This window comes from Paenibacillus sp. 7516 (assembly GCF_002272715.1).
GTDB lineage: Bacteria > Bacillota > Bacilli > Paenibacillales > Paenibacillaceae > Paenibacillus > Paenibacillus illinoisensis_A.
Map to the genome: position 1 here is coordinate 57,672 of NZ_NPBI01000033.1, position 109,112 is coordinate 166,783.

At 48.5% G+C, this 109,112-nt stretch carries 89 protein-coding genes and 1 riboswitch (1 of these 90 only partly in view); of the genes, 25 read left to right on the forward strand and 64 right to left on the reverse strand.

Annotation, left to right across the window (positions count from 1 at the left end; translation table 11 throughout):
* The 4 genes from CHI14_RS24180 to CHI14_RS29790 form a co-directional block, all read right to left on the reverse strand.
* On the reverse strand, positions 1–358 hold the start of the coding sequence (locus CHI14_RS24180; RefSeq protein ID WP_249281227.1) for a glycosyltransferase family A protein. 731 nt of this gene lie to the left of the window's left edge; the window shows 358 of its 1,089 coding nt (coding positions 1–358); its start codon is at positions 356–358; its stop codon lies beyond the left edge, outside the window.
* Positions 359–362: 4 nt separating this feature from the next.
* Positions 363–1,250 carry a glycosyltransferase family 2 protein gene (locus CHI14_RS24185; RefSeq protein WP_095292016.1) on the reverse strand — a complete coding sequence of 296 codons (888 nt, stop codon included), beginning with the start codon at positions 1,248–1,250 and terminating at the stop codon, positions 363–365.
* A 285-nt stretch (positions 1,251–1,535) separates the two neighbouring features.
* Positions 1,536–6,773, reverse strand: a complete 5,238-nt coding sequence (locus CHI14_RS24190) for a WIAG-tail domain (RefSeq protein ID WP_095292018.1) — start codon at positions 6,771–6,773, stop codon at positions 1,536–1,538.
* Between the two features lie 109 nt (positions 6,774–6,882).
* Positions 6,883–7,044: a hypothetical protein gene (locus CHI14_RS29790; RefSeq protein WP_170948260.1), complete on the reverse strand. Its 162-nt coding sequence runs from the start codon at positions 7,042–7,044 to the stop codon at positions 6,883–6,885.
* A 172-nt stretch (positions 7,045–7,216) separates the two neighbouring features.
* Between CHI14_RS29790 and CHI14_RS24200 the strand changes: the two genes are divergently transcribed.
* Entirely contained in the window at positions 7,217–8,347 is a 1,131-nt protein-coding gene (locus CHI14_RS24200; protein WP_095292021.1) for a YheC/YheD family endospore coat-associated protein, read from the forward strand.
* Between the two features lie 85 nt (positions 8,348–8,432).
* A complete protein-coding gene (gene asd, locus CHI14_RS24205) occupies positions 8,433–9,224 on the forward strand; it encodes an archaetidylserine decarboxylase (protein ID WP_095292023.1) in 792 nt (263 codons plus the stop codon).
* A 374-nt stretch (positions 9,225–9,598) separates the two neighbouring features.
* Here asd and CHI14_RS24210 read toward each other — a convergent pair whose 3' ends face one another.
* Positions 9,599–10,384: a helix-turn-helix domain-containing protein gene (locus CHI14_RS24210; RefSeq protein WP_095292024.1), complete on the reverse strand. Its 786-nt coding sequence runs from the start codon at positions 10,382–10,384 to the stop codon at positions 9,599–9,601.
* 226 nt (positions 10,385–10,610) lie between these two features.
* A complete protein-coding gene (gene pdxR / locus CHI14_RS24215) occupies positions 10,611–12,062 on the reverse strand; it encodes a MocR-like pyridoxine biosynthesis transcription factor PdxR (RefSeq protein ID WP_095292026.1) in 1,452 nt (483 codons plus the stop codon).
* 214 nt (positions 12,063–12,276) lie between these two features.
* On the opposite strand from pdxR, the gene CHI14_RS24220 reads away from it, so the two are divergent.
* The 3 genes from CHI14_RS24220 (at position 12,277) to CHI14_RS30360 (ending at position 14,780) form a co-directional block, all read left to right on the forward strand.
* On the forward strand, positions 12,277–12,894 hold the full coding sequence (locus CHI14_RS24220; protein WP_095292029.1) for a pyridoxamine 5'-phosphate oxidase family protein: 618 nt from the start codon (positions 12,277–12,279) through the stop codon (positions 12,892–12,894).
* Between the two features lie 178 nt (positions 12,895–13,072).
* Positions 13,073–14,371 carry an aminotransferase class I/II-fold pyridoxal phosphate-dependent enzyme gene (locus CHI14_RS24225; RefSeq protein ID WP_095292031.1) on the forward strand — a complete coding sequence of 433 codons (1,299 nt, stop codon included), beginning with the start codon at positions 13,073–13,075 and terminating at the stop codon, positions 14,369–14,371.
* A 283-nt stretch (positions 14,372–14,654) separates the two neighbouring features.
* Positions 14,655–14,780, forward strand: coding sequence for a YjcZ family sporulation protein (locus CHI14_RS30360; RefSeq protein ID WP_212677025.1), 126 nt, complete (start codon positions 14,655–14,657; stop codon positions 14,778–14,780).
* A 171-nt stretch (positions 14,781–14,951) separates the two neighbouring features.
* Here CHI14_RS30360 and CHI14_RS24230 read toward each other — a convergent pair whose 3' ends face one another.
* The 5 genes from CHI14_RS24230 to CHI14_RS24250 all read right to left on the reverse strand — a co-directional run bounded on the left by CHI14_RS24230 (position 14,952) and on the right by CHI14_RS24250 (position 19,823).
* Positions 14,952–16,169, reverse strand: a complete 1,218-nt coding sequence (locus CHI14_RS24230; protein ID WP_095292034.1) for an ABC transporter permease — start codon at positions 16,167–16,169, stop codon at positions 14,952–14,954.
* 2 nt (positions 16,170–16,171) lie between these two features.
* Positions 16,172–16,924, reverse strand: coding sequence for an ABC transporter ATP-binding protein (locus tag CHI14_RS24235; RefSeq protein WP_095292035.1), 753 nt, complete (start codon positions 16,922–16,924; stop codon positions 16,172–16,174).
* 27 nt (positions 16,925–16,951) lie between these two features.
* Positions 16,952–18,325: a DEAD/DEAH box helicase gene (locus CHI14_RS24240; RefSeq protein WP_095292037.1), complete on the reverse strand. Its 1,374-nt coding sequence runs from the start codon at positions 18,323–18,325 to the stop codon at positions 16,952–16,954.
* 212 nt (positions 18,326–18,537) lie between these two features.
* Positions 18,538–19,311, reverse strand: a complete 774-nt coding sequence (locus tag CHI14_RS24245; RefSeq protein ID WP_095292038.1) for an SDR family NAD(P)-dependent oxidoreductase — start codon at positions 19,309–19,311, stop codon at positions 18,538–18,540.
* A gap of 53 nt (positions 19,312–19,364) precedes the next feature.
* Positions 19,365–19,823 carry a chemotaxis protein CheX gene (locus CHI14_RS24250; RefSeq protein WP_095292039.1) on the reverse strand — a complete coding sequence of 153 codons (459 nt, stop codon included), beginning with the start codon at positions 19,821–19,823 and terminating at the stop codon, positions 19,365–19,367.
* 459 nt (positions 19,824–20,282) lie between these two features.
* Here CHI14_RS24250 and CHI14_RS24255 point away from each other — a divergent pair, with 459 nt between their 5' ends.
* Positions 20,283–21,185, forward strand: a complete 903-nt coding sequence (locus CHI14_RS24255; protein ID WP_095292041.1) for a LysR family transcriptional regulator — start codon at positions 20,283–20,285, stop codon at positions 21,183–21,185.
* 31 nt (positions 21,186–21,216) lie between these two features.
* The gene (locus tag CHI14_RS24260; RefSeq protein WP_095292042.1) at positions 21,217–22,026 is read left to right on the forward strand and encodes a histidinol-phosphatase; all 810 of its coding nucleotides are present in this window, start codon (positions 21,217–21,219) and stop codon (positions 22,024–22,026) included.
* Positions 22,027–22,292: 266 nt separating this feature from the next.
* Here the strand turns inward: CHI14_RS24260 and CHI14_RS24265 are convergent, their stop codons facing one another.
* The 6 genes from CHI14_RS24265 to CHI14_RS24290 form a co-directional block, all read right to left on the reverse strand.
* Positions 22,293–22,904: a GNAT family N-acetyltransferase gene (locus CHI14_RS24265; protein ID WP_095292044.1), complete on the reverse strand. Its 612-nt coding sequence runs from the start codon at positions 22,902–22,904 to the stop codon at positions 22,293–22,295.
* Between the two features lie 137 nt (positions 22,905–23,041).
* Entirely contained in the window at positions 23,042–23,791 is a 750-nt protein-coding gene (locus CHI14_RS24270; protein WP_095292045.1) for a metallophosphoesterase family protein, read from the reverse strand.
* Between the two features lie 61 nt (positions 23,792–23,852).
* Positions 23,853–24,800, reverse strand: a complete 948-nt coding sequence (locus CHI14_RS24275) for a metallophosphoesterase (RefSeq protein WP_095292047.1) — start codon at positions 24,798–24,800, stop codon at positions 23,853–23,855.
* A gap of 177 nt (positions 24,801–24,977) precedes the next feature.
* The gene (gene sdhB / locus CHI14_RS24280; RefSeq protein WP_095292048.1) at positions 24,978–25,742 is read right to left on the reverse strand and encodes a succinate dehydrogenase iron-sulfur subunit; all 765 of its coding nucleotides are present in this window, start codon (positions 25,740–25,742) and stop codon (positions 24,978–24,980) included.
* Positions 25,743–26,214: 472 nt separating this feature from the next.
* Entirely contained in the window at positions 26,215–27,957 is a 1,743-nt protein-coding gene (gene sdhA, locus CHI14_RS24285; RefSeq protein ID WP_095292050.1) for a succinate dehydrogenase flavoprotein subunit, read from the reverse strand.
* 41 nt (positions 27,958–27,998) lie between these two features.
* Entirely contained in the window at positions 27,999–28,667 is a 669-nt protein-coding gene (locus CHI14_RS24290) for a succinate dehydrogenase cytochrome b558 subunit (protein ID WP_095292052.1), read from the reverse strand.
* A gap of 294 nt (positions 28,668–28,961) precedes the next feature.
* Between CHI14_RS24290 and CHI14_RS24295 the strand changes: the two genes are divergently transcribed.
* Positions 28,962–29,885 (forward strand): LysR family transcriptional regulator, encoded by a 924-nt coding sequence (locus CHI14_RS24295; protein ID WP_095292054.1) that lies wholly within the window; start codon positions 28,962–28,964, stop codon positions 29,883–29,885.
* Positions 29,886–29,952: 67 nt separating this feature from the next.
* On the opposite strand, the gene CHI14_RS24300 is transcribed toward CHI14_RS24295, so the two are convergent.
* Complete coding sequence (locus tag CHI14_RS24300; RefSeq protein ID WP_095292055.1) at positions 29,953–30,624, reverse strand: potassium channel family protein; 672 nt, start codon at positions 30,622–30,624, stop codon at positions 29,953–29,955.
* 16 nt (positions 30,625–30,640) lie between these two features.
* A complete protein-coding gene (locus tag CHI14_RS24305; RefSeq protein WP_095292152.1) occupies positions 30,641–31,981 on the reverse strand; it encodes a TrkH family potassium uptake protein in 1,341 nt (446 codons plus the stop codon).
* 462 nt (positions 31,982–32,443) lie between these two features.
* Between CHI14_RS24305 and CHI14_RS24310 the strand changes: the two genes are divergently transcribed.
* Positions 32,444–34,141, forward strand: coding sequence for a CPBP family intramembrane glutamic endopeptidase (locus CHI14_RS24310; RefSeq protein WP_095292057.1), 1,698 nt, complete (start codon positions 32,444–32,446; stop codon positions 34,139–34,141).
* Here the strand turns inward: CHI14_RS24310 and uvrC are convergent.
* Positions 34,110–36,197 carry an excinuclease ABC subunit UvrC gene (gene uvrC / locus CHI14_RS24315; protein WP_095292058.1) on the reverse strand — a complete coding sequence of 696 codons (2,088 nt, stop codon included), beginning with the start codon at positions 36,195–36,197 and terminating at the stop codon, positions 34,110–34,112. The genes CHI14_RS24310 and uvrC overlap by 32 nt on opposite strands.
* A gap of 285 nt (positions 36,198–36,482) precedes the next feature.
* On the reverse strand, positions 36,483–36,800 hold the full coding sequence (gene trxA / locus CHI14_RS24320) for a thioredoxin (protein ID WP_095292059.1): 318 nt from the start codon (positions 36,798–36,800) through the stop codon (positions 36,483–36,485).
* A 264-nt stretch (positions 36,801–37,064) separates the two neighbouring features.
* Between trxA and CHI14_RS24325 the strand changes: the two genes are divergently transcribed.
* Entirely contained in the window at positions 37,065–37,220 is a 156-nt protein-coding gene (locus CHI14_RS24325) for a YqzM family protein (RefSeq protein ID WP_095292061.1), read from the forward strand.
* Positions 37,221–37,324: 104 nt separating this feature from the next.
* Here CHI14_RS24325 and dnaI read toward each other — a convergent pair whose 3' ends face one another.
* The 11 genes from dnaI to CHI14_RS24380 form a co-directional block, all read right to left on the reverse strand.
* Positions 37,325–38,275, reverse strand: a complete 951-nt coding sequence (gene dnaI / locus CHI14_RS24330) for a primosomal protein DnaI (protein WP_095292062.1) — start codon at positions 38,273–38,275, stop codon at positions 37,325–37,327.
* Positions 38,276–38,504: 229 nt separating this feature from the next.
* A complete protein-coding gene (locus tag CHI14_RS24335; RefSeq protein ID WP_095292063.1) occupies positions 38,505–41,288 on the reverse strand; it encodes an alpha-mannosidase in 2,784 nt (927 codons plus the stop codon).
* A gap of 3 nt (positions 41,289–41,291) precedes the next feature.
* On the reverse strand, positions 41,292–44,462 hold the full coding sequence (locus CHI14_RS24340) for a beta-galactosidase (RefSeq protein WP_095292065.1): 3,171 nt from the start codon (positions 44,460–44,462) through the stop codon (positions 41,292–41,294).
* On the reverse strand, positions 44,459–45,778 hold the full coding sequence (locus CHI14_RS24345) for a glycoside hydrolase family 125 protein (protein WP_095292067.1): 1,320 nt from the start codon (positions 45,776–45,778) through the stop codon (positions 44,459–44,461). Before CHI14_RS24345 ends, CHI14_RS24340 begins: the two co-directional genes overlap by 4 nt.
* A 286-nt stretch (positions 45,779–46,064) precedes the next feature.
* A complete protein-coding gene (locus CHI14_RS24350; RefSeq protein WP_095292069.1) occupies positions 46,065–49,205 on the reverse strand; it encodes an alpha-mannosidase in 3,141 nt (1,046 codons plus the stop codon).
* A 3-nt stretch (positions 49,206–49,208) separates the two neighbouring features.
* Positions 49,209–51,518, reverse strand: a complete 2,310-nt coding sequence (locus tag CHI14_RS24355; RefSeq protein ID WP_170948261.1) for a glycoside hydrolase family 3 N-terminal domain-containing protein — start codon at positions 51,516–51,518, stop codon at positions 49,209–49,211.
* A gap of 33 nt (positions 51,519–51,551) precedes the next feature.
* Positions 51,552–52,406 carry a carbohydrate ABC transporter permease gene (locus CHI14_RS24360; RefSeq protein ID WP_217506623.1) on the reverse strand — a complete coding sequence of 285 codons (855 nt, stop codon included), beginning with the start codon at positions 52,404–52,406 and terminating at the stop codon, positions 51,552–51,554.
* A gap of 84 nt (positions 52,407–52,490) precedes the next feature.
* Positions 52,491–53,420 carry an ABC transporter permease gene (locus CHI14_RS24365; RefSeq protein WP_095292071.1) on the reverse strand — a complete coding sequence of 310 codons (930 nt, stop codon included), beginning with the start codon at positions 53,418–53,420 and terminating at the stop codon, positions 52,491–52,493.
* A 78-nt stretch (positions 53,421–53,498) separates the two neighbouring features.
* Positions 53,499–54,971 carry an ABC transporter substrate-binding protein gene (locus tag CHI14_RS24370; RefSeq protein WP_095292073.1) on the reverse strand — a complete coding sequence of 491 codons (1,473 nt, stop codon included), beginning with the start codon at positions 54,969–54,971 and terminating at the stop codon, positions 53,499–53,501.
* Positions 54,972–55,254: 283 nt separating this feature from the next.
* Positions 55,255–56,769, reverse strand: coding sequence for a response regulator transcription factor (locus CHI14_RS24375; RefSeq protein WP_095292074.1), 1,515 nt, complete (start codon positions 56,767–56,769; stop codon positions 55,255–55,257).
* 1 nt (position 56,770) lies between these two features.
* Positions 56,771–58,600 carry a sensor histidine kinase gene (locus tag CHI14_RS24380; protein ID WP_481856452.1) on the reverse strand — a complete coding sequence of 610 codons (1,830 nt, stop codon included), beginning with the start codon at positions 58,598–58,600 and terminating at the stop codon, positions 56,771–56,773.
* A 211-nt stretch (positions 58,601–58,811) separates the two neighbouring features.
* Between CHI14_RS24380 and CHI14_RS24385 the strand changes: the two genes are divergently transcribed.
* Positions 58,812–61,568 (forward strand): endo-beta-N-acetylglucosaminidase, encoded by a 2,757-nt coding sequence (locus tag CHI14_RS24385; RefSeq protein ID WP_095292076.1) that lies wholly within the window; start codon positions 58,812–58,814, stop codon positions 61,566–61,568.
* Positions 61,569–61,779: 211 nt separating this feature from the next.
* On the opposite strand, the gene CHI14_RS24390 is transcribed toward CHI14_RS24385, so the two are convergent.
* Together CHI14_RS24390 and CHI14_RS24395 are read right to left on the reverse strand one after the other, a co-directional pair.
* On the reverse strand, positions 61,780–63,315 hold the full coding sequence (locus CHI14_RS24390) for a replication initiation and membrane attachment family protein (RefSeq protein WP_095292077.1): 1,536 nt from the start codon (positions 63,313–63,315) through the stop codon (positions 61,780–61,782).
* Positions 63,316–63,677: 362 nt separating this feature from the next.
* Positions 63,678–63,971, reverse strand: coding sequence for a YuiB family protein (locus tag CHI14_RS24395; protein ID WP_095292079.1), 294 nt, complete (start codon positions 63,969–63,971; stop codon positions 63,678–63,680).
* Between the two features lie 253 nt (positions 63,972–64,224).
* Here CHI14_RS24395 and hemQ point away from each other — a divergent pair, with 253 nt between their 5' ends.
* Positions 64,225–64,971, forward strand: a complete 747-nt coding sequence (gene hemQ / locus CHI14_RS24400) for a hydrogen peroxide-dependent heme synthase (protein WP_095292080.1) — start codon at positions 64,225–64,227, stop codon at positions 64,969–64,971.
* Positions 64,972–65,064: 93 nt separating this feature from the next.
* Here the strand turns inward: hemQ and CHI14_RS24405 are convergent, their stop codons facing one another.
* Positions 65,065–65,322, reverse strand: a complete 258-nt coding sequence (locus CHI14_RS24405; RefSeq protein ID WP_095292082.1) for a hypothetical protein — start codon at positions 65,320–65,322, stop codon at positions 65,065–65,067.
* A complete protein-coding gene (locus tag CHI14_RS24410) occupies positions 65,319–66,512 on the reverse strand; it encodes an NAD(P)/FAD-dependent oxidoreductase (RefSeq protein WP_095292084.1) in 1,194 nt (397 codons plus the stop codon). Before CHI14_RS24410 ends, CHI14_RS24405 begins: the two co-directional genes overlap by 4 nt.
* 558 nt (positions 66,513–67,070) lie before the next feature.
* Here CHI14_RS24410 and CHI14_RS24415 point away from each other — a divergent pair.
* Positions 67,071–68,045 carry an NAD(P)/FAD-dependent oxidoreductase gene (locus CHI14_RS24415; RefSeq protein ID WP_212677026.1) on the forward strand — a complete coding sequence of 325 codons (975 nt, stop codon included), beginning with the start codon at positions 67,071–67,073 and terminating at the stop codon, positions 68,043–68,045.
* Positions 68,046–68,119: 74 nt separating this feature from the next.
* A complete protein-coding gene (locus tag CHI14_RS29795; RefSeq protein ID WP_141236728.1) occupies positions 68,120–68,371 on the forward strand; it encodes a hypothetical protein in 252 nt (83 codons plus the stop codon).
* A gap of 21 nt (positions 68,372–68,392) precedes the next feature.
* Here the strand turns inward: CHI14_RS29795 and sda are convergent, their stop codons facing one another.
* Together sda and CHI14_RS24425 are read right to left on the reverse strand one after the other, a co-directional pair.
* A complete protein-coding gene (gene sda / locus CHI14_RS24420; protein ID WP_017692430.1) occupies positions 68,393–68,536 on the reverse strand; it encodes a sporulation histidine kinase inhibitor Sda in 144 nt (47 codons plus the stop codon).
* A gap of 352 nt (positions 68,537–68,888) precedes the next feature.
* Positions 68,889–69,548: a YheC/YheD family protein gene (locus CHI14_RS24425; protein WP_095292087.1), complete on the reverse strand. Its 660-nt coding sequence runs from the start codon at positions 69,546–69,548 to the stop codon at positions 68,889–68,891.
* A gap of 236 nt (positions 69,549–69,784) precedes the next feature.
* On the opposite strand from CHI14_RS24425, the gene CHI14_RS24430 reads away from it, so the two are divergent.
* Entirely contained in the window at positions 69,785–70,039 is a 255-nt protein-coding gene (locus CHI14_RS24430; protein WP_095292088.1) for a hypothetical protein, read from the forward strand.
* Positions 70,040–70,064: 25 nt separating this feature from the next.
* On the forward strand, positions 70,065–71,591 hold the full coding sequence (locus tag CHI14_RS24435) for a Ppx/GppA phosphatase family protein (RefSeq protein WP_095292090.1): 1,527 nt from the start codon (positions 70,065–70,067) through the stop codon (positions 71,589–71,591).
* On the opposite strand, the gene ppk1 is transcribed toward CHI14_RS24435, so the two are convergent.
* Positions 71,551–73,632 (reverse strand): polyphosphate kinase 1, encoded by a 2,082-nt coding sequence (gene ppk1 / locus CHI14_RS24440; protein WP_095292092.1) that lies wholly within the window; start codon positions 73,630–73,632, stop codon positions 71,551–71,553. The genes CHI14_RS24435 and ppk1 overlap by 41 nt on opposite strands.
* Before the next feature lie 250 nt (positions 73,633–73,882).
* On the opposite strand from ppk1, the gene CHI14_RS24445 reads away from it, so the two are divergent.
* The 3 genes from CHI14_RS24445 (at position 73,883) to CHI14_RS24455 (ending at position 76,144) form a co-directional block, all read left to right on the forward strand.
* Positions 73,883–74,110, forward strand: a complete 228-nt coding sequence (locus CHI14_RS24445) for a hypothetical protein (RefSeq protein ID WP_095292093.1) — start codon at positions 73,883–73,885, stop codon at positions 74,108–74,110.
* Positions 74,111–74,530: 420 nt separating this feature from the next.
* Complete coding sequence (locus tag CHI14_RS24450; RefSeq protein ID WP_337034629.1) at positions 74,531–75,511, forward strand: glycoside hydrolase family 53 protein; 981 nt, start codon at positions 74,531–74,533, stop codon at positions 75,509–75,511.
* Positions 75,512–75,658: 147 nt separating this feature from the next.
* On the forward strand, positions 75,659–76,144 hold the full coding sequence (locus CHI14_RS24455; RefSeq protein WP_095292096.1) for a hypothetical protein: 486 nt from the start codon (positions 75,659–75,661) through the stop codon (positions 76,142–76,144).
* Positions 76,145–76,279: 135 nt separating this feature from the next.
* Here CHI14_RS24455 and CHI14_RS24460 read toward each other — a convergent pair whose 3' ends face one another.
* The 6 genes from CHI14_RS24460 to CHI14_RS24485 all read right to left on the reverse strand — a co-directional run bounded on the left by CHI14_RS24460 (position 76,280) and on the right by CHI14_RS24485 (position 82,691).
* The gene (locus CHI14_RS24460; protein WP_095292097.1) at positions 76,280–76,921 is read right to left on the reverse strand and encodes an NAD(P)-dependent oxidoreductase; all 642 of its coding nucleotides are present in this window, start codon (positions 76,919–76,921) and stop codon (positions 76,280–76,282) included.
* Positions 76,922–77,110: 189 nt separating this feature from the next.
* Positions 77,111–78,133, reverse strand: coding sequence for a Gfo/Idh/MocA family protein (locus tag CHI14_RS24465; protein WP_095292099.1), 1,023 nt, complete (start codon positions 78,131–78,133; stop codon positions 77,111–77,113).
* Positions 78,130–79,173 carry a Gfo/Idh/MocA family protein gene (locus tag CHI14_RS24470; RefSeq protein WP_095292100.1) on the reverse strand — a complete coding sequence of 348 codons (1,044 nt, stop codon included), beginning with the start codon at positions 79,171–79,173 and terminating at the stop codon, positions 78,130–78,132. The genes CHI14_RS24465 and CHI14_RS24470 overlap by 4 nt, the downstream gene beginning before the upstream one ends.
* Before the next feature lie 50 nt (positions 79,174–79,223).
* Positions 79,224–80,837 carry an extracellular solute-binding protein gene (locus tag CHI14_RS24475; RefSeq protein WP_095292101.1) on the reverse strand — a complete coding sequence of 538 codons (1,614 nt, stop codon included), beginning with the start codon at positions 80,835–80,837 and terminating at the stop codon, positions 79,224–79,226.
* Positions 80,838–80,872: 35 nt separating this feature from the next.
* On the reverse strand, positions 80,873–81,754 hold the full coding sequence (locus tag CHI14_RS24480; RefSeq protein WP_095292103.1) for a carbohydrate ABC transporter permease: 882 nt from the start codon (positions 81,752–81,754) through the stop codon (positions 80,873–80,875).
* A gap of 13 nt (positions 81,755–81,767) precedes the next feature.
* Positions 81,768–82,691 (reverse strand): ABC transporter permease, encoded by a 924-nt coding sequence (locus CHI14_RS24485; protein ID WP_249281230.1) that lies wholly within the window; start codon positions 82,689–82,691, stop codon positions 81,768–81,770.
* A 349-nt stretch (positions 82,692–83,040) separates the two neighbouring features.
* On the opposite strand from CHI14_RS24485, the gene CHI14_RS24490 reads away from it, so the two are divergent.
* Positions 83,041–85,326, forward strand: coding sequence for a helix-turn-helix domain-containing protein (locus CHI14_RS24490; RefSeq protein ID WP_170948262.1), 2,286 nt, complete (start codon positions 83,041–83,043; stop codon positions 85,324–85,326).
* A gap of 133 nt (positions 85,327–85,459) precedes the next feature.
* Here the strand turns inward: CHI14_RS24490 and CHI14_RS24495 are convergent, their stop codons facing one another.
* On the reverse strand, positions 85,460–85,816 hold the full coding sequence (locus tag CHI14_RS24495; protein ID WP_095292107.1) for a HesB/IscA family protein: 357 nt from the start codon (positions 85,814–85,816) through the stop codon (positions 85,460–85,462).
* Between the two features lie 472 nt (positions 85,817–86,288).
* Between CHI14_RS24495 and mqnE the strand changes: the two genes are divergently transcribed.
* Positions 86,289–87,395, forward strand: a complete 1,107-nt coding sequence (mqnE, locus tag CHI14_RS24500; protein WP_095292108.1) for an aminofutalosine synthase MqnE — start codon at positions 86,289–86,291, stop codon at positions 87,393–87,395.
* Positions 87,396–87,611: 216 nt separating this feature from the next.
* A complete protein-coding gene (locus CHI14_RS24505; RefSeq protein ID WP_095292109.1) occupies positions 87,612–88,673 on the forward strand; it encodes an NAD(P)/FAD-dependent oxidoreductase in 1,062 nt (353 codons plus the stop codon).
* On the opposite strand, the gene CHI14_RS24510 is transcribed toward CHI14_RS24505, so the two are convergent.
* Positions 88,670–88,924, reverse strand: coding sequence for a YuzB family protein (locus CHI14_RS24510; RefSeq protein ID WP_095292110.1), 255 nt, complete (start codon positions 88,922–88,924; stop codon positions 88,670–88,672). The genes CHI14_RS24505 and CHI14_RS24510 overlap by 4 nt on opposite strands.
* A gap of 80 nt (positions 88,925–89,004) precedes the next feature.
* Between CHI14_RS24510 and CHI14_RS24515 the strand changes: the two genes are divergently transcribed.
* Positions 89,005–89,250 (forward strand): NifU family protein, encoded by a 246-nt coding sequence (locus CHI14_RS24515; RefSeq protein WP_062324083.1) that lies wholly within the window; start codon positions 89,005–89,007, stop codon positions 89,248–89,250.
* A gap of 76 nt (positions 89,251–89,326) precedes the next feature.
* Here the strand turns inward: CHI14_RS24515 and CHI14_RS24520 are convergent, their stop codons facing one another.
* Positions 89,327–90,109 carry an SDR family oxidoreductase gene (locus CHI14_RS24520; RefSeq protein ID WP_095292112.1) on the reverse strand — a complete coding sequence of 261 codons (783 nt, stop codon included), beginning with the start codon at positions 90,107–90,109 and terminating at the stop codon, positions 89,327–89,329.
* 207 nt (positions 90,110–90,316) lie between these two features.
* Between CHI14_RS24520 and CHI14_RS24525 the strand changes: the two genes are divergently transcribed.
* Positions 90,317–91,318, forward strand: coding sequence for a DUF2167 domain-containing protein (locus CHI14_RS24525; RefSeq protein WP_095292113.1), 1,002 nt, complete (start codon positions 90,317–90,319; stop codon positions 91,316–91,318).
* A 116-nt stretch (positions 91,319–91,434) separates the two neighbouring features.
* Here CHI14_RS24525 and CHI14_RS24530 read toward each other — a convergent pair whose 3' ends face one another.
* The 6 genes from CHI14_RS24530 to CHI14_RS24555 form a co-directional block, all read right to left on the reverse strand.
* Positions 91,435–92,271 carry a MetQ/NlpA family ABC transporter substrate-binding protein gene (locus tag CHI14_RS24530; RefSeq protein WP_095292115.1) on the reverse strand — a complete coding sequence of 279 codons (837 nt, stop codon included), beginning with the start codon at positions 92,269–92,271 and terminating at the stop codon, positions 91,435–91,437.
* Positions 92,272–92,355: 84 nt separating this feature from the next.
* Entirely contained in the window at positions 92,356–93,015 is a 660-nt protein-coding gene (locus tag CHI14_RS24535; RefSeq protein WP_170948264.1) for a methionine ABC transporter permease, read from the reverse strand.
* 1 nt (position 93,016) lies between these two features.
* Positions 93,017–94,051 (reverse strand): methionine ABC transporter ATP-binding protein, encoded by a 1,035-nt coding sequence (locus CHI14_RS24540; protein WP_095292117.1) that lies wholly within the window; start codon positions 94,049–94,051, stop codon positions 93,017–93,019.
* Positions 94,052–94,176: 125 nt separating this feature from the next.
* Positions 94,177–94,317: riboswitch (SAM riboswitch) on the reverse strand.
* 121 nt (positions 94,318–94,438) lie between these two features.
* Positions 94,439–95,167, reverse strand: a complete 729-nt coding sequence (locus CHI14_RS24545; RefSeq protein ID WP_095292119.1) for a Cthe_2314 family HEPN domain-containing protein — start codon at positions 95,165–95,167, stop codon at positions 94,439–94,441.
* 210 nt (positions 95,168–95,377) lie between these two features.
* A complete protein-coding gene (locus CHI14_RS24550; RefSeq protein WP_283164013.1) occupies positions 95,378–96,301 on the reverse strand; it encodes a COX15/CtaA family protein in 924 nt (307 codons plus the stop codon).
* 304 nt (positions 96,302–96,605) lie between these two features.
* On the reverse strand, positions 96,606–96,950 hold the full coding sequence (locus tag CHI14_RS24555) for a thioredoxin family protein (protein ID WP_095292122.1): 345 nt from the start codon (positions 96,948–96,950) through the stop codon (positions 96,606–96,608).
* Between the two features lie 118 nt (positions 96,951–97,068).
* On the opposite strand from CHI14_RS24555, the gene CHI14_RS24560 reads away from it, so the two are divergent.
* On the forward strand, positions 97,069–98,340 hold the full coding sequence (locus tag CHI14_RS24560) for a DUF2515 family protein (RefSeq protein ID WP_095292123.1): 1,272 nt from the start codon (positions 97,069–97,071) through the stop codon (positions 98,338–98,340).
* A 130-nt stretch (positions 98,341–98,470) separates the two neighbouring features.
* Here CHI14_RS24560 and CHI14_RS24565 read toward each other — a convergent pair whose 3' ends face one another.
* The 10 genes from CHI14_RS24565 to CHI14_RS24610 all read right to left on the reverse strand — a co-directional run bounded on the left by CHI14_RS24565 (position 98,471) and on the right by CHI14_RS24610 (position 108,850).
* On the reverse strand, positions 98,471–100,099 hold the full coding sequence (locus CHI14_RS24565; RefSeq protein ID WP_095292125.1) for a putative polysaccharide biosynthesis protein: 1,629 nt from the start codon (positions 100,097–100,099) through the stop codon (positions 98,471–98,473).
* 60 nt (positions 100,100–100,159) lie between these two features.
* Complete coding sequence (locus CHI14_RS24570; protein WP_095292156.1) at positions 100,160–100,600, reverse strand: DUF456 domain-containing protein; 441 nt, start codon at positions 100,598–100,600, stop codon at positions 100,160–100,162.
* 54 nt (positions 100,601–100,654) lie between these two features.
* The gene (locus CHI14_RS24575) at positions 100,655–101,404 is read right to left on the reverse strand and encodes a Cof-type HAD-IIB family hydrolase (protein ID WP_095292127.1); all 750 of its coding nucleotides are present in this window, start codon (positions 101,402–101,404) and stop codon (positions 100,655–100,657) included.
* Positions 101,405–101,711: 307 nt separating this feature from the next.
* Positions 101,712–102,584 carry a metal ABC transporter permease gene (locus CHI14_RS24580; protein ID WP_095292128.1) on the reverse strand — a complete coding sequence of 291 codons (873 nt, stop codon included), beginning with the start codon at positions 102,582–102,584 and terminating at the stop codon, positions 101,712–101,714.
* Positions 102,584–103,543: a metal ABC transporter permease gene (locus CHI14_RS24585; protein WP_095292129.1), complete on the reverse strand. Its 960-nt coding sequence runs from the start codon at positions 103,541–103,543 to the stop codon at positions 102,584–102,586. The genes CHI14_RS24580 and CHI14_RS24585 overlap by 1 nt, the downstream gene beginning before the upstream one ends.
* 2 nt (positions 103,544–103,545) lie before the next feature.
* On the reverse strand, positions 103,546–104,340 hold the full coding sequence (locus CHI14_RS24590; RefSeq protein ID WP_095292158.1) for a metal ABC transporter ATP-binding protein: 795 nt from the start codon (positions 104,338–104,340) through the stop codon (positions 103,546–103,548).
* A 57-nt stretch (positions 104,341–104,397) separates the two neighbouring features.
* The gene (locus tag CHI14_RS24595; RefSeq protein WP_249281228.1) at positions 104,398–105,312 is read right to left on the reverse strand and encodes a metal ABC transporter solute-binding protein, Zn/Mn family; all 915 of its coding nucleotides are present in this window, start codon (positions 105,310–105,312) and stop codon (positions 104,398–104,400) included.
* A gap of 307 nt (positions 105,313–105,619) precedes the next feature.
* Positions 105,620–107,596, reverse strand: a complete 1,977-nt coding sequence (locus CHI14_RS24600; protein ID WP_095292134.1) for a peptidoglycan D,D-transpeptidase FtsI family protein — start codon at positions 107,594–107,596, stop codon at positions 105,620–105,622.
* Between the two features lie 307 nt (positions 107,597–107,903).
* A complete protein-coding gene (locus tag CHI14_RS24605) occupies positions 107,904–108,305 on the reverse strand; it encodes a hypothetical protein (RefSeq protein WP_095292136.1) in 402 nt (133 codons plus the stop codon).
* Positions 108,306–108,322: 17 nt separating this feature from the next.
* A complete protein-coding gene (locus CHI14_RS24610; protein WP_095292138.1) occupies positions 108,323–108,850 on the reverse strand; it encodes a TFIIB-type zinc ribbon-containing protein in 528 nt (175 codons plus the stop codon).
* Between the last annotated feature and the right edge of the window lie 262 nt (positions 108,851–109,112).

The following is a 109,112-nucleotide window of genomic DNA, read 5'->3' on the forward strand; positions in this document are numbered from 1 at the left end:
CAGCAGCAGAATGATGGAGGGGGAGCGGAACGATATCCACCGGATATCCTGCACCCTGCACGTATCCTTGCATATATGCTTTCCCTGCCTGCATGGCAGCTTCATAACTTCCGAAATTTCCCGAGATGGACTGCCAGTGCTCACGCCAAGCAAGACGTGCATGTTGGACAGCCAATGTTCTATCTTCAGGTGCACTGCGTCCTGCCTGATGACCCGACTTCCATACTGCATTCAAAATGGGTTCTGGAGCTTTCGCTGTCGGGCCCTTCGGCCGCCTTCTCCCGGGAATGTTCCGTCTGGACGCCAGTTGTCTTTTCATCGTCCGACGATGGCGGACAACTCTCGAACGTTCTTTCATCTTCTCACCTCGTCAGACAGCGAACACGCTGCAGGTCGGAATACCCTCCGCGTGGACCGAGTTCGTCGGTGATCCACCTGATCGCTGTCAGATGATCATTCAGCACCACTTGGCTCAGCGGATCTGGCCCGCTTCGCCGTTTCACCCGAACCGCATTCATTGTACCTACAGGTACATGATGAACGGCGCGTACCTCTAATCCACTCGACACGGCTTTGGCTAATGCAAGCGGAGGAACCTCCAGCGAAGGAACGCCTATAACATCAAGTGCCCTGCGGCTTAACGCATGCGGAATGGCTGTCATTGAAGCTCCCTGCAGGTCCGGCCTGGCCAGGATGCTGTTCAGGACATGCTTGGCCTCCACCACTGGATGTACAGGATTTCGTTTAATAGGACCGTCATAATCGTTAAGCGCAACATCTGTCCCATCTAATATGGCCTGAACATAGGGAGCAAGCTGCTCTGCAGGTATGAGGATATCTGCATCGGTAAACAGGAGGATTCTTCCGCGAGCAGCTGCTGCCCCCATTCTTCTTCCTGCGTCGTGACCCAGAGCTTCCGTATACAAAAGCACTCTTGCACCTGCTGCCTGTGCCGCTGCTGCCGTGCCGTCCGTTGAGCCGTTGACCACGGCAATCACTTCGGAATCCCTGCAGATGCGAAGCGCCTGCCTAACGACTCTGCCAATCGTCTTTTCTTCATTCATTGCCGGTATAATCACCGAAAGCATGGGGTTGTTTGGATGGTTTTCCTCCCGTATTGGGGGGATGACGTATCTGGGGGTTCCCGTACCCTTCTTGCTCACGGGTTTTACACGTCTTTTGTTCAGCTGCTTCCTCTTTCGGCTCACCAGTTTGGCTGCTGAATGAACAGTACGACGACGCTGCTGCAATACTGTCACCTCCCACCCTCAAAAATACTCAACATGCCAAGGGAGTACACGTTATTCTATGTAATCAGGGAATAGTGGAAACGGCGTTTGTCCTTGATTTCCATAAGCTTCTGGCAGGAAAAGAGTTATTCAGCCTCACCCTTCAGTGCATATTGGTCAAAATAAAAATCGCACACCTGCTCCTTCACTTTTTTAGAGGACCTTCTAATATAGGAACAAAAGCGGTATCCCGGACAATTCCAGGAACCGCTTTTGTGCATGAACTTCGTGACTTGACGTATCTTTTTAATTTGCAGGACCCGCTGCAATCCAGGACAACAAACCATAGGTGTGCTTGCATCCAGGTGTACGGAATACTTCCAATACCGCTTCATCCTCACTCTGGGACAGCAGTGATACCTGGAATCCGCGATCATTACTCATTCCTACAATCACATAATGTTCTGATGCGAATGATTGCTCGAATGCTACCGTTACCTCAACACATTGTTCATTTTCAGGCAAGATAAAGGCTTCCATGCCGAACTGCTGAACGACCGGCTGACGACTGACACTGCGAACCGGCTGGAATGACAGGTGTTCAGGACCAACTGCTCCATGCTGCAGCTGGCCGCTTCCAACAGCACCTTCACTCAGATGCTCCTGTTTAACCGCCTGCTCACTCAGTTCAAACGCCGTGATTTTATCGTTCTGAGGAAGTTCAGGTTGTGGCTTCTGTACCTGTTGCTGAACCATATCAGCTGTCGTCAAGGAATCGGCTACTGTTTCTCCAAGCTGATTGGCTTGTGATGGCTGTTCCTGTACTTGTTGTCCCGGCTCCTGCCCCGGTGTCTGGAACGTTGGGGTTTCCCTCAGATCTGCACTTGGCAGTTCTGTGAGGATCACTGGCTGTGAAGGCTGTACAGCCTCTTGTGCTCCCTGAAGCAGCGCTTCCTGACGTTTGATCGCCGCCAGCTTCTCCAGCGTTTCTCCACTGAACTGTCGAATTGCATTCCAGATCTCTTCGCTCAAGTGCGCCGGGCCTACAATGCCCGCGTTCAAGTGATTGGAAGTAATACTTTGTTCAGCCAGTTTGCTGCTATTTACGCTGCCGTCAGCCAATTTGGCACTCGTGACAGATCCGTTTTGCAGGTGAATCCCGTTGACCAATTCTTCTTCCAAGTGAGCTGTACGGATACTGCGTTCTTGAATGTGATCACCCAGGATACTTCCATCCTGAATATGGCGGGATTGCACACTTTTGTCTGTCAGGTGGATAGCGGATACTGCACCTTCAAGCAATTTGTTGCTATTTACACTGCCATCGGCGAGTTTCGCACTTGTGATGGAACCATTATGCAGATGTATCGCACTTACCGATTCCGCCTTCAGATGGGAGATTCCAATGCTGCGTTCCTGAATATGATCGCCATGAATGGCTTTCACCTGAATATGCCGGGATTGCACACTTCCATTCGCAATATGGACATCGGATACGGCATTTTCAAGCAATTTGCTGCTGCTTACGCTGCCATCAGCCAGTTTGGCACTCGTTACCGACCCATCTTGCAGATGAACTGCACTTACCGCTTCCTCTTCCAAGTGAACCGTACCGATGCTGTTCTCCTGGATATGGCCAGCCAGGATGGCTCCTTCCTGAATGTGACGGGATTGCACGCTTTCCGATGCAAGATGAACTCCTGTTACAGTATCTTCAAGTATTTTGCTGCTGCTTACACTGCCATCGGCCAGTTTGGTACTCGTGACGGACCCATTTTGCAGGTGAACCGCACTTACCGCTTCCTCTTCCAAATGGTTTGTGCCGATGCTGCGCTCCTGGATGTGATCTGCATGAATGGCACCTGCCTGAATATGCCCGGATTGCACACTTTCCGCTGCAATATGAATTCCGGATATCGTTCCATCCAGCAGCTTGCTGCCACTCACGCTGCTGTCGGCCAGTTTGGCACTGGTTACAGATCCATTTTGCAAATGGATTGCACTCACCGACTCCTCTTCCAGATGAGTTGTGCCGATGCTGCATTCTTGAATATGGCCAGCATGGATTGCCCCATCTTGGATATGCCGGGATTGCACACTATCACCTGCAATGTGAATATCGGATACGGCTCCCTCAAGCAGCTTGCTTCCGTTTACACTGCCGTCGGCCAGTTTGGCGCTGATTACAGATCCATTTTGCAAATGAATCGCACTTACCGCTTCCTCTTCCAGATGGGGTGTGCCAATGCTGCGCTCCTGAATATGGTCAGCAAGGATTGCTCCTTCCTGGATATGACGGGATTGCACACTTTCGGAGGTGATATGAATACCGGATACCGCACCTTCGACCAGCTTACTTCCACTCACACTGCCGTCGGCCAGCTTGGCACTCGTTACAGATCCATTTTGCAGGTGAATTGCACTTACCGCATCTTCTTCCAGATGAACTGTACCGATGCTCCGTTCCTGAATATGATCGGCATGGATCGCATCTGCCTGTATATGCTCTGATTGCACACTTTCCGTTGCGAGATGAGCTGCGGATATCGTTCCTTCGAGCAATTTGCTGCCGCTGATACTGCCTTCCGCCAGCTTCGCACTCGTTACCGACCCATCTTGCAAATGAACTGCACTTACCGACTCCTCTTCCAGATGAGCTTCGCCAATACTGCCCTCTTGAATATGATTCGCGAGGATGGCTCCCTCCTGGATATGACGGGACTGCACACTTTCGTCTCCAATGTGGGCAGCCTCAATCGTTCCTGCGGCCAATTTGCTGCCATCCACACTGCCGCTTGCCAGCTTGGAGCCTGTTACGGCTCCTTCCTGCAGTATAATTGTACTTACTGCTTCTTCCTCCAGGTGAGCCGTTCCGATGCTGCGTTCATGGATATGATGCGGAAGAATTTCACCATCTTGAATATGGCGGGAATGTACTGCGCCCTGCTGCAGGTGAACCGCACTTGTCGACTCTGCCTGAAGGTGCAGCCCACTGATCAAGCCGGGTTGAAGGTGAGCCGATGTGATGGATAAAGGTGCCAGATGGTCTGTTTCAACAGACCCCGGAGCCAGGTGATAGGAGGTGATAACCTGTTCAGCAATATGCTCACCATGGATAATGTCTGGCTTCAGATGCTCTGAGTTTACGACATGATGGCCCAGATGATCGGACTTCACACTGCCCTCTGCCAGATGTTCCGTTTGCACAACGGAATCCTGCAGATGCTTACTACTTATGGCACCCTCTTGTAATTCGGTCCCCGATACCGAGTCTGCTGTTAAGTGGTCTGCAGTTACGGACCCATGGCGCAGTTTGTTGCCTGTGATACTGCCATCTGCGAATAATTCCGGTGAACGTATTTCCTCCGATAAATGTTCCAGAGAGACAGCATGCTGCTTCAGATGATAACCACGTATGGTTCCGGCAGGGATATGCTTGGCGTTAATGCTTTCTGCCATGATCTTGGAAGAAGTCACACTGCCGTCTGCCAGTTTGGCTGATGTGACAGCAAAATCCGCCAGTTTATCCGTAGCAACACTCTCTGGTGAGAGCTTGGGGGAGGTAACCGAATGATCTGTCAGATGCGGCGGAAAAATGGACCCTCCAGCCAGCTGAGCCGAAGTTATGCTGCCAGGAGCCAATTTGTCCGTTGTAACTGCCGCACGTGCAATGGCATCCGTTTCAACACTACCCGGCTGAAGGTGAGGGACACCTACGGCGTGTTCTGTCAGATGCTCCGATTTCACGGCATATGGTCTCAGGGCCTCAGACCCCACGCTTCCTGGAGCCAGATGTGTACCCGTAACACCACCGTTTGCAAGATGCGAGGATGCGACACTTCCCGGAGCGAGCGCTCTGCTGCTAACCGATGCTGTTCCCAGTTTCTCGGATGTCACACTTCCATCCGCAAGCTTCACGTCTGTCACTGCACCATCCTGTAATTCATACGTACCCACCGCAGCCTCAGCCAGATGCCGCTCGGATACCACGCCATCTGCTAGCGCTTCTCCGGACACACTTCCGGTAGACAGATGAGGTGCCTCAATGCTTCCACTCGCAATGTGAATCGAGTGAATCGCAGCATTATCCACATGTACCGGTGTAATTCCCCGATTGACGATATGTTCCGCTCGAATGGAGCCTTTGGCAAGATGTTTGCTCTGTATCGCTTCATCCGCAATTTTGGAAGCAATGACACTTTGGTCCGAGATCTTGGAAGCCGTGATCGCCTGCTCCAGCAATTTGGCCGTTCCAACCGACTGGTCTGCCAGTTTGCTGCTGGTTACAGCTCCCTCAGCCAGGTGTTCACTGCCGACTTCCCCTTTGCCCAGCTGTTCCTTACCCACCGCCTGTGCACGAATCTGGCTTGAACCGATGGAACCATCCAGCAAATGTTTTCCACTGAGTGAACCCTCAGCCAAATGCCTGGTTTGTATGGATCCATCCTCGATCTGATCACTCCCAATGCTGCCAATCGATAATTGCGAACGACCGACCGCTCCTTCTGCCAGATGGGTTTGTTTCACTGCTCCGTCCTGAATATGGTGAGAATCGATGGATTTATCTTCAATCTTGCTGCCTGTGACAGCACCTTCACGAATTTTGGAAGTGGTCACTGCATCGTCAGCCAATTTGGACGTATGCACGGCGCCTCCCGTAAGATGCCGGGTATCGACACCGCTAATGGCGATCTTATCTCCGGTTACGGCGTGATTCTTGATTAAATCTTCCGTAACCAGCATGCGGCTAAGGTGTCTTGTGCCGATAGAGCCATCAGCAATTTTGGCCGAATCGATGACCTGATTGCCGAGCTTCTGCGATGTAATGCTGCCGTCTTTGATTTTCTCGCCGGCAATCGACGCATTGCGTATTTTGTGACCGGACACAGAGCCATCAATCAGGTGTTCCTCGGATACCGAAGCCTCTGCAAGTTTGGCGGAGACAATCGCCCCATCTGCAATGTGAATGCTGGTCACCGCATAATCCTGCAATGCTTCACTGCCGACTGCACCGGGTTTCAGCTTGGAGTCATCCACAGAGAATGGAGCCAGCTTGCTCTCCGTAACCGCATAATCACTCAGATCATCCGTGTAGATATAGTGACCGGTATGGCCGGGCATCTGGTTCTGGTTCAGAATCTCCAAGCGGTCTCTACCTGCGGTCTCCTGCTGAATGATGTCTTGCTCTTCCAGAGCAAGCGAAGCGACACTGCTTACCTGAATCTGCTTTTCCGGACTATCTTGCGTCTGGACATCCTCGCTATCCGATGCTGCAGGTTCAGAATCATTCGTTTCGGCTGCGATTACCAGGTCTTCCAGCTCGTTCGTAGAGGCAGGGAGTTCCGTTGATTCGTATGAGAATTCTCCGGGTGCCTGACTCGCTCTCGAATCCGGTTTATTGGTATTCAAGCGCTCTTCCCTATTCTGGGATAGACCTGAATTCATGGTGCCTGCACGGCGTTCGGTCAGTTCCAGTTCCTTGAATTTGGGGCTCACATGCCGCAGTTTCGGCGTAGGAACCTTCTTATTGCCTTTTTTACTCATGCAGCTTGCTCCTTCCTCTAACGTTCATCTCCGGCATCATATGCTCTGGTATGGGCATCTGCCACTTCATATCACGACTTTTGAAGGCAGGATTGGATGGATGAGCGGGTCAAACTGCAAAAGATGAACCTGTCCATGGTGAAATAGGCTGTGCCCGGCTATAGATGTAAGGCGGCTGTCCACGCCCCTGCTGGAACAATGTCATACGATACTTCATAAGCCTTCCGTATACATCCGTAAAACGGCTTACAATGCAATGCGCTTTATTCATTTCACCCTTACCTGGGTTCAATTGGATGTGTGGAGCTATGAATAACACGCCGGTGCATGAAGGTGCATCATCATTCCGGTCTGCGTGATTGTGATGTCCCATCATGCGTTGACAGACCGGCATCTCATATATGGACGATCCATGTCGCGATAATATTGAAGGAGGAACGGTCATGCCCCCAGAAACGATCGGCATCATGTTCGATTCACGCATGTACCGGGGGATACCGGCCGGAAGGACCGGTCAGGAATCACTCGCGAATTATGAGCAGGCAGCGGCCTGTTATGGATTAACGCCTTGCTTTTTGCGGCTGGAAGATGTGGATTCAGAGACGAAGACCTGTCTGGCATATGTCAAAAAGGATGGCGTTTACGTTCGTCAAAAAATGCCTCTGCCTCCCGTTATCCATAATCGGGCTCTCCAGCTTCGCCGGGCAGATCAGCACGAGGTGACCAAGCTGCTGCTGCAGGGCATACAGGTATTTAACGTTCGGAATCGGTATCGCAAGGATCATATTCATGACATGCTGCACCAGGATCCTGTACTGAAGAAACATCTCCCTTATGCCGCCAAAGCTACGCCGGAGTCTTTGGCTTATATGATGGAACATTATAGTGACTTGATCATCAAACCGTGCAGCGGCAGTATTGGTCACGGTATCATGCGTTTGTATAAACGAGACGGGGACTGGAAATTGACTTGCCAGACCAGGGCTTCCCGCAAAGGATGGGCAACCTTCCGGCTCAGCAGGGGACAACTGCCCTCCGCCACCTTAAGACGTATTTTTCGCCATGCGTATCTCATTGAGGAACGGATTCCACTGGTTCGTTACGAAGGAAGACCCGTAGATCTGCGTGTATCTGTACAGCGGGGGATTGACGGTTTATGGGGCATCACGGGCATGTTCGCCAAGGCAGCACCATCCCACACCTTTGTCACCAATATTGCTCAAGGAGGCAAGGTGATGACCTTGGCAGAAGCTTTGGATGAAGAAGAACTGGGACTCAGCATTCCAGAGCTTGAAGCCCGGATCAGCTCAGTTGGACTCCGGATTGCACGCACACTGGCTTCCAGCCTGCCTCATCTGGCCGACCTGGGTCTTGATCTGGGGATTGCCAGAAACGGACAGATTTACTTCATCGAATGTAATGGACGGGACCAGCGCTACGGTTTTCGCAAGGCGGGAATGCCCGAACACTGGAAGGCCAGCTACCGTGAGCCCATGGCATATGGACGTCTGCTGATGGAGCAAAATTCGCAGATTCCGCGTCAACCGCAAACCTACCGTAAGTACCCATATTGATTTCGCTGGCATTCTGTGTCAATATTATGCAGAACGGCCGGTCCTGCCGGCCTTGAAGTTCGCACTAACCCTAAGGGGGATATTCATGGCAAAAACGCTGTTGCGGTTAATGACCGAGCTTTCTTCTCGCAAATGGATCTCCCGGACCGTGGGAGCCTTCTCCAAGAGCAGGGGAAGCAAGGCATTTATCCCTTATTTTGTCCGGACCTACAACATCCCTGTTCAGGAAGCCGAGAAAGACTGGAAGGAGTATCGTTCACTGAATGATTTCTTCACCCGCAAATTAAAGCCGGGCATGCGCCCGCTGGATCTTTCGGAACATGCACTCATCAGCCCCGTCGATGCCAAAATTACGGCGGCCGGGCCGGTATCTGCAGGCACACTCCTGAATGTTAAGGGACAAAATTATACACTTGCTGAATTATTAAACCACTCACCACATCTGGAGAAGTACAAGCACGGTTATGCATTCGTCCTGTACCTCAGCCCTCGTGACTATCACCGGATCCATGCACCCGTTAACGGGCACAGAATCGAAAGTGAGCATATCAAGGGGAAGGTTTACCCCGTAAATGATTTTGGTCTGACCCATATGAAGTCGGTGCTAAGTCGAAACGAACGTCTGATTACGTATATCGGTCACGCTTATGGAGAAGTCGCTGTCGTCAAAGTCGGCGCCATGAACGTAAGCAGCATTCAGTACGCGGATACGGCTGCAAGTACTTGGGCACAAGGGGATGACCTGGCTTATTTTGAATTCGGTTCCACTGTGGTACTGCTGACGCAGAGCGGCACATTTGAACCTGAGCCCAGTCTCCAGCCGGGTGATTCCGTCAAAATGGGTACACTGCTTGGCCGCCTGAAGCCAAATCGCTGAATACTCCGGATCCAAATAAAGAGGATGGCGCAAGACCTGATTGCAGGTGCTTGCGCCATCCTCTTTAGGATTTGAAACATGATCGTTCCACGGTAGTCACTGGAGATTCCTTATATACGTTCAATACGAAACATCGCTCCGTATGTATAGGCCCTCTGACTTTTCTTCAAAACCAAACGTCCTGCAGTTCCTCCGCCGGTTTGAAGCGACGCAGACGGTTCCGGAAAATAGTGCATCCCTTCATAGAGCATCCCCGGTTGCGGATCCGCCGTTTTCCGTTCATCACAAGTTCCCCCTTTCGTTTCGTCAGGAATGCTACTTACTTACCCCTGGCCTCCAGACTTGAAACGTTACCCTGATCTCAGGCGTCGTACCTAACGAATCTCGGAAGGACTTTTGCCGGTGTATTGCTTGAACTGACGACTGAAGAAAAAGATATCCCGATACCCAAGGGCATCCGCGACCTCGGTTACATTCATGCCTGTATGCACCAGCAAATGTTCTGCGCGCTCAATGCGCATGCGAATGATATACGACTGGACAGAAGAACCGATTAATTCCTTGAACTTGATGGAGAAGTATCGGGGCGACAAGCCCGCACGTGCAGCCAGATCCTCCACCCGATGGGTAATCCCCGGATGCTGGCGTACATAATTCGCCACTTCCTGAATGACATCCGACAATTGGTTGCTGACCCTTTTCTCCACAGGTGATTCCGTATCCGCACGCAGCAAATGAATCATCAGCTGTTTCAAAATAAGCCGACTCTCCTCGTCCCGCCCATATACATCGGATAAGAACAGTCTTACATATCGGGCCAGCAAATGTTCGAATTCCACGGTTTCCTGTACCTCACGATAAGACTGAGGCACATCATTCACAGGTATATCTACATCAAAATGAATATACGTAAGGACCAACGGTTTTTGCTTATTATGTGTCGCAGTAGGATGGTCACCTGGTCTAAACAGGAAACAGCTGCCTTTGCCGACCTCATACGACCGGTCATTCAGCACAACGGTCCCTTCCCCACTCCATACATAAAATAAGTCATAGTTCTGCATCGGTTTTTCCCGCTTCTGCCACTTCCATCCCGGTTCGCAGACAATTTTGGCGACGGCGGGCAAAATAACAAAAGATGACGGCGATGCCTGCAGCATGTCGCCACTCCCCCTTGAAAGTTAATCTCTCCGCATGTTGCATCATCATTGAATTCCAATTGCTTATAGATCGCTTACAGTTAAAAGGCCCTAGAATTAGAACACAATCCTTTCGGTTCAGCCTGTCCCTAAACTCAGTACGCTTCCTGGAATCTGATGCAAAGTGCTTGTATGTGATTTCTGCTCCTCCCGGAGCGAAATGTCTTCATCCATTATACAGCGAATTTCAGCGAAACGAAAATGTACTCTTCTCCCATGCCAGCCGCAGTCTTCGGATGCCTTCCGTGATCTCCTCTTTCTCCAGATGCGCAAAGCCAAAACAAACAGCAGGAGGACCGGGGATCAGTTGATAACGCTCGGCATCCCCAAATAACACGCCTTCTTCCTTTGCTATCGTTTTGAATTTCTGAAAGCTGTCCGGACTGCCGTTCCAAGTCGCGTAGATGTGAAGGCCTGCATCTCCTGGCTGCATGGTGAAAGCCTCTGGTAACTGGTGTACCATCTCCTGGACAAAAAAAGCATGCCGTTCCCCGTATAGCCGGGTTAACCGTCTCAAATGCCTCAGATATCCACCCCTGCTCATGAATTTGGCCAAGGCTCGCTGTTCCAATAACGCAGGGGGTACCGGCTCATACAGGGCTTTCGCTGCAAGGAGTGGCTGTACCAGGCTTGATGGCAGGACCGCATAGCCCAGCCGGAAGGAAGCAATCATTGTCTGTGAGAATGATCCGACATAGATCACTCGCTGCTCGCGATCCAATACTTTAAGCGGTTCAATCGGTCTGCCTCCCCAGCGAAATTCACTGTCGTAGTCATCTTCAATGATGACGGCGTTGCGCTTTGAGGCCCAGGCAAGCAGCGTTTTGCGTCTATCCAGTCCTAACACCGCACCAGTCGGGAACTGCCGGGTTGGGGTGACAAACAGCGTCTCGGCGTTCCAATCCTTAGGGATGATGCCCTGCGAATCTACAGCTGCCGGCACAGCTCTGCCCCCACAGGCGTTCACTGCATGCGCGATTCCCTGGTACCCCGGATTTTCCAATATGACCTGAGCCCCTTCCGGGATCAGCAGCTGTGCCAGCAATGTAATGCCCTGCATCGAACCACTGAACAATACAATCTGGGATGCATCCGCCTGGATCCCCCGTGTCCATCTCAGATGTGAAGCGATGGCCTCACGCAGTTCAGGGTCTCCTGCTGCACCGCTTTGCTCCCGCCAATCGCTTCGGTGTACGGCGGCGAGTGCACTCTTCCATTCCGATGTGGGAAAGTGGCCTGCGGGCATGCGATGGACATGGAAATCAATGATATGCTGATCCTGAACAGAGACAGATTCCGCTACTTTCTGAGTATTCAGTCTGCTCACGCGTTCTCCCCATGGAGAGAGCTGAATTACTGCTTCCTGTTCCCCTTGTGCCTCTGTCCTAAATGTACCTTTAACGAAAGTACCTCTGCCCCGGTGTGCCTCTACGTAACCATCCGCGAGAAGCATGTCGTATACCTGTGCCACTGAACCGCGCGACATGTCATACTGGCTCGCGAGTTCTCGCGTGGAAGGAAGACGTGTCCCTTCCACGAGTGTTCCCGCATGAATGGCATCGCGCAAGGCATGATACAGTGCCGTGTATTTATAACGATGCTGGTGCGCATAGGAATCCAAGGGCAGCCACAGTTCCATGGCTCTCGCTCCCCTTTCTTTGATATTTTCAAACCATACGACGGTGCCTCTTACTCCAAGTTAGTTGAATTCCTCCATCTTTCACCTCAGTAATTGGCCTATAAAATTGAATGTAAATTGGATCTATTTTTATGTCAATGCATGATTTATCGTTAGAGCAACATTCAGCTTATCGTTCAAGTTCAGATTAATCACAACCAAGGGGGAAATATATATGAGACGCAAGGAATTTACAGTGGATGAAGAGAAAGAAATTACAGCATTTCTGGATCAGTGCTCCTTCGGATTTCTGGGAACTGTCAGTCCGGATGGACAACCAAGGGTAACACCACTCAATTTCGTCTATATGGACGGATGCTTCTACTTCCATGGCAGTCTTGCCGGGGAGAAAATGAAACAAATCAAGCATGATTCCTCGGTCAGCTTTACGGTGGCTGAAGAGTTTTCCCTGATCCCCTCCTATTTCAGTGATCCCGAACTGGCTTGTCCCGCAACCTCCTTTTTCAAAAGTGTCATGGCATCCGGTCAGGCAGAGCCTGTTCAGGATCTGGAAATCAAGGGCAAGGTGCTGCAGCGCTTCATGGAGAAGCTTCAGCCGCAGGGTGGATATGTCCCCATTGATGCTGCTGATTCCCGGTATAAGGGTAATCTCAAAGCTGTTGCTGTGGTTCGTATCATACCAGAGCACATCACTGCCAAGTTCAAATTCGGTCAGAATCTCTCCACCGAGCGATTCGAGCATATCAGCGGACAGCTGGAACAGCGCAATGAGGGAAGAGATATAGAAACAGCCGAAATGATGCGGAAATATTGTCCTTTTCACCAGCAATAAACGGTATTTTCTTTCCAAAACCATAGGGAACAACGTACCTAAATTTCGCCTTTCAACCTCCTGCAACAACGCGGTGAAGTGATATAACTGTCATATTGCGTAATTTCCGTGACGGGGGGATGTCAAGGTGATATAATGTTAGGCAGTTGAATCCCAAAGACTTGGAAGGATGAAAAGAATGAATCCACTGGCTGAACAGTTGAACGAAAGTATTCAGGCAGGCAGCAGTCACGTCTACTCCATGCTGTCGCAGCTCGGCAAAGAGATCTATTTCCCAAAAGAAGGTATCCTGAGTCAGTCTGCTGAAGCAGCAAGCCTGGCCAAGACCTATAATGCTACGATTGGTATTGCTCTGGAGGGCGGTGTGCCGATGCATCTTCCGGTTATTCAGGAGAAGCTGTCTGCATTCCAACCGAAGGACCTCTATCCTTACGCTCCGCCTGCGGGTAAGCCTGAACTGCGGACGGTATGGAGAGACAAGATGCTGAAGGAGACTCCTTCACTTGAAGGCAAAACGTTTGGCAACCCTATTGTTACCAATGCATTGACTCATGGACTTAGTATTGTAGCCGACCTCTTCGTTGAAGAAGGGGACGCTGTTATATATCCGGACAAAAACTGGGAAAATTACGAGCTGACTTTCGGAATTCGTCGTCATGGCCAGCTGGTTCATTATCCCCTGTTCGATGAGCAACTGAACTTTAATAGTCAAGGACTGCTTGAAGCACTGCTTGCACAGAAGGGCAAAGGCAAAGCCATCGTGCTGCTCAACTTCCCGAACAATCCAACAGGCTACACACCTGGAGGCCAAGAAGCCGATGCGATTGTGGATACCATCCGTCAGGCTGCGGAAGCAGGCGTAGACGTGATTGCCGTGACAGACGATGCCTACTTTGGTCTATTCTTCGAGGATTCCATTCACGAATCGTTGTTTGGCAAATTGGCCAACATTCATCCACGCGTGCTCACTGTCAAAGTGGATGGTGCAACGAAGGAAGAGTTCGTATGGGGCTTCCGCGTTGGTTTCATCACTTATGGGCATGAAAATGCTGCAGTTCTGCATGCGCTGGAGCAAAAAACGCTTGGCATTATCCGGGCAACCATCTCCAGTGGTCCGCATCCATCCCAGACATTTGTCCTGGATGCACTGAAAGCACCGGAATTCGAAGCACAGAAACAGGAGAAGTTTGAGATCATGAAAGGCCGTGCGAACAAGGTGAAAGCCATTCTCGATAGCGGCAAATACGGAGATGTCTGGGATTATTATCCGTTCAACTCCGGTTACTTCATGTGTCTGAAGCTAAAAGACGTTGATGCAGAAACACTTCGTTCCCACTTGCTGCACAAGTACGGTGTAGGTACCATTGCACTGGGTGAAGCTGATCTGCGCATCGCCTTCTCCTGTATTGAAGAGTCCGGACTGGAAGATCTGTTTGATACCATCTACCGTGGCATCACCGATCTGAAGACGAACTGATTCCAATCAGGCTTCGCTCTTGTAAAAATGAATAACTCAGGACATTCCCAGGCTTCTGGGCATGTCCTGCAATATAAACAGCCCTCTATCCGGTGATGTGCACACTGCGTCCCATAGAGGGCTGTTTGGCATGTTTTCTTTTCAGCTGCAGAAGCTGTGCTTCACCTGAAATATATTTATTTCTAAATGATTCCGGGCGGCGGCCCAATCAGCAGAAACCCAGGGCACATAGTATACGGTGTACGCAAGGGCGTGCCAAACACCACTCGAAAGGGGAATGACCATGTCTGGAGTTGAAGATACAAGAGGCGGTTATGGATGCGGCGGTTTCGGAGGATTTACGAATACAGGTGCGATTCTTGTTCTGTTCATCTTGCTCGTAATCATCACTAAATCGTTCCTCTGTTAGTTCCATCCTTCTCTACGCGGGAGTGCCAAATAGGCTAACCGCAGCAAAAAAAGACGGTTATTTGGGGACTCAGCCCCAACATAACCGTCTTTTTCGTGATTGACTATATCGTAACACTCTCGCTGGTGGAGTTCATCTTCCCCAATCCACGTTTGCATCAATAAGGTAAAGTCACTCGTCTTCTTCTTCCTTCAACCATTTGTTGCCCTGTGAACGCCTCATGAGGTAGATTACCAGCGCACCGAGCACCAGCGCTATTCCCGTAACACTCAATCCACTCATTCCGGCAGCCCACATCGGAAGCCACATCAACAGAGCAGCAATAGCATGCAGATTGAAGATGAACCCGAGCACCTGGGAACGGCGGCTCTCTGCAGAGATGGGATAGATCATGATCCAGAAGGATTCACCATGACTGCGGCGTAATGCGCCAAGCTGAACACCAACCAGCAGAAGGAAGAACAGATATACACCTACGCCAAAGTAACTTCCCGCTGTCCACCAGCTGAGCAGCATGCCTAGTACAATCAATCGCAACACAATGGTGAACACTTCGGTTCGAATGAATGTTTTGGTAATGAGATAGCGATAGGCTTTCCCTGCATTCCAGGGTAGTCCGCTTCCCCATTTACTGAGCCAGCGGCGAGCACTTACTTTTTGGCCGGATGACGGTACATCCACGAACCAGCCTAGAGTCCGCATGACCCGACCGGCCTGCCCCTGCTCCACCTGAATCAAACGTTCCCATGCAATCCGGTGCTTCACCGGGAAGCGCAGTGCGACCATATAGAGGACCGCCAGCAGCAACAGGAACCAGACACTACGCAGTGGAGGCTGCCACAACCATGCGGCAATCGCAAGTATAGTCAGCGCCCAGCGCAGCAAACGATAACCTCTGGCCGCCCCGGTCTGAACCATCCGCAGCTCCTGCCAGGCGCCGTAGCTCGCCAGTCCTTTCCATAGGAGCAAAAGCACGATAAACCAGCCAAATGGCCGTGCATCCTGATCTGCCCGGACATAGAGAGGCCACAGTGTAACAAATACGAGCAGCATGCCCAGACTTTTGTAGATGATTCCACGGGCAAAACTGTTCTTCAGGTACTCCTGCATCCGGTACTCCTGAGGTCTCAGAAATACGATATCGGCAGGATGCAGATATGTACGATAACTGCTGAACAGGACTAGCGGTGCCAGCAGCAGCAATGCAATCCAGCGAATTGGAAATCCTGCAGGAATGTTTTGTACAAATGAGGTATACCAGGCAGAGAATGCAATGACGAGAAAGAGAAAGACCATGGCCACGCCACTCTGTATGACATAGCCCAGATAAGGAAGAATTCCGTTCCAGAATCCCGTGCGTCTTTGCTTCCATAACAGCTTGAGGTCCATGCTTAATCCCTGCCCTGCACAAGAGAATAGAACATGTGCTCCAGCGCTGCATCCGAATCTCCGAACTGGGTGCGCAGTTCATTCAATGTTCCATGAGCGATAACCTGACCCCGATGCAATACAACAAAGCGATCGCAATAGTTTTCAATCGTGGACAGAATGTGCGAACTTAACAATATCGATGATCCGGATGCCTTCATTTCCAACATGAAATCCAGCAAAGAACGAATTCCGAGCGGGTCGAGCCCGAGGAACGGTTCATCAATAATGTAGAGCGGGGGCCCTGCAACAAAAGCACACATGATCATCACCTTCTGCCGCATCCCTTTGGACAGATGGGTCGACAGGCTTGTGCTTTTTTCCCTCATGCGGAACAGGTCCAGCAATTTCTCCGTACGGTGTTTGAAATCCGCTTCGGATACGCCATATGCTCTGGCTGTGAACTCCAGATGCTCCATTACGGTCATCTCGTCATACAACTCGGGTGACTCAGGCACAAATGCCATCGCCGATTGATAGATCTGCGCGTCCTCGTCCCGCTTCTTGCCCATGACCCGAACCTCCCCCTGCTGGGGAGTCATCAAACCTAAAATATGTTTCATTGTTGTACTTTTTCCGGCACCGTTTAATCCGATCAGTCCGACCATCTCTCCGCGTCCAACTTCGAGATCGATACCGTGGAGAACCGGCCGTTTGGCACTATATCCTCCGCTTAGCCCGCTGATTTTAAGTACGGGCGTTTGTCCGTTATCCATCAATCCCTGCACCTCTTTCGTCAGGTTTTATTCTTCGGAACGCGGTGTGTTTCCCTTGCTCCATTTGGGTGCACCCTTATTTTTACGATCCTGATCCCGCTCTGTTCTTCCAGCATTGCGAGCAGGCTTGCTGTCTGCTGTACGCTGATTCGACACAGCAGCTCTTGCTCCGCCGTTACGGCCTGCCTGACCTGGCTTGCGGTCTCGGGACGGTCCCGGTTTTCTCGAGAAAGAATGACCTTCAGGCCGGGTGTCCGGACGTGGATCAGCTTCAAGTACTTTACCGCCGAATAAAACGCGTTCCTGCAATTCAATGCCAAGTTCACGCGCGAATTTGCGCATGATGAAGATTTGCGTCTCATCCACGATGGACAGCACAATCCCGCTGCGTCCCATTCGTCCTGTGCGTCCCGCACGGTGAACATAGTGCTCCGAGTCAAAAGCAGGGTCATAGTTGATGACCATTGGCAAACCTTCAATATCCAATCCTCTTGCCGCGACTTCGCTGGCAATCAGCAATTGGATTTTGCCATTGCGAAATGCAGAAAGTACGTTGCTCCGCGTTACCTTGTCCGCATCACCGTACAATGCAGCCGCAGACAGGCCCAGATGGTTCATTTTGGCCTCTACCTCGCCGATGTCTTCTGTAGCGTTCACAAACACAATGGCACGATCAGGGTTATACTGTCTGACCAGACGGCGCAACATATCAATTTTGTTACGGGTCTCTTCCACAAAATAATAATGCTCCAGTCCTGCGGCCGTTGCCCGGTCCGGTTCAATTCCGATCTGGACAGGTTCCTTCATCTCACGCTTGGCAAGTCCAGCAGTGTGCTCATCAATGGTCGCAGACAGGAAAATCAGCTGACGGTCCCGCAGCGCACTGCGAAGCACAAACTCCACATCACTCACGCCACCCAGCTGGAATACCTGGTCAGCCTCATCAATAACAATCGTGGAAACGTTGTGCATTTTCAGCTTTTTCAGTGTAATGAGTTCTTTCAGTCGTCCAGGCGTGCCCACAACCAGTTCGGGATGCTCACGCAATTTCTCGATCTGGCGTTTGACAGCTGCGCCTCCAATGAGGCCAAGTACGCCGATGCTGCGTCCCTCTCCATATCGCTGTGCTTCACGCACGATCTGCATGGCCAGTTCTTGGGTAGGCGCGATAATCAGCTTTTGGGTACCTTTGACATCACTTTTGATGGATTGCAGCAATGGCAGAAGATAAGCAAGCGTTTTGCCTGTGCCCGTCTGGGATTTCGCAACCACATCGCGGCCTTCCAAAATAACGGGTATGGTCTGGGCCTGTACCGGAGAAGGTTCGTTGATCCCGTGCGAAGCGAGTATCGCCTCCAGATCCTGTGCCACGCCTATTGAAGCAAATGTTTCATTCGTCATGTATGTCCATCCTTTAATTTTATTCTTACGATGCTACTTCCTGCTTGTACTTCTGGAGCATAAGCCTGTCATCACATTATCTTTCATTATATGCGAAAAAAGGCTGTGGACCAAATCTTATTCGGTAACACTCTGCTTGGGCGCAAAAAAAGAAAAGCCCCTCGGCGGAGCTTTTCTCTTATTCCCTATATGATGCTCAGGTTGCTGCATTTCTACTTCTGGTTCATGACCCCATGCGACAGCCGGTCAGCGAGTCGGGGAAACAGCTGATACAGCCATATGCCAGCCGAAGCGAGTCTTGGCAGATTCACTTCTTCCTTGCGTTTCTTCATCGCCCGGATCATATGCCCTGCAACCTCTTCGGGTTTGAGCATCATCCAGCGCACGTTGTTAACGTAATTCCCGGATGGATCTGCACGATGAAAAAACGGCGTATCAATGGGACCCGGATTAATGGTCGTAACCGTCACTCCGGTCTTACGCAGCTCCTGACGCAAAGCATTGCTGAATCCAAGTACGGCATGTTTGGTGGCTGTATAGGATGCCGATTTGGCAGTCCCGATTTTGCCAGCCATGGAGGCCACATTCACGATCTGTCCCTTGCCACGTTCCAGCATGTGCGGCAGCACTGCCTTCGTACAGCGAACAATTCCCATGTAATTGACGTCCATCATATCTTCGAATTCCTGCACCGTCATTTCCGTCATTGCGGCAAATTTCCCGTAACCTGCATTGTTCAGCAAAATATCGATTCGTCCATACTTTTCCAGTATCATGTTAAACGCTGTCTGTACTTGCTCATCATTGGTTACATCCAGCGTAAGCAGCTCATGCGGCCCTTTTAATGAAGCACCAATCTGTTCAAGCTTGTCCCGAGATCGGGCAGCAAGAATGGGAATAGCTCCTTCTTCAATCAGCATCTGTGCACAGAGCGCACCAATCCCGCTCGACGCACCTGTGATGAATACAACCTGATCTTTCAGCATACCCGAAGTCCTCCCGTAATGAAACAATCGCCTGTTCAGGCTATGGTTCTATTCTACGAGATCATGACCTGAATATCCATCTCGCCGATTCCGTCCATCAACAGTGGAATGCTCAATGCCTTCGTTGCATTAAATTCAGTCAAATGTTCGGACTTCAACACTTGCGGAGGCGTGATGTCCACCACGACACCCTGGTTGGACAGGATCGTGCTCGCATTGCCGCTGATCATGTTGCCCAGTTCCGAGATGGCGCTTTTACTCATTTCATCCATTTCGGTAATTACAAAACCGCCCATCATGGCGGAGACAATTCGCAGTGCAACTTGTTCCTGAATTCCGAAAACAATGTTTCCGCTCAGCTGGCCGGTCATTCCGATCACGATCCAAACATGGTCTGCTATGTACTCTACGTTCTTCACGCCAAGACTCCCGGTGGAAGGCGAAACCTGGATGAGTTGTTCGAATACGTTGCGTGCGGATTCCAGGAAAGGATTAATTACTTCCGCTTTCACTGTCTAATGTCCCCCTTACACTGGGTTATTGGTCACATACCAAAAGTCCCATATTCAATAATTTTATTATACTTTATCACGTACAAGAATTCACTATGAATTCGGTAAGACATGTGTACTATAATTTATCGTCATGCGCGGGGCAATTGTTTATAGCTGTTTTTGACGAAATAGCAGAACTCTGCACCCCTTTTGTAGGAAGACTTTTGATTCAATTCGAGGTGCATTAAGATTTAGGACTTTTTTACTGTGTTTTAACAAATGTATTTTTTTTAAAAATCTTGATATTAAGTTTAATTGACGCTCATGTATTCTTCTTAAACTCCACATGTCTCCTTCATTGCCCTGCCGTCTCGAATCACCTATAATTTAAGATAACAAACCAAAAAAAAGTTACGGGATTCCATTCCTCACAGGAACACTCCATGACACGACATCTTACCCGCAAGGAGGCCATACATGAATATCAGCCAACTGGAGACGCTGATTACGATCTCAAAAACGATGAGTTTCCGCAAAGCGGGAGAACTTCTGAACCTAACCCAGCCTGCCGTCTCAGCCCAGATTAAAAGTCTGGAGGATGAATTCAACACCGTTCTTGTAGATCGCAACCAACCTGTTACTTTAACCGATCGTGGACAAGTGTTTTTGGAGCATGCTGAGCGCATGCTAGATATCGTAGACGAACTGAAGCAGAAGCTGTCCGATCTCGATGAAACGCCTCAAGGCCATATCGTACTGGGCACGACAACCTCCATTGCGATTCAGATTCTCCCCCGGGTGCTATCCTACTTCCAGGATCAGTTCCCATTGATCAAAACCAGCATTCAGTCCCTGCCTTCCTCGCAGATCTACACGCAGGTCGAAAATGGGTTGATTGACGTAGGTATCGGGTATCTCACCGAGCGCAATCCCAATCTGAACACCTCCGTTCTGTATTACGACACGTTCGAACTTGTTGTGTCTCCTGCTCATCCCCTTGCGAAGAAGAAGCATGCCGCGGTGGATGTGCTGCGCAGCACCCCTCTGATTATGCTGTCGCCAGATACGGTCGGCAGACGGTTTACGGAAGGCATTTTCAAAAAACATGGCATTGAGCCCAATATTGTGATGGAATTGTCGAGCAGTGAGGAAGTCAAACGGATGGTCGAGATCAACCTTGGAGCGGCCGTGATATCCAAGCAATCCGTCGCACACGAACTGCGTCAGGGCACACTTCGCATGATTCCGCTAAGTGAACTTGAGGTTAGTCATCCTGTAGGCGTCATTTACAAATCCAGTCGTTATCTGAATTCGGCCATGCATCAATTCCTGAGTGACCTGAAAGGCATGCCGGAAACCCAATTTATCAGTTCGGAATGACAAACAAGGCAGGAGAAAGGAAGGATCATTCATGAAATTCGATCTTCATACGCATCATTTCCGCTGTGGTCATGCGGATGGCAACATTCGGGAATACATCGAAGCTGGCATTCAGGCTGGTCTTCAGGCCATTGGAATCTCCGATCACACGCCCTATTTCGCCAGTAAGGAAGAGCAAGCATTCCCCCGCATTGCGATGGCCAAGTCCGAATTGCTCCATTACGTGGAAGAGGTGCTAGCACTGAAAGAGGAATACGCAGGGAAAATTGACGTGCTGCTTGGCATCGAATCCGATTATTTCCCTCTCCATGCTGAGTTGTATCGCAGTACGCTGGGACAGCATCCTTTTGACTATATTATTGGTTCGGTTCACCACACGGAGGATGTCAGCATTTTCAATAAAACCCGGTGGAAGGGACTCAGTGAGGCTCGGAAAATCGAAGTGAAGGAACGCTACTACTCATTGATTTCACAGTCTGCCCGGAGTGGCATGTTCCAGATTCTTGGACACATTGATGCCATGAAAGGCAATTATCCTGCATTCTCCGAGATTGTGGCTGATCATGCCATTGATGAAACCCTGCAGGTTATTGCGGAGGCGGGTGTGGCTATTGAGATCAACACCTCCGGCAAAACGAAGCTAAGCGGAGGCTGGTACCCCTCTGATGCCATTTTGGAGAGAGCGAATCATTACGGCGTAAAAGTCACCTTCGGATCCGATGCGCACAAGCCTTCTCGCGTAGCGGACGAGTTGGAAGACGTTCAGGCTCGCCTGAAAGAGATCGGCTTTACGGAATGGGTTTATTTTAAACAGAAACAGATGCAGATTGTTCCCTTGTAACGACAACAGAATAACAAGCTTGAGACCCTACGGTCTGCGGAATCATCCCTATCGTAGGGTTTTTCTTTTGGTCAAAAAAAAAATGAACCCGCTCGCGGCGGGTCCCAACAGCATATCTATTTATCAAAAAGGGGGTCATGAGATAAGTTTACCCGCTGTCTGTTAGAGTTCAATTGCAGCTATATTTCAATTGTGTAACAAATGATTGAAGTTCGATTCAACTGGTTTTGCTATTTTATTCTATGTTATTTTTGCTTGTTGGATACCTAGGTTTGAAGGCTTTTATGCTCTTGTAATCGCACATGCTCTTCCCGATATAGAGCATAGACTTTGACGTCGAGCAGAGTGTCTTGTGTCTGACCATCCTCCTGACTCCATCCAAATGAAGGAAGAGTGCGTTCGTACGACATCCCGCTTTTGCGAAGCACCCGTTCGGATGAAACATTGGCTTCGTAGCAGCGCGCTTCCACTTTTTGAAGATTCAGCTCCGTAAAACCAAAGTGCAGCAGGCGCTGTACAGCTTCGGTTGCTACGCCCATGCCCCAGCAGGATCTGTTCAGAATATAGCCAATCTGGGCTGTGCCGCTCTGCTCATTCCAGTGCTGAAAAGACGTGATGCCAATGATCTGCTCCCTGCCTTTCCAGCAGATGCCGTAATGCAGCGAATCCAGCTTCGAACTGCTGCTCCGGATCTGATTCAGGAGTCGCCGGGCACGAATTGGCGTTGGTTGGCCTCCCCTATTTACATATTGAATGACTTGCGGATCGGAAAACAGTTCCGATAATGTGCTGAAATCACTCTGACGCAAAGATCGAAGCAGCAGTCGGTCTGTCCATAACACAGGAAGTCCTTGGCCCAGCATTTTTCGGGTCAGCATGGCAATCGCTCCTTTTGTCTATCGGGTTCTGGTCCGGTAAGACAAGCAAGCTCTGGGATGATCCGGCTCATGTAAAAATGATGGATAACACTCCGTATTGGTATTCAAACATTAGTATGTCGATTCATTGCCATTATTTATTCTTCGGCCGAGCTCTGTTCCTGCAGTCCGCGATAGATCCCCGTACGAATCTCCCGGATGTAAAAATCCAATGAAGGTACATTGGCTTGTTGTGCAGCCAGTACTTCATGCTCAATATCATAGGGAACCCGGACAAATTGAAGGTTGAAGGCCTTGTTTCGATCACGGCCACTCTCTCCTTCAAGGATGCAGTAAGAGGCTTGGGTCATATCGAGAGGATTACCTACACTTCCGGCATTAAACAACATTTTTCCATTAAAATGCTGCAAGTAAGCGTTATGCACATCTCCATATCCCACGATATCTGCTTCACCAAGATCCGGATGATCTGCAGGAGCATCAAACATGGCTATCCTCTTCTCCATCTCGTCCCATGGCTGCACCCGGTGATACACACTCTGCGGCGAGGCGTGCACCAAACGAATGTTGCGCCCACTGAGCTCAAATTGGTGGCTGAAGGGAAGGCTCTTCAAGTATGCAAGCCGTTCTGCTCCCAATCGTGCAGCCTGCCAAGTGAAATTCTCATTATCCTGATTCACCGCAACCAGCTCATCCCAATTGCCCCGGATCACGTATTCGCACGTCTCTCTCACCGAATCAACCACCTGCACCGGATCAGGACCTTTGCCCACGAGGTCGCCCAGACAAAAGATACGCTCAATCCCGCGACTGCGGATATCTCTGAGTACAGCTTCCCAAGCTGTCATGTTGCCATGAATATCGGATACAATCGCAATTCGTTCCATCTGGCCAACCTCCTCGTCTAATACTTAGATAATCAAAATTTAAATTCATTTTGTATAATCGCTATGTTCGTGTTCCCTTTAATTCAAAAACAGTCAATTCCGGTCTGCACAAAAAACGAATCGGCAGCTGGGTCATGCCAAAACCGCGATTCACATAGACAGGCATACGTGCCTTGCCTGCATAATATAACCCCTGAATATACTTGCGTGAACCCCGCGGCGTGGTAACGGCTCCAATCCAAGGGAAACGAACCTGCCCGCCATGGCTATGACCGGATAACTGTAGTCCAAATCCGAACGGCTCCGCCATATCTGCATAATCCGGCTCGTGCATCAGCAATAGTTTCCAGGTATCGGTGTCCAAACCTTCGATTGCTTCCAAAGGATTCGGCTGGCTTGTAAGAGCATCATCCAGACCTGTAATCGCGATTTGCTCGTTCCCTTGTTTAATGACAGCATGACTGTTGCGAAGCAGCGTGAAGCCGGCTTCCTTGAACATGGCTTCCACTTGTTTCTGCTGTCTGCCCCGGTAATCATGATTCCCCAATACGGCGAATTTGCCATACTTGGCCTGCATGGATGCCAGCACGGGTATACACTCCCGCATCGGTTCGGCTTCCCGTTCCACCATATCTCCGGTAAAACAGATCAGATCCGGCGTTTGCTCCTGTATGGTCTCGGCCAGCTTCTCCATTTCCTTCAAACCGGTATGAAAGCCGAGATGTGCATCGCTAAACTGTACAACACGCAGCCCATCGAATGCCTGCGGGAATCCTGGCAGCTCCAAGGGTACTTGCTTCACTTCCAGACGGCGCGGCTCCCAGAGCCATGCATATCCCCCTGTGAACAAGGCTGCACCTGCCGTCATCACAATCATCCGTAACAGGAAACTGCGCCGGGAGGGATCGTGATCCTTCTCCTCACCGGGAAAAATGGACCCTTGCTCGAGTCCAGCGTCTGAGCGCCGGGGCGGTGGCCATGAGCTGCCCTTACGCGGTGTCTCTGCCATGTCTTCCCCTCCTTCTCCGCTCTACATGCATCTCTACAGTATACCATATTCTGCATGACGAGCCCGGTTCCTTCGCAATGGCAGAAAAAGAAGCCGTGATCTTCAGCAGCAAGCTGCCGAAGGCCACGACTTCTCCTAATCTTGCAGGTTCCACACCTGCAAGCGATATCCTCGATACTATACACCCAACCAGCGTTTGAACATATGCTTGGTTGTTTGTTTGTTCATTTCCGCAATGGAAGTTGTCAGCGGGATGCCTTTTGGACAAGAGCGCACACAGTTCTGCGAGTTACCGCAGCCCTCAATTCCTCCATCTTCCATCAGGGCTTCCAAACGATCCTCGGCGTTCATCTCTCCTGTTGGATGAGCATTGAACAGGCGGACTTGGGAAAGTGCTGCCGGGCCGATAAAGTCTGTTTTCTCATTCACGTTAGGACAAGCTTCCAGACACACACCACATGTCATGCACTTGGAGAGCTCGTAAGCCCATTGACGCTTCTTCTCCGGCATCCGTGGACCTGGACCGAGATCGTAGGTACCATCAATCGGAATCCAGGCTTTAACCCGTTTCAGGGCATTAAACATCCGGGTGCGGTCGATGACCAGGTCACGTACAACCGGGAATGTTTTCATCGGTTCGATTCGAACCGGCTGTTCCAGCTTATCGATCAGGGCCGCACACGCTTGACGTGGCTTACCGTTAATTACCATGGAGCATGCTCCACAGACTTCTTCGAGACAGTTTGATTCCCAGCAGACAGGGGCAATGGACTTGCCGTCTTTGTTGACCGGGTTCCGCTGAATCTCCATCAGGGCACTAATAACGTTCATGCCGGGACGGTACGGAAGTTCAAATTCTTCGGTATACGAAGACGACTCCGGGCTGTCCTGACGGGTGATGATAAACTTGACGGTTTTGTTCGCTGTAGCTTGTTCCGCCATATCGTTGTCCCCTCCTTTGGTGACGATGATTGATTGCTATCGTTACAAGACCACAATGGTTCACACATGGTCACTCCGTCGGCAGAAGCTACTTCCGATCGCTGTTATCCCCAGATTTTTTTAATCAACCCCTGACAGGGTTAAAATCCGGGGATAAAGGCGAACGCTTCGCTTCTTCAGTATTCTTCTGCCTTCTCCGTTAAGGTGTTAACTTTTAATCTTATAAATATAAAATAAAATCCTCTTTGTGCTGTATAGCAAAGGCGGACGCTACGCTTCTTCAGGTCATTTCCGCTTCCTCCGCTGCGTCGTGCTACTCTGAGTCTCTTTACTAAAAATAGCAATAATTCATTCTGGATTGCTTTAGTCAACCTCTAAAGCTTCGCGAGTGCTTCGCTTCTTCAGTATCTTTCGGGCTATCCTTATAGACGTTTAACTTTAAATTTATAAATTGAAATCTATCCGGCTTTACTTAATCCTTCGAATAGTCCCGGATCCGTGGTGGAATCAGGGATACATCTACTGGCTCGTACGAGATTTGCGGGCCTTCCTTCGACCAGCTTGCGATGGTCGTTTTCAGGAACTCCTCATCGTTACGCTCCGTGAATTCCGGTTTGTAGTGTGCCCCGCGGCTTTCGTTACGCAGCAGCGCGCCGAGTGTCATCGCTTCAGCAAGTTCAAGCATGTTCCACAGCTGACGTGTGAAGGCTGCACCCGGGTTATTCCAACCGGATGTATCGTACATGTTGATTTTGCCGTAACGTTCTTTCAATTCCTTGATTTTGCCGATGGTGGCTTCAAGTTTATCGTTATAGCGTACAACCGTCATGTTGGCTGTCATCCACTCGCCAAGCTCTTTATGAATGACATAGGCATTTTCACTGCCTTGCATTTTCATGATGCTTTCGTACTTATCGCTTTGGCGTTTGGTGTAGCCATCGAATACGGAAGAATTCACATCGGCAGACGATTTTTTGAGTCCCTTGATGTATTCCACCGCTTTTGGACCAGCTACCATACCGCCATATATCGCCGATACCAGTGAGTTCGCACCCAGACGGTTTGCACCGTGGTATTGATATTCACATTCACCAGCGGCGAACAGACCAGGAATGTTGGTCATTTGATTGTAGTCCACCCACATGCCGCCCATGGAATAGTGAACGGCCGGGAAGATTTTCATCGGGATTTTACGTGGGTCATCCCCCATGAACTTCTCGTAAATTTCAATGATACCGCCGAGCTTAACATCCAGCTCCTTCGGATCCTTGTGAGACAGGTCAAGGTAGACCATGTTCTCACCGTTAACCCCAAGTCCCATATCCACACAAACGCTGAAGATTTCACGCGTTGCGATATCACGGGGAACGAGGTTACCGTAGGAAGGATACTTCTCTTCAAGGAAGTACCATGGCTTACCGTCTTTGTAAGTCCAGATCCGGCCACCTTCACCACGCGCCGATTCGGACATCAGACGAAGCTTGTCATCTCCTGGGATGGCTGTTGGGTGAATCTGAATGAATTCCCCGTTGGCGTAGTTCACGCCTTGCTGGTACACCGCACTTGCTGCTGTACCTGTATTGATAACGGAGTTTGTTGTTTTACCGAAAATAATACCAGGGCCGCCGCTTGCGAGAATAACTGCTTCTGCAGGGAACGTCTGCACCTTCATCGTTTTCAGGTCCTGTGCCACAATTCCGCGACAGATCCCCTCATCATCAATAACTGCTTGCAGGAACTCCCAGTTCTCATATTTGGTAACGAGACCTGCTGCTTCCCAGCGACGAACCTGCTCATCCAATGCATAGAGCAATTGTTGTCCTGTCGTGGCTCCGGCAAATGCCGTACGGTGATGCTTCGTGCCCCCGAAACGGCGGAAATCAAGCAAACCTTCCGGTGTCCGGTTGAACATAACGCCCATCCGGTCCATCAGGTGGATGATACCAGGTGCTGCTTCACACATGGCTTTAACTGGTGGCTGGTTCGCAAGGAAGTCGCCGCCGTACACGGTATCGTCAAAGTGAACCCATGGGGAGTCGCCCTCACCCTTGGTGTTTACCGCTCCGTTAATGCCACCCTGGGCACATACGGAGTGGGATCTTTTTACGGGAACCAATGAAAATAAATGAACATGGACTCCGGCCTCAGCCGATTTGATCGCCGCCATCAACCCCGCGAGACCTCCGCCCACAATAATTACATTAGATGATGCCATTGCTGTTCACTCCCTTATAAGTCAGCATTTATCACAAATGCTTAAATCAGAACTGTCTTAATCGTATCAAGCATCGTTGTTGCCGTTTGGAAATCAATGCTCCGGAAAGCAAACAACGAAGCGATGAACATAATAGCCACAATACCGAACAGACTCATGCACACATAAGAAGATACACGCTGCGCACGCGGTCCAACGGTAATTCCCCAGCTAACCAGGAACGACCATAAGCCGTTAGCAAAGTGGTAGGAGGCTGCAACCACACTGATCAGATATAAAATAAACGTTACCGGGTTCATCACGACGTCATGAATGACACCGCCAAGTTGTTCGTGCGTTACATTACCCAATGCAACCTGCACGCGAGTCTCCCAAACGTGCCAGATTACGAAAACAAACGTAATGACACCACTGATCCGCTGCAATGTGTAGCGCCAGTTGCGTTCATTGCCGTAACGTCCGACATTAGGCTTGGCCTGGTAAGCAATGTACAGACCGTATACACCGTGATAGAACAACGGCAACCAGATGAGAACCGTTTCCAAAACAATAACGAGAGGCAGACTGTTCAGGAAGGCAACAGCACCGTCAAAAGCTTCTTTGCCGCCTTCAACTGCCGAGAAGTTCGTCACCAGGTGCTCAAGAAAAAACAAACTGAGCGGGATGACGCCAAGCAAGGAGTGCAGCTTTCTGGAGTAAAACCCTTTCATAAAATGTCGTTCCCCTTTCGCTAAATACAACGTTTTCATAAAATATTTCGCTTATCATGACACAAACCTTTCCCATGGAAAGGTTCGACAAATTGTTCCGTTTTCATCAGGTGTGAACAACTTGTGTCACAATTCATGTTACTCCTTTTTTTCTTATAATGGAATTGCAATATAATTATTAAATGTTATAACCTATAGGTATAAGAGATGAAACATCGGACAGGCAGGCATATCGCATTGAAAACGATTTATCAAGGACAACAATCACACCCCATGGAAAAGAGGTTAGTGTTTATGTTCGAGGATTTAAATGCATTTGCGGCAGTCGTGGAGCAATCGAGTCTGAATCGTGCGTCCAAATTGCTGAATCTGTCTCAGCCTGCACTCTCGCGCAAAATTGCGAAACTGGAGGATGAACTGGGGGTATCGCTTTTTCACCGCCGAGGCAAACGCCTTGAATTGACCAGTGTCGGCCAACTTGCCTACACCTTCGCTGTGGAACAAAAGCAGCAGCAGCAAAAGTTTCTAACCATGCTTGCCCAGTACAAGGACGAGGAGCAGAGCGCCATTACGCTTGGAGCGTCCCTGACTACACTTCAGACCACACTCCCCCCTTTGGTCAATGCTTTCATGGAGAAGCATCCCAATGCCGAGATCAAGCTCGTGACTGGGAAAACACATGAGATTGTTTCCTTTGTACGGGACAAAAAAGCAGACGTTGGCATTGTTGCCTCTTCCATTAATGAAGCCGGGCTGAACTGTGTGCCTCTCTTCGATGATCACCTGGAGCTGGTTGTGCCGCTTACGCACCCTTTGTCCGGCAAAGAGGCCGGGATGGAACACTTGCAGGATCTGCCCATGATCACCTTTTCCAAAGGCACATGGTATCGCAAGCTGACAGACGATCTGTTTCAGCGCTGTGCTGTCATGCCGGATATTCGCATGGAGATTGATTCGTTTGAAGCCATCATCCGTCTCCTGCCCACCTGCAAAGCTGCTGCGCTGCTGCCCAAGTCCTATCTCCGCCCCCAGCTGCTTGCAGACAATGATCTGGTCTCCGTGTACCTGCCCCAGCTGCAGCAGACCCGCCGGACCACGTGCATGATCTACGGGGAAAAGGAAGATCTCAGCGAGACATCCCGACAGTGGGTCAAAGAAACTGCAGCGCTCTTTACAGCAAAGGCGCCGCTGCCCTCCAGGAGGACTACGACGCCTTAATAAATCGATATGAACTTCATCTTCGCTGAGCCCTTGCCCTGGCCTTTGCCTGAACGCCGGAATCGGATTAGCCCTCCTGGCTGATTACCTCTTGTTCGAACCGGTCGATATCATCATTCATTCCGATAATGACCATGATGTCGCCCATCTGAAGCGAGTCCAGTGCAGTCGGAGCGATGATGACTCCGGTCTCCTTCTGCAGCGCCACAATACTGCAACCGAAGCGTACACGGGCGTTCAGGCTGGACAGCGTTGTATTATGCAGACATGCCGGTACTTTCATTTCCACAATGCTGTAATCATTGGAAAGTTCAATGTAGTCCAGCAGATTCGGGGTGACGAGCTGATGGGCAACCCGAATGCCCATATCCCGTTCCGGATAAACGACGCGATCAATGCCCAGCTTATCCAGAGCTCGCCCGTGCAAGACGGAAATTGCCTTGGCAACGACCGTTTTCACTCCCAGTTCCTTCAACAGGATTGCGGTAAGAATGCTGGTCTGAATATCGTCACCGATGGCTACAATGCCGCAGTCGAAATTACGGATCCCCAGTGAGCGCAGCACTTCCTCATCCGTAGCATCTGCCACAACCGCGTGAGTGACCAGTTCGCTCATGTCTTCGACGACCTCTTCATTTTTATCGATGCCAAGCACCTCGTAGCCAAGTTCCATTAATTCCTGTGCCAGACTCGAGCCGAAGCGCCCCAGCCCAATTACCGCAAACTGCTGTCTTTTCATTGTTCTTCACGAACCCCTATCCAATAATCATTTTTCCTTCAGGATACTTATACAGTTCCTTACCCTTTTTCTGTCCAAGTGCATACGCCAGCGTAATCGGTCCAAGCCGGCCCGCAAACATCATGAAACAGATCATGAGCTTTCCGAATGTGGTCAGCTTCAACGTCAATCCCATCGATAATCCAACGGTAGAGAAAGCCGATGTCGTCTCAAATAAAATCATGAGAAAACCGCTATCCTCCGTCATGGTGAGCAGCATGGTAACTGCAATGATCAGCAGCAGCGCAAGGAGCGTAATCGTCAATGCCTTGAAGATACGTTCCTGTTCCAGCCGATATCTGAAAAAAACAATATCTTCCCTGCCGCGCATCATTGCGATGACAGCTCCGACCATAATCATAAACGTTGTCGTTTTGATCCCGCCTCCAGTGGAACCCGGAGAAGCCCCGATAAACATTAAAATAATAATGAAAAACTGCGTTGCCTGTCTGAGACCGGCAATATCCAGCGTATTAGCTCCTGCCGTACGCGGGGTTACCGACTGAAAGAACGAACCGAGAATTTTGCCTCCCCAGTTTAGGCTGCCCAATGTCTGTGGATTGCTGTATTCAAACACAAAAATGACCAGCGCACCGAATCCAATCAGCAAACCTGTGGTTAGCAGCACCACCTTGGAATGAAGCGAAAGTTTGCGCGTTTTATGATAATCCACCAGATCGGATAAAACGACAAAGCCAATGCCTCCAGCCACAATCAAAAACATGGCCGTAAAATTCACAAGCGGATCATGGACATACCCGGTCAGACTGCGGAACTCGCCAAACATATCAAAACCTGCGTTATTAAACATGGAGATGGCATGCCAGTATCCATAATATATGGCCTGTCCGACAGGCATGTCGAATGACCAGCGAATAGCAAATAGCGTGCCACAAATGGCTTCCAAAATGAGCGAGTAGGCCACGACCTTTCGGATAAGCCGCACAATGCCTTCCATCGTGTTCTGGTTCATGGCTTCCTGCAAGATCAATCGCTCCCGCAGGGAAATCCGCCGCTTAAACGCAATGGCCACCAGCGTGGACATGGTCATGAAGCCCAGACCACCAATCTGAATCAGGATCGCAATGATCACCTGACCTAGTACGGAAAAGTGAGTACCCGTGTCCACAACAACCAAACCGGTAACACAGACCGCCGATGTAGCCGTGAATAATGCATCAATAAAAGGAAGACTATCCCCGCTGCGGCTGGAAACCGGAAGCATGAGAAGCAATGTTCCGAGCAGGATAATTCCCGCAAATCCCAGTACAAGAATACGTGGGGGCGATAGCCGCACCCATTGATTATTCAGTTTCACTTGTGTATCATCCACCTCTTCCAAAAAGAAAATGACCCCACGATGTGGAGCCTTTCTCCGAATCGCTTATCCTTGGCACAAGAGCCAACGCACTAAACCTTGATAAGCCTCCGTTCGGAGCATATAAACATGTATGATTGTAGGCATAATCACATATGCATTAAGGTTGGAATCCTCTTATTCGTTCCCTTGCAAGGCTAAAGAAATGCAAATCTTGCACATTTGTTTCAAAATTATAAGCGCTGTGGCTGTTGCAGACAAAACGATTTTTGTGTAAATAGGATCGAATTCCGGCAAAAAGGGAAAAACTCAGATATATCAATGAACAGATCAGATTCATTCGATCATTTTCATTCATTTTCAGGGATTTGCACGCCTTTTCGTTTCATCATTGGCATTCAGGGTTCGGCCTGTGCTATCTTTACTTTAATATCCAAATTAATAAAGGAGGAACACCATTACATGAACCCCTTAGGGCAGCCTTTGGTACTCAAAGCTAACTTCAAGCGTTTAGGGTTGCTGGCGGCGGTTGGCCTGATTTTGTTTTTTGTCTTTCAGATCTTCCCTGCTACTTCATCACAAACCACGGATATCCAGTCTACATCTTTTATAAGCAAGGAACAGGCAACCCAATCCGCAAGATCCTTTGCAGCCTCCATGGCTGATTACACCCTTCCTTCGGATAACGGCAAGACACTGGTCACTTATCAGACCCATTCCGATATCTATGGATACATGGCCAAAACCAAACAGCTTGATTCGTATAATCAAAAATGGGAAGCAACGTATCCCTACGATGTGTTTCGCGTTCGTTTGCCTGATGAGGACAACGGCGGTTATTTGAATGTGGACGTACATATGAGAACTGGCAAAGTTGTTGGTTTCAAACGAGAACTACCTTCTTCCCTGTATGCATCCGCTGAGGTTGAGCAGGACAAGAACAAACGCAATGCCACGATTCAGCTCGCCGAGGGCAATATCCCATTGGACGAAAAGGAGCAGCTAGCATCCGAAATTCTTGCCGAATTCGGCTATGACGCCCCAAAACTTCAGCTGGATACCCGAGAAGGTGAAGGTGGACTAACCTACACCGATGCGGATAAGCAGATCGGTGATTCGAAGCTGGAACTGAATTTTACCTTTGAAAACGGAGCGGTCCGCTCCTTCGAATCTGTCTTCTCGGTTCCAGACGAGCATATCAACTATGTACAAGATCAAACTCGCCAGGCCAACTGGATGACTTATGGAGGATATGCCTTCCTGACATTTGTGCTTGGTGTGCTGGCGATTATCTACAGCATTCTCACCCGGGCACATACGTCATTTAAACGCGGGATTATTCTGTCCCTGGTGTACTTCGCTGCATCCGTAATTGGTACACTAAACATGATTCCACTGTTTCAGGCACAGGGCCTGTCCAGCTTCATGCTCGCCTTCCTGATGCTCATGCAGACGGGGATCACTTTGGTCATGAGTGCCACGATCTACCTCTCACTCGTTGCAGGAGACGGCATGTGGCGCAAAATCGGACTGAATCCTTGGCCGCGCGCAAAAGAGCCCGGATACGGCAAATATGTCCTTCACAGCATGTATGTAGGGTACCTGTGGGCGTTCATTTTGCTTGGCGTTCAATCCATCCTGTTCTTCATTCTGGAACGAAGCATAGGAAGCTGGTCCACCACCTCGGCAGACCAATCGACTTACAACATGTCATACGCATGGATCTTTCCCATCATGGCCTGGATGGCTGGCATTGGAGAGGAAACGGTGTACCGGCTGTTCGGGATTCGCATGATGCAAAAAATCGTACGCAATACCTTCATCGCCTGTCTTATTCCAACGTTGATCTGGGCACTTGGACATACACTTTATCCAATCTATCCGGTCATCACACGCCCCATTGAGCTTATGGTCATCGGTTTGCTGTTCAGCCTGGTCATGCTTCGCCACGGCTTTATCGCTGTTGTGTTCAGCCATGTCATCTTCGACAGCCTGCTGATGGGACTCAGCCTGATCTTTATGGGGGACGCCCTGAATATCTCCGCAGGAATCTTCTGGATTGTGCTTCCAGCCATCGTTGGATATGTGATTTACAAATGGAATCCACAAAAAAAAGAGAAGCCGTATGTTACGACTCCTCATCCCGAAGTGCTGCAATAATTTGATTAGCTAGTTTATCACCGATAGATAGAGGCCGGAAGTCTTCGACGCTGGCCTCTTTTATTTTGCGCAAAGAACCAAAATGCTTGAGCAGCAGTTTACGACGCTTCTCGCCGATGCCAGGAATCGAATCCAGACGAGAAGTGACCATGGACTTGCCACGCTGCTCCCGGTGGAACGAGATGGCAAAGCGGTGCACCTCTTCCTGAATACGTTGAAGCAGATAAAACTCCTGGCTGTCCCGCGGCAGTGAGATAACTTCCGGCGGATTGCCAATCATGAGCTGAGAAGTTTTGTGTTTGGCGTCTTTCACCAGACCACACACGGGAATAAACAAACCCAGTTCATTCTCCAATATATCCACAGCGGCCGAAATCTGCCCTTTTCCGCCATCCACAACGATCAGGTCAGGCTGGGGCAGGTTTTCCTTCAATACACGCTCATAGCGTCTGCGGATGACTTCGCGCATCGTTTCGTAATCATCCGGTCCTTCTACTGAACGAACCTTGTATTTACGGTATTCTTTCTTGTCCGGCTTGCCATCGGTAAATACAATCATCGCCGACACCGGGTTGGTTCCCTGAATGTTGGAGTTATCAAACGCCTCGATCCGGCGCAGTTGATCCAGACCGATCCAGCGCCCAAGACCCTCAGATGCTTTGGACGTACGTTCTTCGTTACGCTCAATCAGACGGAATTTCTCTTCCAAGGCCACACGTGCGTTATCCACAGCCATGGTGATCATTTGGCGTTTCAACCCGCGCTGCGGGATGTGAACCTTGATCTCCAGCCACTCCTGCAGAGCCGCCGCAGCCTGAAACGGGTCTTCCAATCCAGGCCGGTTAGTATCCCCAGCAGCATCCTCCTGTTGATCGGACAGATCCTGAGCCATTGCTGTTTCTGCTTCAGCCTCTTCAAGAGCATGGTCTTCCCCATAAGCTGCGCGGGATTCCGCAACTTGTGGTTGAGCAGACACATCATCTAATGCTGACGACAATGGATCCGATTCCGATGCCACAGCCGCCGGCACATCCGTAGCCATAGCTTCAGCGTTGTCCGCCTGTTCTCCAGCGACCAGTTCTTTCGGAACTTCGGGCAGCAAGATCTCCTGCGGCAGTGCCGGATTATCGCTATAATACTGTGTCACGTAGGACATAAAGTCACTGTACGCTTCGCCATAAAACGGAAACGTCGATACATGGCGCTCAATCATTTTCCCCTGACGCATATATAGAATCTGGACGCACATCCAGCCCTTATCAATGGCAAACCCAAACACATCGCGGTCTCTGGCATCCGCCATCGTAATTTTCTGTTTTTCCATCATGGCGTCAATGGCTATCACCTGGTCCCGCAGTTCCTTGGCACGTTCGAAATACAGATCCTCTGCGGCTTCCTGCATTTTGCGCTGCAGATCCTTCTTGATTTCTTCATGACCTCCGCTCAGGAATGAACCGATTTCTTGGGAAATCTGGTCATATTGCTCCTTGCCTACTTCCTTCACACAGGGAGCAAGACATTGTCCCATGTGGTAATACAGGCAGACTTCCTTCGGCATTACCCCGCATTTGCGCAGCGGATACATGCGGTCGAGCAGCTTTTTCGTTTGGTGTGCCGCGTACGAGTTCGGATAGGGTCCAAAGTACTTGGCTTTATCTTTCAGCACACGCCGGGTCACTTCGAGCCGGGGATGCTTTTCATTCGTAATTTTAAGATAAGGAAAGGTTTTGTCATCCTTGAGCAAGACGTTATAACGCGGCATGTGTTTTTTGATCAGGTTACACTCCAGGATGAGTGCTTCCATATTGCTGCCGGTTACAATGTATTCGAAATCGCGGATTTCGGATACGAGACGCTGCGTCTTTCCGTTATGACTACCAATAAAATAAGAGCGTACACGGTTTTTCAGCACTTTGGCCTTACCTACATAGATAATGGTACCTTCACTGTTTTTCATCAAATAACAGCCAGGCATATCAGGCAGCAGTGCAAGCTTGTGCCGTATCTGCTCCAGGGCCTGCTCCTGTTCTTGCAGAACATTTATGAATTCATCCATAATTCGGTGGGTCCTCCCTTCCGAAAAAGTAATAATAAACGGTTACACTAGACCATTCCGATTACAGTACCGTTCTCCGATCACCGTTATCCCCAGACTTTCTTTAATCCCATTTACATGGGGAAATCCGGTGATAAATGCGAGCGCTTCGCTTCTTCGAATCGGTTCTGTACTCTACATTATAAGTGTAAAATAATGATTACTTTTATATTGTCCTATAAAAAGATATTCGACGCAAAACGCCCCCGGCGCATAAACCGGAGGCGTATCTGTTAGCCTAGTGAATTATTGGTGTTTCTCGATGATTCCTTTGAGTGCTTCTTTCGAGTTCAATCCAACCACTTTATCAACCGGTTGGCCGTCTTTGAAGAAGATCAATGTCGGAATACTCATTACGCCGAAGCGGGAAGCGGATTCCGGATTTTCGTCAACGTTGACTTTGGCAATTTTCACTGCATCGCCAACTTCGGTGGACAGCTCTTCCAGGATTGGAGCGAGCATTTTGCAAGGACCGCACCAAGGCGCCCAGAAATCAACAAGAACCGTTCCTTCTCCTTCGACTTCAGCGTTAAAGGATTGATCGGATACGTTAACAATAGCCATGAAATTGTCCTCCTTATATATACTTACGGTTTATTTTAACCTGTAACGTCGTGAACGACACTTCCAGTATAACACAGGTCATCTAAACTTGTGAAATGAACGTGCAATGTTCATCTCTCCACCATCAAATCTTCACAATTGGTCATCTTGACATGATTGCTGCAAAATCTTTACAAACGCTTTCTTTTCCAAGTATACTAAAATTACTCCGGGCTTCAGCTCCCTGGAAGGGCAAGCTGTTGATCCACATAAGGAGGCAATACCATGGACGCAAATGTGCGGATCAGCGACCCGCGTGAACATGTGAATGAGGAGCCCCGTAACGATCTATTCGATCTGATTGCGGGTGTTGCCGGCATGGGTGGCCTGATGACAGTCATCTTCTTCGGCATGGTCATCTTCAAATTCCTGACCGAATAGGATGTCAGGCCCGCGCAGGACCAAAAAAGCCCGGTTTCCGCGACTACCGCGAAAAACCAGGCTTTTTTGTGGACTACTTTTACATATAAAAACAATAATAAGACCTATCGCTTACCTCGCTGATTCTCTCCACGAACGGAAACGACGTCGACAAACGGACGAATGCGATCCATCAGACGCTGCCCCTTGTTCATTTCCTCGCCATCCCTGCTCGTAAAGCTCAGATGCTTCTCCAGCCCATCCAGATTGTAGTTGGACGTGTAGAACGTCGGTTTCCGATTCATGCGATAGTTCAATATGGAACCCATCACATGATCCCGAACCCAAGGATTCAGATTCTCTGCGCCTATATCATCGAAGATGAGCAGGTCACAGCTTTTGAGTATATCTGTCGTTTCCTTCAGCTTCTGCCCGTCCGTGATCATGGATTTCAGATCTTCCACAAAGTCAGGCATGTAGATAATGACCCCTGTGTGTCCCGCGACGGCTAATTCGTGTAACAGATAACACATCAGAAACGTCTTGCCTGTTCCAAATGATCCCTCGAGAAACAGTCCTTGCGGAGATAACCCATTCTCCTTCGTGTCACTAATATAACGCAGAACCTGGTTTACCGCTGGAGCACGCATGCGATCCTTGCCCATAATTTCCACATCGTTATATCCTGCACTAAGCGCACGCTCGTCCACATAGAAGCTGCGGATTCTCTTCTTGATCACATGCTCATTTTGCCTGGCAATATGTTTGGAACACGGAGCTTTTTTATCTATAATTTCGGGTTTACCGTTAAAATGCTCTACTTCCAGTTTACAAAAGTGACCCTGGAAATCGTTAGGACAGTTATCCAGCCCCGGACAATTCGCACAGTTTTTCGAATCTCGGGCATACTGATACAGCTTGCTCAGATCGGTCATGAGCTGCGCATCTTTCAGTTCCGGGTGACCTGCTCGGAATTCGCGTACGTACGGATCATCCATCAACTCCGCCGCAATTCGCCGCGACTGCTCACGAAAGGAAGGATTAAGCTGCTGAAGCAGTCCTCCCAAGGATTCCATGGCTTCAAGCCCCCTTAATGTATTCAATATAGAATGAACCACCTGAATTTTACCAATGACCATGATGATAGCAAAGGTTCCTTCGATCGATTGCAATTCTATTGTTCATTCTATAGAAACTCGGTGCATAACTCAACATGTTCCGGCTGGAAAAAACGATCTCCTTCGTGACACATCGTATCGCGAATGGTGTGGATGACAGTACCTGCCTGCTCCCAGGGTGATTCCTTTAACGAGGGAGCCCGACCGTAACAATCTCGCAAGGTCCTGCCGGGATGGACCATTCTTTGCCGTTGAATAGTTTAGTAGAAACATTTGAAGAGGATACGAGTTTCTCGCCTTTCTCCTCCAAAATATTGCTCTTGTATGCTTCTTCATTCGTATCCAATTCGTTCGTAGCCAGAGTCAGCAGAGATGTGTCCGGCTTCATATTATACCAGCGCATCATCAGATCACCTGATTCCTCATTCACTTTCAGGGAGGAGAATGCCAAACCTTCCCCTTGCCATGCAAATGGCGTATGCGTTGATGACAGCGTGCCTGAGTGAACATCCGTTTGAACCAGCGTCCATGGAACCTGGAACTGGTAAGCCTCGATGTATGCATCTGATGATGCGCTGCTTCCATCATGCGGAATGATCTCCATCTGGAACGAATGCTCTCCCAGACATTGTGCTTCCGGCGTCGGGAACAACCCCCAGTCCCCAAGCTCTCCTACCGCACGGAGCAGCGTTACGGCGATTGTATTACGCCCATCCTGAAGAACTTCATATTCATTCAGTCCCAGATTGGCTACGACCAGTCCAGCCTGTTCTTCACTCACATTTACAAAACTTTGCTGATGCTGCGTATTGCTTGGATTTTGCCACTCCGGTGCGGGCACATTATCACGAGTAGCAATCTCAAACATGGAATCCAGATGGTGAACCGCAGTCGCCAGATCAGTTGGGAACAGGGCACGTACACGGTGATCCTTCGCCTGATTGTTGAAGGTGGTTTGCACCTGAACTCCTTTTCCGCTGCGGCTTAACGACAGAATCGTACGAATACGCAGTGTGGTAGTCTGTTTGGAACGCTGTGCCTTGCGATACGGGTAATAGATGAGCTCACGTTGTTCACGATCCAGCACCTCATCCGCCGAAGCAGGAATTTCCCAATCATGTAGGATTTCGTAGGAGACACGGTACGGCGTATCTTCTATGATCTGTATGCCGGCTGTTAATTCTTTTGTAGTCAAGGCAGCTTCATTCTCCGGCTGCTTGAACATATACTCGTTACCGATATCCCCAACATTTTCGTACACCCCAAGGTCTTGGTACGTTCGTCCTGTGCGTTTATCCTTCAGTGTAAAGGAGCCATTGTCTGCGATTGTTACGGCAATATATTCATTTTCCATGCCGCGTTCACCACTGCGCAATGCAAAGCCATTCGAGACAGAAACATCCTGATCTTCACTGCGAACCCAGCTATATGCCTTCAATCCAAGCGCTGGCACGTTCCCAGCTTCAAATGTAATTCTGACTCTGCGGCAGCTGTACGGCTGACGGAATCGGTCATCCGGCAGATCATAACCGAACTGCAGGCCCAGATCTTCTACTGTACATGGAACGTGCGCTCCTTTTTCGTCAACGAGGACACGACCGGACAGGTCTACGTTGTTCATTCGGGCAGCCATATCCTCTAATGACATTCCATCACGGAAGTAGATACGAGCCGCATCCAGTTCGATCTGAACAACGCCGCTGCGCTCCCAGCCTGTCGTATTAAACGTGATCAGTGGCCGCGCATCCTCACCGTAACTGGCAAAGATTGAGGTATCCACTGAAGCAGCAATCTGACTTGTGCTCTCTTCAATCATGGCTTCAGCGACGTGACGGCTCTTCTCGAATCGTGTGACCATCTCGCGGTGAACCTCATCCACACTGCAGCCGCAGATGCTGTCATGCGGATGGTTCTGCATCAATGTTTTCCAGGCATATGTCAGTTGATCATGCGGATAAGCATGTCCAAGGAGATGGGCGTAGGACGCCAGTGGCTCAGCCACCTTTTCCAGCATCGCTTGACCAAGCTGGTTCATCTGTTTCAGATAAACCCGTGCCGAAGCGGTGTTCACCAGGGTACCCCAGCCATCGGTACGCTGGCTGCGCAGCTCTCCTTTTACCGTAGACAGCTCATGTTCCGCTGATTCTTTCAGGGCCGTCAGATAATCCGGAAAGTTGGAGTGAACGAATTCAATGTCGGGATGTAATTGCTCGGCCATTCGAATCGCCTCAGGCAGATCCCGCTGAATAGGCTGATGATCACATCCGTTCATGTACAGCAGTTCATTGGTCGAGGCATATTTCTCGGCATCAGCCAGTTTGGTTTCCCAGAACTTGCGAGCTGAAGCCTCATCTACCGGAATTTCATTACCATTGGAGTACCAGTTGGCAAACAGCACCCCCAGCACTTTCGATCCATCTGGCCCTTCCCACATGAGCTCCGAGAAGCTGGATTCGTATCCTTCATCCGATACGGTATTATTGAAACCTGTAGGTTTCACGCCTCTTCCAAAAAAGACGTTATCGATGCCAGATTGCAGCATCAGCTGCGGAGTCTGTCCAACCAGCCCGAACGTATCGGGAAAATAACCGATCTTGGATGGCGTGCCGTAACGCTTCGCATCCCGATGCCCAACCTGCATATTGCGCACATTGGCTTCACCACTGGTAAGAAATGCATCCTGCAGTATATACCAAGGCCCAATTACAATCCGGCCATTGCGGATGTGCTTCTCCAGCCGCTCCTTTTGCTCCGGGCGAACCTGAAGATAATCGTCGATAATGATCGTTTGTCCATCCAGGTAAAAGCTTTTGTAGTCCGCTCCCTCATCGAGCTCATCTAGCAGTGAATCCACCAGTTGAACGAGCCGCATATGATGCTTCTCATAGGGCAGGTACCATTCCCGATCCCAGTGAGTGTGCGAAATGATATGGGCTCTTTTGGTTTTCCGTTTATCCTTTTGTTCCGTCATGCGTTAGCCCACCTCTCCATCTTGTTGTACAATCTCAACCTCTTCCGGGCGATACACCGTATGCAGCTTTCCTGCAGCATCTGTGGCAAACAGCACGGACCGATTTTTCTCCAATTGGAATTCATAGGATACGCCAGTGCGGGTATCTCTGACTTGAACCTTGTGATTGAGTGAAGACTCTGACACAAATACATATAGATTTCCTTTTGGAAAACTCAGCTTCCGGCCATAGATTCCTGCAATGTCTCCGCCAGATAGCCATTCCAGCTCCTGATGGATGCCAGCCGTTTTGGCCGCATAATGGTACAGGTCCACCAGCGGCTCATCCCGTCCGTTAAGCTCGAGCGGCAGCGGGGTCCACATGATTTTTCCTTTCCCCCATGGCAGAACAGTCACTTCATCTGGAGTGTCATGATCTTGATGAAGCAGCGTCTCTTTGGCCACCTCCGCAATACGACGCCGGCCATACGTTACCCGGTGATTCACCCCATTGATATTCAGCAGTTCTTCACGCTGCACGTTATCCAAACTGCGTTTACCCACAATGTGATCTGCCCGGTCACTTGCCTTCCAGTACGCGTCCAGTCCCAGTGGTCCAGTGATCAGCAGACATGCGCCTTCCTTCTCCGTGAATGCAAGCAGCTGAAGCAATGCATCATTATCCATATTGTGTGGACTCGGCACGATAATCAGCTTGGGTGGCTGCTGCTCCAGAGCTTCCAAATGATATTCGGATACGGCACGGAATGGCAGCTTCAGATCATAGGACATTACACGCGTAAGCTTGGTTGTTGCATCATAAGCAAGGGAACGGTTGGAGAAATCATTGGAATACGGGAACACAACCGCAATCTCCTCCAACTCACGATCCTCGAAGAGATCACGCACCTTCTGCATGAAGCGGCCAAAGTCATAGGATACATCCGCCTCTGGCTTCTCTGTACCATCTGCACGAAGGGCCCCAATATGAGACTCATTGGCATTATCCATATAGAAGTTCGTATTCCAGATCCATTGCACTGCTCCCGCACCACCTGTGGAGAATGCATAGGCATACTTCCGTTCAAGAATGCTGCGAAGCTCTTCTTCCGTGCGCTTGGCGCGTCCATCCGGGGTCTCCACATACATGATGCCCGTCTCCTGAATGAGATTCGGTTTATGCGGAGTTTTGGTAAAAATGCCGTCCCAGATCAGATCATCGTTCAACCACCAGGAATGCACAGTGGTATAATCCACTTCACGTTCATAGAAAAACGGTGAAGGACGCTGTGCACCCAGAGCTTCGTCCTGCCCTACGGTAACGAGATGATTCGGCACCAGATCCTTGATCGTACCTACGAGCTCTCTTGCCCAAACATTGTGCATCTCCATGGAGAAGAGACAATAATCGAGCCAGCGGGTTCCTTTTTTCGCCTTGTGCATGTCCTGTACATCAAAGTTAATCTCTTCCGGTTCCGGAATGACCGCTGCTGCAAAGTTCGGAAGCTGCTTCGGCGACATGTTCCATGCCTCCTGCATCGCTTCAATGGTTTCATGCCGCTGCTCAAGCCAACCGATAAAAGCCTGCTGTTCGTGCGAATCCCTGGCTGAGCGCGGGCCAGCCGAGAAGATGCGCACCGGATCAAACATCGATGGCTCGTTAATCAAATCCCAATCCACATGGGTGGTATGTGTATGCCGGCTGACGATGCTGCGGATGAAACGCTTCTGTGCCTCGACGCTTTGCGGATCCAGATATGGATTCGTTCCTTCCCACGTTTCAGGTGTAAAAGAAAAGAAGGTAAACGTGACCTGCAGGCCGTGACGCTTCGCCGTTAACAGGAAGGCATCAATCGCGCGAAGCACATCCTCTGCCATGTGTCCATCCACCTGCATCATATTGCGATATGCGGTCCAGATTCCGGTCCGAATCCAGTTAATGCCCGCTTTCGCCATCTGTGCCATGTCCCGATCCCATACGTCGGCATTCGGTAGAAACAGAAATTTCCGGGCTACGTCGGAGGTCATGTACGTCATGCCCACAACAGGGAGAGGTCGTCCTTCTTTGACAAAGTAGTCTCTACTGCGGGTGATGACTTCACCTTCTGCAAGCAAGGCGTCATCCTGGCCCCAGAAGCCTTGGCGCAGATTTCGAACTTCACCGTCAGGTGCTTGCGCACGACATACAATTCGGTACAGCCCGCTTTCTACTGAAACCGGAAGAGGGAGACGTACAAACTGCTGCTCTCCGGTAAGCTCCATCTGCAGCTTATGGCTCCATACCTTCTCAGCTGTGCCGCTTGTCCGATCCTCCCGTTCAACGGTCAGATCGAACGTCCACAACTCGGAAGCTGTACGTCTGTCACCCGCGCGCTGTAAAATCTGTCCTTGAAGGGTAAGTACAGCCCGTTCACCTGGCTCGTACGTAGCATAGTTAGGCTTGAGGGACAATTCAGTTACCCCTTTGGCACAGAATTGTGCCCACTTCACAATCTCGTTAGCACCGTCCTGCTCCCAGAATGAAGCGGTCAGCGGCAGATTCACAAACATCCAGCGTGAACCAGCAAATGCACTGCGGGAGTTCTCCCACAGGACAACCGGAGCGGCAATGCTGCGTTCATCCTTACTCACTCCGCAAAGTAACGGATAGATCTGCGTGCTCATCGGTCCTGCCGAACCCATCTGGTGAGGCAGATCACTAGACTTGGTGGTATGCGGGACCAGATTCCACGTGTCTGCAATCTCAAACAAACCCTCTTTGCCAGCAAGCAGTGAAATTTGTTCAGAGGAAGTGTACGTTTGGATATTCGCTGAAGATACGTTCAGTGCCTCGTGAATATAAAGCTCCTGGTGATACGCCGTCTGCTCTGACTCCACAACCCAAGCTCCATCCTGATCCCGGACAGGGCGCTTAAACGGTGCTCCACCCACACTGATCAGGCTTCCTCCCTGATGCAGATAGGCTGCAATTTCCGTCCAGGCCGATTTGGGAAAGTAGGGTGCATGCAGGTTTATCAGACAGCCCTCGCCTGCTGCTGCTTTCAACACATCAGCCAGTTCGCGGGCGCTAACAACGATGACTTCATTAGACCCTTGCCAAGTATCCAGAGCTTCGCGGGATGGCCGCTGGCCTTCTGCCGGAAAATCGGGATCAGCGAAGATAATCAGCTTGTTGTCCTTCACGTGTGTACTCATAACAGGCCATCCTTCATGGATTTATAGACCAACTGGGAGAACAGGCTGTTGGACCATGCAAACCATTTTCTCGTAAATATTGTTGGATCATCCGCATGGAAACCTTCATGCATATAACCTGTATCCGCATCTGTCGCTTCCAGCATACGAATGATCTCCAGCTTCTCCTCGGCAGATTGTGCCGTCAGTCCCTGCATGGATAGACCCATATGCCAGATATAATCCGGTGGTGTGTGCGGGCTGCCGATCCCTTTGGCAACCTTGCCCTCATAATAGAACGGGTTCTCTTTGCTCAGGGCGAATCGGCGGGTATTTTGATAAATCGGATCATCCGCTGTGACGTAGCCAAGATACGGAATGGACATCAGTCCCGGTGTACCGGCATCATCCATGAGACAGTAATTGCCGTAGCCATCCGTCTCGTACGCGTAGATGGGACCAAATTCCGGATGACGATAAATGCCGTACAGCTGAATGCCGTGATCCACGTCCTGCTCCAGATCCTTAAGCTCCTGCAGCAGCGCCATATCCCGGAACACCCACTCGGCAAACTCCTGCATCTGGCGCAAAGCTACGACTGCAAACATGTTGCCTGGGATATTGTAGTGAAAATCGCACGCATCGTCGCTGGAACGGAAGCCAGACCAGATCATGCCTGTATAATTGACCGGCATACCCTTTCCATGATTACGTAGAGAATCTGTAGGAATGCCGTTATTGCGCGTAAAGCGATATGGAGATTGTTCCATGTGATGCTGTTCCACCTTGAACAGATCCACGATTTTGCGCATGGCTGCCTTGAAGCTGGAATCGAAAATGTCGGTTAGCTCCGTTTCCTTCCAATATAGATAGGCCAGACGTACAACAAAGCACAGCGAATCAATCTCGAATTTGCGTTCCCATACCCATGGCGACATGTCCGTCTCGTCCGTTGTGTTCCAATGCCAGTTATTAGCCGTTTCATTGAAAGCATTAGCATACGGGTCAATATGAACATACTGGATGTGGCGTTTGATCAGGCCACCAATGATCCGCTGCAGGTCCTCATCTTCCTTCGCAAACGGAATGTAGTGCACCACCTGCTCCACGGAATCACGCAGCCACGAGGCTGGGATGTCTCCGGTGATAACAAAAGTCGTGCCATCGTCCATCAATTTTGTTGTTGTTTCGATTGTATTGGGGAAACAATTTTTGAATAATTGAAGCAGCTTTGGTCGATGAGCCAGCTTCTGTTCCGCCTCTTCGAGCACTGCCTGAATGGATTGCGGCACAGCAACAGGCGGCATTGGTATTTTGGGTAATCTGAATTGTTCCATGGATGAGTGCAACTCCTTAAACGTATTGAATGGTGTAGCTATTAGGAAAAACATTAATTTTACACTGGACCACTGCGCGGTCAGAAATATCCTCCGATCGCTGTTATCCCCAGATTTTTTTGATTCCCTTCTTCAAAGGGTAAATCCGGGGATAGCGTATGCTTCCGATGTAGCTTTCTTTCAGAAAGCTTTTAGGCGAACGCTTCGCTTCTTCGGATACTTTCTGCCCTCTCCGTTATCGTGTAAATGTGTTCACTCCTATATAGCAAAGATATTTCTAAAAGGTTTACCGCAGCAGCACGGTCTTAATTTCGTAAGGGGCGAAGGTCAATGTAATCTGGCCATTCGTCAAATCCAAAGGCTCACCCGGTTCTTCCAATGCGTTAGAGAGGTAGGCCTGCTCAAAGGCATGTGGCCATTGCAAGGTTACACGTTCACGTTTGCCTGAAGATTCATAGAAACGAAGTACCGTGCCGTGTCCAACCTCTGCCATTTTGACCGTATCCAAAATGACATGCTCGCTACCCAAATCAATCCATGCTCCGGTTGCCGGGCGTGCAGGTGAGGCAGTTGCAGTTGAATCAACTTCAGTCCCTGTGCTCTGCTGTACCTGCTGTACCGTCACCTCGTGATTCAGCTCTGCAGCATGACGTACCGTATGCGCAGTACGCCAATCCCCTTCGTGCGGATACAGGGCATACGTGAATTCATGCTCTCCTAGATCAGCGGTTCGGTCCGGCCATTTCGGTGCACGAAGCAGGGATAAACGAATGGTGCTTCCCTGTACGTCGTATCCGTATTTGCAGTCATTCAGCAAACTCACGCCGTATCCATATTCGGATACATCTGCGAAACGGTGGCCACAAACTTCATATTGCGCTTGTTCCCAGCTGGTGTTACGGTGCGTTGGCCGCTCCAATGCGCCAAAGGGGATTTCGTATGTTGCCTTGGAGGTCACGACATCAATTGGAAAACCAACTTTCAGGAGCTTATGATTTTCGTTCCAGCTCACCTGCGTCTGGAAGTCAATCCGCCGTGAATCATGGTAGAAGACGATATCTTGTGTAATCTCCGATTGATGGAGTTTCCAGCGGAAGCGCAGGACGTCCTTCGTTGTACCAGCCAGCACCAGCTTTTTCTCCAATAGCTCGACTTCTCCAGCAACCTGTTCTTCATAACGGCTGTCAATATCCCATGCATCCCAGAGCGTCGGACGGTCGTGGAAAAAGTGGAATTGATTGCCCCGTTCACCTGGCTTCAGCATTTCCCGCTCTGCTGCCTTATCCCACAGACGAGTAATCTCGCCTTGGTTGTTAAATTCCACATGATAAAACGCGGTATCCCATGTATCGTTAAAGACCGATTGACCGGCAAGGCTGGTCATTTCTCGTGCATTCGTTTCCCTCGTATTTTCAGGTACCAGCCAAATCGTCTTATACCCTAACGCCGGAATGTCCTCCACAAGAATCGAAATGGTGTCACCCTCCCGATCCATTCGCAGGTGCTGACCTTCTGGATCAACCGCATAAAAATCCAAGCCATCGTCCACAGGGAGCTGAACGACTGCATTACGCTTCCAGCCAAGGCTGTTGAACACCACATAGGCCGCTGAACCTTCTGGACCCCTTGTGTCAATACCTGCCGTCAATGCCGTAACACCTTGATTCAAGCCTGCTCTACCTAACTCAAAAACTCGTACATATTCCTCATCCGAAGTCACGTAGGACTCCGTAATCGCTGAGCCTGGAATAATATCGTGGAATTGATTCAGCAAAATCAGCTTCCAGCCCTCATGCAGTGCCGAACGGACGTCAGCTTCCTCCTGCGCCTCCATGTCCGGCAGAGCGAGTGTGTTCCACAGCTCGGCTTCACGATACAGGACCTCTGCCTTGCGATTGTTCCGCTTGTTTCGTGCATGTGTCGTGTACGTGCCTCGATGCAGTTCCAGGTACAGATCGCCATGCCATTCCGGGAGTGTAGGCTGCCCTGCTTCAATACCTGCAAAAAAGGCTGCCGCTGTACTGTAGCGACTGGCAGGCTGCCCTACCATCAAGTCTGCGCGATCCACGTACTCCAGCATTTCGCGGGTTACTCCTCCGCCACCATCACCATGCCCGTATAGAAGCATGTGCTCGGGATGTGCTGCTTTCTCACGGTAGGACTGCCAGTGATCATGGATATCCTTCGGTAAAGTGTGTTCATTGACACCATGGTTGAGATAAGACAGGATCGGTGTACCGTCAATGCCAACCCAGTGAAAGAGATCGTATGGGAATACATTGGTATCGTTCCATCCCAGCTTCGTCGTCATGAAATAGTCCACTTTGCCATGCTTCAAAATCTGAGGCAGGGAGGCACAGTACCCGAATGTATCGGGCAGCCATTCAATCTGAGATGTCTTGCCGAACTCCTCCATGTAAAAACGCTGGCCATATAACATTTGGCGAATCAGCGACTCACCGCTCGGAATGTTCAGATCCGGCTCAACCCACATGCCGCCAACCAGCTCCCAGCGTCCTTCTGCAATGCGCTGCTTCACCCGTGCATACAATTCGGGATCATGTTCCTTCAGAAAGGCGTACAACAAAGGTTGGCTCTGGGAGTACACATAATCGGGATATTCATTCATTAGTGCATCCACGGTTGAGAATGTACGACTTGTCTTGCGTACCGTCTCCCGTACAGGCCACAGCCACGCAATATCGATATGGGACTGTCCCACCATATGTTCAAGACCTTCGGCATTACCACCAATCTCTCGCACTTGCTTCGCTAAACTCTCTTCAATCAGGCGAATGCCATCCCCCTGCTTGATCTCTTCATCTGTCATGCCGACAAATTGATCCATCGCACGATAGATGGCTTCCAGCAGACGTACACGCCGGAAGTCGCTTTCGGGCAGCAGTACGGCCGAATCACGTACAATAATGACCGTATACATCAGGCTGCGAACCGCCTCGTTCGGTCTCACCAGCAGACTCGTGATTGATGTGATTGGCGGCTGAATAACGGCCTGCTGGTTCAACGGATCGACAGGCTCAGGTACCGGATCGAACAGTTCGATTTCAAGTTCAGGATGGATTCCAATGCTGGATGGGTCCAGCGTAACGTACGTATGATTGCGATCCAGACCCTGATAGGAACGGCCATTCACCCGCAGCAAACCTTCTCCTCCCGATTGAAACAACAGTCCAAATGGGGCATGCTGCCAGGAAGCGGGAACTTCCAGACGGGTTCGAAAAAAGTAGGTGGTTCCCTGTGTGCTTGGAAAACGATCCAGGCCTTCTCCCTCCGGATAAGGCCCTTGATTCTCATATTTTCCCGGCACGTCATAATAAGCACGGGTGATGTTCCAGCTGCGAAAATCCACTTGCTCCAGCCACTGACGTTCAGACAGTTCACGAATAAATCGTCTAATACGTTCCATGTTTTACGCCTCCCTTACCGTAAGCTCGGCCATTTGCGTGTCGTTCACACTGCTGCCGATATGAATACGGAATAGTCCCGGTTCAACCACGGGTTTCAAATGCCGTCCGATATATTGCAGCTGCTCCGCACCAACACGGAATTCAATTGTTTGCGTCTCACCAGGTGCCAGATTCACTTTTGTGAATCCTTTCAGCTCTTTGGCCGGGCGAGTCATCTGGCTGACCACATCGGTGATGTACATCTGTACCACTTCTGCGCCACTACGCTGGCCTGTATTGGTCACATCCACCGATACCATAACTGATTCGGCAGCTGTCATGGATGCCCTGCTGACTTTCGGCTCGCTGTATTCAAAAGTGGTATAGCTAAGTCCATATCCGAACGAATAACGAGGCTCCAGATCCTCTTCCAGATAACGCTTGCCACGGGATCGTTTACCGTTGTAATAGATAGGTAACTGACCGACATGCTTCGGAATGGAAACCGTCAATTTGCCCGATGGATTCACATCGCCAAATAGGATGTCTGCAATGGCATGCCCGCCCTCTTGACCCGGATACCATGCCTCCAGAATGGCATCTGCATGTTCGTCCACCCAAGGTTCAGTGATGGGGCGGCCATTGATGTAAACAACGATGAGCTTTTTGCCGAGCTTGTGGATCTCCTGAATGAGTTCCAGCTGTACACCCGCAAGCCCTAACGTCATGCGGTCGATGCCTTCGCCGCACTCCATGTCGTTCCATGAATGATCAGATACATTGGATGCCCCTGTCTTCAGATCAATCGTTCCTTCGCCAAAATCGCGGGCACTTGAGCCTCCAACCACCATGATGACGGTATCGGCCTTGCCTGCGATCTCCATGGCATGCTCGAACCCTTCTCTGGAATCGCCTTTGATTCGGCAACCTGGCGCATAAAGCACCTCAGGAACAGCTTCATACCCCGCGAGCTTGGAGCGAATACCATCCAGTACGGTTGCCACTTTGGATTTGGGCTGCGGTGATGTATAGTCACCGAGCTGATTGTATGCATGATCCGCATTCGGGCCAATGACAGCAATTTGCCCTGCTCCTGTTGTGGATAGCGGGAGAGCCGATTGCTCATTTTTGAGCAGAACCACTCCTTCTGCTGCCAATTGACGTGCCAGCTGGATATGCTGCTCACTGCCAATTACTTCTGCGGCCCGGTCAGCGTCCACATAAGGCTGCTCAAACAAGCCCAGTTTGAATTTCAATGCCAGTACGCGGCTGACAGCCTGGTCCAAAACCTGCACATCAAGCTTGCCTTCCGATACAGCCTGCACAAGATACTGTCCAAACATCTCACCGGACATCTCCATATCGATGCCTGCCTGAATGGCCTGCACAGATGCATCGAGCCCATCCGCTGCGACATCATGCCCACCTGCCAGCATGTTGATTGCGCCGCAGTCCGTAATGACCAGACCCTCAAAGCCCCAGTCTTCACGTAAAACATGATCCAGCAATTCCGTATTTACCGTACAAGGTGTGCCATCAATTTCGTTATACGCAGGCATAATGGATGCTGCCCCAGCTTCAACCGCCTTTCGGAATGGATACAGATCCACCTCCAGCAATTCACGCCAGCCCATGTGTACAGGTCCTGCATTGCGTCCGCCTTCCGAACTGCCGTAACCGACAAAATGCTTCAGCGTTGCAGCAACCGCATCATTCCGGTCAAGACTTTCCCCCTGAAGGCCTTGAACAGAAGCTACCGCCATTTCCCCAATGAGATACGGATCTTCGCCAAAACATTCCTCGGTACGTCCCCAGCGCGGATCACGCACGACATCGAGTACCGGAGAATACGTAACCGCTCCACCCTGAGCACGCGTTTCCCTGGCTACGGCCTGGCACATCTCTCGGTACAGGTCCACATTCCAGGTGCTGCCGAGCAGCAGCGGTACCGGATATACCGTTCCGTCAATGGCCATATGACCGTGAGAGCACTCCTCCCCAATCAGGATTGGAATTCCCAGTCGGGAATGCTCCACAGCATGACGCTGAATCAGGTTGACGGCTTCCGCACCTTCTCTCGCGGATAGGCCATTTTCAAGTGTAACGCCAGTCCAGGGATCAGCCCGAAGGGCACCATAGAGTGAGCCGACGCCGCCGTTTTCCACTTGCTCTATAAAGGAATCATTCAGCGTGATATTTCCCTTGTCATTCGTATAGGTCTGCCAGCCAAAAGGCTGGATGAGCTGGCCTACCTTTTCTTCCGTAGTCATCAGGCCAAGCAGGTGCTGTACCCGTTCTTCGACGGGCTTGCTTTTGTCCTTATATGTCATCATCCTGAAACTCTCCAATCCTATAGAGTGATCCGGTTACTCCTTCACCGCTCCAACCGTCAGACCTTGTACGAAATAGCGCTGGAAGAACGGGTAAGCAAATATAATCGGCAGCGTTGCAAGCACGACCATCGCCATTCGGGAAGTATCCTGCGGAATGGACTGCATGGCTGCCAGACTCATGGAGCTGTTGGCGGAGTTCTGCTGAATAAACTGGATGCTGGACTCGATCCGCATCAGCATGGATTGCAGCGGTACCAGGTTGGGATTATCAATGTATAAGAGTGCGTTGAACCAGTCATTCCAGTAACCCAGTGTACTGAACAACCCGATCGTTGCCAGCCCCGGCAGGGACAATGGTATTACGATTTTCATAAAGGTATAAAACTCTCCGGCGCCATCAATTCTTGCGGATTCAATGACCGCATCCGGCACACTGGTGGAGTAGAACGTACGCAGAATCATAATATAGAAGGCATTCATCGCCAGCGGCAGAATCAGTGCCCATACGGTATCTTTCAATCCAAGCAGCTGGGATACGACCATGTAGGTCGGGATCATCCCGCCGTTGAACAACATGGTCAAAATGGCAAACACGGAGAAAAATCTCCGATATCTGAAGCTCTTGCGGGAAATGGCATAGGCATACAGGGACATGAGGATCAAACTGATGATTGTCCCGAGTACCGTGACCAGAATGGTAACCCCATATGCACGCAGCAGTGTATCACCGCTCTGCCAGACAAATTGATATGCTGCGAGACTCCATTCTGCCGGAATTAGGCGGTACCCGTCACGGGCCAATGCCTTTTCATCCGTAAACGAGATGATGACGACAAATATAAAAGGAAACACACAGATCAGAGCGAATAGTCCGGCCATGATATTCATGATGATGTTCCAGCCGCTGGATACATGATGGAAATCGCGTTTTTTTACGAGTTGAGCCACAGTGGTTCACTCCTTTCCCTTGTCCTAGAATAAGCTGCTATCTTTATCGATCTTGCGTACCACATAGTTGGAGATGATAACCAGTACAAAGCCCACAACCGATTGATACAATCCGGCAGCGGTACTCATGCCAATCTCACCGCTCGTTTTCAAGCCGCGATATACATACGTGTCAATGACGTTCGTAACGGAATAGAGCGTACCCGAATCCCTCGGCACTTGATAAAAGAGACCAAAGTCAGCGTAGAAGATCCGGCCCACAGCCAGAAGTGTCATAATCGTGATGATTGGGGATAGCAATGGGATCGTAATGTTGCGAATCTGCTGCCATTTGCTCGCACCGTCAATCATTGCAGCTTCATAGAGCGAACGGTCAATGCCCAGTATAGATGCAAGATAGACGATACTGTTGTAGCCGATCGTTTTCCAAAGTGCGACGAAAATCAGAATGTACGGCCAATACTTGGCTTCCGAATACCACTGGATGGGCTCCATCCCGAACCAGCCGATGATCTGATTCAACATTCCCCGGTCCATGCTCAGGAAACTGAACACAAAGTAACCTACAATGACCCAGGAGAGGAAATACGGGAGGAACATCCCTGTTTGATATATTTTGGCGAGCCGTTTATTAATAAGTTCCGAGAGCAGAATGGCCAAACCTACGGCGAACACTAACCCCAAGAATATGATGGCGATGTTATACAGAAGTGTATTGCGGGTAATCAGCAGCGCGTCATTGTTGCTGAACAGGAACTTGAAGTTGTCCCAGCCCACCCATTCGCTCTTCGCAAGACTGGCCCAGAATCCCTCACGACTAAAGCGATATTCCTTGAATGCCGCTACAGTACCCACCAGGGGCAGATAAGAGAAGAAGAAGAACCAGATGGCGCCAGGCAGCACCATGAACAGCATGACTCGGTTTTTTATCAGGTTTTTCAAAAATGCAGTCATTGGGATATCCTCCTTCAAGCTTGAATGAAAAAAAGGATCGGACGCTACATGCAGCCGCCCGATCCTACGAATGTAACCTTACTTATTTTCCGCTCTCCAGGCATCAAGCTGGCTTTGGGCTTCAGCCATTACCTTCTCAAGACCGGCTTGATTGAACTTCTCAATGACCTGATCCAAGTTGGTCGCCGGGTCCAGCGTACCAGTCATCAACGCGGCCCAGTATTGTTCTTTCACGTTTTGTACAGCTGTCAATTCAGTAGAAACGTTGCTTGCATCAAAGTTGAAGCTGAGGATTGGGGAGTTCACGCCTTCAGCATTAAATTTCTTGAACTCATCCCATTTGTTATCCGGATCGTTGTTGTTCAGATAGAGCAGCATGTTGTTACCAAGGGAATACGAAGGCATGTCATAGTTCTTCGATTCAGCCAGGTTTTCCATGTGTGTATCGTCCACTTTTTTGTAGTGAGTGCCCTCGATACCGGAGTCCACCATGTTGCGCAGCACTGGATCCGTATTGAGCAGGTTCAGGAATTCCATTGCTTTTTCCGGATACTCGGAGTTGGCGGAGATCGCCATGATGGATCCTTGTACAGAAGTATTTGTGATGATTGCATCACTTGCCGGTGTGGAAACGACAGGATATCCATAACTTGCAGACCATTGATTGTCTGCCAGCGGTTGAGTCTGTGCACGATCCAGGAACCAGTTACCCGATGTCGTCAGGTCGTTGGTTGATCCTGTTGTTGCTGCCTCTGCAGACACGTAGCCAGCTTTGTAATATTTGTTCATCGTTGTGAGCGCTTCCTTCATTTCAGGAGTCTCCAGGATGTTCACGAGCTTGTAATCCGTTGTGTCTAGTTTGATTGCCATAGGCAAATTTTGAATAACATAGTCATAAGGAACATAAGGGACATAGTTTTTATCCATCGCAAACGGCGTCACACTTGGCTCATTTTCCTTGATTGTTTTGAGCAAAGGTTCGAGACTGTCCAAGGTGCGGATATTGGAGATGTCCAATTTGTACTTATCGAGCAGTGTTTTGTTGAAACGCCATACCTCTTGCTGCGGCAGTTCCTTGTTGGCCGGAATACCGTAGTTATGACCATCCACTTTGGAACCGCTGAGGAATGCCGGGTCAATCGCTTCCATCAGATCCTTGCCATATTTGGGGAGCAGTTCATCCAATTCCAAGAACGCACCTTTTCTGGCATTCTGAACGTAGTCGAATCCGCCCGAAGAGGTGAACAGAATGTCCATAGGCTCACCGGAAGCCACATTTACCTGCATCTTTTGCGGGTAGTCACCCCAATCGACCATTTTCATGGTTACGGTAGCATTGATTTTTTCCTTGGTATACTTGCTGACTTCTTCCATGACCTTGTTCACATCTTTTTGCGGGGTACCGATGGTGTACCAGATCAGCTCGACTGAATCATCTCCAGCCCCGCCGGATTCCGAAGCACTCTCGCTTCCACCGCAGGCACTCAGTACAAGTGTAACGGCCATTAATAATGCCAGGACGAGAGAAAAACTTTTTCTTTTTTTAAGCATTGTTTAGATCCTCCCTTTTCGTTTTCCCTTAAGCACTAACGAACTAACTGCTATAACCTTATCGAATGAAAGCATTTTCAAAAAGAAGATAAACTTAAGTTTTCGGGGTACAAATTAAAGAGATATTCTCCCTGACTCTTGTTTTTGTACCTAATTTAATAAATCGCTTACATGAAAGAGACATGCCGGGTAACATCTGGCATTAAACTCTTCGCATGCCACTGCTGTTCCCGAAATGTCTCTTGTACGTTAAGTCCGCAGATCGAATCTTCCCGTCACCGAATTAATTAAAAACCTTGAAATCGGTCGGTGAAATGCCTACATATTTGCGGAATTGCTTATAAAAATATCCTGTCTCCCAATATCCAACGTTTCTTGCGATCTCATGCACCTTCAGATTGGAACTGCGCAGCTGCTCCTTGGCACGCTCGATCCGGTATTTATTAATGTACTCGGCAAAGGTCTCTCCTGTCTCCTTGTGAAACAGTTGTCCAAGATACACGGGATGCAGATGGTAATGAGCCCCTAACAGCTTGAGAGAGAGCTCTTCTGCGTAATGTTTGTCAATATGCTGAAGCACTTGGCTCACAATCGGGTTTTTCAGATCCTGCAGCAGAGATTCGATCGTCTCGCTCCCCACTTGCTGAAGGGCCTGCACCAGTTCGGCAAAGGTACTGCTATCCAGCACCCGTCTTAATCCCTTTTGGTAAATGACAGACTCATCCGTATGCTTAATGCTCTCCAGCTCCATTTTGAAACGAATAACCAATTCGAGCGCCGTATGCTGCAGTTCCACAGGAGTCATCCCGTCGCGATACTGTTCAAAATCCGTTTGAATTCGTTCTGAAAGCTGTTCGGTATTGCGGGATAACATCAGCTTGGCATATTCCTTCCAGTCGAAGGAGAAACGACTGCCAGCACTGCTTCCCGTTTCAAGAATCGCATGATCGATCACTTTAAGATCAGGGTAGATCATCACATACTGGAGAGCGCGCTTGGCTTCTTTGTAACTCGCGGGTGCCTGATGAATGCCCTTCGCCATGCTCCCCATACCAATATAAACCGACGGGTGCGCTTCTGAGATCTGCCTGGATAAACAGGTGACACAATCCATGAACATCTGTCTATCGACCTGCTGCTCGTCCACACTCGCGATCATGACGATATCGCCATCCAAATCATGAAAAGTACTCACATAAGGCTTGTCTGCAAGTAAACGCTGCACTTGATCAAAGATGCCCGGCTCTTCTCCCTTCGTACGGAGAATGGCAATGCCATAGCATGGACCATCAAGTGTAAGATTCATGAACAAAGAACGCTCTTCGAATTCCGCCGTTGCGATCTGGCCCGTCAACCATCGATGAAGAATGTTGTCCTTCAAAATTTGAATGCCGTAGGCATCATAACTTGTTTTTGCTGGCGCTTGATCCAGCTTGGAGGCCGTGTTGCGCAGCGTTGATTCCAGTTCCTCCACATTGATCGGCTTGAGCAGATAATTTTCGATCCCCAGCTGCATCGCTTCCTTCAAGTATTCGAACTCATTGAATCCGCTGAGAATAATCACTTTAAGGTCAGGCTGGACACGTCTTGCTTCCCGAATCAGATCCAGTCCATTCATAACGGGCATCGAAATATCCGTGATCAGAATGTCGACAGGTTGGGCAGACAGCGCTTGGAGCGCCGCCTGGCCATTGCCGGCATGGTTTACAATTTCCATTCCAAATGAAGACCAATCCACAATTTCGTATAATCCTTCAATGATGAACGGCTCATCGTCCACAATAAACACGTTGTACATGCTAAACACCTGTCCCTTCCGTATGAGGATAACGCACCCTGATCAGGGTCCCTTCTCCAAGCGTACTTTCTATCGACATTCCAAACTCCGGTCCATACAGGTACCGCAGACGACTGTGCACGCTGCGCAGCCCAAACATTTGTCCTGATTCCTCCGGACGATCGAGCTCTTCACGAATTTCAGCCAATCTGGCAGGATCAATGCCTTTGCCATTATCTCTGACTTCCACCTGCAGCACATCGCCAATCTCCTCCACCACAATGGACAACTTGTTATCCGAGCGTTCCGTCTGGATTCCATGCACGACATAGTTTTCAATGATCGGCTGCAGGGACAGCTTGACCACAGGATGTTGATTATGCACAGGGTCCAATTGAATCGTATAGGTGAAGATATCCTTATAACGGATTCGAAAGAGTTCCAGATATAGACGGCAAGCCTCCATCTCATCCTTCAATGTATAGTTTTTCTTCTGCTGAACAAGGCTCTTGAAGAGCACCGATAAGCTGTAGATCATCTCACCCACATCCCTTGCCCCCTGGGAAATGGCTCTCATACGAATCACTTCAAGCGTGTTATAGAGAAAATGAGGATTAATTCTGGCCTGCAGAGCAACCAGCTCTGTCTCTTTTTGTTTGATCTCGGCCTTGTACACCCGCTCAATATACAAGTTAAGTTCATCCAGCATATCGTTAAAGCTGTGCGAGATCTGTCCAAGCTCATCGTCACGGGTATCATCAATCCGTGCACTCAGATTGCCATACTTCACCTTCTGCGTAAATCGGATAATTCTCCGGGTCCGCTTCGCAAAATTAATGATAAAAAACGCCGGAACGAGCACAGCAAACAGGGTACTTACGATGCTAATTGAAATAATGGTATTCCGAATACCTGCATAGGCCTCAGCCATCTCTTCCACAGGAACCGTGGCCACAATCACATAGCCCTGGTCTGCCGAGACAAACTTGTTTACATACATGTTTTTTTCCTTTTTCATTGAGTCCATATCGGTCTGATCAAATAGCGAATCTGCAACTTCAACATAAGGATACTTCTTGCCGTAATACTGACTGCTGGAGTCAAATAAGACGTTACCTTTGGCCGATAGTACCACTATTTCTCCCTTAAAGTTGCTCTCATAACTATCAAGCGCATTTCCAATGCCTGCAGAGTCAAAAAAAACGAGGAACTGCCCCAGGTTCCGCAGCGTCTGTGTATTGTTGATGGGAACACGAATCGCATATAGGTCCGGGCTCCATTCATTGATCTCTTTGCGAATCCAGTAGTTCGGTGCACTGATATTAGGCGTCTCCATGGCCATTACGTCAGGAATATAGGAATGGGCTGCGTTGGTGTCCAGCTTCTTGAATTGCTTATTAGGGCTGAACATGGACATGTCCTGGCGCTCTGCACTATATAACATCAACTGATGGATATCCGCATTTCGATCCATGATATTCTGGAAATGTTTCAATACATCTGCGGAATAGTCATCCTGATTGGCGTAATATCCATTGGTCAGATGCTGAACATAATCTGCATAGGTATGGCTCATCAGATAGGAGATATTGGCTGACAGTGCTTCGTTCTGATGCATATCTCTCACCATATTTTGTACGGACTCATACTGCTGATGAATATATCGGTCCACACTTTCCATCGCAGCCTTTTGGATAGCCAGTTCACGGCGGATCGTAGAGTCGGACACCGATAGAAAGATGATATACGACAGCGTAATAATCGTCACAATCGAAATCATCGAGAAAATAAACAGCATTTTCATAAACATATTATTTTTGAAGAAATTATTGTAAACGCTAACAATTTTCAAATCGCAAGTTCCCCCCGATGCGGTTGTCCTGTCTGAATTATATCATTTGCCCTCTGACATTAACTTCTCACCTTGAACTTTTCTTTAGTTTATACCTGCCTTTCTTTAATTTCGCCCTATTTGAAAATGCTTTCATGCTCTATCGTTAACCATAAGTTTATATTTGTGTAAACGAATACCTTACATTCAGTCCACTTGAAGGAGGAACAGCATGACACGCAAACTCAAACCGAAAGGCATCATTCCCAAGGTAACTGCACTGGCCATCACATCAGCTCTGGTCGGTCAGTTAGTCGCCTCATCTGTCTATGCGGGGGATACACTTCCCTACACAGGTGAAAGTGCCAAAGGCGCCAATCAGCCCTATCAGCATGGCTACACTTCAGCCCAGATTCTGAATTGGACACCCGAGAGTGACATCTATGGAGAACTGCTTCGTGCACATGTACCATTGCAGCCGCGTAATGATGCCTTTGCCGCCACGCAGGCCTACCCCGAACTTAGCCCGGATACCCAGCTCTTTACGATGAGTGGTGATTACGGCAATGCGTTCTTCGACAGTACCCCTTATACGAACGAATTCAGCCAGTATCTGTTCAATTATTGGCAATATACAGACTATTACAGCTACTGGCATGGCATGGCTTCTGCCGGAGTGCCGGAAGAGCTGTATGACCCGAATAAGGAGTGGACAGAGCGATATTTCGAGTTCGGTATTCTGAACATTCCGAACCCGGCTTACACCAATGCTGCGCATAAAAACGGCGTTCGCTCCATTGCCAATATCTTCTTCTCCGATAATGACCGTGGTCCTCAAACGTACAAGCAGATGCTCGTACAGGATGAAGACGGAAACTTCCCCGTCGCTGTCAAACTGGCCGAGATGGCCAAGTACTACAATTATGATGGATACTTCTTCAATCAGGAAGAGGTAGCGAGGGGTGTTGCCCCTGAAGATATTCCATCCTACAAAAAATTTATGCAATATTTAAGAGATCAGGGTCTGTATGTTCAGTGGTATGACTCGACCATTAATACGACAGGACAGATACAATATCAGAATGAGTTTAACGAACTCAACAGCCCATTCGTACAGGACACGGCTCTCGGCAGGGTTTCGGATTCCATTTTCCTGAACTATGTCTGGAACCATGAGATGCTGCAGGATTCACGCGATCATGCCGTCAGCCTTGGACTGGATCCGCTGGAAACCGTCTTTGCCGGAGTTGAAGGCGGCCATGACCGGTTTGGACGGTGGAAACAGCTCTATGACCTGCGCAACAATCTGGATCAGAACGGTCAGCCGATGAACAGCATAGCAACGCTGGGTGCAGATTTTACCCACAATGCCCTTGATGAAGAGATGGGCGATGGAAGCACCAATCACAGGGCTGAAGACGAATATCAGTGGATGACCTTTGTGAGAGACCGTGCCTGGTGGTCCGGACCGAACCAGGACCCTACCGAAGCCCGCCGCAATGCGTCGGTTGATCTGTCGGATGTCTACGCTTCTGGCGCCAACTGGGACGGCATAGCCGCCTACCTTACGGAACGTTCCGTCGTTAATGGTTCAAATTTTACTACGAACTTCAACACCGGACATGGTCTGCAATATTACGAAAACGGGAAGGTATCCAATGATTCCGAATGGTCCAACATCAACATCCAGGACATCCCTGTCACCTGGCAGTGGTGGATGGATAGCGAAGGGGATGCGCTGAGTGTTGATTTTGACTATGGCCCTACTTATGAAAAAGGTGCCCGTTACCAGTATGATTCCATTGGAGCCTTCAATGGCGGCAGTTCTCTTGTAGTTAATGGTGATCTGAACGCGGAGAACTTCCTGCGTCTGTACAAAACGGATCTGTCGGTTAATGCGAAGTCTACATTGGAACTCACTTATAACAAACCATCGAAGAGCGATACGTCCACCCTGCAAGTCGGTTTAATTCTGGAAGATGATCCATCCCATGTGGTCAAAGTCAAAGTCCCGGATTCAGGCAAACAAACGAAAGGCTGGACAACAGCTTCCCTGGATTTGAGTGCCTATGCGGGCCAAAAAATAGCGGCTTTCGGACTGGTATTTGACCCAAATGGGACAACAATCGAAGATTATCAGATGAACATCGGTGAAATCCGTATCTTCGATGGATCTGCGGCCAAACCAGATGCTCCTACAGGTTTCCATATCGCCAAGTCTCTGACCAATACAGATGAACTCGTTGTGGAATGGGATATGGAAGACTATTCGAAGGTTAAGCAATACAATTTATATGAAAATGGATCCTATGTTGGCGGAATATATGATTCCACTTATTACATTAAATCTTTGAAGAATCGTTCTGGTGAGCTATCTATTCGTGCCGTAGGCGCAGATGGCCGTGAGAGCGAGCCTGCAACCCTGTCCTATAATTTGGATGCAGCCGTTCAGGATATTCAAGTGAAATTTAACAAACAGGGCGACGCCACTGTCAGCTGGAAATACCCTAAGAAAACCAAAGGCAAGGAAGCGATCGAGCTCACCCTACAAACCGAATATACGAATGAACCTTTCACAAAGACCGTTCAGGTCAAGAAAGGAAAATCTTCAGCTGTTCTGACGGGATTGCCAACGAATGGTGAACACTACGTGCTCAACATTGCCATAGGCAAGCAACAACCAGTCACAGTTACTGGACAACTGGCTGATCATCAGATTACACCATACGCGAAGGAAAAGGTCACGGTAAATGATGGAAAATACACGCTTGCCCTGCCTGATCTGGAGGACTGGTACAAGATCTATGTTTACGAGAATGAAGTACCTCGCGAGTTCGGGGTGACTTACGTGACGCAAAAATTCCCGTATATTATCCGGGGAAGAACCAAGCTGAGTGAGATGACATTCACACCGACTTCCAGCAGCAGCTCACTCAAGCTCGTGATCGAAGATTATGCCGGCAATAAAGCAACCACCATCTTAAGATAGATGATTTCAGCAAATGAAAGATTAATGCTGTAAGAAAATTAAACCCTAATTAGCAGCAGCCCTTTCCACTTTCAGCAGAAGGCGGAGAGGGCTTAATTCATAGGATAAGATATGTACATGGCACTATTCGCAGACAGGCGCAAGCATGCAAAAAGGCGAGCCTCCTTTAATTAGGGGACTCGCCTTGGGTCTCTTTTATAAACAAGAAATTTTATGAAGTTCCTTTTTGCTTGCTCGCCTGCATCTGCTGGGCGAATCGCATCATCTCTTCGAACTCTTCCTCGGATACTCCATCGCTTTCAGCGGCAACATCCTGAACAATCGGGATTTCGGGTTTGGCTTTGGCTCCTTTGCCGTATGTACGGGAACGGGTTCCGGCTGCTCCAGCAGCCTGCTTGCCTTTTACCTTGGCCTGGTCACGAATATATTGGACTGCCTTCTCATATGAATTGACCTGCTTCAGCAGCATATTGGAAGCGATCGCTTCAACGAAATTACGGTTAATCCGCTGTTCTCCGCCAGACACCAGAAGCTGCATCAAGTAATGGATAAGAACATTAATGACTTCACCAGGCAGCTTATAGCTCAGATCAATTTTCTCAAAGATATCGACCAGATTATCCGGTACGGCTCCTGGGAAAAACGTCTGCAACAGCCGTGTATATGGTTCGTTACGAAGCATCATATTGTATTGATGAATATCGCATTTGGTTGCAAACTGCGGTGGAACCTCCACATAGTATTCCATCTGCACCACATGTTCCACTGGCGGTTCCCCGGAATCGCTCTGCTGCTCAGGCTCGTCCAGATGCTGCCTCAGGGCGACCACTTTGGCTGCCTGTACGGTCTGCTGCTCCTGCCGTTTCTTCGTCTGACGGAACTGCAAGCTTGCCCTATGCTGAAGATCGTCCAACATTAGCTGTCCTTGCGGACTGAAGATATCATCCTCATCCAGTAAACGGCACACATCCTGTACACTGAGATTAAACTTGTTCACCACATAATTCACAATGCCCAGCTGCTCATGATCAAATCGGAGCTTTTCCACATGACGACGGTTCACCGACTCGCGCGGAAAACGCAAAATAATGTCGGCATAGTTCAACGTAAGCTCTTCCGCCGCGACACTTGTCCCACTCCGCTGTGCGGATGTGGATACTTCCGAAAGCGCCTGCTCCAGCTCGTAATCTATAACATGCGTATTCAGTTCGAATATATCGTAAAAAGGAACTGAAATATTTTCTTTGCTCGCTGCAGGATAAGGTGCGTCCCCGTTCTCCACTGCCGAAAATCCCGAACGCAGGGAGAGAACGGCAAACTTGCCAATCTTGTCACGAAGCAGCAGTGTCAAATGCTGTGTACGGAAAAATTCTGCCGGTGACAGCGGTGGCTGCAGCTCATATTCATAGATGTAATCATCATTCTCCGGAATGTAAAGGCGTGACGTCTGAAGCAATCCGACCGCTTCCAGCTTGGAAGCCTGCTCCACCAAATACTTGCGGCCCTTCTCACTTGGCTCGAGTCCAAGTGTCATGAACAACTTTCGCTGCTGTTCAAGGGGTGAGTAACCGACCTGTTCACCGGGAAGATGCTGAAACAACAGCCGATACAAGCCAATCGCGAAAGCACCTACCATGGGCTGATATGCTCCGGTAAGCATACGGTCGTCCAGAGCACTAAGTCCAAACTCCCTGTATACGCAGTAGCGATGATGTTCAGTATAATGCAGCAAATTCTTCATGCGCATGGCTTGATCTCCTTCTCCCCAAAAGTGTGTTTATCTATTCTATCATAAATGCCTGATCTTCAAATGTTCAAAAACAGGTAAAAAGATGGCCTGTTCTCGCTCCGTTTCGTCCTAGGTCGACAGCATTCACGTTTTCGCAGAGTTGCTAGAATACTATAAAAGCTCCAGCCATATAAAACAAGTGAAACTATTTAGAAATGGTTATCCACATGTGTATGCAGCTCAGCGGTTCGTTCATGACTATTTTTCATAAAATATGACAAAAAGCCCTCCCTTTGCTCGCGTAAGCGGTTACGAGAAAGGCAAGACTCTTTGTTTCAATTAGCCATGGCAGTCAGGCCATGATATGAAGCTCCAGCCTGTTAGAACATTTTATACCCGCCCAGTCGAAGTTTGCGAATGGTCCAACCACTGATGATTGCGCCTGCGAGCCCAGCCACACCGGTCAGATAATCGACGATCTGGAATGAGCCCAGATGGGTCATCAGTGAAGCCGTGTGATCCCACAAGGAATACACCACGACAGGCAGGATCACAATGATGAACAGGTAAGAAGGAAACCATGTAGTCTTCATCAACATATTCAGAATGAAACCGATCCCAAACATCATCACGAAAAATAACACCATTAATACCAGCACAGGTATAAACTGCATCGGGTGACGTTCACCTCTTCTTATGAATTCAGGGCTTATTTTGCATAACTTACTGTATTTTCTTCTCTGGCTAGTAGATAGTGTACCGCAAAAAATGTGGCGAAGCAACGAACTTTCTGGATAAATCCTCCTATATTCATGTTCTCTTCATTTGCCCTTGTGCTCAATGTTGGGATACAATGTAAACGATATAGTTTTTCTTAACCGTCCCTCATGGGATTTGGAAATATAAACTGCAGGAGGAACAGAACCAATGAACGAAGCCGCATCAACACTGGAGGGCTGGTATGCCCTGCATGACTTCCGCTCGATTAACTGGGCCGCTTGGAAAGCAGCCGATGACGAGGAACGTGCCGTAGCACTGGACGAGCTTCAGGAGTTTTGGAAAGAATGGAAGGATGTCGAAGATTCCTCAAAAGGAAGCACTGTGGTCTATACTGTAGTCGGCCAAAAGGCTGACCTTGTCATGATGCACCTGCGTGAAACCCTTGAGGACCTCAAGGCCGTCGAGAACGCGTTCAACAAAACGATGTTTGCCCAATACACCACCAAATCGTATTCCTACGTCAGCGTCGTGGAACTGAGCAACTATCTTGGCAAAGAAGGCGAAGATCCGATGCAAAACCCGGAAATCATTGCACGTCTCAAGCCGGTATTGCCAAAGCGTCAGTACATCTGTTTCTACCCAATGAACAAAAAACGCGACCTCGCCGACAACTGGTACATGCTGTCCATGGACGAACGCCGCAGCATGATGCGCAGCCACGGGATGATTGGTCGCAGCTATGCCGGTAAAGTTAAACAGATCATTACCGGATCCGTAGGTTTCGACGATTGGGAATGGGGCGTTACCCTGTTTGCAGACGATGCACTCCAGTTCAAAAAACTGGTTTACGAGATGCGGTTTGATGAAGTTAGCGCACGTTATGGCGAATTCGGTTCGTTCTATGTGGGAAGCCTGCTGGGCGAAGGTTCGCTGGAAGACATGTTGAAACTGTAAGTAAAACACAAAGCACCGAGACACTCCCCAAGGGGAAAGTCACCGGTGCTTTTTTATGGTATTCATTTTATCCCAAAATGTACAAACTCCGAATTAGTCCCGGTCCTCTTCTTCTTCCAATGCCTTGAGCGATTCCAGAAACTCGGCCGTGGCCCGGTCACGATCCCGTCCCTTTTCCTTCAACCGCTCAATTGCGGGCAGGATAAGAATGTCCACTTCCTTTTGCACAATATAAGCCAGGTCATACTGGTTCTGCTCCTCCAGATAACCCCCTACCTGCATCAGGGCGTTATAACGATCCAGCTCATCACGTGTAAGCAGGCCGCGAACTTGAACACTGCAATGTCTCATCCAAAAAACCGCCCCTTCTTCAGCACAAGCGGGATTCCACCGATGATGAACAAATACCGGAGATCCACCAGTTTCTTCAGCTGGGCAGCTTTCCAGCCCTTGTATTTTTTACCGCCAACCACAGCAATGGCCTCCCCTTTACCGAGCGAAGCAACCGTTCCCTTGCTGGTAAACACGAAGGGCTGTGGCTGTTTTTTGCGAATGGCAGCGACAACGTTTTTGGCGCAGTTCACACCTTGCTGCATGGCAATCTGGGCTGTTGGTGGATAGGGACGTCCTTCCCCGTTAAATACGAGTGAATTGTCACCAATAACATAGACATGCTCATGTCCGGGAGCTCGCAGATATTCGTCCACTTTTACCCGGCCGCGCATCACTTCAAGTCCAGCCTGTTCAAGCAGCGCGTTACCGCGGATTCCACCGGTCCAAACCACCGTGGCAGCATCAATTTTTTCACCTTCACCCACAATGACACCATCCGGCAAACATTGCTTGATCGGAACACCGATTTTGAAGGTTACGCCTTTCTTCTTGAGCACACTCATTGCATGCTCTACCAGCTCCGGATCGAAGCCAGGCAGGGCTGAAGGCGCTGCCTCTACGTTGTAGATATGCACATTTTTCGGATTTACGTCAAATTCCTTGCACAACTGCGGAATGCGGTCAGCAAGCTCCGCCACAAACTCAACTCCGCTGAAACCTGCCCCGCCCACTACAAAACGAATGCGGTTACGTTTGTTATCGTTTTTGTACATGGCAAACTGATATTCGATATGCTCACGAATGAGTCGTACCGAGTTGATGCTGCGAATGGTCATCGCATGATCCAGCATGCCCGGAATACCGAAGGTCTCCGGTTCACCGCCGAGTCCAATAATCAGATAGTCATAAGATAACGTTCCATCTTCCAAAATGACCTTGCGATCCTGCAGACGTATCTCCTTCACCGACGACTTGACCAAATCAATCTTGAATTCATCAATCAGCTTGGAAATCGGCACCCTCGCATGCTCAATCGAATCCGTACCGGCTGCTGGCATATGTAGGTGTGTTGTAATATAGTGATAATCATGCCGATTCACCAATGTGACGTCGGCTTCATTATAATTTAATTCCTTCTGCAGCCGCTGGGCTGTTAAAATCCCGCCATAGCCCGCGCCGAGAATGACGATTTTGGGAATGCTGCTCATGTCTTAACCCCTTCCGGTTTCACTCACATCATCTACTTTTTACACATATTGTATCTTCATTCGGGTAGCATACCTTCAGCTGTACTTACTACAAAAATATGGATGAGGTCTTATCCATATGACGACAAATGTTAACTTCACGAATTTATTTGAATATTTTGTATGTACATGTCCAATTAAAGTTGTGAAATTATACACAAGAATCAACAAATTACAGGTCTTGTCTTCGTTTTACAAATTGGCTTTTATTTAGACAAAAAAACACATAGTACAGGTCAAGAATATCTGTATTTCTGGTAAATATCAAGGTTTTTTTTGTTATCTTTCATAACCTTTCATTTCCAATTTCATCCTATTCTCACCTGATCTTCATCAATTGTTCCCAAGTTAGTCCCGTTACCAACTTTGCAACCCAGTTTACACCGTTTATAATGAGAAAGACAGTTCAGCAACAAACGCTGGCTACATGAGGTATCCGGCTACATTATTTCTGTTAACTACCTATTAAAATAAGAAAGGTGTTGTTGATTCTTGACTGCACAAACTGCCGGTCATGACATGACCGATTTACTTATTATTGGTGGCGGCCCTGCGGGTCTGTTTGCCGCATTTTACGGAGGGATGCGTCAGGCATCCGTTACTCTGGTTGAAAGCATGCCACAACTTGGCGGACAATTGGCTGCGCTATATCCTGAAAAATACATTTATGACGTTGCAGGGTTCCCCAAAGTGACGGCTCAGGAATTGGTAAACAACCTGATTGAGCAGATGAACCACTTTAACCCCAATATTCGTCTTGAAGAGAAAGTAGTATCCGTTGAAAAATTGGACGAGCGTCATTTCATCGTCAAAACCGATGTGAACGAATATCATGCCAAAGCTGTAATTATCACTGCCGGTGTTGGTGCCTTCGAACCGCGTCGTCTGGAACTTGAAGGTGCAGCCAAGTTCGAAAAATCGAACCTGCATTACTTCATCAGTGATCTGAACGCCTTTGCCGGCAAAAAAGTACTGATCAGTGGTGGCGGTGACTCTGCCGTAGACTGGGCACTTATGCTCGAGCCAATCGCAGAACAAGTAACCCTGATCCACCGTCGTGACAAATTCCGTGCACATGAGCACAGTGTGGAGAACCTGATGAACTCCAAAGTCAACGTGGTTACACCTACGGAGATTACGGAGCTGCACGGAGATGACGCTATTACCAAAGTCACGCTGTCACACGTCAAAACCAAAGAAACACAAGAAATTGACGTTGATGCCGTGATCGTCAACTTTGGATTTGTATCATCGCTCGGGCCTATTGCCGAGTGGGGTATTGAAATTGATAGCAATTCCATCGTTGTTGACTCCCGTATGGAAACATCCATTCCAGGCATTTTTGCTGCCGGAGATATTACAACATACCCAGGCAAGCTGAAGCTGATCGCTGTTGGGTTCGGTGAAGCACCAACCGCTGTTAACAACGCGAAGGTTTACTTCGACCCGGATGCGAAGTTGTCCCCAGGACACAGCAGTAACATGAAACGATAGTTTTACGCGAATCACATAAAAGGTACAAAAAAGGGTATCTTACTCCTGAACATTCAATATCAGGAGGGATACCCTTGTCTTATATATGCCCGCTGTGTAACGGTCTGGTTGTACCGGAGCAGGCTTGTCCCCACTGCCTTCAGGGACTGTCAGAATGCGGCAAATTGGAAGATTACACCGGACCGTACAGCCCCTATTCGTTACAGACTTCCATGGTTGAGGAAGACGGAAACGAAAACGGTTGCATGCATATGTTGTACTGTCACCATTGCCATACAAGCACCCTCTGGTCTGTAGCACAATGGGACATGTCCGGAAACCTGTAACATTGCCTGCAATGAGGATCTCTAGTGAAGAATGGCAGATACGTCGGTACCCAGTTTGCGCTTATGGATTTCTGCCAATAGCAGCGCGATGAAATCTCTCTCGAGATTAAGCTCAATCGCCTTATGGTAGGAATCCAATAACATCTCATCGGATAACATAGCCATTTCCCGCCACAACCTTTCCTTTTTTTTCCTCAAAACTATCATATCAGAGATTTATAAAGAGAACAAGCGTTCTGTTATCCACAAGGTTTTGTGGAAATCCTGTGCATAGGTTGTTGATAAATGGTAAAAATGTTGATTAAGCAACGTGGATAATGTGGATATTACTTATGCACAGGATCGTAACGTTTCTATTAGAACGAATGTGAGAGAATTTTTTTTAGCTTCAACTCATAGTTTTAAGACTTATTCCGTGTAAATTACCCAATTTGCTTTTACTTCAAACGTTTTCCAAAATATTTTCTCTATATGTTTATCGGTGTAATCTTGGTTTTTTTTATATTTTTTCACTTTTTTATTGAGGTCTGGTGTTCACTTCTAGAATCCATATCTTCCCGGAGTGATCGAGCCCATAATCGAAACCGAGTTGACTTACACCTGGAAATTGCCTTTCCATAATCTGAGTGCATGTCAACGTCAATGAACGCATCTCCCGACGTTTGTGTCTGGTGGATATATGAGGGAGGGATAAACCAAGGGCCCTTCTGCCCTGCAGCATCGTGCCGCCTTTGCTCAGATTGGTTACACACAATCCGGGACGAGCCAAACGCCCTACCATGGAACGGAAAACCCAGCCTCGCTCGGTTTTGACGACTTTCACCCTGTAATCCACAGGCCTGCCCTGTATCGTTGCCAAATGAATTCCCTGTTGGATCAGGTATCTCCGTCTGACTTTAATCCGTACCAGCGAGCGATACATCTGGCCGTAGTTGGTAAATGTACGTGTAACTTTCATATGCGTATAGCGGTAGTTCCCTCCGCTTGTGGATACCCTGATAACACCATAACCTCCGCCACCGACTACAGGTTTGATATACACCATTCCATAACGGCTGAGCATGTGCAGCAGATTCCTGGAATTAAATGCCATTGTCTGCGGGATATGGACAGCAGCTACCGGATATTTCAATAGCGCTGCCGTCTTCAGCCATTTGCTTGCAAGCTGTCTTGACATGGGTTGATCTCCTTTCCTGAACAATGGTCCTTCCATATACATACTCAACAGAAGCCGTCGCCTCTTGGATGTCTGTCCAAGGCGGTTGCCCCTTTTCCGTAAGAAGTGTCTATAGGCTTGTTTATAGAAAGGCACACACGCCTGGTTCACTTTTCAAACGCATCAATCTGTCGTATGCTACTAAGGAATGTAATGGAAAGGCTTAAATATGAGGATCTAAGGAGCGTTCAGAAAATATGGAAGCATTTTTCAAATCACTGTATGGCGTAGCCTATTTCGCAATGTCCATCGTGCTGGTCGCCGTCACAGTACTTCTTTTCGTTACAGGTATTCGGCTGTTTATGAAGAAACGCAATCGCGGTTTTGCCGTAAGCTGCATACTGTTTGCCTGTTTCATTGTCTTCATTATTGTGGTAATGCTGACCACGCCCTTCTCCTCCACCCCTCCAGGTTCACCGGAAGCCATGGCTGCCCTGCTGCAACTTGGGTAGAATACCTGTCTAGAAGGAGATGCATATGAACTCAAAAGGAACCCTCGGCATTATCGATATTGGCTCCAACTCCATTCGTCTCGTCATTTACGAACTGGATCATGAAGGAGCTTACCGGATCATTCATGAAGATAAATATGCTGCCCGCCTCAGCAACGTGGTTGAAGAGGATGGACAGATTCTGCGTCATTCGCTGGACCAAGCCATCACGGTCCTGCAGCAATTCAAGGCTACTTGTGACGCATTCCAAACGAAAGTCATCCGTGCTGCGGCAACAGCTGCCATTCGCAATGCACGCAATGCTGCGCAGATCATTGGCTGGCTTGAAGAGGAGACTGGACTTGAGATCGAATGTGCCTCCGGGGATCAGGAAGCGTATTACGGCTTTCTTGGGGTTATTCAGTCTATTGACCTGCAGGAGGGCTATGTGGTGGATATCGGTGGCGGCAGTACGGAGGTAACCGTATTTCGTGATCGCAAAAGACTCCACAGTATCTCTCTGCCCATTGGTGCCGTAAACTCGCATGCCAGGTATGGCGGGGAGGATTCCTGGTCTGAAGCAAATGTTCATGCGCTGTGCAATGATGTCATTCAGGCACTGAAGGATCAGGATTGGGTCCGTCAGCATCCAGGTCTTCCGCTCATCGGTCTTGGAGGTACCATGCGTACTCTGGCCAAAATTGAGCAAAAAAGAACACAATACTCTTTACCCGTAACCCACCACTACGAGATCAGTGCTCCAGCGATGGAGAACCTGTCCAAATCCCTGCCTTATCTGACATCTGGTCAGCGCAAAAAGGTGCCTGGTCTGGCAAAGGACCGTGCTGACATCATTGTGCCAGGTGTTCTGATTCTCAGAACGGTCTTTGAGATGATTCAAGGAGATCGTTATGTTGTAAGCGGAGCGGGACTCCGAGACGGAATTCTACGTGATCTGATGGAGCCCTACCGGCCAGCTGCTCCTACTGCACTTGAGGACAGCATCCGCAACTTTATTCATTTTGGCCCGCCAGTTCCGGAGAAGAAGTTGAAACAAATCCATCAGGATGCAACCGTGCTCTATAAGGCATTGGATGGGGACACACCCAAACCAGCAGATGCACGAATCCTGTATACCGCCTGCATGCTTCATGGGGCAGGAAAACAAATCAATTATTTCCGTTATCCTCAGCACTCGGCGTATTGGATCATGAATGCGGGCATATACGGACTTTCACACCGGGAGACCGTGTTGACTGCTATTGCAGCCGATTATCATCCCAAAAAAAGAACGCCCCAGCTGCTGAATAAGCACCGGGACATTCTGAAGGATTCGGATGAACAACACGCTCACCGACTGGGCTCCATCTTGCGCATAGCCGAGGCTATTCATCGTTCAGAGCGAGTCTCTGCGATACGTGTAACCAAAGAAAACGGCTCGCTGCAGATCAAACTCATCTGCTCAGCTGAGCCGTTACTGGAAATGCATGGCCTGGAAGAGGCCGCCAAGGATCTGGAAGAAGCTTGGGACGTTAAGTTGACATACTCCACTCTGCAGGCTTCCAAGGAATAATGCCCATTGCCTCCGTCTGACTTCTCAGCGGGGGCTTTTCGTTTTCCACAAAGACATAATTGCCGCCAGGCATCAATTCCCTTGCCTTCACATTGTCATTCAGGGACAGATTCAGGATGTCGACAAGCATCTTCTTGAGTGACGGGTCAAATACCGGGCACATCAGTTCAATTCTCCGTTTCAGATTCCGGGTCATCCAGTCCGCGCTGGAGATATATACATCCGGGTTCCCGCTGTTCTCAAAGTAAAACAGGCGAGAGTGTTCCAAAAATCGATCCACAATACTGATCACCCGAATATTTTCGCTGAGTCCCTCAACACCTGGGCGAAGGCAGCACACGCCGCGGACAATTAAATCGATCTGTACACCAGCCTGGGATGCAACATATAATTCATCAATCATATCCTGGTGAGATAACGAGTTGATTTTGGCAATAATGCGGGCCCGTTTCCCCTTAAGCGCATGCTCTGTCTCCCTCCGTATGAGTGAAAACAGTTCATCCTTCATGCCATCCGGAGCAACGCGGAATGCCTGCATGGCCTTCGGTCCCGAATAACCGGTTATTTCATTAAAGAGTTCCGAAGCATCTTCACCAATGATCGGATTGGAGGTGAACAGTCCTACGTCAGTGTAGACCTTCGCCGTACTCTCGTTATAGTTGCCTGTTCCAACGTGCACATAGCGTCTTAAGCCATTCTGTTCCCTGCGCACAACAAGAATAATTTTTGCATGGGTCTTCAAACCAACCAAACCGTATACAACGTGACAGCCTGCCTTTTCCAGCTTGCGCGCCCAAGCAATGTTGCGTTCTTCATCAAAGCGTGCCTTCAACTCCACCACAACGGTCACTTGTTTGCCACTCTCTGCTGCATGAGCCAGGGCCGGGATAAGACGTGAATCCCCGTTTACCCGGTACAATGTCATCTTGATCGCCATGACTCGTGGATCTTCCGATGCCTCAAGGACAAAATCTGTGACGGGTTCAAACGATTCATAAGGATGATGCACGAGTACGTCCCGTTTGCGCAGCAGTTCAAAATGGCTCTCCCTGGGTAAAAATTCCGGTGGATACACCGGCTGAACCGGGCTATATTTCAAATGAGAGAAGCCCTCGATGCTGTCTACAAATCCAGCCAGGAAACTCAGATCCAGCGGACCATCAATTTCATATACCGGATCCTGAATCTCGAATTCCTCCTGCAATTCAAGCAGTGCATCTGAACGAAAATCCTTACGCACTTCCAGCCGAACAGGAGCTCCCCGGCGACGACGCCGCAATTCCTTCTCGATGGCTTCCAGCAAATCCTCCGCTTCCTCTTCATTAATGGAGAGGTCCGCGTTACGGGTCAGCCTGAATTCCTGCACAGCCAGCGGAATATATCCGCTAAACAGGGTATGTGTATGATGTTTAATTAGATCTTCTATTAAAATGAATGTTTTCTTTTTGCTGTTTGCACGCAAAGGTACGGGAACGACACGAGGCAGATTGGATGGTACCTGAACAATCGCAAAAAACGGTTCATCCTCCTGCTCCTCTTCCTTCTGAAGCATCACGGCGAGATAGACCGATTTGTTATGCACCAGTGGAAATGGTCGGCTCTGATCCACGGCCATGGGTGTTAGTACCGGGAAAATAATATCGTGAAAATATTGATCCATTGCCCGTTGCTGTGTTCCATTAAGCTCGTTATACTCTTGTAGAACAACTCCCTTTTTGGCGAGCAGGCGAATCAATTCCCGATACGTTTTATATTGCTCAGCCACCATGGCACCTGTTCGTTTGATCAATCTCCGGTATAAACCGGACGGGGTGTATCCTGAGAAATCCTTTTGGGTAAACCCTGCTTTAATTTTCTCTTTCGTCTCTGCTACCCTTACACTCATGAACTCGTCCAGATTACTGGCTACAATTCCGAGGAATCTCAACCGCTCCAACAGAGGTGTGGTGGGATCCTGAGCCTCCTGAAGCACACGACGATTAAATTCAACCCAGCTTAAGTCACGGTTAACATAGTTGCCTGTTTTAATATCTCTATGCATGTATGGCCTCCGAATGTATTGCATATCAATCCTTGTTTAGTTGGTTCGACTATAATTGTACTATCCGTGATTGGATACAAGCGTCATCGCAGTGTAAAAGCAGTGTAAAATTTATGTAAATGATACCTCATGACGATAACTTTTTCCATCCCTTTACAAAGTACAGTAGACAGAGTAAAGTGAGGTACAGTGCGATTTGGTCCGGGTTGCTGTTCTTCTTCCAAATACGTCGTTATTAAAGGAGTATATAATGAAATCGAATAAACCTAGAACGTTACAAAAAAATATAGAGTTTTTCACTGCCGCCCTCTCCCAATGTGTCGTAACGGCATGGCAAGAGGACCCGGCTGGTGTATATTGCGAAGTGGGTCGCGGGATTGTCGAGCGGATCAGCGAAGATAGCGTGCGTATTCGTAACGAGAACGGAACGAAGAGTCATTATGCACGAGATATGACGATGTTCCAGACCGAAAAATAATTTGCGTTAATACGAAAAAAAGACTAGCTTTCCGAAACCAGGTATTGTATACTCTTGCCACAAGGAAAGGAGGTGCGTCAACATTTCTAATCACATGTTGAACGTGTCCCTTACCCGATCCACTAGCTCAAATTAAATGAGACTGGTGGAGGCGCGGGATACGGATCAAGGTTTTAATAAGCGCCACGGGTAGAAAGGCCGTCTTCGGACGGCTTTTTTTATTTGTCCTTTTTTGTGTAAGAGTGGTTTAAAAAACAACCAAAATATTGGAAATGAACCCTGTAGTGGCACAGCACCTCCCGCCTATAATTAGATTGCAACTCATTCTAATATTCAGGGAGGAATATTTTAATGGTCAGATTTGTAAGGGGTTACAAAACTTCGATTGTCCTTGTTCTCATTTTGTTGTTCACTTCCATTATGCTGCCGGCAGGTCAGCATGCCGGCGCAGCTCCCAGCTTCGCCAAAGGGGCGGATATCAGTTGGGTACCGGGCATGGAAGCGCAAGGTTACAAGTGGAAAGACAAAAATGGTGTACAGCGTGACATTATTGATATTTTGAAAAATGATTATCAGATCAATTCGGTTCGTATTCGGGTGTTCGTTAATCCGTCCAATGATTATGGCAACGGATATATGAATAAGGATCGCGCCGCAGCTTTGGCACAGCGGGCCAAGAATGCGGGCATGAGCGTCATGTTGACTTTACACTATAGTGATTCTTGGGCTGACCCTGGTCAACAAACCAAACCGGCTGCCTGGAAAAATTACACGTTCCAACAGCTGATGGATGCGGTATGGAATCATACACGTGACGTGATGACGGCCATGCAGAGCAAAGGGGTAACGCCTGACTGGGTGCAGATCGGAAACGAAACGAGCAACGGCATGTTATGGGAGGACGGCAAGGCTTCCACGAACATGAAAAATTACGCTTGGCTGGTGAACACAGGCCATAATGCCGTTAAGTCCATGAGCACTGGAACCAAAACAATCGTGCATTTGGCAGGTGGAGACGATAACGCACTGTATGTATGGAATATTGGTGGATTAATCAATAATGGCGCTAACTTCGATATGATTGCCATGTCCCTCTATCCCTCGGCTTCCGGCTGGAACACAGCGGTGACGAACACGGTGAACAATGCGAAAGACCTGATCAATCGCTACGGCAAAGAAATCATCATCTCGGAGATCGGCATGGACAATAATCAGGCTGCTGCAGGCAAAAGCTTCGTGGCCGCCATGAAAAATCAAATCCGCAACCTGCCAAACGGCAAAGGAAAAGGCGTATTTTACTGGGAGCCGCAAGCTACTCCAGGGTATAACGGTGGTTACGGCAAAGGCGCTTGGCAGTCGAATATGATGCCGACAGTGGTCATGGAAGGATTTATCGACTAGGCATAGCCGAGTATGCGAAGAGGCGCTGATCCCCGTGTGGGGCAGTGCCTTTTTTACGATGCCTGGGCTGACATCGTTGGTTTTTTTGCATGCATACGAATATAATAAGCTACTAGAGAACTTATCAGTTCTAGAGGAGGTTTAGGGATGAGCTTTTTAAAAGGATTAGGCCAGTTCGCAGGGGAAGTTACCGGAAAAGTACTTGGCGGCAGCGTAAGGGTTGTCGGTGAGATCGCAGGCAGCCCCTTCATTAAGGAGGTTGGCAACGGCGTAGAGAAAGCTACGATTAACACGGGGAAAACGGTAGGACAATTAGCAAGTGGTACATATGATCTGGCCAGCGGTGCCATTCGAAAAGATGATGCTGCGGTCGAGGCAGGACTTGCCGATTTGGGAGATGCCGTGACCAACACGGCAAAGGGCGTTGCCGTTTCAGCCAAATATGTATATAACGGTGGCAAAGATGTTGTCGTAGGCATGAAAGAAGAAGATATGGCCCGAGTGAAGCTTGGCGCCAAGCATCTTCTGGCTGCGGCCGCAGTGACTACTCTTGCTGTGGGTGTCATCGATGCCGTTGATGGTGCTGATGGTATGGATACGGTAAGCATTGCCGAGCCCACAGATATCATCTAATCCGCCGAAAATTCAGTAAAACGTATACTTAATTCTTTCGCAGCATTAGCTACATCCACAACTCTATTATAAATGAACCGGACGCTGATCTATTGAACTGATCAGCGTCCTTATTAGTTTTATGGCTAAACAGGGTTACTTCGCTTCGCCTACGACAGTAAAGCGTTCGTTTTTGTGTTTTGCATTTTCAATTTCATCCACTAAGGCAATGGCATAGTCTGCATAGCTGATGTAACTTTTGCCTTCACTATTCAGAATGATGTGATCTTTACCCGTTTGATATTTCCCAGTGCGTGCACCATCTGGATTGAAGAAGCTTGCCGGGCTAAGGAATGTCCATTGAATTCCGGAGGATGCTTGCAGGTCCTGCAGGTTTTTCCCTTGGTTTGTCGCTGTTGGTTTGTATGCATCAGGGAACCCTGGCGCATCAACGACACGCAGGGAGTGCGTCTCATCGGTGAACAGACTGCCAGCCCCGCCTATTACGATCAGGCGAGTTTGAGGAGCATCTTTCAGAATGTTGATCAGAGCCTGTCCCACTTCTACATGCAGATGTTCTTTTCCGGCAGGTGCACCGAATGCATTAACGATAACATCAAATGCCTGAGCATCCTGCGAAGTAAGATCGAATACATCCTTCTCCAATACGTTCAGGCTTTTGTCTTCCACCTTGGATGCGTTACGTACAATTGCAGTTACTTCATGGCCTCTGCTCGCTGCTTCTTTCAGGATCAGATTACCTGCTTTGCCTGTTGCGCCAATAATTCCGATTTTCATCACTATCTCTCCTTTAAGTTTGATTTGTGGTATAACTTATATTGTAACTATATTAGTTACAACTAACTTTGTCAACTATTCATCCATGTCAAAAAAGATTGTTTCTTCAAAACAAAAAAGACCCTGATAGGTTATCCAATTACAGACGATCCTCATCATTGCGGGTCTTCAATTTAGGGTTCACATATATTATTGCCCGTCCAGAGCTTCATGTTCGTTCTCTTGCTCCATGGTCACTTTGCCTTCTCTTTGAATCGACTCGTACGCCGCCAAGGCAATGGAAGTGGCCAGCAAACCGTCTTCCCCGGTCACGGGAACACCTTTTTCAGCTACAAGAGCATCCACGAAATCCTGCAGCATGTAATAATTCATACGCTCTCCCCAGTAGCTCCATCTTGCTTTATCCTCCAGATCGCTGTATACCCCATTCGTCTGTGCAAAAGCATCCATATGTATGACACCTTCCGTACCGATGATATCCAGCTTCATATCTCCCCAGAACGGATAGTTCCGGTTTCTCGACCAGCTTGTATCAATGAACGCAATCATTCCCTGTTCGAATTCGATATGCACCATCCCCGAATCTTCCACTTCCAGATCATGAAACAGGTGCCCTTGCTCCGCATATACCGCTAGCGGTTCCCGCTTAAACAACCATCGAAGCAGATCAGCGATATGAACCGTATGATCCAAGATTGCTCCACCGCCGGATAGAGAAGACTCCACAAACCATCCTTCTGGTGCTGTCCCGCGATTGTATCCTTTAACCGCAACGACTTGCCCTATGTCTCCTCGTTCCAGCGCCTTCTTCGTCTCCACTACGGCAGGCAAATATCTGCAGGGGAATGCAGTCATCAGCTGCACCCCGTATTTGGAACAGATTTCGATCATAATCTTCATTTCATCCATAGCTACTCCAAGTGGTTTTTCACATAAAACATGCTTGCCCGCGCGGGCACTATCCATGACCATGCTCGCATGATTCACATTCTCTGAACATATAATCACAGCATCAATCTCAGGGAGCTTCAGCATATCGCGATAATCATCGTAGTAGGAGAGATGCCCATGTTCAAGAAGGCTCTGGACCCGCTCCCTGTTCTCATCAGCGATGGCAACGACCTCCGCATTCTCAATCGCGGCAAGCTCACGATAGTAGCTGAAGGCATGAGAATGTGCGAAGCTAATCATACCAATACGTAGCCGTTTCATCCGATTAATCCCCCTTTTTCCTCGAAACCCAACATGTTTACAGGCAGTCCGCTATGAGCAGATTCGAGTGCAGCCCGTGCAACCTTGGAAGCCATACAAGCATCCTGGAAAGTGACCTCCGGCTGAGACCCGGACTGGATACATTGGATGAAATGAGACAATTCACGGTCATAGGCAGTTTGAAACTCAGGACTTTTCCGTAAAACGATAGGTGTATGCTCCCTGCTCGGGTCTGCCCCTGCCGTTGACATGCGCTCCGCTGATCCCACAGCCCGATGAATCATCACGGATTTGGCCACTTCAGAATTGGCATGGATGACTCCCCGATCGCCTGCGAATTCCATTGCTGTCTGAAATGGTCCCGGGTATCCCCACATGCCTTCCAGATTGGCAATGGCTCCCTGTTCGAATCTCAAGGTTACCCAGGCATAATCCAGGTGAGGAGAGGTTCTACGCTGGGCATATACGGAGCGCACCTCTCCAAGCAGGCTGCGCATATAATCAATGTCATGGATCATTAGATCCATAATGACACCACCGCTGTCCCACTCATTGTTGTACCAGTTCTTCATCAGCCCCGGATGGGGCCCGATACGTCTGGCGTGAACAACCCCAGGCTTTCCTATTACCCCAGCTTTGATCTGACGGGCTACATCAGTATAGGCAGGGAAAAAGCGGCCCACATGGGCAATCAACAACTGCACCTGATTAGCACGACAAATGACATCCATCATTTCAGCTTCTTTGGCCGTTGAACTAACAGGCTTCTCACAGATCACATGCACGCCCGCTTCAGCAGCCATCACCGTATACATACAGTGCAGCGATGTAGGCAGACAGATGCTCACCACATCCGGACGCCCTTCATCCAGCATATCCTCGAAACGGCTGTACGCCGTCGTTCCACATGCATTAGCCAGCCTGACTGCTTCGTCCTCCTCGACATCACAAACACCCACCAGTTCAACGTCTTTCAACTTGGCATAACTTCTCGCATGAACTCCTCCCATCGTTCCACACCCCAGTACAGCAACTCTCACAGCTTATCCCTCCTTCATTCAGGTCTTTGTTCGAGTCTTCAATTCATATCTTATTCTGTCTTATATCTGTCATAGGCTGCTTGATATACCTTCATATACTCCTCCAGCCCCATCTTGTTTAGGGTGTTCACATACTCATCCCACTGATCAAAACTTGCGCTTCCATTCACGAATTTCGCTTCCATCTCGGTCACGTAATCCTGTATGTCTTTGCCGACAGAGGACATGAATTCGGATTCCTCCTGCGTGAAGTTAAAGTTATACCAGATGTCTTCTACAGCATGATCTTTCGCCTTGTCGGCTGCCTGTAGTGAGCTTGGTAGAGTTTCCGAACCTTTGAAGTAATCTTCTTTAACCAAACCCGGGTAGCTACCGCCGAGCCACGTAAAATATTTGGCTAAGGCCTGATCCTGGGTCAGCCCGTCCGGATTCGATGTGATATCCTGCGTATACTGCAGATTTCCTTCTGCATCCTTTTCATAGGTTTCCCCTTCTTTCCCCATAAAGTAGAGCAGGGCTCCTTCATCACTATAGAAATGATCCATCCAGCGGATCGTGGCTTCAGGATTCTCGTTTTTGTCCGTAATCGCAAAGGCGCCCACATGCACCATAGGCACTTTCACATGGGAATACAACTGTTCGCCGTCAGGGCCTTCGAGGGCTCCAAGACCGATGAAATTCTTTTGCCCCATCACTGTCTCCGGATTAGGCACCGTTGTGGCACCAAGCGTTCCTGCCTGACCTTTTGCATTCAGGGCTCCGCCATCCAGTGTAAATATCTCGGGATCCAGCAGTCCTTCCTGATGCAGCTTGTTCACATATTGCAGCACTTCCTTGTACTGAGGCAATGTTTTGGTGAAGCGAAGCTCACCTGTGCCGGGTTCCACATCAACCAACTTGTGTCCAAGTCCACGGTTACCAAGGCCCCATGCTCCTTTGACATGATCAATAATGCCCGTAATGCCTGTTGCGCTAAAAGGAATCTCATCGTTTTTGCCGTTACCATTGAGATCCGTCGTTTTGACGGCTTTCAGATATTCATAAAAGCTCTCGGTTGAATCCGGTTCTTCCATGTTCAGCTGCTCCAACCAATCTTCATTAATCCACAGCGGTGCACCAATCAGCATGGATAATAGTGCCGGATCATAGAAGGACGGCATGGAATAGATGTTTCCATCCGGCATCGTCAGTCCTTTACGAATATCGGGGTACTGTTCCATTAACCTTTTAAAATTTGGGGCATACTGTTCAATCAGATCATTGAGTGGAAGAAACACACCCTGGGCACCATAGCGGGTCAATTCATCCGAAGTCACACGAGCCGAATAAAATACATCCGGGTAATCTCCACCTGCCAGAGCCAGGTTCCTCTTCTCGGTCAGAGTCTCAAAGGGAACCAGATTGAAGTTTACTTTGACGTTCGACATCTCACTATACGTTTTCCAGATCAGCGTTTCTTCAAATTTGCTTCCATTGGTGGTCGATTTTCCTGTAAAAAAATCCAATTCAATCGGTTCCTTCACGACCGGCATGCCAGTAGCATTCAGATTGGCCTGACTGTCCTGACCCTGTTCTGACGGCGTCTCTCCTGAACCGCAACCAGCCATTATTCCCGCTGTAATTACAATGGATAAGGTCAAGCTGCCCCACTTTTTAAACAACATCCATATGCACTCCTTTATAAAAAATGAATTATGATTTACCCTTTAACTGCACCAATCATGATTCCTTTAATGAAGTACTTTTGCAAGAACGGATACAGAATCAGCATAGGCAGGTTCGTAATGATTACAGCGGCATATTTGATGGCTTCAGCATCCATCATACTTCTGGCCAGGGAGTCGTCACTGATATCCACCATCTCTTGCATCTGTCCCTGAACCAGAATTTCGCGTAAAAACAACTGCAGCGGATACTTGTCCCGGTCTGACAAATAGATTAAGGCATTAAAATAACTGTTCCAGTGCCCCACCGCGTAAAAGAGAACCATTACGGCCAATACCGGGCCGGATAAGGGCAGAACAATTCGCAGCAGCACCTTCATGTTCGAACAACCATCCATAAAAGCAGCTTCCTGAATTTCCTTCGGGATAGAATTCTGGAAGAATGTCTTCATAATCAACATGTTCCATACAGACAATGCCGACGGAATAATCATGACCCAGAAGGTGTCAAGCATCCCAAGATCCTTGATGAGCAGATAGGTTGGAATCATCCCGCCACTGAAAAACATCGTAAACACAACCAGAATGGTAAAAACCGTTCTGCCTCTAAAATCGGGTCTGGATAACGGGTATGCTGCCGCAATGGTCATCACCAGATTAAGCATGGTTCCCGCAACCGTGTATAACAAGGTGTTTCCATAGCCCTTCATCAGTTCGCTATTCGCAAACAGACGTTCATAACCAACCAACGAGAGGTTTTTGGGCCACAACCAGACTTCCCCGCGCATCACATTTTCCGGATTACTGATCGACGCAATCCCCACAAAAAACACGGGATACAATACCACTACAGATACCAGCGCCAGAGCTGCATAGATCATCCATTCGACTGCCCGGTCACCACGACTTTGTGCCATCCCCTCACCTCCCTTACCATAGACTGCTCGAGCTGACTTTGCGGGCAATCCGGTTAACGGTCAGCAGCAATATAAAATTGATAACCGAGTTGAACAGGCCCACAGCTGCAGAGTAACTGTACTGCGCACCCAAAATACCGCTGCGGTATACATTGGTTGCAATAACGTCCGATGCTTCCATATTCAACGCATTCTGCATCAGGAATACTTTCTCAAACCCCACACCCATAATGGACCCTACATTAAGAATTAAAAGCACGACCATGGTTGGAGCAATCCCCGGAATGTTCACATGCCAGATGCGTTGAAGCCTGGTGGCTCCATCCACCTTGGCTGCATCATGCAGCTGTGGATCTACTCCGGCAAGCGCGGCCAAATAGATGATCGAGCTCCATCCCATCGTCTGCCATATACCTGACCACACAAATATACTCTTGAACCAACCCGGCTCCGTCATGAACGAAATGGCTTCTCCACCCAGAGCGGTAATTGCCAAATTAACTAATCCACTGACAGGAGACAGGAACATCATAATCATACCGACCATAACGACCGTTGATAAAAAATGAGGCATGTAGGTCACTGTCTGCACGAATTTTCTGTACTTCCCGGATCTGACTTCATGGATCATTAACGCAAGTAAAATGGGAATAGGGAAGCCAACAATTAATTCGTACAGACCAATGCCAAGCGTATTTTTCATGATTCGCCAAAAATAAAAGCTGTCAAAGAACCGTTCAAAATGTTTGAATCCTACCCATGGACTTCCGGTAATGCCTTTGTTGGCGATAAAGTCCTTAAACGCAATCTGCACACCATACATGGGTACATAATGAAAAACAACAAAGTAGATGATGACAGGCGAAAATAACAGATACAAATCCCAATTTCTACGAAACGAACGAAAACGGGATTTCTTCGCACGGCTTCCACTCACTCGACTCCCGTGTGCCTGCTCGTTAACGGATGTCGTCTGTTCCAAAATCAGCAATCCCCCCTTTTTTGCCTGCCTTATTACGACGGGCTTGGCTGCACTTCGAATGTTACAGCCCTTCGGCGCGATTGGGTATAAACCGTTTTTGAGATTCTGGTCTATCCTTGCGAAATTTACATAATTCGTGATTATTCCTGAAAAAACAGCCATTTTCGCAAAAAAGGTATAGCTCCTTTTTACAGTGCGTTCATATTTTACTCCCTGCGTTTTAACAGTTCACGCGTAGAATGGGCCAGATAATCTTGTTCTCTCTAGAAGAATGAAAATGAGGGGTTGTCTTATGAACTGGATCATGAATAAAAAACGAACCCTGTTTTTCAAAATATTTGTCAGCTTTTTGGCGATTATATCGCTGTTCTGCCTATTCTATATTCTGATTTATTATGTATTCAAAACGAGCCTTCAGGAGGAAATCGTTCAGAACAGTCATAACGAAACAAAGAACACAGCGGAACGCTTCTCCAATCACATGGAGCAAATTCAGATCATGCTGTTCCATGTGTACAACAATCAGGATCTGGTTGCCTTCAATCGACAGCTCCAGAGAGTGGGCTTTCAACAGGCGGACTACCTAAAGGCAAAAAATGTAATGAAGGATATTCGGGGATATGTGTATAATTCGTTGTTTTTGCTGGAAGATATTATCGTCCATTTTCCCAATGAACGCTTGTCGCTCGGTAAATCAGGAAGTGGCAGCTCGGACTACATGTTCAATACATCCTACCAAAGCGACATCTATTCATTGGAACATTGGAATACACTCAGCTCGGAGCCCAGTACGTTCCTGATTTTGCCAGCTGCCTCCTTTCAAATGAAGGCAGGTTCTCCCGAGAGCAGACTTTTGCTGCCGTATACGTTCAAAAACCCTGGCTCTGCTTATCAAATCATTGCCATGATTGATATACGGAAAGCCGTACAATCCTTTTTCGGTACCACGGACGGACATACTTTGACCATTACAGATCAACAGAGCAACATCCTGTACCACTCAGGTTCCACTTCAGCAGAAGCAAGGATGCCTGTTTTTCAAGAAGGGGAGACAACACACAAGCAGAATGGGAGATATTATTTCAAAGCGGAGGCTGCTGATGGGCTTATCTATATCACATCACTGGCAGATACACGTATTACAGACCAGCTGCAGCGATTGACCGGTTATATGATTCTTATCTTTGTTTTTTCCCTTTTGGCAGCAACTCTGGTATCCCTTTATCTAAGCCGACGTCTGCATACCCCGGTCAAGGATATGTTATCCTCGCTGCTAGACCGTACATCACTAAATGATGTCGGTGAATTCAGGCAGGGAGAGAGTCACATTCTGGAATATGATCTCATTCAGAGCAGAATTGGGGAGCTAAAAAAAGAAAAAGATACAATTGTTGCCAAACTTAATCGCCAGAACGCCATTCTAACCAACTACTCCTATATGAACCAGTTGAAGAACATCAATACGGATCTTAGTGAGTGGAACGATTTTCTGGCAGATGGAGGAAGTTATCAGATAGTGTATTACGATATTCGTTTCCGAATATCAGAGAAAGGCACTATGCCTCTTGACCGGGAACGGGCGGTTCGTCACTTGCTGGATTACATTCATCTGCAAACGAAAGAGAAATTCCATGCCAATCACACGTTCCAAATGGAGAAAAACGAGATTGTCTCTGTATTGAAGGAAGCTCCAGCCTCCCAGCTTCAAACGCTGTTAGAACAGCTTAAAGCAAGCCTTGATGAGGAAAAACATTATTATGTCGTGACTATCTGTACCCTTCCAGCTACGGATCAACCGACTAAATTCAGTGAAACCTATCAGCAATTACGGGACCTGGCTTCAGAAGCTCGCTTGCTGGACGAAACCCAACTAATCAGCGAGGCACGTCCCCTGCCCGATTTGGATCAGCCTTTGGTAAAGCGGAGACGTGACTTCGATCAGGCACTGCACACACTGGAAGAAGAAGCCTGCATGGAATGGATTCATCAATCGCTCGTCTATTACGGCAAAAAGGATGCTAGCGTGGTGCAATTCAGACAATTGGCTCTCTCTATAATGAGTTATATCGTTGAAATCATGGATCAGCAGCTGTCTTATAAAGCCTCTGGAGTACCAATGCGTGAATGGGAAGATATGCTTCAGGATTGTCATACGCGGGAAGATTATGAGACTGTTTTCAAGCACATCGTTAACTCTGTTTTGACCATCATGCGTGACAGCAGACTTCCTGCACCCGAAGAACCTGCCATCGCCATGTTTTACGAAATCATCAACTCTCATTATATGGAGGATATTTCACTCGAATATCTGTCCGAGAAACTGAATTTGTCAACGACGTATCTGTCTGTGTATATCAAAGATAAAACCGGCATCAACTTCAGCGAGCATTTGCAAAAAATTCGCATGCGCAAAGCCTGCGAATTGCTGGCTACGACGAACTGGACCATCAACGAAATCAGTGTCCGCGTCGGGTACCAGAATATCACTTCGTTTAATCGCCTTTTCAAAAAGACAAATGGCATCTCGCCTGGTGCCTACCGAAAACAACATTTTATGGAAGTCCACCAACAGCGGAAACATGTGGACTGATGTTTTCTGAGCAGTGAGCAGGACTAGACCTCCTGCCACGACAAAAAGACCTCTATCACGTAATTAGTTAGACTATTACGTGATAGAGGTCTTGATTCATAATTTGTAGCAGATGTCTTAGACATTTAAAGTCTTAACAATCCTTATCCGGTACTCCAGCTTCTTCACGCGTACGGAAAGAAGAACCGCAGCCGCATGTCGCAACCGCATTCGGGTTATGGATGGTGAAGCCGCCGGACATACCGGACTCTTCAAAATCAATTTCAAGACCATTCAGATATTTCAGGTTTTCTTTCTCGACTACAACCTTCATATCGTGAATATCCATATAAATATCCTCATCGGATTCTTTATCATCAAAGCCCATGGCGTACGAAAATCCGGTACAACCTCCCGGTGCGACGCCCAGACGCAGGAACATGTCAGGTGTCTCTTGCTGTGAAAGCATCTCTTTCAATCGCTCGGCAGCTGTTTCGCTGATGCTAATCATGCCAGGTCACTCTCCTTTTCGTTAACTCTCTTTAAATTATACTCCACCCCGTCAAGAGGCTCAAGCCATGTTTATCCCTATTCTGTGTCTGTCCTGGCTCCTTTTTCTTGCCAGTGTATTGAACCCCCGGGACACGAGGTTTATAATGGATAGGTGATCGCTCTGAAATGTCAATATTTTGTCATGACTTATTCAAATGATGATCATATATGGAGTTGTAATTTTTTTCACATTTCGAGACTGCCACGCAGTCCCCAATGCATATAGAGTCATCAGACTCACTTTTAGATTTTACAACCATTCGGCCAAAAACTTAAAGAAAAATTCAGCTTTACACATGCAGCATATGCTGCACCGGGTAATGGAGGGTTAGTCCTCTAAAGAGGCGGCAGATGACCGCATCTTTTTTATGTAGTTCTGTAAACAAGACCTACATTTAACTCAAATCCGGTTAAGAACAGGAGGAAACCAAATGTCTACATTGGTAACACCATTCACAGACAATAGAATGGCGGAAATCGTTGAGAAAGTGCAGAACGGCGTAAGGCTGAGCGTAGAAGACGGCGTCTATCTGTATCAAACGGATGATTTGCTGACTCTCGGCCAACTGGCCAATGAGGCCAACCTGCGCAAGAACGGCAAGAAAGTGTATTTTATTGAAAACATGAGTCTTTACTTCACTAACGTTTGCGAAGCACACTGCGCTTTTTGTAACTTCCGCAAAGACCAGGGCGAAGAAGGTTCCTACACGTTGTCGGGAGAGGAAATGATCGAGTACGTAGAGCAGCATATTCACCCGGGCGTACGTGAGTTCCATATTGTAGGCGGACATAATAACCATGTGCCTTTTCAATATTATGTCGATTCCCTGCGTGCTTTAAACGAAAAATATCCGAATGTAACATTGAAAGCTTATACGGCAGCAGAGATTGATTTCTTCACTCGCATCAGCGGACTCAGCATTAAGGAAGTACTGCAGGAGCTGCAAAAAGCAGGCCTGAAATCACTGACAGGCGGCGGAGCAGAAATTCTGTCCGATGAATACCGCAAAAAAATGCGTGTCGACAAAGCAAACGTGGATCGCTACCTTGAGGTACACCGTACCGCTCATAATTTGGGCATGCGTACGCATACTACAATGCTGTATGGATCGATTGAATCTTACGAGGATCGCGTTAACCACATGGCACAAATTCGCGAACTGCAGGATGAAACCAACGGTTTTATGGTATTTATTCCACTCTCCATGCAGCCTAAGAGCAAAAATGCCAGCATTATGCGCCGTAACTCGGCGTACGAGGATCTTAAAACCATTGCGATTAGCCGCCTCATGCTGGATAACATTGACCACATTAAAGCATACTTCATCAATATCGGTCCACAGCTGGCTCAAGTCGCTCTTGGATTCGGTGCTTCGGATGCACACGGCACCATCGTTCGCGAACGGATTAGTCATGCCGCAGGAGCCTTAACGCCTGAAGGTCTCACCCGCAAAGAGCTCATATGGCTGATTAAGGGCGCTGGTCGCATTCCTGTTGAACGCGATACCTTCTACAACGAAATTCAAGTATACGAATAAACCTGCTGCATCGTCTCGATAGCCTCTTTCATCCATAACAGGAGAACGACCATTCGAATCGATGCATCAAGTGGGTATAATACCTCTAATTTTAGACTCCACAATTTTCGATATAATAATTACAATAAAACATAAGGAGCAGCTATGTGAAAGCATAGCTGCTCCACAGGTTACAGCCCCGATCATACGGGACTGATGCAGAAAGGAAGCCGAGTCATGAAAAATTTCGTCATTCTCGGGGGCGGCTATGGCGGCCTCACGATCATCAAGGAACTTCTGGAAGGCAAAATTCCGTCAGATACACAAATTGTGCTGGTGGACCGGAGCCCCTTTCAGGGATTGAAGACCGAATATTACGCACTCGCAGCAGGCACCGTATCCGACTATGACCTGCGCATCCAATTTCCAGTCCATGAGAAAGTCACTTACCGTTATGGAGAGGTCACTTCGATTGATCTGGAACAGCGTCAGATTGAATTTGAAGGCCAGGATCCTTTGGAGTATGACAAGCTTGTCATCGGACTTGGCTGTACAGATCGATTCCACAATACTCCGGGAGCTGAAGAATACAGCTGTACCATTCAAAGTTTTAGCAAAACGCGGGAAACCTACCTCCGTCTGAACGAAGTTAAAGCTTACGGACACGTGCATATTGTTGGTGGTGGCTTGAGCGGTGTCGAGATGGCTGCCGAACTGAGAGAGAGCAGACCCGATCTCAACATTAGTATTCTGGACCGAGGTGAACGCGTATTATCGGCATTCCCGCAGCGATTGTCCGCTTACGTGCATGAGTGGTTTAACGAACATCAGGTAGAGACACGCGGACATGTCGCCATCTCTCGTCTTGAAGGGAACGCGATCTATAACCGGGATGAAGAAATTCTGACGGATGCTGTAGTATGGACAGCTGGCATTCAGCCCGTTAAAGTTGTGCAGGATCTCGACGTTACAAAGGACCCTCAGGGCCGGGTTGTACTGAATGAGTATTATCAAATTCCTGAATACACAGATGTTTATGTAGTCGGTGACTGTGCCAGTGTACCTTATGCACCAAGCGGTCAGGCTGCAGAAGTACAGGGTGAACAGATCGCTCATATTCAGCATGCCCTCTGGAAAGGCGAAAAGCCCAACCCGCAGCCGCTCAAGCTCCGTGGCACGCTAGGTGCACTCGGCAAGAAGGCTGGGTTTGGGCTGATGGGCAAAACGTCCATGATGGGACGTGTACCTCGTATCTTGAAAAGCGGCGTGCTCTGGATGTCCAAGCGTCATCTCGGTTAGTCGAGATCGAGCTCATTCCAGGCATCGGCTTCGGCAATTTTAGCCAGAATGGCGTTATATAAATCTTCCACTTTGTCCGTGATGACAACTTCACCATTGACCAGTGCAAAAGGAGTCATATAACATTGGCCACAATTGCTGAGGCAGCCGTATTCTATCACATCATAGTCTGGATTCTCTTCGAGTTGCTCCATGACTTCATCTGTGCCAAAATGCATATTGTTGGCACAAAATTCAATAATCGGTCTCATGTAGGTTCACCTGCTTTGTTTGACCATTTTAATTTACGGCCAATTGTAATATAATATATAGAGGAAAGGAGTTGAAAAATATGAGCGAAAACGCACAAAGCACCATGTATGATGAGGTATCTGACGTGCTTGACAAACTTCGTCCGTTCCTGCAACGCGATGGCGGTGACGTGGAACTGGTCGACGTGGAGGACGGCATCGTTAAGCTGAAACTGGTCGGTGCCTGCGGCAGCTGCCCAAGCTCCACCATTACCTTAAAAGCCGGGATTGAACGCGCCCTTCTTGAAGAAGTTGACGGTGTCGAAGAAGTCGTACAAGTATTCTAATCAATCCTTCACGAAATAAACCTCAAGAGCCTTTCGCTTCAATTGAAGCGGAGGGCTCTTTTTTTGTGCGTTTCCTCTATTGTCCCTCTTCACGCTGGATGGTTGGACGTATGGGATCGAGCCCGCCCGAAACATCCATAATGTTGCCTGTAATAAAATCGGAGTGATCCAAGCACAAATACGTAATCACCCGTGCAATATCTTCACCGCTCCCAGGACGTCCTCTCGGCGTCTCCTGATCGGTTATGCCAGCTAATTCATCAATGGTTTTTTCCTTATTGGCCCCCCGGATATCACCGGGACACACCATATTCACCGTAATGCCGTAAGGAGCCTCCTCCACAGCAAGCGTCTTTGTAAAGGATACCAGACCTACCTTCGCAGCAGCGTAAACTGCACGATGCGGCCAGGATCGCGCCTCTCCCGCATGGCTGAAACCAAAATGAATGATTCGGCCCCACTTTTTGCGTCGCATCTCCGGAAGCACGCGTTGATCCAGAAGCATGGGTCCAAGCAGGTTCCCTTGTACCAACATCTGAGTCTCGGCCTCCGTATAGTCTGCAAACAATCGGCGTTCGCGAACGAAAGGTCCTGCATTATTCACCAGTATATCAATACTGCCCAGCTTGACTTCAACCTGTTCTACCAACATGGCGATGTCTTCCGTTTTGGAAATGTCTGCTTGAATGGCAATGCACTGTACACCTTTTGCAGTGATCTGGGCCTGAAGTGCTTCAGCTTCGATACGGCTGTGCACATAATTCAAAGCAATATGGCATCCCTGATCTGCCAGACGGAGGGCCGTCATTTTTCCAAGACCTTTGGCACTTCCCGTTATGAGGGCAATCTTCCCCTTCACGTCCATCCCCCTCTTCAAAGAGCAGTCACTCATCCAGTATAAAAGATTTATCAGCCCCTCACAACTTGCATCTCCCTTTATCTAATAAATCCCTTTTAATCCAAAAATACCTTGATAGAAAACCGTATCATATGTTAATGTCGATTAGGCTAAAGAATCAACATTAAAGGTTTGATTAAAATACATAACGTTTGAAAGGGTCCCGAAATGAAGAACAGCAACCAAGGTTTTATCACCTTCCTACTGGTATTATTGCTCATGTTTCCTTTAACACATCTCTTTGCTTCGTCAGTCTTCGCTGCAAGCGAAACTACCCCATCTCCTTATGAATATGAATGGATTGATGGACCTGCTTCCGTCTCCTTGGATGATAAGGCAACTCTTCAACTATCCAAGGATCATTCTTTTTTGGACAAAGCCAACACTCAACGTTCTATGCTAAACAGTGGTTCCAAACCTAATGGCAACGAAATTGGGAGTCTATACAGCACCAGTGAGCATGGATCATGGTATGTGGGGTTTGAGTACGTCAAAACAGGGCATATCCATGATAACGACCAGAACTTAGATGCTGAAGAATTGTTAAGCAGTTATATCCGAGGCACAGAAGAAGAAAATAGGGAACTCGCTCCTGAAGATAAAATATCTATTACGGGGTGGGAAATTGAACCAACATATGACCCTACCAAGCGTCAATTGGTTTACTCCATTGGTTTCAAGGACGCTAATGAGCAAGCTATGGTCAACTACAATGTAAAGTTTCTGACACGTGAAGGGTACATTACGGCCATTCTCGTTACAGATCAGCCTAGTTTTGAACAAAATCGCCAGGCATTCGAAGATGTGGTTCTGAATCAGCTTAGCGTTAATCCAGGGAACACCTATGAAGATTATGATGAATCAACGGATAAAACATCTACCGTGGGACTCAAAAGCATACTGGTAGGCGGGATCGGTTACACTGCCGGGCAAAAATTCAGTATTTTGCTTTTATTCAAAAAAGGGTGGTACGTTATTCTTCCTATCTTGGTTATCCTATTCTGTTGGCTGAAATTCAGACGGAGGAAGCAAGGGACAGATGATGATACATTATCCCCTAATGAAAAGGCCTATCTGCAAGAAGCAGATGAACAGCAGTATGCCGATCAGAATGAATTGTCCTACTATAATCGGAAATCGGTGCACACATCTCCTGAAAATAAACAATAAGGATCATTTGCGTACACCAATCAATCCAAGAACAAAAAAACCGAGTAACTCTCAGGCAGAGAGGCTCGGTTTTTTCGTATATCACTCAACTCAAATGGATTGGATGGATTGGCAATTTAGAATGCAGGTTCAACTGCACCTTGATAACGTTCCTTGATGAAGGTTTTAACTGCTTCGGAATTCAGGGCAGCAGCCAGCTTCTTAATCGCATCAGCATCCTTGTTGTCTTCACGGGCAACGAGAATGTTGGCGTAAGGATTGCCTTGCAGATCCTCGATAAGCAAAGAATCCTTCTCCGGATTGAGGTTAGCTTCAAGCGCATAGTTGGCATTAATGAATACCAGATCGGCTTCATCCAGTTGACGAGGCATCATGGCTGCATCAAGCTCAATAATATCCAGGTTTTTCGGATTAGCTGTAATATCCTGAATGGTGGATGCAATGTCAGTATTGTCTTTCAGCGTAATAATTCCTTCTTTTGCAAGCAGCAGAAGTGCACGACCACCGTTTGATGGGTCATTTGGAATGGCTACTTTCGCACCGTCTTGGAGTTCATCCAAGGATTTGATCTTTTTGGAGTATCCAGCAAAAGGCTCAACATGAACAGGGGTTACCGTAACGAGATTAAAACCACGTTCTTTGTTTTCTGTGTCCAGGTAAGGCTGATGTTGGAAAAAGTTTGCATCCAATTGTTTATCGGCAAGCTGTTGATTCGGCTGAACATAGTCGTTGAATGTTACAACCTGCAACCGAATGCCTTGAGCTTCCAGCTCAGGTTTGATGCTCTCCAGAATTTCAGCATGTGGTGTCGGTGAAGCTCCCACTTTCAGTTCCACCGTACGCGGTGCGCCTGCCTCATTATCTGCGCCGCTGTCGGAATCCTTGTTGTTTCCGCATGCTGCCAGTACCGCAATCAACATTAAGCTTAGCAGTGCAAAAGACCATTTTTTCATGTGTAAAACCCCTTCTCCAATAATTTTTTTGTTGCATCTTTGCATTCATTCGCTATTGAATGGATGCAGTATGCTATATATGTGTTATTTCCGGGTGAAAAGTTTAACCAGTTGATCGCCAAACATTTGCAGAACTTGTACGAGAATAACCATAAATGCAACAGAAATAATCATAATTTCATATTGGTATCTGAAGTACCCATAGTTAATTGCAAGCGTTCCGAGTCCACCGCCGCCAACCATGCCCGCCATGGCTGTGTACGATACCAGCGTTACAATTGTGATTGTAATTCCCGCGAGCAGACCAGGCAGTGCCTCAGGAAGCAGTACACGTCTTACAATTTGTCCGGTGGATGCTCCCATGGCCTGAGCCGCCTCGATGACGCCACGGTCTACTTCACGAAGCGTTGTCTCAACCAACCTTGCGAAGTAGGGAGCGGCCGCGATCACGAGGGGCGGTATGACGCCAAGTACCCCAGTAGCTGTACCCACCAGTGAACGTGTAAACGGAATGAGGGCAACTATCAGAATGATAAATGGGACTGATCTCAGTATATTCACAATAATGGATAACACGGTGTAGATCGTACGTGACTGGATGGAAGCCGATCTTGCTGTCATGAATAGCAGCACACCCAGCGGCAACCCGATAATGATGGTGAACAAACCGGATGCTCCGAGAATTTGCAATGTTTCAATGGAGGCCTTGCCGATCTCTTCCCAGCGTACAGTTGAAAAATCCATATTAACGAACCACCTCCACATCAAGCCCTTGCTCTTTCAATTCCTGCACAGTCCGGCTGATCGCATCCGCATCGCCTTCAAACCGCACGGTCAACTGGCCATATGGAATCTGTTTGATCCTTGAGATCGTTCCTTGCAGAATGGCGAAGTCCACTCCGGTCTGACGAACGGTTCTCGACAGAATGGCTTCATACGTCTTCTCGCCCAAAAACGAAATTTTGACCAATTGTGATCGGCCATCCTGCTGTACTGTTCCTCCCGCATGTGCCAATGCTGCCTCTTCCAAGAGAAGCTCAGACTCGTGATCACGCTGCATGAAGTCACGTGTGATGGCATGCTGTGGTTTAAGGAAGACATCTGTTACAGGGCCTTGCTCCACAATCCCCCCCTGATGAATGACAGCAACTTGATCACAAATGCTCTGAATAACATGCATTTCATGCGTGATCAAAACAATCGTGAGATTGTATTTCTGATTAATGTCCAGCAGCAGCTTCAGAATCGAAGCTGTCGTCTGCGGATCAAGGGCAGATGTTGCTTCGTCACACAGCAGAACGGCAGGATCACTGGCAAGTGCCCGGGCGATACCCACTCTTTGTTTCTGTCCACCTGACAGCTGTGCCGGATATTTGCTGCTATGATGCTCCAATCCAACGAGAGTCAGCATCTCCTTCACCTTGCGGTCAATATCAGCTTTAGGTGTATTCACGAGCTTTAGTGGAAAAGCTACATTGTCATAAACTGTAGCCGAGGATAACAGATTAAAGTGCTGAAATATCATGCCAATCTTGCGTCGCTGCTTCTGCAGCTCTGTCTTATGGAGACCGGTTAGGTTGACTCCATCTACCCATACCTCACCAGATGTTGGTCTTTCGAGCAGGTTGATACAACGGATCAATGTACTTTTCCCTGCACCGGAGTGTCCAATCACTCCGAATATTTCACCTTTACCGATCATTAGATCCAAATCGGCTAGGGCTGTCGTTTGTTTTGAACCTCTGCCATACGTCTTGGTTAATCCTTTTAATTCGATCAATATGACTTCTCCTTCCCACCGCCTACATGTATCTTTACCCGAATGAAAGGAAAACTCCCCTCTGACATATAAAAAAGAGCCCTTTTGCAGAAACAAAAAGGGCTCTTCACGCGAAAGAATATACCTTCTCATCTGCCAAAATCGTGCTGTGCACCATTTTGTAGGAATTAGCACCTAACATCTATAAAGTATGACTGGTTGTCATGTCATTATAAATCGGTTGCCGGGCTTCATCGGGCCTGTCCCTCCGCCGCTCTCGATAAGAAATATTAAATTTATAAGTTCAGTGGTAAAATGTAAATGGTATGCATGTTAATGTCATGTATGCTTAAGTAGAACTCAGTATAATCCAAGTATTCCGCTTTGTCAAAGGTAAATATTACACAATCATTTTGCGAGTTCTGACATGCCCTGCTTGTGCCACATTTTGTTGATGTAACCATAAGATGCTTTTAGCGTTTCGCAAACCATATCCACGCCCTGACGCAATTCTTCCAGGTGCTGATCCAGATCTTCAAGCGTCACTTTCCCCTGCAACGTTTGATGAAGCTGCCACAGGTCATCCTGCATCTCGGAATTCATGTAGTGAATTTCCATATTCCGTCGTTTGCGCAGTTTGCTCATCGGTTCCCGATATGCATCCTTAATTTTGATTAATTCAACAGCAAGATCATTATGCATTTTCGAATAGCCAAACTGTCTCATCACGGTAAAATACGAAAAATGGGATTTCACCTTGGATGTATTCAGATTAAAAATTTCATTTAATACCGTGCCTGTCTTATCTAGAATGGCAAAACAACGAATGAACCCATCCTTGTAGAAGTACACGTATCGGGCATACTCGGCCTTCTCCTCAATGGTCATATCATCGGTGGAGCCAGCCCTGACCTTCTGGCGAAAGTGGGAAGCAGCGAAGCAGGCCTGCTCCAGCTCATCCAGCGAGGAAATCAATCCCTGCGTCCATACGTACAGTTTGCGATAATCGTGAGTCGGGTCCCGATTCATATCCAGCTGTCGTTGTAACAGACCGAGTGTCTCCACCATGGACTCGATCGCTTCTTCCAACACGCCCTCATTCTGGCGCGGCAATTCACCCAGCAACGTTCGCAGCATATACAGCCTCCTCTTTCCACTCTGCTGATCAATAAGATGATTTATAATATTAAACCTAATCGGAATCAGAGTAAACGTGTGGTCGCTGCTTACATTAGGGTGCCCTGCCCCGCCTGACATCAAACAAAGCCCACCTGCCCAATGATGTGCATTATTGGATGGCGGACTTTGCATTTGGAAACCATGAATGACTGAACATCTAAATAATGATTAGAAACGATCAGCTGGCCGATGAAGCTTGTACACCAGGAAACTCATATAAGTTAGTATTCCGAACAATATGGCGATATCAAGCATGTGAGCCAGAGCCACGAACATGTACACTTCCGGACGGCTGATGGTAAGCATCATGCCAAAACCGATCAGGACTTGAAGCAGAATGAGCACCACAGATATGACGCCCAACGCCCGAAGTTCCGTGTTATCCGGATGTTTGCGATATGCATAATGCCCCAGGATCGCAATTACAATAACAAGCGAAGCAGCGGCTACACGGTGAGCAAACGCTACGGCCACGCCACCAGACAGTTCAGGTATAATCTGTCCGTTACAGAGCGGGAAGCCCGAGCAGCCCCCAGCTGAGTCGGTATGACTTACAAAGGCCCCTGTGTATACCACAAGATACGTGTAGATGGTTGAGAACCAGACCAGGTTGCGGAAGCTTTTGCTGACCCGCGGGTATTTGTTCAACCTTTCAAGACCACCATGACGAGCCTCCTGCCTAATACCGAGAGCCATCATCAGGGAACTGGCAAAGGCAATCAGGGCAAAACCGAAGTGCAGCGCCATGACCGCCGATGATTGGGAGAAGACGACGGCAAAAGCCCCCATAATCCCCTGGATAATAACAAAGATCAACGTTAAGAATGAAAACAATTGCAGATCACGACGTGATTTTCCATATCGTAGAAATGCAACAAAAGAGGCAATGGAGAGCAATCCAGCCAATGCGCTGACCGCGCGATGCGAATATTCAATCAGTGAGGCTACAGTATGTGCAGGAACGAGTTTACCGTTACATAAAGGCCACTCCGTGCCGCACCCCAGTCCGGATTCCGTCTTGGTAACGACCCCACCGCCGAACGTAGCCAAGAACATAACAAGACAAGTTAATACGGTTAACCATTTAAACAAGGTTAAGTGCTTCAATTTTTTCTCACCCGCTGTTGGTTTAAGATGGCGAAGAACGATCTCTCCGCTTGTTTCGATACTTTGACACTTATTTCACAACTAAATTCATTATACCGGATAAAAGTGTCATTGACGCCTCGCTTTGTGACAAAATGTTAACGTCTGTCGACAAAATGACCAATTAGTCATTCCCTTATATGTACCTTAATATTGTCCCCCGAAATTGCCAAAATAAAAACGCCATTTCCTCTTTTCAAGAGGAACGGCGCCAATTAGAATTCACAGACGAATTCGCCCGTGCTTTCGTTTATTTATGAATCGTATTGTACACTTCAACCGCACGCTGCAAAAATTGTTCAATCTCTTCTCTCGACTTGCGAAGTTTGTTCACGTAGCGAACAAGTTCGCGACCATCGGTGTATGCAACAAAGCTTGGAATACCCAGAATATTTTGTTCCTCACTAACGGTACCCACCTGATCCACATCGACCTCAATCAGTGTCAAATCGCGAGCAAATTTTTCCTCGACCTCAGGCATAAACGGATCAATGTACTTGCAGTCTCCGCACCAATCTGCCTTAAATACCGCTACGGTAAGCCGAGGAGATTGAATGGCCACATCAAACGCTGGCTTGGATGTAATCTGTTCCATGACAACATCTTCCTTTCTGTACCTTGTCTTATCCTTAGTGAAGCAAATTGCCGAGTGGAAGTCAAATATTCAGCACATACTTATTTTAAAACCAACCCTGATGAAAGGATGACAGGCGATGACTTCCACCCGTAACGATGCTGTATCCCCTGATTCGCTCTTTCGTATTGTTCGTTCCATTCCTGGAGCAGCCAGAGAAGTATGGCGTGGTAAACAGGCCGCTTGGAAGGCTTCGGCGCAGCTTCGTCATCCTTCACGAGATTTGGCTTGGGAAGCTGAAATGGCTGAGACGCTAAAGGGAGAAATCGAACGCCTGTTACCCGGTACGGAGACGGCTTCTGCCCGCCATGCCAAAAGCGCCCCATTATGTGAAGAGGATTGCATCATTCTGGAAGAAATTAAAACGCTAACGGTAGAAAATAATCGAAGCAACATCACACGTACAGCAGCCTATTTGGCATGTTATGACCAATATCCCGAACTGCATTGGGCCCTGCTTGCCCATATGGTTTCCCGCAACGGTGGTTATCACATGACCGATCTGCAGAGCAACCTTATGCATAATCTGCAAAACCAGACAGATCGGGAGCATATGTATCGGTTGCTCGAGCGTTGTAATGCACTCATTTTCCAGGACGCCTATCCTCAGCTTCTGCTCTACATGAACAGCAGGCGAATCGGGCGAAGCTGCTTCCACCTGCTATCGCATTTTCACGTATCGGCGTTCATGACCCCCATCTGGGAGCGGTTCTGGTTGGAACGATGCAGCTCCCTGCTTAGTGTGGCATTAATTATTAATGAGCAGAACTATATTGAGAGCCGGGTCGTACAGCATCCTTATTTTCAAAAAGAAGTACTCTCCAAGCCTGCATTTCACCTTCACAACCTCGCGGGGCTTAATCATATTGTGTTTCCACTTGGACGCGGAAAAGGACTCGCCGGGAGGGTAATCGAACATTTTGGCAAGCTGGATGAACGAATCATGTTTGGCAAAGGCCTCTACGCCATGCTGTTTGGCATCGAGCAGGTGTATACACAAGTGCTCGAGTTTGCCCGTTCGGTTCCCCACAGGGGCTCACGTGCCGAGTATTGGCCGGGTCTATTCACAACGAGCTTGGAAGGCTCGGCAGATTCGAAATTCTATACTCAGGAACTGCTGGAACACGAATGGATGCCAGAAGGTAGGCGATTATACAGCCCAGAGCTGCTCGCCGTATGGAAAGACACACCGTATGAACCGATCACCAGACAGGACTGGCTGCAAAATCGGGATAGTCTTGGCCACCTCAGTGCACCGCGTCGTCCTTGGTTGTTTGAAATGAGCCATGAACACCGATATGGAATGCTCAAAACGGCCGTTGCCCATGATGCCAAGACATTGCTGCATTAAGCGACCTAGAGTACGGTTTTCTCGAATCGGCTGTCTGCTGTTCATCTTATACGATTTCAGAATAAAAAAGCCCTGCCCGCTTAAGCAGCAGACAGAGCTTGTACTTATTTTAAGAATGTTTGGCATCAACCTATGCCCGCTGACCCGTACCACGCTGAAGACGCATGAGCGGCCGCAGTACCTTTTGCAAAATACGCGGGTAGCTGCCAAGTTCATCTCTGCGCAATACGCGAAGAATGACCAGCATGACCAGGTATACGACCACAACGAGAGCACCGACAACCAGGCAGGTCATGAGGAAGGATACACGTGCTGGCAGGAATAAACCAAAGATCCAATTGCCAGCCCAGTTTGCTCCGAAACCAATACCTGCAGCAAGTAGAACAGTTACCCCGAAACCAACCCAGCGATCACCCATGATCGAGAAGGTTACGATTTTTCTCAGTACGCGCAGGTTCAGATACGTAATCACCAGGAAACATAATGCTGTTGCAATAATGATCCCATAGATGCCGAAGATCGGAGCCAGGATCAAACTTGCTACCAATTTAACGATAATCCCTGCAGCTACACTGATCATTGTAATCCGCGGTTTACCTACTCCAAGCAGAATGGAGTTTGTCGTCATCATCGTAATTTGGAAAATGGTACCGAAGGTCAGCAGGGTAATGATCGGAGTCCCATCTGGCGTACTGAACAGTAATCCATTCACCGAATAGGCTGCCGCACATAGGGCAATGACGATTGGCATGCCTGTCAAAATCGAAATGCGCATGGCCAGCGTAATTTGATTCTGGAGATGGGCTTCATCTTTGCGTGCAAAGGCTGCCGAAATGACAGGTACAAGCGATTGGCTAAGCGCAATGGCCAGAATTGGCGGGATTCCCGCAATACTTTGCGCCTTCGCACCGAGGATCGCCAGCACCCCTGTTGCCTCTTCCAGCCCAATACGGCCGCTGAGCAGCGGAACCACAAGTGATGAATCGATAAAGTTAATCGCCGGAACCGCAAGGGACGATAACACTATGGGAATCGACAGTTTGAAGATATCACTGTATATCCCTCGCATTGGCAGCTGCTCTGCACGAACAACCTCCAGCCCGGCTGCACGATCACTACGGCGCAGCTTCAAGGTGAAGTAGAGCATGACGGCAAAGGCACCGATACTGCCGAGCACCCCACCGAATGAAGCTCCTGCAGCAATCGTTCTGTCATCATAATTCCATTGCAGCATGACATATGCCACGATAATGGCTGTACCTACCCGGGCGAACTGCTCTACGATCTGAGATATACCGCCTGCCGTCATATTGCCGCGTCCCTGGAAGTAACCACGCATCATGGCAATGGCCGGGAAGAGCAGCAGCGCCGGAGCAAGGGCCCGAATTGCACTAACCGCTTCCGGTACCTTGGATACATACGTTGCATAATAAGGCGCTGCAAACCACAGTAAGGCTGACATGACAACCCCGGCTACCGCAGCAAAGATCAAGGCCGCCTTATAAATTTGCTGTGCTTCTCCCGCGCGTCCCAGCGCGTAGCGTTCAGACACCATCTTGCTGAGCGTGCTGGGAATTCCTGCTGTTGCGACGGTTAACAGCATTAAGTATACCGTATTGGAGATGGTAAACGATGCGTTACCGATATCGCCAAGGATATGCTCCAGCGGTACCCGCTGCACAAGACCAAGTACTCTGGCAATGAGTGCTGCGGCCGCCAGGATGAGCGTACCCTTAATGAATGTTTCCTTCTTAGACAAACTAATTCCCCTTCTTTCCCCCACACGGACGTGCATCTGGTTGAAGCCCATCCCGAACGTCTATGCGAATCTTGCTACCCAGATAATAAACAGAACAATCATGACGATTTGCAAAATAATTTTCATTACCGTACTGGTAAACAGACCAACGACGGAACCGAACCCGACCTTTGTAGCCTTGGAAGGTGATGATCCGCCAATTAATTCCCCGATAAATGCACCGATAAACGGTCCCAGTACCAACCCGAATGCCGGGATAACAAATGGACCAATAATGACACCAATCGTACTCAGGGTTGTGGATAGCTTGGAGCCTCCGAACTTCTTGACCCCCCATGCACTAACCACATAATCCGCTACGAACAGGACCACCACGATTAGAATCTGGAAAATCCAGAACCATACGCCGAACGGGTCGAAACTGAAGAACCAGCCATAGACCAGAAACGCGAAAAAGATCGCTATAGCTCCAGGCAGTATCGGGTATACCGTTCCGGCCATTCCCACTGCAAACAAAAGCACAATTAAAATCCAGCCAACGGTTGCAAGCAAAGGTTATTCCCCCTTCAAAATGTGTTCACGAATAACTTCCACAATTCCATCTTCATTGTTGCTCGCCACAATCAGATCAGCGGCTTCCTTCACTTGGTCCTGTGCGTTCCCCATGGCAACACCCAGACCTGCCGCCTCGATCACGGCTAGATCGTTCAGGCTGTCTCCCACTGCGACGACTTCGGACATTTCTATGCCTAGCAGTTTGCAGACTTCAGCCACGCCACTCGCTTTTGAAATGCCAGCCGGGTTAATCTCGATATTAACAGGTGAGGAATTCGTCATTTGAAGGCCTCCCAGCTGCTGCAGTTCCATCATGATCTGATGACGAACTTCATCATCTTCCGTATTGAAACCAAACTTCAGCCATTCCAGATCTTCAATATTTTCTGTCCAACGCTCACGGTTGAACAGCTCCTCAACGGAATATGCCCAGTACCAGCTGTTGTATTTCTCACCAATCTCCTGCATGGTACGGATTAAAGCCGGGTCCATCAGGTGACGAATGTGCAGGTCATGTGGAGCTTTCCAGACTTCACTGCCATTCACCGTGACCATCGGCGTTTCCAGACCAAGCTGTACCGCATACGGCATTGCATGGAATACGGCTCTTCCTGTGGATAGGCACACATGCACCCCGCGCCGGATGGCGATCTGTATCCACTTGGCGGTTTCCTGGGTAATTTCATGATTATCGTTGAGCAATGTCCCGTCCATATCCAGCGCCAGCAGTTTGTATTTAAGTTCACTCATGCAGTATTCCTCCTCGGTTGTCTCTCTACTTCTCTCTATCCAACTATTCTCTCACAAAAAGACCGCCCGGTATCCGCAGGAGGCGGACGCTCCGGACGTCACAGCTAACGACATTTTACCACAGATCATCCAGATGCAACAAAATAACGGTCAATCCAAATAACGATATGAAGGCAGACAAGATCATATGCGCTTAACTGCTGGAGCAGATCGAGAGAAATCCTCATCTATATGGATGTCATACCCGATATCACACATCCCAAACATCAAAAACCGCCTGCGTATGCAGACGGTTGTTATCTAGTTCTTATCTTGTCGCGAATTTACGACGAGCGTAGCGGAGGATAATGCCATGTTTCGGAGACAGCAAGAGTGCCAAAACAAACAGAATTCCAGCTACCGCCACCATGCAGCCTGCAATAGAAGCATCCAATGCATAAGCCATTATATAGCCCCCGACAGAGGAAGCGGCCCCCACCAGTACGCTGTACAAAATCATTTTACCCAATCGATCCGTGAGCAGATAAGCTGTCGCCGCGGGAACAATCAACATGCCTACCACGAGGATGGACCCCACACTTTCAAAGGAAGCCACGGATGTCATGGACACAAGCCCCATGAGCAGGTAATGGAACAATACGACCGGAATACCGCAGGCAGCTGCCAGCGCCGGATCGAAGGCGCACAGTTTGAACTGTTTATAGAACAGTCCGATAACAATCAAGATGACCAGGAGCGTAATACCCAGCATCCAGACGGCCCTTGGCCCGACATCCGTACCCCCAAGTGTTAACGTATCCCACTGTACATAGGCAATCTCACCAAAGAGCACACAGTCCAGATCCAGATCGATATGCTGGGCGTTCAGACTGATCAGAATAACACCGACGGCAAACAGTGCCGTAAATACAATGCCAATGGACGCATCGGAAGACAGTCCTCCGGCCTGCAGGCTTTGAATGAAGAATACCGTTAACAGACCGAAAATAGTGGCTCCAAGCAGCATCCATAAGGAGTCCCTGGAACCGCTCCATAGAAAAGCAATGGCAATCCCGGGAAGCACGGCATGGCTGATAGCATCGCCAACCAGTGCCATTCGCCGCAAGATAAGGAAACATCCAAGAATGGCACATGCGGACGAAACCAATACAGCTGTTAATATGATCCAAAATGTAGCCATTACAGCTCCCCCCGTTCCTGCTGTGTTCCTTGGGCGGAAAGTGTCTGAAGCGTAGCACGCTCTTCTCGAAGATAAGCCGATTTGGCCTGCATGCTTCGCAAACGTCGAGCCAGTAACCCCCGACGCGGAGCAAGCAGCGCCGAGCCGGCAAACAGTACCGTAGCTGTAAGGACGGTCACGGGTCCTGTCGGCAGATTAGGAACAAGCGTACTGAAGATGGTGCCCGTGGCACCACTCAGAGCACCAAATATGCCTGCGAGCAGCACCATAAGTGCAAGTGAATCGGTCCAGCAGCGCGCTGCCGCCGCAGGAGTCACAAGCAAGGCAGCGACAAGAACGACTCCGACTGCCTGAATTCCCGCTACAACCGCGATGACTGTGAGCAGCAAGATCAGCTGTTCCAGCATCGCTACAGGCAGCCCCATGCCCCGGGCGAATCCCGGATCAAAGCTCACAAGCTTGAATTCCTTGAACCAGACCAGACAGGCAATGAGTAAAACGAGACAGACACCGCCCATGACGTATACATCGGTCATCACCATGGAGGCCGCCTGACCAAACAAATATTTATCGAGCCCACTTTGGCTTCCGCTGGCCCCATGCTGGATGCGGGTCAGCATGACTACACCAATGCCGAAAAATACCGTCAGCACAATCCCCATCGCTGCATCCTGCTTAATCCGTGAATACCGGGTGATCCATGATATCCCGAAGGTAGCAATGATTCCTGCAACGAGTGCACCAAACAGAAAGAGACCTACGGACTTGGTTTCCGTCAACATAAAAGCAATACAGATCCCTGGCAATGCCGCATGTGCCAGTGTATCGCCCATCAAACTTTGGCGGCGCAAAAAAGTAAATGAGCCAATAATGCCACTACTGAACCCGAGCAACAAACAGCCAAGCAAAATCCAGCGTGTGTTGGGGTCCGACAGAATGGAAAGGATCCAGTTCCCCATTACTACACCTGGCCCTTCTCCGTCCGGCTTCCGATCATCGCAATCCGGCCTCCGTAAGTTTCCTGCAGCGTATCCGGTACAAACACTTCGCTTGTCGGCCCGCCGGCAACCAGTCGCCCATTGAGCAGCAGTACATGGTCAAAATATTCCTCCACCGTCGCAAGGTCGTGATGAACCACGAGTACCGTCTTTCCTTGCTTTTTCAACTGTTCCAGAAGGGAAATGATGGCCTTTTCCGTTGTGGCATCCACGCCTGCAAACGGTTCATCCATGAAATACAGGTCCGCATCCTGAACCAGTGCACGAGCCAAAAAGACTCGCTGCTGCTGTCCGCCGGACAGCTGGCTAATCTGGCGATGCATATAGTCTCCCATACCCACTTGCTCAAGGCAGTGTGCAGCCAGATCACGCTCCTTCTTGCCTGGACGACGGAACCAGCCCAGGTGACCGTACCTACCCATCATCACCACATCCAGCGCATGGGTTGGGAAATCCCAATCAACCGATTCCCGCTGGGGAACGTAGCCGATCCGGCGCCGCTGCTCACGGTAGGACTGACCAAATATCCGCACCTCACCGTGCATTTTAGGTACCAGTCCGAGTACAGCCTTGATCAGGGTAGACTTCCCGGCCCCATTAGGACCGAGAATGCCAATCAGCTGTCCTTCCGGTATATCAAAGGAAACCCCGCTGAGGACTGGCTTTTTATGATAGGCTACTGCCAGATCCCTTACACTAAGAGGGACCAATGTAGGCTGCGTTCCCTGCAATTCATTCGGAATCCTGGATGTAATCATGTTCTCAGATAACGTTGTCTTGCTCATGCTGTTTCCACTCCTCTCTGGATAAAATCATTATTTCAACGCCTCTACAATTGTCTCGGTATTGTGGCGAATCATGCCAATGTAAGTACCTTCTTCTGTTCCTTCAGCACCCATGGCATCCGAGAATAGTTCCCCGCCAATGCTGACCGTATGTCCTTTTTCGGCGGCTCCGGCAATAATGGCTTCCATCGCTTTTGCCGGTACACTCGATTCCACAAATACCGCCTTAATATTGTTATCCACGAGGTAATCCCGCAGTTCACTGACATCCTTCGCACCATATTCGGCTGCTGTACTGATTCCCTGAAGTCCCATCACTTTCATGCCGTAGGCCTCACCAAAATATCCAAAAGCGTCGTGTGCGGTAACGAGTACTCGGCTCGCTTCAGGGATCTCCTGAATTTTTGTGCGCACTTCGTTATCCAGTTCTTCGAGCTTTGCCAAATACGCTTCGGCTTGAGCCTGATACGCCTCAGCATGATCCGGATCTGCCTCCACAAGTGTATCGCGCACGGCTTCTGCCGCATGCATCCAGTGGCTCACATCAAACCAGACATGTGGATCATATTCCGTACCTCCGGTTTCCTTACCCGAATGCAATTCATCTACCGGGATGCCGTCTGTTACGGCAGTTACTGTTTTGCTCTTGGACATCTTCTCCAAAATATCAGTCATTTTACCTTCCAGGTGCAGCCCGTTATAAAAAATGACCTCAGCTTGCTCCAGCTTGCGGATATCCCCTTGCGAAGCCTTGTACAGATGGGGGTCAACGCCTGGACCCATTAGCCCGGTAACGTCAACATATGCCCCTCCGATCTCACGTGCTACATCTGCAATCATGCCTGTGGTTGCTGTAACCTGCATCTTCCCTTCCGTGCTTCCCGATTCGGCTGAGCTGGAACAAGCTGTCAAAACCACAATCAACACGAGGGCTGACAGTGTCATGAACCCTCTTTGAATACTCCTCATTTTCACCATTAACAACTCCAACCTCTCCTTTCCCTCTCCTAACATAATTGTCCACATCTAATTTTGTTGTACAAGGTATTAAAATTTATACTAAGCTAATAATGTTTCCCTTGTGCAAATTTTAGCCGATGCAAAATAAAAAGGCAAGGGATAATTTCCCTTGCCTGTCCGGTTCCGCATTTTCGCCGTTTCACTGGCTGTTTTTACAGAATAATGATATCGAGTCACCAACGGCACATGTGTTAATCTCCGTACTTTGGTACCTCTCCCCAAAAATCTTGCTTTACTCTTTGTCCTTCTCCTCACCCTTTTTCCCTTTTGGCGTCCCATCCAGACCGTACACTTCATCGTAAGCATCGAAGATTTTACGTGCAATTGGCGACGCACTGACAGACCCGAATCCGCCTTCGGGTACAACAACCGCGATGGCCAGTTTTGGATTCTCACGCGGTGCAAATGCGATAAACACACCGTTCTCCTTTTTATTCGGACCTGTCCCTTGCTCCGATGTACCCGTTTTACGGGCATAGTCATAAGGGAATCCGTCAAAAGAGCTTACTTTGGTGACCATGCCGCGGTGTACTTCATTCCAGTATGCATCCGCAAAATCCACTTCGTTTAAAACTTTAGGTTTAATTTTTGTAACGACATTGCCTTCTGCGTCACGAATTTCTTTCACCAAATGAGGCTCCATCCGTTTACCCTTATTGGCAAGCATCGTAGTATATTGTGCGAGCTGGAGTGTCGTGTACTTCGCTTGTTGACCAAACGAGGCAAACGCCAGACGTGTCAAGGCGGATTCATGATCCTCGTTGTATTCGAGTGTACCTAAGTACTCGCCTGGAAGATCCACACCTGTAGAAACACCCAAGCCGAAATCTTTCATGTATTCGTCCCAAACTTTAATTCCTTTCTGTGAGCCATATTTATTCAGCAATCGTTTGCCTACCATATCAATCATAAACGCATTGGAAGATTTCTCTATGGCGCGTCTTGCCGTGATATGACCATTATAAGCAGAGTGGGAGTTTCTCACCTGCCGCCCGTCTTTCCCCAAAATGGCGTATCCCTGATCGTGATAGGTCTGTCCTGCAGTGAATAAGCCTTCTTTCAGGCCGATAAGTACACTAAGAGGTTTGATGACGGAACCTAGCAAGACCACAGATTCGGCATGCCTAGGCTTGGAATCATTCGGTGGGAAGGAGGCAATTGTCCCATTCCGGTAGACGTATTTGATCTTCTCATAATCCCAATCATTCGGATCATAGTCCGGCATGCTCGCCATGGCCACAACATTTCCGGTATCTACCTCCATCGCCACTGCATACCCCGTAATGGCTTTGGGCAGCTTGCGCAGTTCATCTGTAATCGCTTCCTGAGCTGCCAGCTGAATTTCCTTGTTGATTGTGGAGACTAGGCTGTAGCCTTTCTCAGGCGGAGTCTGCATAATTGTTCCTTCAGGAAGATTACGTGCATTAATATCGATGGATTGATAGCCGCTTCTTCCACGAAGTTCCTCCTGATATTGAAACTCCAGTCCACCTACTCCAACCATTTCTTGCTGAGTATAGCGAAGGCCCGGGTCTCTTTCCGTTGCCAGCGACTTACTAATTTCTTTATACTTATCCAAGTTATTTTGTTGCCCCTTGAACTCTCTAGTGTAGCCAATGACTTGGACAGCAACCCGATCAGGGTCATACTTTCTCACATTTTCCTCCAGCACCATAGTCCCTGGATATTCAGCCTTTTTTTCCATGAAATAAGCGATTTCTTTCGTATTCAGGTCGGATTTTACCAGTCTTGGTGTGTACCCGTGTGTCTTTTGGTAATCCAGATCGAGGCGTTTCATAATCTCTGCTGCATCCGGCTGTTCCTTGTCTCCAGGGTTAAACTCCTTGAACACTGCAGCAAGATCATCTGCGAGTTTTTGAGCTTCTTCCTGCCGGGAACCGTTACTATAATCCTCATACAACAATACATACAGAGACTGTACAGGCTCGGAGTATGCTAACGCCACTTTTCCCGTGGCATCATAGATCGGTCCACGCACAGGAGCAAGCGGAATGTCTTTTGTATTACGTGTCGTTTCCATATACGTCAATTCAGGTCCCTCGACAAACTGCACAAAGGCTAATCGAAAAATAAGAATACTAAAGATGACAAATGCAGCGAAAAAGAACAGGTTTATTCTTGCTGCAGACGGCTTGTTGACAGCTGTGTCTTCATCGGATGCTTTCTTGCTCCTCCATCGTTTAAACATGTATAAGCCTCTCCGTTCTATATCAATAATGGTTAACAGTCTAAATGATTAATGTAAAGCTCAGATATTTCCCCTACATTAGTCTATCAAAGGTTAACTTCCATGTCCCCCAAAATTTGGTTACATTTTCGTAAACATGAGTCATCTTGAACATATGCAAGTGACAATTTAGCAAATTGGTTTTGGGAACAGACTGCATTTATCAACAAAATCACAAAAAAAATATCGGCAACCCTTCCCAAATGAATTCAAGGGAGAAATTGCCGATTACAAATTCTATTGTTGTCTGCTTTGTTCCTTGCCCCAATTAAGCATGTACCATAGTTCCACAATATTCACATGGAGATGTGGAATGAATGAAAACGTGTAGCTTTGCACCACAACCAGAACAAGAAACCTGTAGCTTCTCCTTTTCCTTTTCCTCAGGTTCTCCTTGTTCTTTTTCCTGATGCCACTCTCTCTCGTCTACACTTGAGTCATGCTCTTCACTAGACTTGTGGTTTGTAGAACCAGAACGGTGTCCTCGATCAAATAACGGGTAGCCATTGAACAATCGAAATACAACATACAACAGAGAAGTTGCTGGAATGAAGTGATAGAAAATAGCAACAGGTATTTCGAAGCCTCCCTTTAGGGCTGTATGAACAGAGAGAGAATAAACGGGCAGACATGATAATAGAAACAGGATGATAGCTAACATTTTTTTCATTAAAATTCCCCTTCTGATTACGAAACTTGAACAGTCGTGCCACAATATTCGCACTCTGCAGACATCGTGCCTTGAACTTTGACCTTTGCTCCGCACCCGGAACACTCCGCTGAAACGACGACCTTGGGCCGTTGCGCTTCCTGCCTGTGTTCATTCGGAGATGAACTGTTATTGTATGTATTAAAGAGTGAGGAGTCATGGTTTAGATCCATTCCAACCTGCTGATCTCTATGACCGTTAAAAACGTTGATGTTCTGTTGAAAAACGTTAGGTTTGATATCTGAATCCAGCCGGTGCAGATGGTCGCTACCGCCATCATTCCCTACGTAATTGTTTCGAGGATAGGGAGAAACGGAATACGATATCTGGGGTCTGCTATTGAGGTTTTTAATGCCAGCCCACATCAATATAATCCCCGGTAAAAGGAAGACTGTTACAACGATAAAAAGATCATATCCTTTCTGTACTCGGGTCAACAAAGCTAAAAATAGAAGTAATATAGGTAACGCAATAATTATAAAAAGCACTCCAAAAAACGTTCTCATTTATTTTCCTCCGGAACTAAGTATGTATAAAAATCCTAATTAGACTTCTGAAGCTAGATTTTATCAGGCAAGACTAAGCTGTATTATATCAAACACTGTATCAGCATCTCAGCCGTTTTTAGCCGACTTTTCCTAAAAAAATTAATCAAGGGCCATTCTACCATTTTAGTCTCTTGTCGCATATTTTTATTTTATATCGTAAATCTTTTCAAAAAAATCGACGCCATCTCCTGGATGGACGCCGATTATATCTACTTTCAAT

Bases quoted from the DNA above. Each gene is read 5' to 3' on its own strand.
- CHI14_RS24190 (WP_095292018.1), bottom strand. From the start codon at position 6,773: ATGAGTAAAAAAGGCAATAAGAAGGTTCCTACGCCGAAACTGCGGCAT.
- CHI14_RS29790 (WP_170948260.1), bottom strand. From the start codon at position 7,044: ATGAATAAAGCGCATTGCATTGTAAGCCGTTTTACGGATGTATACGGA.
- CHI14_RS24200 (WP_095292021.1), top strand. From the start codon at position 7,217: ATGCCCCCAGAAACGATCGGCATCATGTTCGATTCACGCATGTACCGG.
- asd (WP_095292023.1), top strand. From the start codon at position 8,433: ATGGCAAAAACGCTGTTGCGGTTAATGACCGAGCTTTCTTCTCGCAAA.
- CHI14_RS24210 (WP_095292024.1), bottom strand. From the start codon at position 10,384: ATGCTGCAGGCATCGCCGTCATCTTTTGTTATTTTGCCCGCCGTCGCC.
- pdxR (WP_095292026.1), bottom strand. From the start codon at position 12,062: ATGGAACTGTGGCTGCCCTTGGATTCCTATGCGCACCAGCATCGTTAT.
- CHI14_RS24220 (WP_095292029.1), top strand. From the start codon at position 12,277: ATGAGACGCAAGGAATTTACAGTGGATGAAGAGAAAGAAATTACAGCA.
- CHI14_RS24225 (WP_095292031.1), top strand. From the start codon at position 13,073: ATGAATCCACTGGCTGAACAGTTGAACGAAAGTATTCAGGCAGGCAGC.
- CHI14_RS30360 (WP_212677025.1), top strand. From the start codon at position 14,655: ATGTCTGGAGTTGAAGATACAAGAGGCGGTTATGGATGCGGCGGTTTC.
- CHI14_RS24230 (WP_095292034.1), bottom strand. From the start codon at position 16,169: ATGGACCTCAAGCTGTTATGGAAGCAAAGACGCACGGGATTCTGGAAC.
- CHI14_RS24235 (WP_095292035.1), bottom strand. From the start codon at position 16,924: ATGGATAACGGACAAACGCCCGTACTTAAAATCAGCGGGCTAAGCGGA.
- CHI14_RS24240 (WP_095292037.1), bottom strand. From the start codon at position 18,325: ATGACGAATGAAACATTTGCTTCAATAGGCGTGGCACAGGATCTGGAG.
- CHI14_RS24245 (WP_095292038.1), bottom strand. From the start codon at position 19,311: ATGCTGAAAGATCAGGTTGTATTCATCACAGGTGCGTCGAGCGGGATT.
- CHI14_RS24255 (WP_095292041.1), top strand. From the start codon at position 20,283: ATGAATATCAGCCAACTGGAGACGCTGATTACGATCTCAAAAACGATG.
- CHI14_RS24260 (WP_095292042.1), top strand. From the start codon at position 21,217: ATGAAATTCGATCTTCATACGCATCATTTCCGCTGTGGTCATGCGGAT.
- CHI14_RS24265 (WP_095292044.1), bottom strand. From the start codon at position 22,904: ATGCTGACCCGAAAAATGCTGGGCCAAGGACTTCCTGTGTTATGGACA.
- CHI14_RS24270 (WP_095292045.1), bottom strand. From the start codon at position 23,791: ATGGAACGAATTGCGATTGTATCCGATATTCATGGCAACATGACAGCT.
- CHI14_RS24275 (WP_095292047.1), bottom strand. From the start codon at position 24,800: ATGGCAGAGACACCGCGTAAGGGCAGCTCATGGCCACCGCCCCGGCGC.
- sdhB (WP_095292048.1), bottom strand. From the start codon at position 25,742: ATGGCGGAACAAGCTACAGCGAACAAAACCGTCAAGTTTATCATCACC.
- sdhA (WP_095292050.1), bottom strand. From the start codon at position 27,957: ATGGCATCATCTAATGTAATTATTGTGGGCGGAGGTCTCGCGGGGTTG.
- CHI14_RS24290 (WP_095292052.1), bottom strand. From the start codon at position 28,667: ATGAAAGGGTTTTACTCCAGAAAGCTGCACTCCTTGCTTGGCGTCATC.
- CHI14_RS24295 (WP_095292054.1), top strand. From the start codon at position 28,962: ATGTTCGAGGATTTAAATGCATTTGCGGCAGTCGTGGAGCAATCGAGT.
- CHI14_RS24300 (WP_095292055.1), bottom strand. From the start codon at position 30,624: ATGAAAAGACAGCAGTTTGCGGTAATTGGGCTGGGGCGCTTCGGCTCG.
- CHI14_RS24310 (WP_095292057.1), top strand. From the start codon at position 32,444: ATGAACCCCTTAGGGCAGCCTTTGGTACTCAAAGCTAACTTCAAGCGT.
- uvrC (WP_095292058.1), bottom strand. From the start codon at position 36,197: ATGGATGAATTCATAAATGTTCTGCAAGAACAGGAGCAGGCCCTGGAG.
- trxA (WP_095292059.1), bottom strand. From the start codon at position 36,800: ATGGCTATTGTTAACGTATCCGATCAATCCTTTAACGCTGAAGTCGAA.
- CHI14_RS24325 (WP_095292061.1), top strand. From the start codon at position 37,065: ATGGACGCAAATGTGCGGATCAGCGACCCGCGTGAACATGTGAATGAG.
- dnaI (WP_095292062.1), bottom strand. From the start codon at position 38,275: ATGGAATCCTTGGGAGGACTGCTTCAGCAGCTTAATCCTTCCTTTCGT.
- CHI14_RS24335 (WP_095292063.1), bottom strand. From the start codon at position 41,288: ATGACGGAACAAAAGGATAAACGGAAAACCAAAAGAGCCCATATCATT.
- CHI14_RS24340 (WP_095292065.1), bottom strand. From the start codon at position 44,462: ATGAGTACACACGTGAAGGACAACAAGCTGATTATCTTCGCTGATCCC.
- CHI14_RS24345 (WP_095292067.1), bottom strand. From the start codon at position 45,778: ATGGAACAATTCAGATTACCCAAAATACCAATGCCGCCTGTTGCTGTG.
- CHI14_RS24350 (WP_095292069.1), bottom strand. From the start codon at position 49,205: ATGGAACGTATTAGACGATTTATTCGTGAACTGTCTGAACGTCAGTGG.
- CHI14_RS24355 (WP_170948261.1), bottom strand. From the start codon at position 51,518: ATGATGACATATAAGGACAAAAGCAAGCCCGTCGAAGAACGGGTACAG.
- CHI14_RS24360 (WP_217506623.1), bottom strand. From the start codon at position 52,406: ATGAATATCATGGCCGGACTATTCGCTCTGATCTGTGTGTTTCCTTTT.
- CHI14_RS24365 (WP_095292071.1), bottom strand. From the start codon at position 53,420: ATGACTGCATTTTTGAAAAACCTGATAAAAAACCGAGTCATGCTGTTC.
- CHI14_RS24370 (WP_095292073.1), bottom strand. From the start codon at position 54,971: ATGCTTAAAAAAAGAAAAAGTTTTTCTCTCGTCCTGGCATTATTAATG.
- CHI14_RS24375 (WP_095292074.1), bottom strand. From the start codon at position 56,769: ATGTACAACGTGTTTATTGTGGACGATGAGCCGTTCATCATTGAAGGA.
- CHI14_RS24385 (WP_095292076.1), top strand. From the start codon at position 58,812: ATGACACGCAAACTCAAACCGAAAGGCATCATTCCCAAGGTAACTGCA.
- CHI14_RS24390 (WP_095292077.1), bottom strand. From the start codon at position 63,315: ATGCGCATGAAGAATTTGCTGCATTATACTGAACATCATCGCTACTGC.
- CHI14_RS24395 (WP_095292079.1), bottom strand. From the start codon at position 63,971: ATGCAGTTTATACCTGTGCTGGTATTAATGGTGTTATTTTTCGTGATG.
- hemQ (WP_095292080.1), top strand. From the start codon at position 64,225: ATGAACGAAGCCGCATCAACACTGGAGGGCTGGTATGCCCTGCATGAC.
- CHI14_RS24405 (WP_095292082.1), bottom strand. From the start codon at position 65,322: ATGAGACATTGCAGTGTTCAAGTTCGCGGCCTGCTTACACGTGATGAG.
- CHI14_RS24410 (WP_095292084.1), bottom strand. From the start codon at position 66,512: ATGAGCAGCATTCCCAAAATCGTCATTCTCGGCGCGGGCTATGGCGGG.
- CHI14_RS24415 (WP_212677026.1), top strand. From the start codon at position 67,071: ATGACCGATTTACTTATTATTGGTGGCGGCCCTGCGGGTCTGTTTGCC.
- sda (WP_017692430.1), bottom strand. From the start codon at position 68,536: ATGGCTATGTTATCCGATGAGATGTTATTGGATTCCTACCATAAGGCG.
- CHI14_RS24425 (WP_095292087.1), bottom strand. From the start codon at position 69,548: ATGTCAAGACAGCTTGCAAGCAAATGGCTGAAGACGGCAGCGCTATTG.
- CHI14_RS24430 (WP_095292088.1), top strand. From the start codon at position 69,785: ATGGAAGCATTTTTCAAATCACTGTATGGCGTAGCCTATTTCGCAATG.
- CHI14_RS24435 (WP_095292090.1), top strand. From the start codon at position 70,065: ATGAACTCAAAAGGAACCCTCGGCATTATCGATATTGGCTCCAACTCC.
- ppk1 (WP_095292092.1), bottom strand. From the start codon at position 73,632: ATGCATAGAGATATTAAAACAGGCAACTATGTTAACCGTGACTTAAGC.
- CHI14_RS24445 (WP_095292093.1), top strand. From the start codon at position 73,883: ATGAAATCGAATAAACCTAGAACGTTACAAAAAAATATAGAGTTTTTC.
- CHI14_RS24450 (WP_337034629.1), top strand. From the start codon at position 74,531: ATGCTGCCGGCAGGTCAGCATGCCGGCGCAGCTCCCAGCTTCGCCAAA.
- CHI14_RS24455 (WP_095292096.1), top strand. From the start codon at position 75,659: ATGAGCTTTTTAAAAGGATTAGGCCAGTTCGCAGGGGAAGTTACCGGA.
- CHI14_RS24460 (WP_095292097.1), bottom strand. From the start codon at position 76,921: ATGAAAATCGGAATTATTGGCGCAACAGGCAAAGCAGGTAATCTGATC.
- CHI14_RS24465 (WP_095292099.1), bottom strand. From the start codon at position 78,133: ATGAAACGGCTACGTATTGGTATGATTAGCTTCGCACATTCTCATGCC.
- CHI14_RS24475 (WP_095292101.1), bottom strand. From the start codon at position 80,837: ATGTTGTTTAAAAAGTGGGGCAGCTTGACCTTATCCATTGTAATTACA.
- CHI14_RS24480 (WP_095292103.1), bottom strand. From the start codon at position 81,754: ATGGCACAAAGTCGTGGTGACCGGGCAGTCGAATGGATGATCTATGCA.
- CHI14_RS24490 (WP_170948262.1), top strand. From the start codon at position 83,041: ATGAATAAAAAACGAACCCTGTTTTTCAAAATATTTGTCAGCTTTTTG.
- CHI14_RS24495 (WP_095292107.1), bottom strand. From the start codon at position 85,816: ATGATTAGCATCAGCGAAACAGCTGCCGAGCGATTGAAAGAGATGCTT.
- mqnE (WP_095292108.1), top strand. From the start codon at position 86,289: ATGTCTACATTGGTAACACCATTCACAGACAATAGAATGGCGGAAATC.
- CHI14_RS24505 (WP_095292109.1), top strand. From the start codon at position 87,612: ATGAAAAATTTCGTCATTCTCGGGGGCGGCTATGGCGGCCTCACGATC.
- CHI14_RS24510 (WP_095292110.1), bottom strand. From the start codon at position 88,924: ATGAGACCGATTATTGAATTTTGTGCCAACAATATGCATTTTGGCACA.
- CHI14_RS24515 (WP_062324083.1), top strand. From the start codon at position 89,005: ATGAGCGAAAACGCACAAAGCACCATGTATGATGAGGTATCTGACGTG.
- CHI14_RS24525 (WP_095292113.1), top strand. From the start codon at position 90,317: ATGAAGAACAGCAACCAAGGTTTTATCACCTTCCTACTGGTATTATTG.
- CHI14_RS24530 (WP_095292115.1), bottom strand. From the start codon at position 92,271: ATGAAAAAATGGTCTTTTGCACTGCTAAGCTTAATGTTGATTGCGGTA.
- CHI14_RS24535 (WP_170948264.1), bottom strand. From the start codon at position 93,015: ATGGATTTTTCAACTGTACGCTGGGAAGAGATCGGCAAGGCCTCCATT.
- CHI14_RS24545 (WP_095292119.1), bottom strand. From the start codon at position 95,167: ATGCTGCGAACGTTGCTGGGTGAATTGCCGCGCCAGAATGAGGGCGTG.
- CHI14_RS24555 (WP_095292122.1), bottom strand. From the start codon at position 96,950: ATGGAACAGATTACATCCAAGCCAGCGTTTGATGTGGCCATTCAATCT.
- CHI14_RS24560 (WP_095292123.1), top strand. From the start codon at position 97,069: ATGACTTCCACCCGTAACGATGCTGTATCCCCTGATTCGCTCTTTCGT.
- CHI14_RS24570 (WP_095292156.1), bottom strand. From the start codon at position 100,600: ATGGCCGGAACGGTATACCCGATACTGCCTGGAGCTATAGCGATCTTT.
- CHI14_RS24575 (WP_095292127.1), bottom strand. From the start codon at position 101,404: ATGAGTGAACTTAAATACAAACTGCTGGCGCTGGATATGGACGGGACA.
- CHI14_RS24580 (WP_095292128.1), bottom strand. From the start codon at position 102,584: ATGGCTACATTTTGGATCATATTAACAGCTGTATTGGTTTCGTCCGCA.
- CHI14_RS24585 (WP_095292129.1), bottom strand. From the start codon at position 103,543: ATGGGGAACTGGATCCTTTCCATTCTGTCGGACCCCAACACACGCTGG.
- CHI14_RS24590 (WP_095292158.1), bottom strand. From the start codon at position 104,340: ATGATTACATCCAGGATTCCGAATGAATTGCAGGGAACGCAGCCTACA.
- CHI14_RS24595 (WP_249281228.1), bottom strand. From the start codon at position 105,312: ATGACACTGTCAGCCCTCGTGTTGATTGTGGTTTTGACAGCTTGTTCC.
- CHI14_RS24600 (WP_095292134.1), bottom strand. From the start codon at position 107,596: ATGTTTAAACGATGGAGGAGCAAGAAAGCATCCGATGAAGACACAGCT.
- CHI14_RS24605 (WP_095292136.1), bottom strand. From the start codon at position 108,305: ATGAAAAAAATGTTAGCTATCATCCTGTTTCTATTATCATGTCTGCCC.
- CHI14_RS24610 (WP_095292138.1), bottom strand. From the start codon at position 108,850: ATGAGAACGTTTTTTGGAGTGCTTTTTATAATTATTGCGTTACCTATA.